This is a genomic window from Lacrimispora sp. YZC11, from assembly GCF_057543815.1.
The window spans coordinates 634,387-749,729 of sequence record NZ_BAAJYQ010000020.1 but is presented as its reverse complement, the minus strand read 5'-3'; the positions used below and the strand labels follow the sequence as shown (position 1 = coordinate 749,729).

Sequence of the window (115,343 nt, the reverse complement as noted above, 5' to 3'; positions counted from 1 at the left end):
AAAAATTGATCACTTTTGATAACATTTTAACGACTAAATGTTACATTTCATTGTATTTTTCTGATATTCAGGGTGTCTATACGTACTTTTTAATCTGTAAGGTCATTTTGCTGATTGGCAGGTAGCCTTACCACTCACCTTTAAAAGTATCTACATTATCTTTATTTACTTCAACCTGTTTAATTTCTGTAACAGGAGCAACTGTTTCACCTTTTAAGAATTTAACTGCTGTTTCAATAGCTACATGCCCTTCTTCAACTGCTGACATATAGGTAGTACCATCAATTAAACCATCTTTAACTGCCTGAAGACCATCAATACTTCCGCCCAGACCGATAACTTTTACAGTATCTTTTAATCCAGCTTCTTTTAAAGCTTGTCCTGCCCCGGTTGCTGAGTTATCATCCTGACAGATTACAATATCAAACTCCGTTTTTTTCTGAATCATGTCTTCTACAATTTTAAGTGCCTGTTCTTTTTCCCAGTTGGATGTTTGATTAAATATAACTTCAATATTGCTGCCTTCAAGGGCCCGTTCTAATCCTTTTTTTCTATTAATCTGTGGTGTTGTTCCCGGAACGCCTTCAATCAGAATTGCCTTTCCGCCATCTTTACCTAACAGCTGTTTTGCAAGTTCCCCGGTTACTGCACCTGTATTTACTTCATTTTGACCTACATAAGATACAAGGCCATCATATTGTCCACTTTCCTCTCCACCGATTGCATTGGTAAATGCAAGAATTGGAATATTTGATTCATTTGCAGATTTTACAATCTTCTCGCCTGATCCTGAATCAACAGAGCATAATGCGATTAAATCCACACCTTTTACAATAAAATCTTCTGCCTGTGCAAGCTGTTTAGAAGCATCCCACTGTGCATCTGCATATTCAATTTTTACGTTATTCTCTTTTGCTGCTGCATCAATTCCTTCTTTTGTAGCTACAAAATAACCTGTCGGACCCGGAAGTAAAACTGCAATTTTATACTCGTCTTTTGCCTCACCTGCTGCCTCTGTTACTGCTGCTGTTTCTTCCTTGGCCGGAGCGGAACAAGCAGTTATACCTGCTGCCATCACCATTGCTAATCCAAGTGCTAATACTTTTTTCATTTGCTTCTTCATAATATTCTCTCCTTTTCTTTTTTGGGCTTAACTTGAAGCCAGCCGTTTTTTACTAAATGCATCTGCTCCCACTGCGATTAATATAATTAATCCTTTAAATATATATTGAAAATACATATCTACACCAAGTAAGTTAAAACTATTATTAATTACGCTCATAAGCAGCACTCCAATGACTGTTTTCAATACAGATCCAGACCCGCCTGCAACAGAAGTACCGCCAATTACTACCGATGCAATTGCATCCATATCATAGCCATCTCCCGCTACCGGACTGGCCGTACCCATTCTGCCTACCAGTACAATCCCGGCCAATGCCGCTAATACTGCGTTGATTACAAATACCTTTATTTTATAAGAGTCTACATTGATCCCATTTAATTTACTGGCCTCTTCATTGCCGCCAACAGAATAAACATATCTTCCAAATCGAGTTTTTGTAAGAAGTACAAAAGCTATGGCAACCGCTGCTGCAAATATGATGACAGGAATCGGAATTCCAGCCACATATCCATTTCCGATGGTATCCAGTACCGGAATTGTTCTTGTAATGGGATAACCTCCGGTAAACATCAGCATGGCACCTTTTACAACACTTACCATAGCCATGGTTGCAATCAGGGAAGGTACATTAATTTTGGCAACTGCAATACCATTAATTAGTCCCACCACTGCACTGATTCCAAGAGCTGCCAAAACAGCGATTGCTACCGGAACCCCATTCCCCATTGTTATCAGTTTCATTGTTACCGCACCTGACAAAGCAGCTACCGCCCCAACCGAGATATCGAAGCTTCCTGATATAATTACAAATGTCATTCCTGTTGCGATAATACCGATGATGGAAGACTGCCGTAACAGGTTTAAGATATTCTTATGAGTTGCAAAGGCCGGAGTTGCAAATGAGATGACCACACACAGCAGAATAAAACCTATTACAACACCATATTCCCGAAAATTCATTTTTTTCAGTACACCCATTTTATTCTTCATATCACACATCTCCTCTATACATCAAAAATCTTATCCATAATTTCCTGAACTGTAAGATTGTCATTATTCAACTCACTAACAATCGTTCCATCTCTGACTACCAGTACCCGGTCTGCAACACGGATCACTTCCTCTAAATCGGACGAAATAAATATGACCCCTATTCCCTGTCCTGAGAATTCCTCTATCGTATGAAAAATGTCTTCCTTAGCCGCAATATCAATTCCTTTGGTAGGTTCATCATAAATAATCAAATCCATATCCTGATTCAGCCATTTGGATACTACAACCTTCTGCTGATTGCCGCCGCTCAGCTCTTTTACCTTCTGTTTTACATTGCTGATCTTAATGCCCAGTTTCTTTACTGCAAATTCAGCGAATTCTATTTCTTTCCCTTTATTTAAGAATCCTGACGTCTTAAACTTTTCAACCTGGACGGCCGTAGAATTTTTATATATTTCCTGTCCTAGTATCAAGCCAAGATGTTTTCTGTCTTCCGGAATAAAACCAATCTTATGGTGAATCGCCTGTTTAGGCGATCTTATCTTTACAACTGTTCCATTTCTTAAAATTTCACCGCGGTCACAATGGTCCACTCCATAAATCAGATTAATGATCTCCGTCCGTTTAGAACCGACCAGACCGGCAATTCCTACCACTTCACCTTTATGGACTTTAAAGGACACATCCTTTATCACATCTCCCCGGCCTAGATTTCTAACTTCCAAAACTGGTTCGCTTGTATAATCTGCATGAAAGGTCTGCTTTTTTCCAGCAATATTGCTGCTATCAATACCAGTCATCAACTGAGTAATCTTTTCTTTTGTAAGGTTCTTTACATCATAGCTTCCGACCATAATGCCATTTCTCATAATGCTGGCGCTGTCACAATTCAGAAAGATCTCATCTAAAATATGTGATATATAGATTATGCTTTTCCCAGCTGCTTTTAACTTTGCTATAATTCCAAAAAGGCTTGCTTTCTCATTATTAGTAAGTGAGGTTGTAGGCTCATCCATGATAATGATCTCAGTATCACAGGATACTGCTTTCATAATCTCTACCATCTGCTGCTTGGCAATGCTCAGCTTAGACACAATCGCATTTGCAGGAATATCAAATGAAAACCGCCGGCAAATATCTTCATATTCTTTTTTCATCTCTTCTTTTTTTAAAAAGACGCCGGAAACCACTTCCCTGCCAAGAAATATATTGTCTATTACCGATAGTGTAGGTACCAGACTTAGTTCCTGATAGATCACACTAATGCCTGATTGCTTTGAATGATAACTGTCCTTAAAATTTATCTTATTTCCTCTTAAGTAAATTTCACCTTTGGTTGGCGCATGAACACCGCCCAGTATTTTAATCAATGTAGATTTTCCTGCACCATTGGCACCTAAAAGAGCTCTGACCTCACCTTTTCCCAATGAAAAGTCAATGTCATTCAACACTTTTACGGCCCCAAAATCTTTATATATGTGCTTCATCTCTAATATCTGATTCATTGCATTTCACCCCTGCCTCCAAAGCAATGGTAGACTGCCTCAATATTTTCTTCAGGTGCCGATAGAATATCCCAGGATAACACAAAGCCTTTAATATTGGTTTGAGACAGACTATTAATAGTATCTTTTATATAATCCGGATCTGCCGGTACAACATCCTTAATTCTGTTTACTTCAATCCCGCAATATACTGGTATATCCATTCGCTCCATGATATCAAGTTCTGATTTCACAAAATCGAGATCAAAGCGGTTATCCCCGCTTGGCTTAATTCCAAGCAGTTGATTAAACTCTCTCCTTACTATATCGGTATCAATGCTAGTAGTACCTGTCAGGAAGCTGTCATATTCAAATGGAAGTCCTGCCGGAGCACAGGTAATCCGATACATCATAGGTTTCATAAAATCTGTTAATCCTTTAAGCCTTGACAGATCCTGTCCGATAAAATGTGTTAAAAAAGGTGATAACACATCCATGCCGATCTTTAGGCCCTGCTCCCGGAAGTAACCGGTAATTTCTTTTAACGAATCATAGATAAAATCTGCTTTACAGTCAAAAAATTTTTTCCAGATCGGATTATCAAACCGATAGCTTCCATCTTCATAAGTCAAGCATTTTAACGGGTGTCTGTCATAACCTTCCAGCCCATCAATAACTTTGTCCATCTCCATCCGTAATTCATCGGCATCCAGTTGTTTTTCCTGATACTTCTTCATACACTCTGGGCAGAAGCAGCTAAACACTCCGGTAATTTTATTGGAAAATGAAGAGTACCTGATTTTATCTAAAAATATTCCATCAAAGCTTATTTTACTAAAATGTTTTTCATAAATATGTTTTACACTCTCTCTGTTTTGTTTTACATTAGGACAATAAAACTCAAAATTTTCTCCGGCATTCAGCCGGTAACTTTTTACTTCCTCACCCCGGAAATCCTGCAGAAAACTTACCGGTTCCAGCAATCCTGTCTCTGAAAAAACTGGCATCCATAAATATAATTCCGCCTGATACATATGTACCAGTAATTTTATCTTTTTATACAGTTCCTCATCAACTGTCCATCCGATAATTACCTTTGTCACCCTTACATTTTCCAGTATTGGTTTTAATTTGCTTTCCACTTCTTCATAAGTAGTCTCTTTATTCAAATATCCTCCGGTGAATACCTGCAGGACAATTTCTTTTTCCTTATCCAGCAGCCGCTGAGCTAACTTTATTCCTCCATAGGATGGCTTATTCTTCTGAACATAAAACTGAATTTCCTGACTAGGAATTAATTGTCTGATTTCTGACGCAAGCAAGTCTTGATAAATCTTGCTTTTTAATACTCCGCCTGAAAAAACAATCTCTGGGGCCTCTGATAAATCCATTTGTTTTACCATACCCACAACCTGATCAGCCAATTGTTTGGCTCCGTCTTTTAATATTTCAATGGATAATTCTTCCTGCTCATCGGCTGCTTTTACAACTTCATAAGCCAGACCTGCAATTTGATTAATATCTTTAATTTCTGTCACAATATATGGAAGCTCTGTATAACTCTCCGCCTGGAAATAGCCTCTGACCTGTTCAAATACAGGTGCATATGGGTAACAGTTATCACAATATAGAAGAGTTCTCTTAAGTATCTCACATCCGATCCAATAGCCGGATCCAATATCACTGAAATGGTAACCCCATCCTCCTGAACGTATGACCTCTCCCTGTTTATCTATCCCGATTACGATTGAACCGGTTCCAGCTATCACTACAATTCCCGGTTCCTGTGTCTGTGCATAAAATGCCAGTACCCCGTCGTTGCATAAATGAACATTGTCTTTTGTAAATCCCAGACTTAAAATCTGATCAAGAATCATCTGATAATCATTATCCGAATCACATCCTGACATTCCAAACACTCCCATCAAAATATTATCAGGCGTAATTTTATATGTCTCTTTTAGCCGTTCGATCCCTGCCTTTAGCTGGTCATAGGATTTATCCAAGCCTACTGACTTGATGCTGGTGGATCCAGTTGTAAAAGTATCTATCATATTACCTTGCAGATCGCTGATATAAAATTCTGTTTTGGTACCTCCCCCATCTACTGACAATAAATATTTCATCTTATCAACCTCGCTTTTTATTAGATAATGAATAGGAAGAAGTGCTTTCCCAAATGCACATACGAATTACACCTTGAATACTGCTTTTGCTTAAATCTGCCGCATTTATAATGGAGGGAACATTGCTTTCATCCACCCAGTTTGCCAGCTCCCGCTCTATCTTTCGACAATCATGTTCCGTCAGACAGCTATGCTTCATAACGATGATTTCAGGGTTCAAAACACAGATAACACTTAACAGGCCTTCGATAATTGTCCGAATCAGCATATCTTTATACAGCTCTTGCTCTGACAATCCGGAGGATTGTTCAATTGCTTCACTGATTAATGATATTTGTGTTTCAAAGTTACCTGTGTATCTGGTCACCTTTCCTTTTATAGGAAAATACTGCTTCACCGGTATGTAACTTAACTCTCCGGCAAAGTTACTGGAACCTTTAAACAGCGACTGGTTAATGATAAATCCTGATCCAATTCCCTGATCCAGATAAATCAAAGCCATATTTCTGACTTTATTATTCTGATACTCTGTATTATAAATTCCCAACGTAGTCAGATTAATATCGTTCTCAAGCAGAACCGGAAGCAGATATTTATCTGATAAAATGCCCGAAATATCTTTCCCTTCCCAGGAAGGGATATTGGGAATATTGGTAATGGTACCTTCCTTTACGACTCCAGGAACACCAATCCCTATGGCTTTTATCTTATGATCACCGCACTTTTCAATGAGACTGTCCAGCGCTGCATATGTATCTTCCATGACCTCTTCATAGATATCCACTCTGGTGGGAAATTCCTGCTCATAAATTAATTCACCGATGGAATCTGAAATGGCTCCAATATAATGATTCTTATAATAATAAAGACCGATATAAAAATTTGATTCATTATTAATTTCAAAGAACTGTGCTCTCCTGCCACCAGTGGATTCGCTGGCTCCACTGACTCTTACTTTTTCCTCCTGAATCAGTATAGCAACTGTTTTATTTACAGTAACCAGACTTAGCTGTGAACGTTTGGCTATCTCCGGTTTTGTGATTGGACCATTGCTGCGAATAATTCCTTCTACCACATCTTTATTTAATAATTTTATTACACTTGGTTTTCCAACCATCTCAGCCATAATTTCATCCGCCTTATACTTACTTTATAAACTTTATTAATTAACTTACTCTTATTATAGCTATTATTATTATTTTTGTCAACTTATATTGATATTTTTGTATAATATATCTTAATTTTGATCGTAATATTTATGCACTTCTTACAGTGCCATCATTTTCTTTATAATTGCTTATAACAGTTCTGTATCCTCATCCGAGGTACTTAAGATAGGCTTCTGGCAGCAAACTTTGATCTGAACTCCCCTTAAGATTATGTCTTTCTATTGGAGGGCCTCCAGAAAAAATGTGTTAAGGATTGCAATTGCTCCTATCCTGCATACAATGACAAGCAGAAATTTTATAGCCTTACGTAGTGATGCAGGTCTTTACGGCATTGGCATTGGCTCCTATATGGTAGATAATTCCTATATGGTGACCATAATGTTATGCGGTTTATCTAATCTGAAGCGGTATACGCATTCAAGATAACCTATGAGATATGCCAGTTCGCAATCCGATTTAAAAACAGCGTTCTGCATATCGCAAAGGTGGATTCCAAAGAAACTACAATAGGAAAGGTGGATTTTCTTATATAAGATGGTAACTTCCTTGAATATTTGCTGTTTCCATCTTTTGCAGCGGAAAAACCATCGTCGCTCTGTCCATCGACGTTCCAGCCTACTGGAATGAGCCGAAAAAGGCCCTGCTGATTAAGGAGGCGCTGAAAAAAGTGCTTATGCCATAGAATATATTTTTTTGAGGATAATTTAGATAGTAATGCGATAAGCTGCTATGATGAGCTTTATAAGTTGGCCAGAAACGGCCGGAAGAAAAAGAGATAAACGGTACCCCTAGTCAAGAACAATAAAAAAGAGAGAGTCTTTTTTTCTGTGTTCTATTATCTGGGGACCGTTTATCCCTATTTTCCAAATTAGAAATGGAAATTAATTATTATTTTTCAATTCGAACCCTTTTGGAGATGTCTTCCTTCTCTTTTAGATCAGGCTCCTTTACAATCCCTCCGAAAGGCATTTGGGCAATCAGCAGATAGCTTTCTGGTAAATCAAACAGTTCACGGACTTTCTTGTCTATAACCGGATTATAGTGCTGTAAGGAAGCGCCGATCCCTAATTCCCTAAGCCCGCTCCAAATGCTTATTTGAAGCATTGCACTGGACTGCATCGCCCATGCCGGAAAATTATCCGCATACAGTGGGAACTGTCCCTGCAATCCTTTTACGACCTCCTGATCGTAGAAATATAGAATCGTTCCTGCACCGGTTTTAAAGCTGTCAATTTTTTCTCTTGGAACCTGGCCCTCAAAAACGTCGTAAATAGAGTCCCATAATAACTCCTGCTTTTCACCTAAAGCTACAACAATGCGGGAGCTTTTCATATTAAACGCATCGGGTACCAGTTCTGTTAATTTTTCAATCCGTTCAATAACTTCGCCAGTTTCAACGGGAAGTTCCTTTTTAATGCTGTAATAGCTTCTTCGCTTTTCTAATGATTCAATAATGCCCATTTTAATACCTCCTAATTTTATTAAAACATTTTTATTTGTTATCATATGACATTTTCTTTTGTAAAAAAGTTCCCTGGTCCAGATCCGCAAAAGCTTTTTGCAATTCTGCTTTCGTATTCATTACGATAGGTCCTCCCCAGGCTATTGGCTCTCCCAGAGGCATTGAGCTTATAAATAATACCTGGGCTGGTTTCTCAGTGCTTATTATCTCAACCTTGTCTCCTAAAGTAAGCTTTGCTGCTGTCTTCTCTCTCACCAGTTCGCCTCCAACTGTGATCTCTCCTGACAAGGTAAAAATCATAACCGAGCGGTTTGGCTCTGTATCTATGATAATAGATGCGTTGGGATCAAGATGGATATCGTAGTAATCAAGGGGAAGATATCTGCCCATGTATCCCTTTCTGTCCTTGTAATGCCCGGCAAGCAGCCTCAGCTTTCCATTTTTAAAATCTATCTCTTCAATCTCAGCATTTTTGATGCTGTGGTAAGAAGGGGCGGTCATTTTATCCTTTGACGGTAAATTCAACCACAACTGCACTCCTAGCATTCGTTCTGATGCGGGCAATTTTTCTTCATGCAGGATACCGGAACCTGCCGTCATCCACTGGACTTCTCCATCGGAAATAGAATCTTCATTTCCTAAGCTGTCCCTGTGAACCATCTGCCCGCGGTATACATAACTGATGGTTTCTATGCCCCTATGAGGGTGCATGGGGAATCCGGCTGTGTACTCATCGGGATTCGTGCTGTCAAAGGAATCCAGCATCAGAATGGGGTCGTACTCCTCCATTGTTTCATGCCCTAATACCCTGACCAGGTTCACGCCGGCACCGTCCTGGGTTCTAAAGCCTGTAACCTGTCTTTTAATCTTTCTCTCCATTAATCTCATCTCCAAACTTTTTTAATAATATTGCCAGTTGTTGTTTTTCTTCATCAGTCCAATGAGCCATTAACTCAATAATCCTGGCTTCATTTCTTGGGTAAACCTGACCAATCAACTCCTGTCCCTGAGCTGTGATATGGAGAATGCACCGCCTTTTATCCTTGCTGTCTGCTTTCCTTATAAGATACCCTCTTTTTTCAAGGTTATTTATAATAAGAGGAATGGTCCCGCTGGAACTTAATATTTTTTCCTGAACCTGACCGATGGTCATGTCTCCTTTGTGGTATAATGCCTCCAATACGGCAAATTGGCCTATGGTAAGTTGGTACTCGGAAAAAATCTTGGTTGATTGACGGTCAATATAGTTTACGGCCCGATGGAGGCCAATTAGGATTTTTAACTCTGTTTTTGCCATTGCATTCTCCTATATTATCTCTATGTAGTTATATATTACTCTATGTAGAGATAAAATGCAAGGGGTTTTTTGATTTTCTATATTTTCTAACTTCTCATAGGCAGACTGTAAAAGATTAATGTAAAAGATATCAAATAATTAAGAATCTGTTGATAAAATATAATGATATAAGTAAAGAAATTATTTTATGATTGGAGGAACCTGGGATGCTGTGGAAAAAAGATAATCAGATGTCGCCCCCATCAACCTGTGTCATAGTTAAAAAGCTGATAGTGGGATTTTGGTATTGAATAAAAAAGACTTAAGGAAGAAATTTAATTGAATTAGTGCTATGGAACTGGTGCTGGTGGGACAGGAAATAGCCTGATTCATGCTTAATAGCAAAAAGTACTGCTGATTGATGATCTAAAATATGTAATAGGCCATGAAATACTAAAAGGGGAAGTTCCAAGGTAACTAATTTCTGGGCAGACATGCTTATGGAAACTATCTGAACATACCCAATTGTGGAGTCGGTATGGAAATGACAGTCCTAATGGAGGCTATTAAAATCCGGAGTAACTTTGTAGAGCAGATCTTCCCACAAAACCAGTTAAAATATTATTATTTCCTTGAAGATACCTTCATTTTTGATTATAATATATTTAGATATCTTAACTGCTTTGCATTATAAATATAATTGATCGGAGCCTTTATGACTAGTATTATTATGCCTGCGTACAATGCTGAACGCTACATTGAAGAATCCATTAAATCCATCTTATCTCAAACCTGTACTGATTGGGAATTAATTATCATAGATGATTGTTCTCACGATCAGACACCTCATATATGTAAAAGTTATACAGAACATAGCGATAATATTCACTACTTTAGAAACCCTTCTAACAAAGGGGTTGCAGAGTCCCGGAATCGTGGTGTCTCTCTGGCTCAGGGTGAGTGGATTGCTTATATTGACAGTGATGATTGCTGGCATCCACAAAAATTAGAACTTCAATTGCGCCTTGCGGCTGAAAAACAAGCCTGTTTTATATTTACTGGATCAGCTTTCATAAATGAAAACAGTGTGTCTTTGGAATATTGCCTACCGGTTCCATTGGAAATCTTCTATAAAGAACTACTAAAACAAAATATCATATCCTGCTCCTCCGTTCTTATCCATAAGGAATTGATGCTCCGTTACCCTATGGAAAATGGATCCGAGATGCATGAAGACTTTGCCGTTTGGCTTAAAATATTGCAGAATGAAAAGATCAGTGCCTATGGCATTGATCAGCCCCTACTGATATATCGTATCAGTTCTACCTCAAAGTCTGGGAATAAAATAAAAGCAGGAATTATGACCTATCGCGTCTATCGCCATATAGGTGTTTCCATAATTCCTGCATGCTATTATTGGATATGCTATTTTTTCCGCAGCTTAAATAAATATAAACATCTTATCAAACGAAACTGAGTTTGTATTGTTATGGGTGAATATCCTTCAATACAACCTCCAGTGCCTGATCTTTGGTGAAGTGATGATTAATAAAATCCCTGGAATGACTCATTAATCTCATCAATTCATCATCATCTCCATACAGCGCAATCACACGATCTGCAAAACTATCATCTGCTTTAGCTATTGCAAAGGCGTCCTCTTCCAGGCTCAATCCTTCTGCACCAACCGGTGTTGTAATCATTGGGCTTTGGTTGTAAACGCTTTCCACTACTTTTCCCTTAACACCCGCTCCATAGCGAAGCGGAACTACAACCAGCCGACATTCCCGATACAATTCTTTCAAACGTTCGTCAGACACAAAACCAAGTAAATGAATGTGATCATTTTCAACAGACTTAACCTCATCAGTCGGATTCGCTCCTACAATGTTCCAAATTATATCTGGATAGACCTCCTGAATTTTGGGAAAAACCTCCTTGGCAAACCACAAGACTGCATCAATATTAGGCGGATGTCCAAATCCTCCTACAAACAGCAGATTCTTTCGCCCCTCTAAAATAGGCTCACAGGTTTCATCCAACGGCTCATACGTGAAAATCGGGATATTGCGCAGCGGCTTTTCTGGAAATTCCTTTTTCAAAACCTCATACTCGTAATCTCCGACCACATAAACCACATCCGCTTTCTGCATAAGGTCAAGCTCCATGGTTTTCCACTTTTTTGAAGACACAAGATAAGACTCATCATGACTCACCTCATATTGGCGATATTCTCTCAAATAATGCAAATCATGACCAAAATAAATTATCTTGCCTTTCGCATATTCTTTCAGCAAATCCATGTACTTTATCGCAATATGAGGACGGTTCACATATATGTAATCATAATAGCGTACATTATCTTTCAGCCATTCTTTACAGTACTTAAAATAGTAATTCCCGTATAATACTTCTATTCCCAACTGTTCCATCTCCTGCGTATATGGCTCTTGAGGAAAGTAATTATCTGGCATAAATGTAACTTTCAATCCCAACTGAAAAAAAATCCGAGTATACATAAATACATTTCTGGCACCGGCATCTTTATCATACCATGGTACTCTGTGATCTATGATAAGGATTTTCTTTTTCATCTGGCTTCGATCACGTGCCAGGAATGGATCTTGTCCATTGGGCAAATGCTCCTTTTCGAGGACATCTTTCCACTTTTCATAAAGCTTCATCTGATTTTCTATCTGATAAGCTTTTAATCCTGATGAAACATCCGTACCATTAGAGATGCCCTCAAAGTGCACCACCACTGAAAGTGGCTGATACACCACCCGATACCCTGCTTTCCGGATGGAAAAAGCGAAATCACTGTCTTCACAATAAGCTGGTACAAAATGCTCGTCAAACCCCCCCAGTTGTTTCCACAATTCACTGCGCACCATCATAGATGCCCCAGAAATATAATCGACTTCTTTTACATAATGATATTCTGGCAGTGCTGGATTATTCCCATGTCCATAATTCCATGCACTTCCATCTTTCCACAGGATTCCACCAGCTTCCTGCAGTCTCCCATCCGGATACACCAACCTGGAGCCTGTCAAGCCAATATCCAGATTTTCCTCCAATAATTGTACCAGTGGCTCCAGCCATCCTGGCTGTACCTGCGTATCATTGTTTAAAAACAGATAATACTTTCCTCTGGCAAACTCTGCTGAATAATTACAATTTTTCAAAAAACGTAAATTTTTATCTGTTCGGACTACACGAATATTCTTTATTACTTTTTCAATTTGTGAGGTCAAATCTGTGGAGCAATCATCAGCCAGAATAACCTCATATGAAACATTGCCAGAATGTTCTGCAATTGCTCTCAGACAACTGTACGTGTACGCAAACTGATTATAAACCGGTATGATGATTGATACAAGTGGTTCAACTATTTTAGGTAATGCAATTGGAGGATATCCCGTAATATCATTCTCATATATATCCTTTTTAATAACTAAATCCAACTTCAAATCGGCTCCCATCAATAACCGTTCATCCAGAATCCTGGATACACCCTTTAATCCGCCATGCCGCAAATAATATAGTGCTCGCATGATTTTTGATGGTTTCATGTAATACAATGCCTGTTGTGGGTGCTGTATTAATTGACTTATCATATTCAAAAAAATATTGTTCATAATAATGGCCTTCCTGTTGTTTTCTAAATGCATTTTCTAAATAACCAAGCACTTTATTATACCAATAATGAGGTCTCAAGTGAGACCTCATTATTACATCATAATCTAACAGTATCACGAATTCCCAACCACTTCTGGTCTTTCTCTGATATGATTAACTGCATATCATTTTCAACTGGCCAATCAATCCCTATTTCCGAATCATTCCACAGGATTCCACCCTCGTCACCTGGATGATAAAAATCTGTACATTTATATGCAAACTCAGCCTCGTCAGATAAAACAAGAAAACCATGTGCAAAACCTTCTGGAATATAAAACTGTTGTTTATTCTCAGCCGTCAGTTCAACACCAAACCATTTTCCATATGTATTAGAATCAGTTCGTAAATCCACTGCTACATCAAATACAGCACCACGTATGCAGCGAACCAATTTGCCTTGGGGAAACTGTTTCTGAAAATGAAGACCACGAAGTACCCCTTTTACTGACATAGATTGGTTGTCCTGAACAAATATCATATCCAGACCAGCTTCTCTAAAATCATTCTGATTATAAGTTTCAACAAAGTATCCACGCTCATCCCTATACACCATTGACTCAATTACACAAAGTCCTTCAATCTCACATTTTGTAACCTTTATTTTTCCCATTTGTCCCTCCTCATTTTTCATTAATTCTACTTAAATCTAAACACCATAAATCGTCCGATAGATACACATATCAAATATATATTACAGTTTCCAATCTAATTTTCCCTACTATTTCTTACAATTTACAGTTCTCTACCGCTCATAATAGTAACCTTCCTGATATTTTCCAGCAATCTTATCCTTTTGCTTCCATTCCTGCACTCAGATGCATTCCTTTTTTGTTATCCATAAACTATTTTTGAAAAGGCCAACAGTTTTGACTAACAATACTGAAACTACTCCAGTTATTATGAGATAAGCAATAAACAGTAAATATAGTATGCGTTTTGGCATATTAGATAAATCAAATCCTCTTACCAAAATGTATGTTATTTGGTGATGTACCAAGAAAATTGCATATGTATATTTGGAAATATCAATAAAAATGGTTCTCAATCTTAAAGATTTAACACTAGGTGCTAAGTATGCTAGAATTGTAAAAACACAAGCACTCATTACAATTTGGTAAGTAAGATCTCCTAAATAACTTACAACAAAATCAGCATGTATATAAAAAATAATACCGACAATAAATGCTATTCCGATACAAAAAAGCCGTTCCTTCCTAGATTTAATTTTTAAATACTTCACAAAAAACATTCCAAATAACAGTTCTGGAATACGCAAGAAAACACTGACCGAACTACTTATAATCGGAATTGTAATGAGATTATTGAAAATTATATAGGTTATTAACACTAACAAGGTTACAACTATCGGCCTTTTTCGCACACCATAATCAATTGCTAGATAGATAACGTAAAGCAAAACTATACAACCTAGAAACCACTCTCCAACTAGATAAAATCCTCCTAGCCCTTCAATTCCTAAGGCAGTCATATAAGCGTCAGCTCCTGCGAGAGAAAGCACCATATTCCTAAGTGGGGCATCTGTCATACTCTTATATGTCAACAAATTATACAAGCAAAAGGCAATCCAGGCAATCCAGAACATAGGATAAATACTGATAAAACGTTTTTTATAAAAAACAAGCAAATCTCTAAAACTTCCTGCACAACCTTGGGGATAGGTAATACTAAGAGCTGCACCTGTCAGCATAAAAAACATACTTACACCAAGTCCGCCCAGATACAAGTGTTTAAAGATATAATTGGGAAACACTGCATTGGGATATACAAAAATCCCATTAAACCACCCACTTAATGTTGCGTTAAAGTGTATGATTAGCACACACAAACAAGAAAATACTCTTATAAAATCTAGGTCAAACCGTCTTTCTTTAATCACCTATTTCACCTTATAATCCCTTCCTTATATACATGCCTGCCAGCTCCATTTCTTTCAAGGAAGCCTCATAACCACTATTATCAGACTCCTGTCCTTTAACCCATGCAGTAAATTCCCGCAGTCCATCTTCCAAAGAAACAGACGGTTTGAATCCCAGTAATTTCTCTGCCTTTTTTATATCTGCAATATTATGTGCGATATCTCCAACACGAAAATCCCCAGTTATGCAAATTTCCGATTCGCTTCCGTATAATCGCTTTAATGTTTCTACAATTTCTATTACACTGGTTCCTACACCACTCCCCAGATTAATTATTTCACCATTCGTTTCCTTCTCACCCAAAGATTTTATAACAGCGGACGCTACATCTTCCACATTTATAAAATCTCTGCTTTCCGCTCCATCCTCAAATACATTTACTTTCTTATTATCAAGAAGCAGTGTCGAAAAGATTGACAAAATTCCTGTATAGGGGTTCTTCAAGGATTGTCCTATCCCATAAACATTCTGAAAGCGAAAAATCATATATTCAATCTGCTTTGCTTTACACATTGTTTCCACCATCTTTTCCTGCGCATATTTAGTAAATGCGTACAAAGAATTAGGGGCAATCTTACTAGCTTCATCTGTTGGAACCGTTTGCAATCTTCCATTACAAATCGGACAGTGCATTGTGAAGTCTCCTGTTTTCATATCTTCTACTTTTCTGACTTCTGGATATACAGTTTTATGAACTGGGCACTCATATTTTCCTTCTCCATACACAGAACGTGAAGACGCCAGAATAAATTTCTCAAGTTTCACTCCTGTGGCAGAAATTGCCTGAAAAAGATTAGAAGTCCCCATGATATTCACTTCATTATATTGGTTAATCTGATACATCGACTGCCCTGTACCTGTTTCTGCTGCCAGATGAATAATATAATTACAGTCTTTAACTACCTGTTCTACTAACTGATAATCCCTAATATCTCCCCTAATAAAATGGCATTTATCTGCAATACCTTTATACAGATAGGACTCCTCTGTCTTTTTCCCATGAATTTGCTCCGTAAGCGCATCTAATACCACAAGCTCATTGCACTTATCTTTTGATAATTCATTAATAATTGCGTTACCAATAAATCCCGACCCACCAGTAATCAAAATTTTCATTTGCAATTGTCCCTTCTTTCATAAAAACAATTCCCCCAATAGAACTTCCCAACAAATTCAGCCATTTTCAAATCTTCTTCTGTATTAATATCAACGGCTTCAAATTTATTAACACAATAAATATAAGGCTTTCTTCCAATTCTCGATTTATATTTTTTTAAAGATTCCGATGAAATACCATACATTCCAGTTGTTTCTTCCATGACTGGAACCAAATCTTGTGAGCGAGGCAAAACATCCGGTCTATAATTAACAGGTAAGTTATTAAGCCAATAAAAGCCGTGATTTGGTACTGCTGTAAAACACGAATCAAACTCTTCACTATTTAGCATAAAGTTAGCACAATTTCGAATGCTATCGGGTTGTAAATATGGTGCTGTAGCAAATAGCTGAAAATAATAGTCATATTCTGGATGAAGTTCTTGTTGATAAACCAACAAATCATTTCCATTCGCTGTGTTTTCAGCCAATCTAGGCTCTCTATCAATAACTTTAACACCTAATTCATTCGCATATTTCTTTATTTCTTCGCTATTAGTATCAACATAAACATCATCAAAGCATTGTGCCTCAATAGCATTCGTAATGATGTATTCATATAACTTTTTTCCATTTAAAACCCTAAAATTTTTACCTAAGACTCGTTCAGAATTAGATTTTATAGGTATAAAACATGCATTTTTCATAGAACTCTCCCTTCTGTAAATGACGCTGGGGTATACCTCTGGCATCTACTCAGACGAACCTGTCACTCAATCCATTTATACTTTTCTTTTCAATAAATCTGCAAACTTTCTAAAAGGTTTTGATTTGTAAGATGTAGATTCTAAAATCTCACGATACAATGCTTCTTTTTCACCACACAGTTGCTCTGCATCTTTCAACTTCACATTCATTATTGTATTTAAATTATTGAGTTCTTTTAGGCTGTCAATATTCTTTTTATTATTTACTTGCAACAGATTAGATTCATTTTCTAGTAGGCTGTATTTCTCTTTAAGCTGTGCTAATTCTTCATTTAGCTCTTTATTTTTTTCCTTAACACATTCCACTTCCTTAAATAATTCACTATTTATTTTAGTTTGTTCTTTCTCCTTATTTAAAGTGTGGTTCAATTCAATTTGAAGCTCTGCTACTGGTGTTAAGTTACCCTTTGGCATTACCTTCAAGTATTCTTTATTCAACCTTGACTGTAAAATCAGTTCCAATCGGTTATCCGATGCTGCTAATTCTTCATATGTCAGACCATAATCTCTCAAATAATAATCCAAGTTTAATTTATACATTTCCAATTCTGAATCTAACGTAATTGCTTTCCTTATATAATTAATATCCTTCAATAATTCCAATGGAGCCAAGCAACAAAATGCTATAAAATTCAATTTAATATTATCTGGTAATTCATCTGTCAATTCTTTTAATGATGAATTACTAATAAATGAATATTGAGACCAACCCAAATCATATGCCGGAACCCCATAGAGAGCAGCTTCAAAAGTTACATTAGAACCTGCAGTTACAACTCGTTTACACTTCTGAATAAACTGAGCTGATGTGATTCCAATTTTCTCAATATTAGGAAAGTGAGGAGTTCCGTCTAGGGGATCTCCCGGATGCTTCTTTATTATTATTTTATCATTTGAGTACCATTTTCTCACCAACATCAGCTCCTCTGCCAATGTTATCTGATTAAAAGCACTGCTAGCTTGAGGGATACTATAACCACCCAAAATACCAAATTCATACTCTTTCGGTATATGTGTATTTAAATAGGATAATTTATCTTCTCTTAAAAAGAGGGCTAGTATTTCTTTCGATTCCAAAACCAATACGGGTTTTTCTGTGAACTCTATATTAAATTTAGCAAATCTACTTTCAAATCCAGCTTTTCCCTGCAATCCACTTTTCGACCAATAAAAAGTATTTCTATAATCAGGAACTCTTAATCCCAATTCAAAATAAAAGGTTGGAACATTTAACTTGTGGGCTAAATCCTCAAAGCATCTATAATATCTAAATAGTATTAGACCTTCAACAGCTTTTCCCTCTTTCAATATTATAGAACTTAATCTTTCATATAAATACTCTACTAATTCAGTCCATTTATCTACAAATGAATTTACATATGCATCTGTTCGTGAAGGAAATTGTTGTCTGTAATTGTTTATTATGTGTTCTGGAATTTCAACAGGAATAATATTTTCCAGCACGCCTTCAGTATCCAAAGGGACATCATACAATTCACTAAATGAATCTGGAACTTCAAATATCTTATATATATCAAAATATTCTTTTTGTGCCACAACAGGCCACTTGTAGCCTTTTCCTATGGAAGCCAATTTATGGAACGCCCACATAAAAGATGCTTCTGCCGTAGGATCCAACGTCATGATAATAGGGATAAACATATTTTTTCCTATATGATATCTTCAGATACTGATAATCATACTTTTCCTCTCATTTATTTTAGTTCAATTTCTGCAAAAAACATGTTACCTCTTCAAATGTAATTTGACTAATAAATCACCAAATGCTCTGAGCGGTTTTGTAACTTTCCATGAGGTTGAATTCTTTATAGCATTTACCTCACCATTCGAACAAATACCATTAATGTCATTTACCTGCATTCTCTCCTTATACCACCCATAATAATATGTCTGCAGCTCAACCTGTGCCCACTCACTATTTAGCAGCCAACAGACATAATACCCCGCTTCCTGGACAAAGTACGGATATCCTCTTTCAATTGCATGCAAAAGAGTTCCGTTGTTTCCATTCGGCTCCTTGGGAAAATCCTCATATTTCCATCCAATACCTTTGTAGCCATCAAATAACTTTTCAAGAGCCTTAGGACGAAACACAAACATAGTACCCAGAGGAGCGACTGGCTCTCTGTCTTGAGAAATTGGAACACTTAGCTTGAAATCTTTTATTAATTTCTCTGTAGCGGAATAATTATCTGTCCATTGCCAAGTCATTAACCAAGCATATGCATTGCTTGCAGAAAAAGGGGATGGTGGAAATGCCATTCCCAGTCGTTTTTCTTTCTCGAAAAGACTAACAATATTTTCTATATAAGCAGGAGTTCCAAGTAAATTTTCAAAACATTTATCCTGCCACGAAGCACCTATGGACCATGGTTCGACAACCACTGTTTTTTTGTCGTGAAGAAAAAATACTAAGTCATAATTTTTGTAATCCTCATACGCACCAATAAGCAAGGCAGATACATCCCGCCCACGATTCTCAATCATTATAAATTTCGTGTTGTTTTTAAGATTGACCTTTTTTGATTCTTCTATAAAAGTCTGCTTATTTTCTTCATTGCTCACAGTTATAAGAATATCACAATATTCTGGTGCATTTTTAAGGTAACTCACAACATAATTAGTTAAATCATTGTAATATATATGAACGACGATTAACACCTTAGAGTTATTTTCTCTCACCGAATAGTCATATGGTAACACACGATTAAAGTTGCAATAATGCTTTAACTGTTCCATATGACAGGTACGAAGAAGATTATCCCATACCATATTCATGTCATATTCCGTTTCTTCTTCTAAGAATCGAATAAATTCAGAAACCTGGCCCCCAAATGTGCCACTATCGCGATCCTCATAAGGGTGATAACCAAAAAAAACCTTTCTTTTAAAAACTGGACAGCGGCGATTCTTGGCCATCTCTGTTGGCATGAACATCAACGGATAATAAGATACTTTCTTCAAATCTTCAGAATTACAGTACACTTCAGCTTTATATCCTTTATCCCTAAAATCTTTTGTAAAAACTGTTTCATAGTAGCCGACAGAATCACCATAGCTTTTAATTTGAGGAAGTTGTTTCCAAAATTCATGATATTCTCTGCTTGTTAAAAGGCTATTTCTTATAACCAAAAAACTCGACTGAATGTGTTCGGGAATATAATTATATTTATAAACAGTAAATATATTGACAGGCATTTCTCCATGAGTAGTCAATCCCCAAAAGTCCAGATCTTCTGCAGCAGCCCAATCAAATGCCTCCTTAAATGGATATATGGGACCGAAGCAGGTGTCGTTCATCATAATAAGTTCATCATATTCAGCCAATTTATCCCAGCCAGTGAGTTCTATTCCTTTCCTATATGCTTCTACCTCAAACCCCTCGTTTTCGCGAACAAAAATTTCGTCTACAAACGGTTGGATTTTTTTTCGTGACTCGTAAGTAAGTTTACCATTAGCTAAAAATAATATGTGATCAACATTTTTTTTCAAATCTGCCACTTGATATGATACAAAGTCATCAAGTATTCCATCTTTATCATAAAATACATAGAATGCAATTCGTTTCGGGTTCTTACCTAAAATCATTTGTTCTCTCCTCTTATTGTATCCATAATTTTTATAATATTTTCACATCTTTCTTAAAATCAAAGTTTGTAAGCATATTATTTTCCATACCTTGTAAACTCAGAACTTCTATAACCTCCAATGGCTCTTTCCTTTACCTTCCAAAGTCTCACATATAATGAATTCCCAATAATCTTACGCATTATATCTTTCATTTTTCTAAAGGGTGCATTTTTTCTATCTAACTGCTGCTTTGTCACGCTAATCTTGTGTAACATAAGTTCCCTATCATCTACACCATAATTTAAAAATAGCGTTTGGTTCACATCACGGAGCATCTTACATAAATTCGTAATTTCCATTTTAGCATATTTGTCACTAAGCCCCCATGCACAATAATATCCACTCTGCTGGGCAGCAAATGGATACAAACGTTCAATTGCATGCATAATATTGCCGTCATTGCTTCCTGTTGGCTCCGCCGGGAAATCACTGTATGTAAGCCCAACTTCATACAATTTTTTAAGAGCTTCTTTTCTGAACCAGAAGGTGGTTCCTAATGGTGCCACAGGTGGTTTGGACTCACTAATATCTACTTCTATTCCCCATCTTTTTGCCAAATCTACTACATTCTTATAATTACTTTGCCATTCCATACCAATTAGGCTATGATATGGTCCATGACAAGGAGTTGGTGGAACTAATAATCCTAATCGAGGATTTTTCTCAAATAAATCAATAACATTTTCTGCAAAAACTGCGTTAGGCAATGTATTTTGATAGCAATGGTATGCAAAGGATTCTCCAACCATTCTGGGCACATTATGATCCGACTTCTTATCATGCATAAAGCATATATAATCATATCTATCTATGTATTCTTTTAACCCAATTAATAATGCACCTACATCTCTGCCTCTATTAGTAACTTTTACAATATGAATCCTGCTCTCATCAAACGTAGAAAACACTTGTTTCAATTGAGCTATTTTTTCTTCTGTGTCTGTCGTTAAGCAGATATCTGCGTATGAGGGCATATATTCAGCATAGCACTTACACATCTCAGCAAGTTCCATGGAATATATATGCATAAACAGTGCTATTTTTTTATTCGTCTGTGTTTTGGCCGTCTTAACCTCTGTGGATAATATATAATTCAACTGCATTCTTTGCTTCACATCATACATATTCGCAGTTCTCAAAAGATTATCCCAAATAAGGTTCAAATCATAATTCGTATAATCCCGTAAATACTCATACAATTCTAACCCAGGCTGTCCACAGCTAATATCAAGAAACTCCTCATACTTATAAAAAAAAGTCTCACGCTTAAAAATTGGACACTTACGATTTTTTATTAACTCCACAGGATACAGCATCAATGGATAATTACTAAACTCCTTTAAATCTTTGGTTTCAATATATACCCTTGATTTATATCCCTTTCCAGTAAAATCCTCAGTAAAAATTGCCTCATGGTAGCAGACTGCTTCTTTATAATTGAAAATCATAGGCATATCTTTCCAATACTCTTGAAAGTCTCTGCTTATTAACATTGACTTACGGATGGCAATAAAGCTGGACTGAATATGTCTTGGTATAAAGCCATATTTACATTTATTATAGGGGTCAAAACTATGTCCATAATGTTCGGTAATCCCCCAAAAATCTACATCATATGTATCTGTTTCCATGAACATTTCTGAAAATGGATATATTGGACCCAAATTTGTAAAGTTCAGTAGAATTAGTTCATCATATCCACTTAAGACCTCCCAACCGGTCTTTTCCATCCCCTTTTTATATGCCCAAACATCAAATCCTTCGTTTTCTCTTTCATAAACTTCATCCGACACACAACGTAATCGTTCTTTTCCTGATTCCTTTAACACGCCATTAGAAACAACCATTAAATAATCTACATTCTTTTTTAAATCATTTAACAAATAGATATTATAATCATCAACGATTCCATCCTTATCGTAGAAAAAGTAAATTGCATATCTTTTCATGATTATACACTCCTATTTTAAGGTTGTCTTCTTCATTATATTATCAATAATTGTACTATCACCATAAACAATCGGTGAATCGTATGCTCGGTCTGGAAATGCACCATACTTTAATTCTATATTCATATTGTTATCTTTAATATAAGCTTCAACCTTATCCCCCAGAGAAATTGGATTGCCAGTACACGCATTAATAATACCAGTATACTCGTTCTGAATCCCAACCGCTGCTATCTGTTTTCCCAGTTCTTTCACATCAATAAAGTCATACCTATTCTTTCCTGATGTAAATGGGAATTTTGTTTTTCCTTCTGCTTCTGCCTGAACCAATTTTGTGAAGATTGAATTATTATGTAAATCATCTCCTAAAATATAATACGCGCGCAGCCACTTCAAATTCACATTTTTATCCTTGGCTATTGATAATATTGATTGTCTTAATGCATTCTTGGCAATTCCATATAAAGATAAAGGATTGCATGGCGTATCAGCTTCTATTTTCCCTTCCCAGTAGCCGATTTCGTGCATTGTACCCATTATTGTAATATCTTTACAGCCTCCATCCATTAAATGTCTCAGAAAAGAAAAATGACCCGATAAATTCTCCATATGTGATAAAGCATTGTGGACAAATCCATCCTGCCATGCCAAATGGATACAGTACTCTGGTTTTCCAATGATCTCAAATACATCATCTCCCGCATCCAGAACTGATGCTTTGCACTGAATTGCTCTGGAATCCACTCCATCAAACCTTAAATCTACCGCAACCACCTCATATCCATTATCCAATAATTCTCCTGTTACAAATCTGCCAATATAGCCATTGGCTCCCGTTACTGCTACTTTCATCTTAATTTATCCTCCTTTGATTTGTCCTACTTCCAATATTCTTTATATGCCTTACATACCTCCTTTGCCGTTCCAGTCATTCTTACTTTTTGCTGGTCCAGCCAGACTACACGGTCGCACATTTCTTCAACCTGCGTTAAACTATGAGAAACAAAAAGTACAGTGGTACCTCCACTCATCAATTCCAGCATACGTGCCCTGCTTTTATTTTGAAATCCTTCATCGCCTACCGATAGTATCTCATCTACAATCAATACTTCTGGACAAACTACCGTTGCTATTGAAAATGCCAGCCTCATCATCATACCTGATGAGTAATTTCTTATAGGCATATTGATAAATTCACCTAGTTCTGAAAATTCCAGAATCTCTGGATACTTTTCCTTCAGAAACGCTTCTCTATACCCTAAAATCGCCCCATTTAAATATACATTTTCTCTTCCGGTTAATTCCGGATCAAATCCAGAACCTAATTCAAGCATAGGCACAATATTTCCATTGACAGACACCTTTCCCTTGGTAGGTTTTAATACTCCAGAGATGATTTTCAGCAGCGTACTCTTGCCTGCTCCATTTTTTCCAATAATTCCGACAACCTCTCCTTTTTTTACCTCAAAGCTTATATCTTCTAAAACAGTAAATTTTTCATACTGTAATTTCCCTGACAAAAGTGCAACTACCGTTTCCTTAAGGCTTATAATCTTGTCATTTGTCATCTTAAATTTCATAGTTACATGTTCGACATTTATCATATTCCACCTCTATACAAATAATACAAATCTATCCTGAAACCTTTTAAAAACCAACATCCCTGCGGCACACATTAACATTGCAGTGCATCCACAAGTCAAATATGCTGCTGGTTCTGGAGAAATCCCCTCCATCAGAACCGTTCTGGCAAAGTGGATATAGTGATACATTGGATTCAAGGTTAGTATAAGCCGAAACTTATCAGGAATAATACTTTCCGGATAAAACAACGGAGTTGCATACATCCATGCCAAACTTATAATTCCCCACAGGTATTGTGTGTCCCGAAAGAAAACCATAGTCGTAGAGAGCAGCAATGACATACCAGCACTAAACAGCAGAAGACATACCAATACAAAAGGCAGCACCAATATTGCTTTTGTTATTTGCCCTCCAGTCAGCAAGGTAACTATTAATAGAGGAATAATTGAAATTATTAAATTGATAGAACAAGACACTACTTTTGTTATGGGATAAATATACTTAGGCACATATACTTTCGTAATCAAAGAAGCATTGCCTACAATAGACGTAAGCCCCTGTCCCACTGCTTCTGTAAAAAAACCAAATAATATGGTTGCCGATAATAAGTAAACAGGAAAATTATTAATACTGGAACGAAACACCTGCGAGAACACAATGTACTGAACCATCATGGTCAATAACGGGTTTAAAAAACTCCACAAATATCCCAAGATTGACCTCTTATATTTTGTCTTGAAATCTCTGGACACCATTTGCTTAATCAAAAACTCATAGCGTCTCCATACTATAATCAGGTATAAAACTATTGTGATTTTTCCCTTCTTTTCACAAAATACACTCCAAAAACCATATAAGACAAGTAATAATAAGCCAATGAAAACAAAATACCAATAGTAAACTCCAAACAAAAAATAATTCTTCCCTACATAATCAAAACATATCATCACTCCGGTACGCACTTCATCATTTACCAAAATTTTTCCCGTGTCAAGCCATGAGAAAAAAACGGTAGGGGCGGTTCCCACTCCTGATGTTGTCGTCAGTCTTAGCTGATAAGTCTTCCCTTTTGTATTCTCAATTGCTGGCACTAGTGCCCACCTAAAAGGTGCTGTATCCAATAAATTCTTCACATCCTCACTATGGCTGGCAATTACATTTCCATTACTATCTGCAAGCTCCAATTGAAGAAGTCCCTCATTTTCTCTTCCGTATGTTGAAACTGGCAAATCAATAGTCTCTAAAGTTTCTGACTCAACAGTAAAATCCTGTCTTACAACCATACCTGCCGTCAGTTCCTCCAGCATCCCTGCCATTTGAGGCATACCGTTATCCACATATTTATAATTTAAGCTTTCTCCTCCAGCAAACTTAAAAATAAAAGCCAGTATCAAAAAAATACCACATATCTTCACTAGTAATTCCAGACTTTTCTTATTCATTTTTATTCCTCTCTAATTACCAAGTTCCTCATTAATTCAAATAATATATGACATTATAAGTGTAGTCATCGTGGCAAGTCTACAGTTTACCGATCAATACTATTATCCGGAATACCAAATCGTCATTAGTTTTTTGTCGAAAAATTTCTTTGTTTTTAACAATCTTTAACCGTGATAAAATACTCTTTTCCGCTTTCAATAACTCAATAGCCAAATCCTTATTTTTTGCTGGCATTTCCCTTTCAAATACCATAACAAATTCTTTAACCTGCCGGTAAATTTCCCCACGCGGCTTTTTAAGCTGTTTCATACGATAAAAAAGCAATTGCCTTTTCGTTATCATTGCCCCTATTTTATTGCTCTGATGCTGCCGATAACGAATATATGCATGTTCATCATAATAAATTGCTCCCAGGCAACTCGCCGTCAAATACAACCACCAGTCATGCATCACAACATTTTCAATGCGTCTTGGCATATGACCTGTAAGAACCTCCATAAGTTTACGATTCCAGACAGCCGTACATCCTGTACAGATTCCTTGCACCAGTGCGTTTCCAAAAGAAGGTTTCCTAATTTCCCTTGTCACCTGGACATCCAACGGTCTTAATTTCTCATCCACAATAATCTTATCACTGCAATACAGCATTGGTTCTGCAGAACCATTCGACTGCAACGCCTTGATAGCTTTCTCTAACTTTTCTGGCAGCCATTCATCATCTTGATCGGCAAAAGCAAAATAATCGCATGTTAAATCTGCACGTTTTATTAAGTCAAAGAAACTCTCTACCACTCCCAAATTTTCTAGGCCATACCAGGTAATACGAGATTCCCGTTGAGCATATTCTTCCAAAATTTCCCGGGTCTTATCCAATGAACCATCATCACGGATTAAAACCTTAAAATCCTGATAGGTTTGTGCTAAAAGACTATCTAACTGAATGCGTATATACTTTTCACCATTATAAGATGATAATAAAATCTGTAAGCTCATTTTGCTCCTTCATTCATGTAATATCGCTGAAGTGCGATACTTGAACTCTCTATTCCAAATCCTGCATTTTCAACCATACGCCATGCATCATCACGTTTTATAGTATTATGCTGCTTGCATGCCTCTGCCGCCCAATATTCCGGACCTTTATTTAAAGATAAGCGCTTCGTGGTATCCAACAATTCTACTTCTTGAGTAATCGTATCAGCAAGAAAACACGGTAAACCGCTGGCCTGCGCTTCTACAGCAACCATAGGAAGTCCCTCATAGACCGAAGGCAGCCAAAACAAATCCATTGCCTGATACCAATCCTGACTGTTATTTTGCTGTCCCAGAAAAAACACGGCGTCTTCTAAACCAGCAGCCTTCACTTTCTGCTCCATTGTCACTTTCAAACTTCCACTTCCTATGAGTATTAAAACACTCTCTGCACATTGTTTTTTTAAAATGCTAAAGCTTTCAATCAAAAAATCATGATTTTTTTGCTTTTCGAACCTACCCACATGACCTATTACGATTTTATCCTGCAAACCAAGGCGGTATCTCAATTCCTCTCTCTTTTCTCGGTTATAACGATATTTTTTGCAATCAATTGCATTATAAAGGATATACACTTTGTTCTGCTGCACCATCTTTTCACCAAATAGAAAACCTCCTGCAGCCTTTGAACATGCAATCCTGTTACATTTCATAAATTGTATAGGATAGCATAATATCTGATTCCGTCTTGCATTCAGCCTTTTATCTGAATAACGTGTTGCATGACTATGAATTGCGAAATGCCCGTAATCATACCGTCTAACCAACCGCCAAAGGTAAAAACTAAGATATACCTCGTGATTATGAAACCACTGATACCTTCCCTCATGTTCTTTAAAAAATTCTACCAATTCCCTCATAGATGCCATAGAACTTCCGGGTTTCTTCACATAGTAAACATGTCCACCATATGATGTTATCTCATCTTCATAACTATTTTCGCAATGGAGAAAGCACAGAAAATCAAATTGAACCAAAGTCCGATCCATATGGCGATAATAATTCATAATAACGCTCATCACCCCGCTCCAAATTGCCGGAGTAGAAACAAAGTGTAATACACGTATCATACTTCTCCGCCTTCCTGTCAAAAACTGCTTATTATTCTTTAAGCGACGGATCTTCCCATTTACCTTCCTCAAATCCATCTGTTGACTCTTTCAACAGAAGTACTTTAGGTGTCATGAGCATAATTTTAAAATCCATAATAATAGAATAATTCCTAATATAAGTTAAATCCAATTTTAATTTATCATAGCTGGTCGTGCAGTATCTTCCATAGACCTGTGCATAACCGGTCAATCCGGCTTTTACTTTCAAACGATATTCAAATTCAGGTATATTTTTTGTGATAATCCTGGCTAACTCTGGTCTTTCCGGTCTTGGACCAACCATACTCATATCACCTTTTAAAATGTTAATAAGCTGTGGGAGTTCGTCCATACGTGTTGCTCTGAGAAAACGTCCTACAGGCAAAACCCGAGTATCCTTCTCCCCTGCTTTGATAGGTCCTGTTTCCTTTTCCGCATCCACTACCATGGTACGAAATTTTAAAATTTCAAAACATTTCCCATCTTTTGTCAGCCTATCCTGCGTATAAAACACCGGACCGTGGTCACTAAGTTTTATCATAGCTGCAATCAGCAAAAAAAACGGACTTGATATAATCAAAAACAGTGAAGATACTATAATATCCTCCATCCGTTTTACAAACATCTGGTCCAGTGTAAGTCCGTCATAATTACGAGAAAGATATAGCGGAGAATCAAAAATATTCAACTCATCAGATGTCCTCAACAGGATATCGCTGATTTTAGGTACTGCATATGTACGGATATTCTGTCCATAACACTGCTTGAGTAACCGATTCCGCTCCTGCACAGCAATATCCCCCACTATAACTCCGTCATATTTAACGGCTTGTTCCATCACAAGTTCAATACCCTCTTTTATTGATATTTTTTCCACTATTTCATATTTATCTTCCCGGGTATAAATACGGTCCATCAAATGAAACATCGGCTTCTCGCCATGCACCAATAAAAGGCATCTTCTGGGAAACATGAACGTGTATAGCTTTACAAACGCCAATGCCCATAACATAACCAACAACCAATCCACGCCAGTCATAACAAGCAATGCAGTAGGATTGTGCATCTTCTTATCAAATAGCACAACCTGCACAAATGAGAAGGCGTTGACTATGATTAACGAAAGCATATGAGAATACACTAAATTCCAATATTTAAAAATACCAACCCGCAATCCCCCATAAATCCGATGCAGAAAAAGCAATAATATCATATATTCGCCAAGAATCAACCAATTACCTCGTCTCCAGAAAGCAATTGTCATATTTTTATTATAATAATTGATCCACACATAATAATAAATTGTAAGTTCTAACAATACAATAATTGCTGAACTTAAGAACTTCACCATGCGTTTGTACTGCTCAAAATTTCTACTTGTCATTCGTCTCTTCCTTACATCCGGTTCCAGTTGTCTCCATCTCAGCACTCAGTAATTGATGTTGCTATCGATAGATTCAGATTCATCAGCACCTGTATCGGCCCTATCCACAAATAGTTTATGCTTTGGTGAAAAAAACCGATACACCTCAAAAGCTTTCTTACATCAACCGAGCTTCATTTTCATTCACATTAGAATTATACGAACTACTCCTATTACAGCATATATAGTCATATCAATTGCAAGTTATAAATATATCAGCTTGTTTTCTAATAATTGATTCTTCTCCCCCAAACGCCTGCCAACCAATATAGTGCTATAACCAGATTCCACTGTGTAATCACGAAAACAAATAACCCATTGAAACTTACTATCACCTTAAATAAACTGTATAATCTAATTACTGTTTCAGAAAATCTCTAGATAATGAAGCCAATTCATTGTATTACATTGGCAAGTCATAGATATCAAAAAGCCATCCTGATTACTGATTACTTACTATTTCTCTTTTTGCGATTGCAGATTCCTATATTTCTTTTTCATTGCTGATTAATAATATTTTCCACAATAAAACCTCAATCTAGTATAACATTTAACTACCAATTACGCAACTTACGTGGTAACAAAAAGAGTTGCAAAACCTTTAATATTTTATTAAAATCATCATATACTAGCCTTATTTCCATCCTTTTCCCATTTCTTGATATTAACCTACCTGTAATATAATTATCCTATAATGCAATTTAGGTATTTCTAAGAGACTTCAAAAAGAGAGGTATATAGACAAAATTTATTACATTTGCATCTCAGCAACACCACTTGGGAACAACTAGTTCTGGTCGTATTCTGAAGAAAGCGGTGCGATAATATCCAATACCTGTGTGAAATTTGTTAACGAATATTAGGACAAAGGTGCAAGATATGGCTTCGAAAATTTATAGAGTTCACGCATAAGGTAGTCATAATTGATATACCTCAACGCTTCATTCAGGTATACATCAAGAGTACCTTCCGGATTATTTATGACATATCCCGTACCGCTTTAAGATGTATCTGATTCTTTTACCATAAAAATACCTCCAATCTGAGTAATTCTATCTTACATCAGCTTGGAGGTTTATACAATATTTGGGATACTCCCAAATAAGTGAAAAAATTCCAGTTTATCATTATATTTGAATTTTACAATTATTTTCATAAAATCAATCTTCTATTGATTTTGCAGCGCCCATTCCTAATAAAAGCCAAAATATCGGTGTAACAATAGGAAGATTAAGGTTTACAAAGGCCTGAACACTATAACAAATAACGCCAAACATAATTGCTAAAATATACGGCGTTTTATTTCTATAAAAAATACATCTCCTAACATATCCAAATATAAAAATCAAATAAGCTGACAATCCCGCAACTCCAACCGTAGTTAACAAATGAAGATATTCATTATGTGCACTATCAAACAATTGATTATATGGGTTATTCGCGGTCTCACGCATTACTAAAATACCAAAAGTTTCAGGTCCAAATCCCACAATTTTTTTCCACAAAGACAAACTCTGAAAACATTCCATAGCCTTTCTCCAGATATACCCCCTGGCCGTTCCCCAATCATCATTAAAGAGAAAATACGAGCTTAAGCCTCCATATCTACTAACATTGCCAGCTATGTTACAGTCATAAAGAGCATACAATACTATTAAAGTAATCAGAGAAAGAAACACCATCCAAAGATATCTAAACAAATTCCCAAATTCTTTGAATTCATGTTTTTTCCTATAGGTTATAAAATACCAAAGAATAACAATTCCCCATAAACCCATTACTAAAAATGGTAATCCTTGAAATCTTATTATTACATCAAAAGCACTTTCTATTCCCAGGACGCTTTCTCCAAAGTAACTATTAATCCAGTCAATACATTGGATAACAGAAAAAAATGTCGCCAATACAATGACATATCTTTGAATTCCGTTTTTATTTTTAAACAAATACAATGGCAAAAAACCAAATAATGCTCCTAAAGAAAGATATGCATTGTCACTAACCCCCATAATAATAGCAAAAAAACTGATCACCATGCAGAAATAGTGCCATAACATATTCTTAATTTTTCTATCTGTAGTAAACAAAACCGTTGCAATGGCAGTTATAATTCCCACATATGCAGTATAGGTGTTTATATTTCCAATTGTTGATGTAAATATCGTCCTTTGCTCTGGAACCATGGCAATTTTAAATTGAAAAATATCTAACTTAAAATAATCTGTAATCCCAAATAAGCATACAAATATACCTGCTACCAGAATCATATCAATATACCAACTTTTGAACTTCCAAAGTCTACTTACACAAAAATAGGAGACAACATACCAAATCATAAGAAACAAACCAGTAAATCGCCCTTCATTACCCCAAAATGCTTCATATAAATAGTCAGATGACACCGTTGATGCAATCGCAATCAAAAGATATATAATAGCCGCAAAATCCATAATAGTAAGCTTTTCAAAAAACTTTTTTATTTTAAATTCTTTGAAATATATCTTTGTATCCGCTCTTCCTGCTGTCAAAGTATACACTAATAATATCACTAGCATTATAATTGTGCAAACGCAATAATAATAATATTTAAATACAAGAATATCAAAATAACGGTCCCTGACCACTAAAGGAACTCCAATTCCCACCAGAAACACATAAATACCAAGAACAATTGATGGAAAACTTTTTTTCTCAGAATCACGGCATATATTTTCCTGCATAAACATTCCTTTCAACCCTACCATTTATTGGATAATTATTTACATTTTGCAATATAAAATTACCAACTAGCAAACAAATAATCCTCCTCGCAAGCCGCAAAAAACAATACAGCAGAACTTTCATTCAAGTTTTAAAAAAAACATTTTTTAACCCATTGATTATACCATGTATTGATAAGAAAGAAAAGACCGGAAATTCTTAAGAATTTCCGGTCTTTTCTTATTTATTGAAAAACATTAGTTCTCAACGAAAATCTTTACAATGTTACCACTACCATTTACTTCATAGCAACGGTCATTGCCATCTTTTGCTTTGTTCTTGCTCTTCTGAACAGTACCAGCGGTATTAACTAATCTGTACTCAACACCTGCAACGCCTGCTGCTGTAGTATCTGCTGCTGCTGTTCTTAAATCGTATTCCTCAGAATATTTATCATTAGTTACAATACTATCAACTGGCATTAAGCCTAAGAATTCATCTGTAGTCAAAAGTTTTGCAGAAGTAAGTTTTCCATCAGCACCAATATTAGCCTTTACCACAGCATACTTATCATCTTTATCTGCTGCTAACATCATACCAGACTGATAGTACTTCTTGTTATCAAGAGCTGTCTTACCAGCACCCTTGAAGGTTCCAGACTTATTCAGTAAGAAACTATGAGTATCACCATCAATAGTGACGTTCTGTTTGTTAGTCTTTACGGCACCATCATCACCGAAGTAGTAGAATTTGTACTCATCATTTTCCCAATAAGAAGCATTAGCCTTAAATCCATCTGTTGTGTCATATGGATGAGTTGAATCATCTTTCTTTGCAAGAGCAGTAATAGTTTTATTATCAGAAGCTAATTGAACAAATCTATAACCATCAACCATAGCTCCCTGATCATCAAAAGCATACTTCTTGCTGTTGATAGTCTTCATTTGTCCAGTAATCAGCTTGCCATCTTTATCAGCATAGTACCAGTTTTGAGAATCGTCATCATAGTCTCCTTCATTTAAGTAGGAGCCTGGAACAACCTGGAACCAACCTTTAGTTACTCTGGCGCCATCTTCTGGACTTCCATAATATCTGAATCCACTACTGTATACACGATTACCCTGTGTCTGTGTAGCTGTTTTGTCTGCACTTGCCTGTGTGGCAGTTGTCTGCGTAGCATCCCAGTTAACCCACTCAGCGTTCATACGGCCATCTACATCAAAGCTGTACTTTTTACCGTTGATGGTCTCGCCTTTTTTGTCGGCCATCTTCTTACCATTGCTCTTGAAGTAGAACCAACGATCCTGTTCTTCGTCGTCAAATGTGTTGTCACTGGAAAGGCCTTTATCTAAATCACCAATATTTTCCCACTGGTCATCTTTAATGTGCAGAGATGCCCAGCCAGTAGCCTGTGCGCCATCATTTTCATCACCGTGGTAGTATACACCATTATCTGCACGCCAAGCATTGTCATCAGTTAATCTCTGTCCATCTGCATCAATCCAACCATATAACATCTTAGCTTCATCATCAAAGATGTATTTTTTTCCATTGATAGTCTTGAAAGAAGCACTGTTGCTGGTGCTGGAGGTCTTATATGCCTTACCATTAGAGCCAAAATAGTACCAATGATTTACAGGCTCATTATCATCATCACCATCATAGTCATCGTTCTCAATGGAAACCCACTTATTAGCTACCATAGAACCGTTCTCATCTACATAATAGTAGTTGTCATTGTACTCAACAAGAGCATCAGTACCCATCTCGCCGTCTTCATTGAGGTAGAACCAGTTATCTCCTGATTTTTCCCACTTCTCTGTCTCTAAGTCGCCGTTCTTGTCATAGTACACCCATGTACCATTTTCTTCCTGCCAGCCAGTAGCTGCGAAAGAGGACATGGAAGCGCCTAATGCCAGCAGTGCTGCTGTAGATAATACAGCAACTAATTTGGTCTGCTTTCTCATAATTAATGCACTCTCCTTTTTTCTTTTTGAAATACTCTTCGAAATTCCTAATTGCATTACGAGGTAATTATACTTCCTATAATGGAAATTATCAATACCTTTTTTACTTTTTTTGCATTTTTTGCAAAATATAAAAAATATTTACATTTCCGGCAGAAGCTATCAATTCCTCCATCACATGGTATAGTATAATACATATTTTTGGAAAATGCTATAACATTTCTCTGTGCATTTTCTTACATAATCATTACGAAAATGATTTTTCTCAGAAAAATTGTATTTTTATAAGTACAATCCTGTTTTTCAAGGTTTATTCTCCAGTTTTTTCTTCATAAGCACTATAATATGCGGAGTTCAAGTAATAGAAAACAGTGTTTCTTTTCGATAAATTTCTCCATTTCCGTTTCTATATATAGCAATCCGTGTTCATAATAGGTCTGAATGGTACAAGATTAAGCAATGTACCATAATCAATCTTTAAGAGCCAATAACCAAGCCTTACCGGCAATTTAATTATAATCATTCACTTCAACCTTTTATCACAATCTTCTATATACAATCCCATCACATTCCCCTATTGCAATTTACCATTTCAATGGTATAATGTTCATATATTTGTAATAATCACAAATTCTGAACACCTTACGCAAATTTACCAATTATAAACTATACGGAGGTCACACGACTATGGATCGTAACGTCATCATCTGCCGTTCCATTCTGGAAAACCCGGCAGTCACACAGAGAGATTTATCGAAAGAGCTTAATGTTTCCCTGGGAACCGTTAATAACCTAATAAAGGAATGCATAGAAAAAAAATACATTGAGATTGGAAACGGCAATGATTTATACGAACTGCTCCCAGCAGGCCAAGCCCTTCTAAACGAAAACAAAGTTGACGGCGCCGTCATCATCGCTGCCGGCTTCGGCTCCCGTTTCGTCCCCTTAACTTTCGAAACCCCCAAAGGATTGCTGGAAGTATTCGGAGAGCGCATGATCGAACGGCAGATCCGCCAGCTTCACGAAGCCGGAATCAGGGACATCACTATTGTGGTCGGCTATCTAAAGGAAAAATTTGAATACCTTATAGACAAATATCAGGTGAAGCTTCTATACAATCCCGAATACTCCCAAAAAAACACCCTGGCCACCATTTATCACGCCCGTGAACTACTCCGTGGAAGAAATATGTATGTCCTCTCTTCTGACAACTGGATGCGCCATAACATGTACCATGCCTACGAAGGCGGCGCATGGTACTCTGCGTCACACATGGAAGGGGAGACCTCCGAATGGTGCCTTGATTATAATAAGAAGGGACGCATTTTAAATGTATCCGTAGGCGGCCAGGACAAATGGGTGATGTACGGACCGGTTTTCTTCTCGAAATCATTCTCAGAGCAATTTCTGACCGTATTAGAAAATTATTATCAACTGCCCGGAACAGAGCAGTTTTACTGGGAAAATGTCTACATGGAAATGCTGTCCGGAGAGGCCGCTAAGAGGCTTCCTCATATCCCGGAAGCAAAGCAAGACATTGATCTGTTCGTCAACAGAAGACCGGCTGACGAGGTATATGAATTCGAGAACCTGGAAGAACTGCGCCGCTTTGATTTGAAATACCAGCACCATTCCGATAATGAAGCCATGGAATTAGTATCTTCCGTATTTCATGTGCCCGAGTCGGAAATCACAGAAATACGGTGCTTAAAATCAGGCATGACCAACAAATCCTTCCTTTTTAAGATTAAGGACCGCCATTATATCTGTCGCATCCCAGGAGCCGGAACAGATCTCCTGATCAACCGGCAGCAGGAAAAAACGGTTTATGATGTCCTGAGCGGACTGGATATCACGGAAAAGGTTATTTACTTTAACGGGGAAACCGGATATAAGATTGCGGAATTTTATGAAGGCACTCACAATGCCAACCCTTCCAGCCGGGAAGAAATGGAACGCTGCATGGCGGTTGTCCGGAAGCTCCACAAATCCGGGCTTAAGGTAGACCATTCTTTTGACATTGGAGAACGAATCGATTTCTACGAAAAACTTTGTAGGGCCCATGGGGAAATCCCGTTTGATGATTACAACTTAGTCCGCAGGCAGATGACTGAGCTTTTAAACCGACTGGACAGCCTGGGACATAAGAAGGTCCTTTCCCATATTGATACGGTGGTCGACAACTTCTTAATGATGCCTGACGGTGGTGTACGCTTAATTGACTGGGAATATTCCGGAATGTGCGATCCCCTTATAGACATCGGCATGAGCGCGATTTACTCCTATTTAAATGAAGAAGAAACAGATGACCTCATAAGGATCTACTTAGAACGGGAGCCTTCTGAGGAGGAGCGGTTCACCATTTACGCTTATATGGCTCTCGGCGGCTTCCTTTGGAGTCTATGGGCAGTATACAAAACGTTCTTAGGTGATGAATTTGGCGAATATACCATAATCATGTATCGTTATGCAAAAAACTATTATAAAAAATGCTCTGAAATCTCCAAAATATGAGATTTTTGGAAATTGTCCGCAAATCGTAATAAAATGTTTAGGTATTCCTGTCAGTTCTATGCTATAATGTACACGAATGCAATGAGCAGTGCGAAATAAGTCAGGGAAAGATTTTCGTTGTGCTTGCACATAAGAAAATCTTTTCATGACTTATTTCATAGGGCGAAAGCCCGTGAGCTCACAAAACCACAGGTTTTGTGAGCGTGCACTGCGGGTTAGTTGCCTGCATTGTGAGCTAGTTGCCCGCATTGTGAGCTAGTTGCCCGCACTGTGAGCTACTTGCCCGCACTGTGAGCTACTTGCGCGCCCTGCGTGCTACTTACACGCACTGCGGATCTATGGTATGTGAATAAAATAGCTAGAACAGGAGGAAGGACGGTATGCAATACAGAAAGAAAATGACGGCGCTGCTCATAGCAGGGCTTGTAGGAACCACTACTCTGATACCGGCAGGTACGGCCTGGGGTGCCACTGGCTGGGTTGCAGAGGGTTCCCAGTGGAAGTATTTAGACCAGGATGGTTCCGCTCATAAAGGCTGGGTAAAAACATCTGACGGAACCTTTTATTTTCTTGATCTCTCTACAGGCTATATGGCTACTGGATGGAAGCAGATCAATGGAAACTGGTACTACTTTCATTCCAACGGCGCAATGGCTACCAAGTGGATACAAAACGGCGGAAAATATTTTTACCTTATGGATGACACAGGCGTCCTTGTTAAAGGCTGGTTAAAAATAGGCAATGACTACTATTACATGAAAGGCGACGGTTCCATGTCTACCGGATGGCGGGAAATGGACGGCGGCTGGTATTATTTTAAAGAAAACGGAAAATGCATCATTGGATGGGGACAGATCGGAAGTGACTGGTTTTATTTTGGCTCTGACGGCAAAATGGTCACCGGATGGAAGCAGATTGATAATTCCTACTATTATTTGAATGTGGATTCTAAATCCGTGTTAGGTCGGATGATGACCGGCTGGCTCAGTGACGGAACCAACAAGTATTATATGGACAGCAATGGAAAGATGGCACACGGATGGAAACAGATTGAAGGCTCCTGGTATTATTTTAATGATTCCGGGCATATGATGACCGGCTGGGTACAGCTTTCAGGCGTTTATTATTATCTTGATCCATCTACTGGTAAGATGGCTGCCAACACTACCCTTACCATTGACGGAAAAAGCTATACCTTTGGTTCCAATGGAGCTTACCAGGAAAATTCTTCCGGTACTCCTTCCGGTTCAACCAATGGAAACAGCCCCGGAAGCTCATCAACCGGCTCCTCCAATACACCGGGCGGGACCAATTCGACTTCATCAGACTCTAACGGACCAGGAGGCTCCTCTTCCGACGGTAATACTTTAAGCGGAGCCCCGGGAAGCTCTACAAGCTACACTCCGGGCGGTTCAACTAATCCTTCAGACAATAACGGATATCAGTTGTCACCAGGGCTTACCAATGGTCCCGGCTGATCTCATATGAATTAGTATCTGTGTGGGTATCTGCACCTCGGCGCGGATACCCTTTTATTTACGCGGATAACGGACCGGACAGATGAGATTAAGTTTGCTTGGTGCTGCCGCGATAACCGGGGAACTTGTAAAGCAAGTTTCTTCTGAATTTTGTGCGCCTGTGTTTTCATTCCGTAAGCATGAAAGCGCACAGCATTTCATAGTACTCGAATGATAAGGAGGTATCACATTGAGACACAAGAAAATAGGCATGCAAATTGCCGCAGCAGCGTTATGTGCCCTTATAGGAATGTCAGCGGGGTTTGGCCCGGCCATGAACTCCTGGGCAGCAGGCTACGAAAAGGTCAATGGTCATTATCAGCTTGCAAACGGTACGGTAATTGAACAGGTAATTGCCAGAGGAATCGACGTCTCCAGATGGCAGGGAAATGTAAATTGGGCGGCTGTGGCGTCAGATGATGTCAGCTTTGTCATGCTGGGCACCAGATCCAAGGGTATTGTGGATCCGTATTTCCATACCAATGTACAGGGTGCTTCAGCAGCAGGGTTAAAAGTCGGTGCTTACATATATTCTCTGGCTACAACTCCGGATATGGCCAGGGAAGAAGCGGATTTTGTCCTCAGTCTGGTAAAGGATTATCCTATTTCCTTTCCCATCGCTTTTGATGCAGAAGACAGCGCCACCCTTGGCACCCTCCCTCCTGCACAGGTGAGTGAAGTAATCAACGCATTCTGCCAGCGCATTGCAGACGCAGGATATTACCCCATCGTTTATGCCAATGATTACTGGCTATCGAATAAAATAGATTTATCCAATATGCATCATGACGTGTGGGTTGCCCGTTATGAGGCAAAACATGTTTATTCCAACCCAATAATGTGGCAGGTCACCAGCACCGGTTCAATCAACGGTATCAACGGAAACGTTGACATTGACTTCCTCTATAAGGACTTAACTCCAAAACTTCCGGGAAATATGTGGAGAACCATTGGAGGAAAGACCTATTACTACCAGAATTATTCTATCCAGAAAAATGCCTGGATCAACGATGGCTCCGGATGGTTCTATATGAACGATGAGGGACTGGCTGCCACCGGATGGTATAATAAGGATGGTCTTCGTTATTATCTTGACGAAACTTCCGGACGGATGAACACCGGATGGAAGCAGCTTTCCGACAAATGGTATTTCTTTAATCAAAGCGGCTCCATGAATACCGGCTGGCTTACTGACAATGGAGCACGCTATTACCTTGGTTCTGATGGTACCATGGCTACCGGCTGGCAGGAATTAAACAGTCAGTATTACTACCTGGATGCTTCTTCCGGCCAAATGGCTACCGGATGGAAGAATTTAAACGGCAAGTGGTATTTCTTACAGGAAAGCGGCGTGATGGCTACCGGATGGCTGGATAACAATGGCACCCGGTATTACTTAAATAATGATGGTACCATGGCAACGGGCTGGTATACCGAAGGCTCCTCCAAGTATTATCTGTCAGGAAGCGGTGCAGTTTCTACAGGATGGCAGCTCATCGATAACAGCTGGTATTTCTTTAACCAGAGCGGAGCCATGACTACGGGCTGGATCAATCCTGACGGAAGCTGGTACTATATTGCAAATGACGGAAAAATGCAATCCGGATGGTTTGAGGATCGGGGAGCCAAGTATTATTTAAGCACTTCTTCCGGTAAGATGACCGTTGGCTGGAGACAGATCGATGGATATTGGTATTACTTTGGCGGAAACGGCGCCATGGCAACCGGTATGACACAGGTCAATGGCGTACAGTATTACTTAAATCCGGCTGACGGAAAGATGACTGCCTCTACTACCTTTGTGCTTGATGGAATCTCCTATACGGCCAATGCTAGCGGCGCATGCACTGTGACTCCGCAGACGGCCTCCGGTCAGACGGAAGGAGAAACAACGGCAGAAAGTCAGGCCGGGCAGACGGAAACTGCTCCTACTGATTCCACCGCCAATCAGACAAATGAAATCGGACCTGGAATACATAAATAAACATCAGAAGGGTCTGCTGCAAAACAGATTTGTAATGACAACTCATCTAAAGAAATAACTCTATAAACAGGTAAATGCGCTTTGAAATCGGTTTTTTAAGCCCGATTCAAAGCGCATTTCTCGATTCAAAGTCGTTATACAACACCTCTTATACAAAACCCCTTATGCAAAATCTCTTATAAAAGACACTAATAAAAATCTCTTATAAATGTATCTAATAAATATATCTAACAAATATCCCTAATAAATATCCCTAATAAATGTATCTAATAAATATCTCTAACAAGTCCCTAATAAATATCTCTAATAAATACCTCTAATAAATGTCTCTAATAATATCTCTAATAAATATCTCTAATAAATATCTCTAATAAATATCTCTAAGCAAGTAACTCTCTCTAACAATAGTCTTTTACAGCCATAGCCATCATCTACTCCGAGAAGTTCTTCGTCTCCCCAACAATATAAATAGGCCTGTCCTTTAACTCCGCAAACAGAATGGCAATGTAATTGCCAATAATCCCAACGATCAGGAACAACACCGCAAACATAAAGCAGATCAGCACGATGGTAGTAGCATACCCGTTTGGCGTCCCTACCCTTGCCCAGCTCCATATTGTATAAATCATCATGATGATCCCCAAAACCCCTGCGCCGCAGCCAGCATAGATTCCAAGCTTCAGAGGCAGATTGGAAAAGCACATGATGGTATTTAAGGAAAAGGCCATCAGCTTTTTAATGCTGTATTTGCTTTCCCCAGCTACCCTGACTCCCGCTTCATATTCAATGGTGGCCCGGTTAAAACCGATGTTTTGCACATATCCCCGCAGGAAGCGTACCTTTTCCCTGTAATTGTCCTTTAGCACCGTACCAGCCCGTCCGGATATTGCAAAAAAATCAGAAGCATTTGGCTCAAATTTCACATCAGAAAGTACGTTGATCAAATGGTAAAAGGCAGAAGAAGCAAAATTTTTAAACCAACCTGCGGACTCATTTTTTGTGCGCACCATATTGATGACATCATAGCCATCCTCAAACTTCCTGACGATTTCCGGCAAATACTGGGGAGGATGCTGTAAATCCGCATCCATGCAGACGATCCCATCCCCGCTGCTGTAATCCAAGCCGGCAATCATGGCCGCCTCATGGCCAAAGTTCCTGGAAAAGCTGATGACCTTTACCTTTTTATCAAGCCTTGACAAATCATCAAGTATCTTCATGGTACCATCCTGGCTTCCGTCATTGACGAAAATCAATTCATAATCCCAGATAAGTTTATTTAAAATTTTGGCCGTTTCCTGATAGAACTGGCCCAGAGCCAGCTCCTCATTGTAGCATGACACCACGACCGATAATGTTTTTCCCATATTTGCCTCCTAATGAATCAATTGGATCTACTTGCCTCTCCTATCAATTCACAATCTCTAGGTTGAAAGATGCTTTCCTCTCATCCTTTTGCTCATCATGCTATTGTTCATTTGTTTTCTTTTTTATATAACATTGTTCAAATTCTGTCAATGCCTGGGCCGATTTTTCACTGTAATCTCCGTTCACATCCACAACGGCCAAAAGGTTTCCGTTGTCATAGCATACGGGTATCAGCTTTCCCCATTCGATCAAATCCCTGACCAGGGTGTAGGAACGGTTCTCTTCTCCCGTATAGCCCGCCTGGACATAGACATAATCTGACTTTGCATAATCCATGAACTCCACGAAATAATCCATTTTCTTCACCAGTGTCACATTTCCCCATACCCCTGTAATGTCATCGTAAGATTGGACGTTGCATGGGAATGCCAGCACATCCGGATGATCTCCTATGGCAACGAGACGTGTTTCCGGGTCGGCGGCAAGGATATCCCATATCTCCCCGTTTCCTTTTGATACCATATCCTGTCTGGCGGCCTCCTGATGGTCGTAATAGCCTTTATGATGAAATGACACAGGAGTAAAGCCAAGGCTCCAATTCCAGCTGGTCATGGCCGTAAAGAATACGGAAAACATAAGCACCCAGACTCCGGCTCCTATTCCTCCACGCCACACAGCCTTTTCCCTTGCTTCCGCCGCTGTCTTCAGGACATATACCGTTGTAAGTACATAGAAAAGCATGAAATAATTCCCGTCAACCTGGGTCAGCAGGCCTAAGCTGATAAGATTGACCACCAAAAACGGTATATAGATTACTTTTAGAAAAACAGACAGCTGACAATTCTTTCTTCTATCCACATTCTTGCCGTAAAAACAGCTTACAATCCACAATAAGAGAAGAAAAAACAGCAGAAATCCACCCCAGGCAAGGATCACATGATCCATATCCTCTCCCACAGGACAAAAGAAAAATCCATGAAGCCGGTTTGCTAAGTGCACTGCTTTTTCCTTTAGGGACATTCCGGCGCCGTAATTAGGTATGCTATTAACCATGAACGGGTATTTCAAGTGAAATCCTATCTTTGTAAGCAAGGAGGAAAACACCGAGGTAAGGGGAAGTCCTGTTAATACCAACGTTCTTGTCCAGATTCCTCCTAAGGCAAGTAGCGCGCCTGCCATAACTGCCAACCCACCGCCATTTCCTTCTTCCGCTCCGAATTTAGGAAGCAAAAGTTTTCCTAACAGATACAAAAATCCCATTCCAAAAACAGCGGTGGAAAAGATCAGGGCCGTTGGTTTTAAGGTCAGGCTGAGAAAAAAGGCCGCCGTCCCATATCCCAGATAGCGCCAGGATTTTCGCCCTGCTTTTATATAACACAGCAGGTAATACACCATGATCTCCTGGACAAGCAGTGTGATGATATCGCTTTTGGCCGTAACCGCCATGTTCATGATGCCCGGAACTCCTGACAGCAGGGCCGCCAAAAAGACTGCCTGCTCCTGTTTCATATAAAAGCGGCCGATTTTGTAACCCATAAAAAGGACTCCCAATGACAGCCATAAATTGACCGAAGTTACAAAGCTATAGGAAGGAAGCTGGGATAAGGGCAGCGTCAGGACCTCAAAGCCTTTTGAATAGGTATAGACGATCCCGATGGTACCCAGATTCTCATAAATCCCGTGTCCATTGTCCAGGATATACCGGGACCTGACTCCATACCAAAGGCTGTCATAATCCACGGCAATATTTAGCCGCCCTGCCTGAAGGCAAACCATGGTCAGGAGAAATGCCAGTAAAAAGATCTCTTTGCCGCTGAAGGTCAGCCCATTCCCTTTCTCTCCATTGCCCAGGCAGGACCTTCCGAAAAGAAGCAGGATCCCGGCGCTTATAAAGACAAAAACGGTCAGATGACCGATGGAACCAATACCAACGACCGACATAAGGCAAAACGTGACCAGGAGAAAGGCCGCGCCGGTGAGAAAGTCGGAAGCCAGCCCGTCAGCCTTTGGGAGCTTCCATAAGGATACCCGGAGGAAACGTCCGAAGAACAGGATATAGGCCAGATACAGCCCGGATACCAGCACCGGAACAAAGGCTACGTGCGCCCACAAAAAGACGGCCGTAATAAGGACCGCCGCTATAAGCTTCTGCCTGTTCTTTGGGAATAAAATTCCTGACAAACAGAAGGCAGCAAACAGCTCCGCCGTCTCTGCCATCATGGTCTTATATTCCCTCTGGTTCATGATCCACTGAAAAACTTCCTGGTTTAATATCTGGTTTAAAGAATACAGTATTCCTGCTGCTGAAAGAACCATAAACAGCAGGACTCCAATCCCACGTTTCTGTGATCGATCCATAAAAACCCCCGACTGTCATTTTGTATACGAATGAATCAAGCGAATATGCCTGCATATCCAATTAATTCACAAACAAGAGTTGAAAGAAGGGTTTCTTTCAACCTTACCGTTTAAAGTCATTTCGGAATACGCTATATCCGTTTTCCTTTAAGATCGTCAGCGCACTCCGCACCTTGGCACCGCTGTCAGCCAGGGTGGGCCTGTACTCAAATCCGGCTCTCAGCTGGTCATCGGTGGCTGTTTCAAAGTTTAGGGCCAGCTCTGCCCTTATTTCATAGTTATCCCTGCGGTAAGGGGCCTTTTTTATCTCTGTGTATGTGGTATAGCAGTTTCCTGCCAGAAACAGCGCACAGGCCCCCCAGGCGGCAATCTGAAGGATAGGCTTTCCCTTCCTCTTCCACTGCTTGGATAATAAGGCAAAGGTCAGCAAGATCCCAAGGATACCGGACTGGAACTGAAGGGCATATCTGGAGCTCAAGCCGTAATTTTCCTTAAGAAATATCCACCTGGACAAAAGGATGAGCACATGGTTCAGCCCTCCCGATACGATGAGTACGACAGGAAGGACTGTCTTCTCATACAGGCGGTACCGTAAATTTACCCACAGTGCAAGCAGATACAAAAGAATGACCAGAAAACCAAGGATCAGATACGGCGCATTGGTCCGAAACATTTCCTCAGCCTGCTCTCCTCCTACGACCATGGAAGAAAAAGATTTCACGAAAAAGCGGAGGAAAAAACCGGGAGTATCTCTTAACTGGACAAGCAGAGGCACGGTCGCCGGGGCCGCATGGTCTTCCACTGCATATGCATTGCTCCACAAATACAGCAAAAGGGGGATCAGGGCGCAAAGGCCGTTTAAACCCCATCTGTTTCTTGAATCATCCTTCTTTAACAGGAACATCAGGCCACAGGCTAAAATTACCGTCACCGAATAGATTGCACAATAAGGACCTGCCACCAGCAGTGTTATAAAAAACGGTAGGAGCAGGAGCCTTATCCTGTCATATTTCTTTTCCTGTCCGCTCCATACCCGGTCCATCACCTCATAATGGTAATAGAAGCATGCAAAGGACAGGAAATGAGCCCAGCCACTTCCATTGACCAGCATTTCCCATTTGTTAAGGCTGAAAAGCACTATCATTAAAGCACCAAACCAGCCGGGAGAAATTTTCCTGCGGCTGCAGTAGCTTCCCAGAGCCAGCCCGGAAAGCCCCAGGGCCAGAACGCCTAACACACGGTCAAACATGATGTTGTATCCAAAAAATGAGACATTAAGGATCCTACCCAGATAATTGACCGGGATCCTGGTCAGGACATCCGGCACAAAGAAGGCAGCCGGATTCCATACGTCAGGCAGATAACTGTTCACAAGGCGGACGTAATCGGTATAGATACCGTCACAGGTTGCCGTAAAAATATACCAGAGGCCAAAAATAGTCCCCAAAAGAGGAAGCAGGCCATATAGATACTTTCGCTTCATGTTTTCACCTCTGCCCTTAATTTGCCGTTATGGAAGCAACCACAGAGAGGTGCTTTTCCCCTCTTTGCTCCGATGCATCCTCATAGAAAAAGTTACTTTCAAAGGCCAGTTCCGTGACCTGAAAGGCCGGTGCGTCAATTTCAGCCGTTACCGTATTGGAGGTGATGGGAATGACCTGGTTATCCGTTCCATTTACAGTTACAGTGATCTGTTCAAGACCGGTGATGACGCCGGGGTAATAGAATTTAAAACCGATCTTTCCTTCTTTTCCTGCCATGATCCGGACTTTGGCACTTTCATCCAGCCAGCCATCCTCATAACAGCCATAGACCGGCTCAAATTTTAATCTCCGTACAAAATCCGTTACATCCTGAAATGCGTTATGGGCCGGGTCTTCCCTCAGTATCAGCATGTTTGGAGTCACCAGACCGATATCGTGGATGGATTGAATAAAAGAAACCTCGGTTCCCTCTGCCAGCCGCTCTTTATCAAAGGTTTTGAAAAAGGTCCTGGCAGTAAAATCACTCATTTCATAGGAGTTGCCGATGATGTAAATTTTCTTACCGAATATCTCATCCTTATATTTCCCGAAAGTCTCTTCTGCGAGGGAGTTGTACCGCAACTGAGAGGGCCAGTAATAAAGGTTCTCGTATTTTCCACGGTAAAAGCTTTCAACCGGAAGCATAAGAACGCCATATAGCAGGAACAGACCACAGTATAAAAGAGGTTTGGCAAGCTTTGCTTTTTCCTCCCCTTTCGGTACCGCTACACCGCACATGTAAGCGGCAAACAGCCATGCCGCCGTCATGGAAACATAGATCCACCGGGTCTCAACCCGTATGGTGACGCTGGATGAGCCAATGCACAGTGCGATGAATAAAAGAAACAGGCAGATCACAGGGAGGCGTTTTTTCAGCTTCTCCCGCTCCCGAATAACGGTTATAAGAAAAATCACGGTCATAATAAGGAGAAGGAAGTCTGCAAACACGACAAGAACATGAACCCAGTAAGGCGATCTTCCCCAGCTAAGTCCATTTAAATGATCAGGGCCTGCATTGATCCCAAATAAGTAAAGCACCTGGTTAATAGCATAACGGAAGGTATCCGATAGATGGAAAGTATCCGCCACATCCGTTCCCCCTGTCCCTGCCGGAGATATGCTTCCGATGGTAAGAAACCGGATCGCCTGCACCGCAAGGAACGCTCCTGTTATACTCAGCCACGGCTTTAGACCTTTTTCCTTTTTCATGAGGAACGCGACGTAAAATAAGGGCAAAAGCACCATGTAACGTTCATGGATAAAGCAGACGGAGAAATACATTGCCGTTGCAGCCGGTACAAACCATTTTCTCTCCACCTCATCGGTCAGATAACGGTAGAGACAGTAGAAAATGCCAATGGCCGCCCACAGCGCCATGCTTTCCATCAGGCCGTATACCTGGCTGATCTGGTAATAGGACATCCGGGAGAGCAGGTATAAAATCCCGCATAAAAAGCCAACCAATCCCCTGCCTGACAATCGCTTTCCAAACCGGTAAACCGTATAGGCAATGCAGCTATTTAAAAGGATATTAAAGGGAACAAACCAGCCGATGCGGTTTCCGAAAACCATCAGCTCCAGCCAGGAAGCCAGATAATAAACAAAACGGAACCGGGTACTTCCAAAAGGGAATACAAATTCGCGGAAAGACTGCTCTCCGTAACAGGACCAAAGGTATAAATCATCCATATAAAGCCCTTTTATCTCAATCCCCCTGTTTATGAAAAAAGCAAATCCCAGCAAAAGTGCGGCAGCGATGACCTCATCCTTCCACCCAGATATCCATTGTTTGTCTTTCATCTCTAGCCCCTTTCTTATTTTAATCCGCGCACCCCTGCATCGGAGCTGCGACCATAGTTATAACTCTCCCCGCCTTTATAGAAGCAGGGGAGCCCCTGACTACTTCAGTTAAAAGAACCGTTCCTCCAGCATCAGGCAGAGAACATGGTAAACCGGAAGGTGGAGTTCCTGTATTTTAAAGGTCTCTGTTTCCGGAACCACCACCGTCACATCCGCTGTCATCTTTAAATGTCCACCGTCTTTTCCTGAAAGACCGATGGTTTTCATGCCAATGGCCTTTGCTGCTGTCATAGCATACATGATATTCTTTGCATTACCGGAGGTGGATATTCCCAAAAATACATCCCCCTTCTTTCCGTATCCATAAGTCTGCTGGGCGTAGATCAATTCTCCGTCCACATCGTTTAAATACGCCGTAGAAAGACTGGGATGGCCGGTTAGGGCAATGGCCGGAAGACCTCCCTGAAGCTTTTCTCCCAATTCTTTTCCAAACTTAGGGTCCACCTCTAATAGCTTCCTGGCAAAATCTTCTGAAACGGCACGGCGTTTTACAAAGCCTTTCATCAATTCTCCTACGATATGCTCTGCATCCGCGCAACTGCCGCCGTTTCCGGCGATCAGCAGCTTCCCGCCGTTTTCATAGCAGGTAACCAGGATCTCGTAAGCTTCCCTGATTTGAGATTTTACACAGGCCAACACTGGGTAACGTTCAATCAGTTCTTCTAAATAGTTCATGGATTCCATGTTTCTCACACTCCTTCTTTTTTCAGTATCCAGTCCGCAGCTTCTTTCATGGTTGGGGCATAAAAATCAAAAGAATTCTTTTTCTCTGACTGGGTCAGATTGCCGTATAATTCTTTTCCATATCCGGTCCCTACCAAAACCGTGCCCACTCCGTATCTTCTTCCGGCTTCCGTATCCAGAAGCTTATCCCCGATCATATAAGAATGGGACTTGTCCACCGGAAAGCTTGTCTCCGCCATTTCAAACATTCCTGTTTCCGGCTTCCGGCAATGGCATTCCATCCGGTATTTTCCGATCCCGTGAACCGGATGGTGGGGGCAGTAATAAAAGCGGTCTATTTGGGCTCCTTCTTTTGAAAGGAGGCAGTTTAAATATTCATGGAGAGCTTTCACTTCCTCTTCTCCATAATATCCCCTTGCCACTCCGGCCTGATTGGTAATCACAACAAGCTTAAATCCCTGCTCTTTCAACCGTCTTAAGGCTTCCGCCACCCCTGGAAGAATCACCAGATCCTCAGGCCGGTGTAAGTATTCCACTTCCTCATTGATGGTTCCGTCCCGGTCTAAAAATACAATCCTGTCCATGGTTTTTCCCTCCTTATGCTGCCCTTTTAAATCACAGGAATTGCATCCTGGGTATTAAAACGCTTCGCTATGGATACGCGTGAGGCAACCGAACTCCGGAGCAAGAGTCTGTTTACAAACTGTTTGGGCCTACACTTGAAAATGATATTCGCCTCCTGGCATTGCCACCCGTACCTCCTGGTAATCCCAGCGTTTTTCGTCAGTGATCCACGCCTGGGCGCCACGCAGTTCAAAGTTCCAGTCCGTAAGCTGTCCTCCGGCTGCTTCCATGCGTGCGGCCACCTTATGGCGGACGTTATAGGGGCAATACACCAGAAGGAATCCGCCCCCACCGGCTCCTAAAAGTTTTCCTCCCAGGGCCCCTGCCTTTAATGCTTCCTCATAAAGCTCGTCAATATGAGGAGTGGAGATCTTACTGCTCATGCGCTTCTTGCTCTTCCAGCCGTAATCCAGAAGCTTTCCAAAGCTGTAAAGATTTCCTTTTAACAATTCATCCTTCATGGCATAGGCAAGAGCCTTTACCTCGCACATAGCATCAAAGGGATCTTTTTTTTCATAGTTCTTTACCTGATCCTTTATGATGTTGGCGGATATATGGATGTTTCCCGTATAGCAAAGAAGCAGATTATACTGCAGTTCATGTATGATTTCTTTTTTTATGCGGAGAGGGTTGACCACCACATTGTTGCGGCCATGGAACTCAATGAAGTTAAAGCCTCCAAAAGTAGCGGCATACTGGTCCTGATATCCGCCGTCGATCTTCAAATCCTCTCTCTCCACCTGATAGGCTAAATCTGCCATGGCATAGCTGTCCAGCTCCACGCCTTTCCATTTGGCCATGGCCGTTAATAAGGCCACCATAACGGTGGAGGAAGTGCCAAGGCCTGATCCCGGAGGAGCATCGCACTGTAAGTACACCTCACAGCCCTGTTTGATATCCATTGCCTTTAATGCCGCCGTTACCAGATCCAGGCGTCCGTCATATACATAATTTTCTTTTGTATTGTACTTGACTGTCATATCAAAGTCCAGGGAATGAACGATGATCTGGTCATCCTCCCTTGGTACGATGGAGCAATATGCGTACTTATTGATGGTACTGCCAATGATGGCCCCTCCCTGCTCCACACAAAATGGAACCACGTCGGTTCCTCCTCCGCCAAAGCTCACCCGCAGGGGAGCACGTCCTCTGATTACCATAAGTTCACTTCTCCTCTCTTCACATCTTCTGCAAAACGGTAATAATCTTCTGGAATTCCGATATCGATGAAATACCCGCCGCTTACAAGGCCGCCCAGCTTTTTCCCCTCTGAAAGCCACCTTGGAATCATTTCCTGCTCCAGGGACACCTTTCCTTCTGGAATCTCGTCAAGCAGATCCCGTCTGAGTAAATAAATGCCGCCGTTAATGGTTCCACTGCGCTTTTCCTCCGTCTTCTCATTAAAGGATTTAAGCCAGCCGTCTTCTAGAACAGCCTGTCCGTAGCGGGATACATCAGGCACCTCCCGGAGCACCAGAGCCATGTCTAAATCCCGCTCTTTGCCAAGTTCCATTAGCCTGCTGTAATCAATCCGGTAAAAGGTATCGGCATTTAATACAAGGAATCTGTCTGACTGTATTTGGGTCCCTGCATTTTTAATGGCTCCTGCGGTCCCTAACAGCTCTTCTTCATAAGCATAAGAAACCCGGATCCCCCATTTTGACCCGTCTTTAAAATATTCTTCTACCATTGATCCTTTATAGCCTACGGCAAAAATTATTGATTTTACTCCGTGGCGGATTAGCTCTAATACCACATATTCCATAAAAGGCTTGTCTCCGATCAGCGCCATTGGCTTTGGCCTGTCGCTTACCACGGAACGGAGACGTGTGCCAAGGCCGCCTGCCAGTAGTACTGCCTGCATAATTGTATCCTCCTGACATCTTTTCTAATGTTATTATATCATAAGTCCGCAGTGCAAGCTCATAAAACCTGCGGTTTCCCTGACCGGGACCGAAGCATACCGCCCAGGCCATGAATTGCCTTCCTTGCTCCTATTGCAAAAAGGACCGGAAGGACAATTCCCAAAACAAGGTACAGGATATGTAATTCCGGATAGGAGTGGGGGAATCCTCCCTGATTTTCTGCCGGTTCCAATATCATCCGGGCATAAATCCGGTCACAGATCTTAAACACCAGGAAATGAAGAGCCATGATATCAAAGGAATATCTTCCAATCAGGGCCGCAGCCTTACCTGCCTTCGGAACCTTCTGCAAACATTTGGCCACATAACAGCAGAGATAAATACCTGCTGCGGAAATGATATAAAAATTGATTCCTCCGGGTATCTGATTGGCGGACAGCTCCACACTTTCCCCTGTAAACATCAGGAAATAATAGAAAAGTCCCGAACAAAGGGCTGCACCATACCATGTCACATATCTTTCAAGGGATATCTTAAAAGTCCGCACAGCATATCCGCTATAATAAACCGGAATCATCAATAAGGCTGTCTGAAGATGGTAGTTTAAGAATATCTCCCTCCGGATGAGAGCTGTGCCAAAAAGCCCTGCTCCAATACAGAGAGCCGCTGCTGCCCATGGCCGGAAAGAATCCGGAAGATAGTTCCGGCAGAACCAGAGGATGACCGAAAAGCCTGTTCCTGCCGCCAGCATGAGAGGCACGAACCACATAGCTCCTGACGGGCCTTCCGGACAGCGGAGGAACAGGGTATTTGTCATGGCAAGGATCATCTCCTTTTTGCCGTAATCAGAATCAGACAGAAAAAGCAGATACTTAGAAAGCAGGTTATGTAATAAAACGAACAGGCCCCCATAGCAGAAATAGGGCACCCACATATTCTTTAACCTACGTGCGAAAAAGTCAAAGGGGGCATCCCCGTAGCGCTCTTCTTTGTATAAGTATCCTGAAATGAAAAAGAATATGGCCAGATGGTAATAATACACCGTCCGAATGGCAACTCCCAGATTCTGGGAATGACCAAACACAATGGAGACGATTCCGATCCCCTTTAAAATATCCCAAAACAGAAGCCGGTCCCTTTTTTTCTCTTCCATGTGATCCTCTTCCTTTCTTCTAACCTTCTCCTCAGTTCCTTTCTCTCAATTCAAGTGCGGTACAGCACCTCGCCCGGTCAGGCCGGGGCGAGGATGCATTAAACTTTACCGTTAAAAATCTTCTCCGATTACATTCCAGGCTGCCTCTATGCTGTGGTATTTGCGGATATAATCCTGAGTTTCCAGACACATCTGTTTGCATCGGCCAGCATCCTGATACAGGGAAACCACCTCTCCTGCAAAGGCTGCCGGCTCATCTCTCACCACCATGACCTTGTCTGCCTCAGGGATTCCCTCTGCACCGATGGACGTGGTGACCACCGGAGCGCCGTTATATAAGGCTTCGATGACTTTCCCCTTAACACCTGCGCCATAACGCAGAGGCACCACCACAATCCGGCAGTTTAAATAAAGACTTGCCAGTTCTTCTTCTGATACAAACCCTTTTACAATGATTCCGCTGCCCGGCTGCTCCAGAGCCTTAATCTCATCGGTTACTTTGGAGCCCACGATGTAGAAATTGATAGGAAGCTGTTCCCGGATTAAAGGGAATATTTCCTGTGCAAACCACAAAACTGCATCTGCATTAGGGGGATGAGCAAATCCTCCCACAAACAAGAGCCCTTCCCTCTTTTCAAAGTCATCAGGGATGTGGTTTAAGAACTTTTCATAAACATACGCTACAATAGCTTTTACATGGATAGAAGGCTCTATCTCATGAATGGCCTCCCTTTCCACATAGGAGGGATAATAGGATACCGCAGCCTTTCTCATAAGGCGAAGCTCCACAGACTTCCAGTACTCGGATGACTCCCTCTTCTTAGGATTTCCGGTCAGCTCATACTCTCTGCCTTCCCTTAAGAAATGCAGGTCATGCCCATAATAAATCATCTTGATGTTTGTTTTATCCTTGAGAAAATCCACATACTTGGCGGCAATATGAGGACGGTTCAAATAAGCTACCTTAATATCATTTCCATGTTCCTTTAACCAGTTCCATATCTGTGCCTGGTATTCCTTACCGTAAAGAATCTCAATTCCCATCTGCTGCAAAGCGGTGGAATATGGTTCCTCATGAAGGAAATTATCTCCCAGGAATTTCACTATATAGCCTTTTTCTATGAACATCTTCAAATACTGGAAAGTAGTCTTGGAGCCGGCATCCCGGTCATAGGTGGGAACATAATGGTCCACGACCAGGATAATGTCCTTGCCCTGGCTTCTCTCCCTGGCATGGAATACGTCGGGATTTCCGTCGTTTTCACTCTGCAGGTTAAATTCAGCCGCCCACTTTTCCCTTAACTTACGGCCATTTTCCACCTGGTAACGCTTAAGGCCTGAGCCGTTGACATCCGTTCCATTGGAAATGCCCTCAAAATGTATGACCTTGGACAGAGGCTGGTAAACCACCCGGAGGCCGGCCCTCCGCACCTCAAAGGCGAGATCCGAATCTTCGCAGTAGGCAGGGGCAAAACGGTCGTCAAATCCGCCGATCCGTTTCCATAGGTCATTGGAAAGAAGGATGGCAGCCCCGGATATATAGTCCACATCTTTTACATAGTTGTATTCCGGCTTATCCGGATCGTCAAGGCGTCCGTAATTCCAGCCGGAGCCGTCACGGAAGATGATCCCTCCTGCTTCCTGCAGGCGTCCATCGGGATAAACCAGCTTGGAGCCCACCATACCGATGGTTGGGTCTGATTCAATTAAGTTCACCAGGCTGCTTAACCAGCCTTCCGTCACCTGGGTGTCATTGTTAAGAAACATGACATATTTTCCCCTGGCAGCTTTGGCTGCCTGGTTGCAGTTGCGCAAAAATCCCTGGTTGGTTTCATTGCGGCATATAATTACGTTTTCCGTGAATTTTGAAAGCTCGGCTGTTGCATCCGTGGAAACATCATCCGCTATGATAACCTCATACACCACGTCCCCGGTATGTTCCAGAATAGACGCAAGACAGGCATAGGTATAATGGATCTGATTGTAGACCGGGATGATGATGGATACCATGGGGTGACCCTCTTTTATAAAACGGAGCTTTCCATGGGCCCGGTAGGCATCTCCAATCTTCATATCTCCTTCGATCAGGTTCCTCCCTTCCTCTGTTGTATAGAGGTGGAAAGACTTCAGCGGATGGAATACCGTATCCTTAGCATATAACAGCAGTTTCCGCTTTCTGGTCCCCTTTGGGAACCTTTCGTTAAAGATTCTGCCCAGCTTTCTTCTGACGCGGAAGATCAGTGCCTCATGCCCCTGAAGCCAGGAGATCGTTTCCCTCATATTGTCACAATCCGTCCGGAGAGTCTGAATGATCATCTCCTGGTTGGTCACATGATTATCGGTCAGGCGCTTCTCCTCCTGCTGTCTGGTGATGAGCACATCCTTTTCCCGAATCTCCATATCCATTTGGGAAAGACGTTCCTTTGTCTCATCGATCACCCGGGATAAGTCATACATATCCTCAGGCAAGGCATGGGTTTCCTGCATGTAATTGACCAGATAAATCTGCTGGTTCTCTCCGTGAACATATTCCTGGAAGCAGCGTTCCATCTCCGCATACGCTGGGATGCGGTCTGACTCCACACCGAACTCTTCCATAAAGGCTTCCATGGAATCATAGGATAAAAGGCTTTTATACTGCTCGTAAAAATAATAAAGAACCCGGAACTTTATAAAAGTGACCGGGACCGGGAAGGAAAATACCCATTCATAATCCAGGAGGTAAGGACCATCCTCAGTCATCATGATGTTCTCAAAAAGGCAGTCAATGTTGGAGGTTTTAAACGCCCAGTCTTTTTTTATGCTTTCATCCGAATCAGTGAGCGTTCCGAACGCCTCTTCAAATTCAGCCGTAATGGTAAAGGGAATGATGCAGTTTTCTTTCACGCCAAGGATCAGGGAAAGTGCGTCTTCCATTTTGGATACGGGAATCCTCCCATTACTGATCTCCTTTCCCAATAGCTCGGAAAGGGTATGGCCTCTAAGGAAATCGAAACGGGCGGTCCTTTCATCCGGACTTATGGAAACCCCGGCGACCTTAAGCCCCTGGCTTTGGGTAGCAAGGCTTTTATATTTTTCCCCAAGGGATTTTATATGTGCAACACCCTCAGGCCTTAAGGCCGTCTTTTCTACAAAAGGACAGCCTTCCGCTTCCACCAGGCTGGTACGGATCTGGAACGCTTCCCTGCGGGTCTTGTTGTATTTTACAAAGTTAATTTTCTTCATAGCGGCTCCAAATGGTTAAAAATGAATTGGCAAATGTCTCAAACTGCTTTCCCTCACATACCTCGTCAAACATCTTTCCTAAATCAAACCTCAGATATTTGGGATAATCATAAGCCAGAATTGCATGTGTTAAATCTCCCTTGCCCGGTAAGTACTCATCGGAATACATGGTAACAGGCAGGCGGTAATCCGGCATGGGATAATAGAATTCTGCCTTTCCCTGCTGTCCGTCTTCTCCGCACAAAAGTTCTAGAACCTCTGCCCTCGAAAGGCGGTCCTTGTCAGGAACTGCACCGGCCTGATATTTAAGACCTAAGCGGTTGCATATGGAAAGAATCAGCTTTCCTTCCGGCTTTAAAAGGGATTTTGCCTTTTTTATATGCTTGTCATAGGGCGGCATTAAGGATCCCACCATCACCACATAATCAAAGCCTTCCTCTTCAAAGGAGTCTAATTCTCCGGTTATATACCGGATGTTATCCTGTTTTTCATTGCGAAGCCGGTTCACAGACAGATTATTATGTTCTGGTTCAAGGACGGTTACCTGTCTGACCCGCCGGCTGTACAAGCCGGTCAGGGCACCATAGTCGGACCCTATCTGAAGCAGGGAGCCCGCCTCATCAAATTCATACCACTCCAGTAAGTTCTCGCGTATATCGGATAACGCATATAAGTAATCCAGATTAGGATGTTCCTGCAGCAGCTTTTTTGTATCCCCATCATATTTTAAAAACAGCTTCTTAAGTTCAGGGCTGATATCATTCATGGACGTTTCCTCCTCACTCTCCTGCCCGGTAAAGCGTTAAGCTTACTTCCGGTTCCATATCATAAATACCTACCGTATTTTTATTGGAAATGACCGTAATGTTTGCGATGTCATACAGGCGGTGGTAAACCACATGCTCTCCGTTTTCAAATCCCGTGCAGCTCATGGAAAGAAGATACTCCCCTCCCTGAAGGGTCATTTTCTGGTTAAATTCCACCTCATATTCATCGCCTTTTCCCACGGCCTGCACATCAGAGGCCTCGTACATGGTGTTGGTGCCGGTTAAATCGGCTCCCCGTTTATCTTTGATGGTATAGGTAAAGATCGGCGTATCGATTTTGGTATGAAAACGGATCCGCTCCTTAATGGTAAAGCGTTCCCCCTTAAGGAGGAGATTAGTCACATTTCCTCTTTCGTCCAGAAGTCCAAAATCCACGATCTCCGCTTTCTTGTCGCCGTATTCGGTGCGGTTTGGGTTGATCGTCAGTTTTTCCTTCATAAGCCCTTCCTTGCGGGAGTTTTTAGACTGTGCCTGAATAGAAGCCTGTTCCCCGGAAAAATCGCTTAATATGCCGCTTCTTATCTCTTCCAGTTCTTCCCCTAGGTCGTCCATTTGATTCGCCAGGATCTTTTTATAGAGATCCACCATCTTTCCAGGCTCTCCCTCGGCGATAAAATTACCTTTATTTAATACTACCACACGGTCGCAATATTTGATGATTGCTCCCATGTCATGAGTGACCATTAAAATGGTGGTCCCATTCCGGCGGATATCTTCCATGCGGCGGTAGCATTTGGCCTGGAAAAATACGTCTCCGACGGATAGGGCTTCGTCAACAATAAGGATTTCAGGCTCCACGTTGATTGCCAGTGCAAATGCCAGACGGACGAACATACCGCTTGAGTAGGTCTTTACCGGCTGATAAACAAAATCCCCGATGTCCGCAAAGTCCAGGATGTCCTGAAGCTTTCCATCCATATCCTTTTTGGAGAAGCCCATCATGGTGCCATTCATGTAAATGTTTTCGATTCCAGTATAATCCATATTAAATCCGGCTCCCAGCTCCAAAAGAGCGGAAATAACCCCGTTTACCTCCAGACTGCCTGAGGTGGGGGTAAGGACACCGGTAATGATTTTCAGTATGGTGGACTTGCCCGATCCATTGGTTCCGATGATCCCCACGGTCTGTCCTTTTTCTACATCAAAAGAAATGCCGTTTAAGGCATAGAAATCCCTGTGGTAGTTTTTGTGGGTCACGCTTAAAGCCTCTTTTAAACGGTCAACAGGCTTTTCATAGAGTTTATAGATTTTTGTTACGTTGTTAACGGTTATTGCTTTTTTGTTCCATTCTATGGACATTGGATCCTCCATGTTACATTATATTATTCCACAGGTCCGTAGTGCAGCTGGCAAAACTTTCAGTTTCGCCAGCTCACGGGCATTCGCCCTATGAAATATGTCAGAGAAAGATTTTCTTATGTGCAGGCACAACGAAAATCTTTTTCTGCCATATTTCGCACTACTCATTGCTTTCGTGGAAATTACAGCACATCGGAAAAGTGCGGGCGCAGCTTTTTAAATACTTTTAGCCCTATAAGCATCAGGACAATGGTCACTGACCAGAAATATAGTCCCAGGGTCGGCCGTTCTGTCAGCCAGTTTCCGGTCAGCATGCTGTCCCGGTATCCGGCTACGATATAATAGAAAGGGTTTAGCTTAAGCAAAACCGGCAGCCAGGAGGGAATTGCCGGAAACATCTCCGGCGCCCACATAATCGGCACCATCCACATACCAAACTGCAGGAAGATCCCTATGATCTGTGCCATATCCTTGAAAAACACATGAATGGCACTGGTAAAATACGCAATGGCCAGAGACAGCATGGAGCTTGCAAAGGAATAATAAAGAATCTGAATCCAGCTTGCCTTTGGAAAATAGCCGTAGCAGAAAAATACCAGTATCATGATGATTGCAAAAATGCCATGTACCATCAGGCAGGAAATCATCTTGATGACCGGAAGGATCTCCACCCGGAACACCACCTTTTTTACCAGATAATTATATTCCTGAAGACAGCCCGTCCCCATGTTCAGCACCTCACTGAAATAAAACCAGGGCACAATGCCCGGAATCAGCCAAAGTACATAGGGATAATCCGGGACAGGAGGCACGCTTTTAAAACCCATCTGGAATACGAAAAAGTATACCAGCACCGTTGCCATTGGCTGCAGAAACATCCATGCAATCCCGAAATAGGAACCTACAAACCGTTTTTTAAAATCCGCCTTTGACAGATCCACAATGAGCTTTCTCTTGGTAATAATTTCTTTTATTAAGGAAACCAGATAATTCATGGTTTTCTCCTCTCACTAAAATTTGAAGGTATCCCGGATTCCGCTCCACTTCTGATCTTTATCAGAAATGATCAGCTCCATACCTTCCTCGATCGGCCAATCAATGCCGATTGACGGATCGTTCCACAAAATACCGCCTTCATCACCAGGATGATAGAAATCGGTACATTTATATGCAAATTCCGCCTCATCGGACATAACTAAAAATCCATGGGCAAAGCCTTCCGGAATGTAGAACTGCTTTTTATTTTCGGCAGACAGTTCCACGCCGAACCATTTTCCATAGGTTTCAGAAGCGGAGCGTAAGTCCACTGCCACGTCAAACACCTTTCCTCTTACAACACGCACCAGCTTTCCCTGAGGAAACTGCTTCTGGAAATGGAGACCCCGTAGTACGCCTTTTACGGACATGGACTGGTTGTCCTGTACAAAAACCATGTCAAGTCCGGCTTCCTTAAAATCATTCTGATTATAAGTTTCCATGAAATATCCTCTGGAATCGTGAAATACCGCAGGCTCAATGACATAAAGTCCTTCTATTCCGCATGTTGTTACCTTTATTTTTCCCATTATTTATGCTCCTTTACCTATAAAAACATTCTTTTACTTGTAGCATTCTACCACAAGTCTGACCAGATTTCTATATATAGGGGGATTTTTATTAAAATAAGCCGCTTATTGTCAGTATTATCCAAAGAGAATAAAATACGAAAAATGTCTTTTAGGAAGGCGAAAAAATGCTGTCTCTTATACGTATGTACAAGATAACAGCATTTTAAAATACTTTTTATGGATTTTTATCCTCATATCTGACAAATAATTCTTTCCGTTCATTATCTTGGATAAGCAGTGTCATTTACTGCTTGATAATAAACGACTTTCTCTTACTCACCACATCAAAAATAACCGCTGCCATAAGAACTGCACCCTTTACCACCTTCTGAAGGTTCTGGTCCACACCCATGATGCTCATGCCTAAGTTCAGCACGCCCATTAAAGTTGCGCCCACGATTACTCCCGGTACGGTTCCGGTACCGCCATATGCGGAAGCGCCTCCGATGAAGCAGGCGCCGATGGCATCCATTTCATAGCTGTTTCCTGCTGTAGGATTGGCGGAATTTAACCGGGCCACAGTTACCATACCTGCAACTGCTGCCAGTAGTCCCATATTCAAATAAGCGAGGAAATACACCTTATTGGTATCAATACCTGACAGTCTTGTGGCCTTCTCATTTCCTCCCACAGCGTAAAAATACCGCCCTGTGGTGGTCTTGGAAGAAATATAACTGTAAATCCCGATGATCACGGTCACCCAGATAAGGGCATTGGGAATACCTTTATATTTTGCCAGCTTATACATAAAGAACAGGACCACAAAACTGATGAGAGCCATTTTGATTGCCATGCCCCCAATTGGATCCACCCGGTATCCTTTTTGCAGCTTTTTTCTGCGGTTTATAAGTTCCAGGGACACAAAAACCAGACAGGCAATGATTCCAACTAAAAAGCAGGTCAGGTTAAAGCCCTGCATCCCGAATATATCTGGCACATAGGTATTAAACAGGTTCAAAAACGGATCCGGAATGGGGGACAGGGTCATGCCCTGCAAAACCACATTGGATAACCCCCGGAACATGAGCATGCCTGCCAGGGTCACGATAAAGGGAGGGATCCGTACGTAGGCGATCCAGAAGCCCTGCCATGCGCCTACCAGAATACCCATGATCAGCATCGCAAGCATGGTCAGATAAGGATTGATCCCCATGGTGATCATCATACTTCCGCCTATTGCTCCTACAAAACAGACCACAGAACCTACGGATAAATCAATGTTGCCTCCTGTAAGGATGCAAAAAAGCATGCCGGTCGCCAGAATAAATACATAGGCGTTTTGGGCAATCAAGTTATTCACGTTCTGGGGCAGAAGCATTTTTCCTCCGGTGTTGGCCGTGAAAAGAATGATAACAAAGGCCAGTACGATCACCATCGTATATTTTTTTAATCCCTCAGATAATTTCATCTTATTCTCCATCTTCTACTCTCCTTTATCTGATTTTAAAATACAGGCCATGATCTTCTCCTGGGTTGCCTCGGCCGCACTGACCTCTCCCACCATGCGGCCTTCATTCATGATATAAATGCGGTCGGACATTCCAAGTACCTCAGGAAGCTCAGACGATATCATGATGACAGATTTACCTTCCGCGGCCAGGCGGTTGATGATACAGTATATTTCGTATTTTGCGCCCACATCGATTCCTCTGGTGGGTTCGTCTAAAATCAGAATGTCCGGTTCCGCGAACATCCATTTTGAAAGAAGGACTTTCTGCTGGTTTCCGCCGCTTAAGTTTCCTACATTCTGATCCACAGTGGGACACTTGGTTTTTAATTTATCCCGGTAATCCTCTGCCACAGCAAATTCCTTATCCTTATCAATAATGGAATGGCGGCTGACAGCCTGCATATTTGCAAGTGTCGTGTTGATCCTGATGGGATTTCCAAGGATCAGGCCATTGCCCTTGCGGTCCTCGGTAACATAGGCAAGCCTATGGCGTATGGCTTCCCGTACCGAGTTTAACGCTACCTCTTCCCCTTTGATGCGGACTGTTCCTGAGATATTGACGCCGTAGCTCTTTCCGAAAATACTCATGGCAAGCTCTGTTCTTCCGGCGCCCATCAGGCCGCAGATTCCCAAAACCTCTCCTTTCCTCACATAAAGGGAAACATCATTTACCACTTTCCGGTCCGAATACAGAGGATGGCAGGCATTCCAGTGCTCCACCTCCATGGCCTTTTCACCGATTTCCACGCCATCACGCTTTGGAAAGCGGTCCACCAGTTCCCTTCCTACCATGCCTTTGATGATCCGGTCCTCGGTAATGGCATCCTTTTTCCTGTCCAGTGTTTCTATGGTTGAGCCGTCGCGGATGACTGTGATCTTATCCGCAACATAGGCAATTTCATTCAGTTTATGAGAAATAATGATAGAGGTTAATCCCTCTGATTTAAATTTTAACAAAAGCTCCAAAAGCGCTTTGGAATCATCTTCATTCAAGGATGCGGTAGGCTCATCCAGGATCAAAAGCCTGGCATTCTTTGCAAGTGCCTTTGCAATTTCCACCAGCTGCTGCTTTCCCACGCTGATATCCTTGATTAAAGTATGGGAGGATTCCATAAGTCCCACCGTACTTAAATACCGGTCCGCCTCCCCATAGGTCTCATTCCAGTTGATGGCGTACCTTTTCCCCTTTTCATTCCCCAGATACATGTTTTCAGCAATCGTCATATAGGGGACAAGAGCCAGCTCCTGGTGAATAATGACGATTCCCTTCTGTTCACTGTCACTGATACGGTTAAATTTGCAGATTTCTCCGTTATAAATAATGTCTCCCTCATAGGTGCCATAGGGATAAATGCCGCTGAGCACGTTCATCAAGGTAGATTTGCCAGCTCCATTTTCACCCACCAGGGCATGGATCTCACCTTCCTCTACCTGAAGGTTTACATTATCCAGAGCCTTAACGCCTGGAAATGTCTTGGTTATGCTCTTCATTTCCAAAAGTATTTTTGCCAAGAATATCCCTCCCTTGCCGTCATTTCTTAAGGACGGCCTCCATATCGGTAAGAAGCCGTCCCCATAAGAAAATATTTTTTATTACTTTAACTGGTCTTCCGTGTAGTATCCGGAAGTAATTAACATATCCTTATAGTTGTCAACCGTTACAACCACCGGGTCGCACAGAAAGGTGGGGATAATTCCGGTTCCATTGTCATAGGATTTGGTATCATTGATTTCTGCTTCTCCGCCCTGCATTACGGAATCTACCATCTTTACCACCTGGGTAGCAAGGGTACGGGTGTCCTTAAAGATACTCATGGACTGTTTTCCTAAAAGCATGTTCTTTACATTGGCGATATCACAATCCTGACCTGTGATGACCGGATATTTTCCGGTATAGGAAGAAGCCAGGGCATTCTCCACACCGAGAGCGGTGGAGTCGTTGGAGCAGAGGACTGCATCCAATACGGTTCCGTCGGAATAGTTACCTGCGATTATGGTATCCATACGGTTCTGAGATTTTTCAGAATCCCAGTTAGCGGTGGCTACCTGCTCAAATGCAGTCTGGCCGGATTTTACCACAAGTTTGCCGCTGTCAATATACTTTTTAAGGACATCCATGGCTCCGCCAAAGAAGAAATTACAGTTATTATCAGCCGGATCGCCGGTAAACAGCTCAATATTCTTAGGTTCCGTCCCTTTCTCAAGGTCAAGAGCCTCTACTAAGTACTCACCCTGCTTTTGACCGACTTTGTAGTTATCAAACGTTGCATAATAGGAAACCGCATCAGAGTTCATGATCAGACGGTCATAAGCAATTACCGGAATTCCCATGGCCTTTGCCTGGCTTAAAGGCTCTCCTAAAGAGCTTCCGTCAATAGAGGCAACGACAAGAATCTGGCATCCATTGGAAATCATGTTCTCCACCTGGGACACCTGGGTCTGGACATCATTGCTTGCATACTGTAAATCTACCTTATACCCGGCGGCTTCCAGTTCCTTCTTCATATTGGTTCCATCCTGGTTCCACCGCTGCAGATCCTTGGTGGGCATTGCAACTCCGACTAAGGTCCCCTTCCCCTTTGCTTCTTTGGTTTCCTCTGCCTTGGTCTCAGCCGCCTTGGTGGCTTCTGTGGTGGCTGCCGCAGTTGTCTGGGTCTCTTTCACCGGTGCTGAACCTGCAGAACTCCCGCATCCGGAAAGCATTCCTGCCGTTAAGGCAAGGGCCATTGCAGCCGCAAAAAATTTTCGTTTCATGTTTTCTCTTCCTCCTCCAATATTTGTTTTGCTGACAGCTTTATCTTATCACGGACAGAACAGGACTTGTTTGTGAACCATTAGCACGGATTTATCCTAATAAAAAAAGCCCTGAATGCATAGGACTTTTTCACGGCAAGAAAATGCTACTGCTGTTTCACATGCAGATATGCCTCCTCCCTTCCATTGAAATCGCCAAAGTATATGGTGTAAGCAGAAGGGAATCAAGACTTTAGGTTGCAATTTATCTGGCATATTGTTAAAATAGTATTGGTAAAAGTTTCTCTTATCATATATCTCGATCAGGCATTTTAGATCTCATAAAAAAGATATGGTGGTTAAATGGAAATCAGAAAATTGTCATATTTTGTTTCGGTTGTAAAACATAAGAATTTTACAAAAGCTGCACAGGAACACCACATGGTGCAAACAGCGATGAGCCGCCAGATTGCGGCAATAGAAGAAGAACTGGGTGTCGTTTTGTTAAAGCGCAACAACAGGACCGTTTTACTTACACCTGCCGGGAAAGTTTTTTATAACAAAGCCTTAAAGGTTATAGAACTGTACAACGAGATGATTTCTGAAACCCAAAAGACAGCTAAGCTGCATCCTAAAGTATTAGAAATTGGTTTTGGCCATTATGAACATATCTTAATTGCGCAAGTAGTTTCTGAGTTTAAGACCCTATATCCGAATATCGATGTTTTGGTTGCTAAGTATAGCTATAACGACCTTATTACTAATTTACAAGCCGGAAAATTAGATATAGTCTTTACTCTTCCCTTTAGTCCCGCCTTTGTATCGCCTGATGAAACCGTGGTGAAGCAGGTTTTTCCTTCTACGATGTATATCATTGTAAATAAAAAGCATCAGCTTGCCCGGTTTGATACCATATCAGCTGATTCACTGAATGAATGTACATTAATTACTTTAAGTGAAGATTCAGGTCCTTGTTCCCTGGATATTTTAAGACAATTTACGATGACGGCCGGCCTTAACATCAAAGATATTATCAACGCCAATAGCTTGGAATCACAGATATTAATGGTAGAATCCGGGCTGGGTGTGGCATTCTTACCGAGTATTTGCATCAAGCATTTAACACCAAATGTTAAAGCTATTAATTTAAAGGATTTTGATCCAGGGAATTTTGTTGCCATGTACCAGAAATCTAATGAGAATCCTTTTATTAAAACTTTTCTGCAATTGGCTTCTATTAATGACAGCTGACAAATGTGTAAAGTAAAAGGGATATTGCAAGACTAACCTGGGTTAGTTTTCAATATCCCCTTTGATATTTCTGCCTTGTTTATTCTTCCGGTTTTTTAGTCAGGGCAATGCCCACGCATAGAAACAGTCCACCCCATACAACGGAACAGCCAACAATCATCATAATCAATGCAAATGGATTCATAGTAATTTCCCCCTTGTATATCGAATTATTAAATCTATAAATTATTCAATGTCAGCTTGCCATGGGCGTTTACAGAATACAACAGCAACACCGATCATAAGTACAACTGTTCCCCAACCAAATACAATATTAGATATCAATGTTATAGATTCCATACCAAACATCTTCATAATACCGGACACAAAATTTGTAACAACGGTAATTCCCAACAGTATGGGGGTAAAGTATTTTAGTAAGTAATCCCACCATTTACCGATCTTGAAGTCAGAATATTGGTTTGCATCTTCCCTGAGTTTCTCCGTACCATAAATGTAACTGATTGCAATAACTTCCACAAGTCCAAGAGTAGCGATCACATAGTTTGCCACGTAAGAGTCCACAAGGTCCAGAATGAAATTAAATCCGCAGTATGTAGCAAAGGTCGCACTTCCAATAAAACCGGCAATGGATATGATGTTGGTTAATTTTTTACGTGAAATCTTAAACTTATCTAAGGCTGAGGTATTGAATGCCTCAAGCATAGAAATACTGGAGGAAATACCGGCAATAAATAAACAAAAGAAAAATAAAAATCCTAAAATACCTTGAACCGCAATGTTGGATGACATCGTTGAAATCGCTATAGGAAATGCGATAAAAGCAACTCCGGCTCCGGTTCCAAACGAGTCAAAAGAGACTCCTTGTTTATTGACCAAAAATCCCAGGGTTGAAAATACGGTAATCCCTGCAACAATATCAAAGGAGCTGTTTGATAGTACGGTGATAAATGAGTTGTTTACAATATCCTGTTTTTCTCCCAGATAAGAGCCGTAAGCTATCATAACACCAACTGCAAGTGTGGTGGAGAAAAATACCTGTGCATATGCTGCAACCCATATACTTGGGTTTAAAATTTTAGAAAAATCCGGTGTAAATAATGCATTTAGCCCGATGCCGGCGCCCTCTAACCTCATGGAGTTAATCATAAAAACTATCATTAAAATCATTAGCAGAGGAGTGAATATCTTTGAGGCTTTTTCAATCCCTCCTGAAATTCCACGCCGGACAATGGCCCAGTTACAAAACCACACGACAGCCACTGCACCCAGCATATAAAGACTGATACCGCTTGCAAAGTCGAACGCATTTTGGGCCTGCCCGGTGATAACACCTAACAGTGGTCCCGGATTGCTCATCCAGTTTACCATACCGAAGGCATGCCCGATGCAGTAGATCATAAAGACAACGGATATGGATATGATGGTGCTGTAGAACATCATGACCACGAGAGGTACCATAACCTGTACCCAGCCAATTAACTCTAAATTCTTTTTAAGTTTGGCAAATGCCTTTGTAGAACCGCCGCGTATTCTCCGACCATAGGTGTATTCCATGATCATTAAAGGAACAGCACATGTAATAATAGCTACAAAGTATGGAAGAAAGAATGCTCCTCCACCATTTTTATAAGCTTGAAACGGAAATCTCCATAAATTACCTAATCCTACCGCAGCCCCAATTGCTGCGAATAAAAAGCCTGTTCTGCTGTTCCACTGATCACGCATAGTAAATACCCCCTAATGTCGGATATATTCTTAATATTCGATGGGTTCCAAAGATGCCTGGAAGTGACGTAAAATCGGCGGCTCCCAGGTGATGCGGTATCCGCGTTTGATTTCGGTTGCTCTTTGCCTGATTGCGATTAATGCATCAGCCATGATGTCAATATGTGCCTGTGTATAAACCCGGCGCGGAATCGCAAAGCGTGTGAATTCAAACTCAGAATGAAGCTGAACGCCGGTATCAGGATCGTTGCCCAGCATAAAGGAACCTATGTCACAGGTACGGATTCCAGCCTCTTTGTAAAGCTCTATTGCAAGCACCTGGGCAGGGAATTCATTATACGGGATATGCGGGAAAAATGCTGCCGCATCCACAAAGACCCCATGACCGCCAACCGGCGATTGGTAAGCGATTCCTGCCTCGTCTAATTTACCTGCCAGGTATTCCATCTGACCGATGCGGTATCTTAAGTAGTTTTCATCGATTCCTTCATAAAGTCCAATTGCCAGAGCTTCAAGATCACGTCCGGAAAGTCCCCCATAAGTAAAAAATCCTTCAAATGAAATGCAGTTAGCTTTTATTTTTAATATAATTGGTGAATTGCCATCTTTTACTCCAATCAGACCACCGATATTTACAATTGTATCCTTTTTGGCAGACATTGTAAACATGTCGCCATAACTGAAAATCTTGTTGACAATTTCTTTAATAGACATATCTTTGCATTCTTCTTCCCGCTGCTTTAAGAAAAAGGCATTTTCGGCATATCTGGCAGCATCAATATTAAGAGGGATATGATACTTTTTACAAATTTCTGATACCTCTCTCATGTTTGCCATAGAAACAGGCTGACCACCTGCTGAGTTGTTAGTAATGGTCATTACAACAAGACCAACATTTTCAGCACCCAGATCATTGATTAGCTTTTCTAATTTAACAACATCCATGTTGCCTTTAAAAGGAGCTCTTACAGAAGGATTTTTTGCTTCTTCTACCACACAGTCGATGGCTCTGGCTCCTGCCAGTTCTACATGAGCTCTTGTTGTATCGAAAAACATATTGGAAATAGCATATTTACCTTTGGAAAGGAAGATAGGGAAAAGGACCTTTTCGCCGGCACGCCCCTGATGAACCGGTTGTATAAAATCATAACCGAATATATCCTTACCAGCATCTAATAATTTATAGTAACTGGATGAACCGGCGTATGCCTCATCGCCCCTCATGATGCCTGACCATTGGTCATCGCTCATAGCATTGGTCCCGCTATCAGTTAAAAGGTCAATATAAACATCTTCACCCCTTAGACCGAACATATTATACTTAGCCTCTTTGATTTTTTCAATCCGTTCCTCTTGAGTTAACATTTTAATTCGTTCTACCATTTTAATTCTGAACGGTTCCGGAATATACTTTACAGCCATGTTTGATTTCTCTCCTTTTGCCTTTTATGTATATATTTAATATACTTTCATTTTAATACGATACAAAACGTTTGTAAAATGACTAAAAAAAGTGGCATCACAACATTTTTATTATGATATATATATAACCGTGACGGATCACAAAGTATTCCCCTTTGCAGCATACAATACCATGATCCCCTGAAGTAAAACTCACCCATGCGCAATAAGCTAAAGCCCATAATAAAAAAAGCCCTGAATGCTCAGGACTTTTTCACGGCAAGAAACTATTACTGCTGTTTCACATTCAGGTATACGTCTTCCCTTCCATGGAATCCTCCCTGAATGATGACGGAATCCATATTTTCCCTGGTTACTGCCACCGGCTTTAGCTCCAGGCTGGGAACATCATAGGTTCCATCGTCAATGGTTGTTACAATACCCTCCAAAGGCTCCCCCTTGCCAAGCTTCACTGCGTATTCCGCTGCAATTCTGGCCTCTTCCTCTATGGATTTGAAGGCAGTCATATTCTGGGTTCCTTCCACGATCCTCTGACAGGCCATCAGATCCCCATCCTGACCCACCAGACAGACCGTTCCTGCCATCCTGTCCTCAGACAGGGCGCGGAAAACCTGGGTCGCCAGATCATCATTGCCGCACATGATCCCTTTCACATCCGGGTGTTTTTCCAGCGCTTCCTTGGCATAGTCAAAGGCATGCTCCGAAAGCCAGCCCTCACAGTTGCTTTTATAAACCACCTCAAGATTTTTCCCCTTTATCACGGATTCAAAGCCCTCACGGACCATTGCCACATTATGATCCGATTCAGGGCCCTGGATCATGAATATCTTGCCCCCGTCAGGAATGTCTCTTACCAGGCTTTCCGCCATGAGTTTTCCGACCTCCCTGTTGTCAAAGGATATGTACATATCACTGTCCGCATTCTGGATCAGCCGGTCATAGCTCATGGTCTTAATTCCGGCATCCTTTGCCTTTTTCACGACATCGGACAGGGCTTCACAGTCCCCTGCCACCACCACAATCACATCCATCTGCTTTTTTATGAAGTACTTAATCTGTTCGATCTGCTCGTTCACATCCCCGTTGGCGTTTTGTACATTCACTTCAGCCCCCAGCTCCTTTGCGGTTGACACAAAAACATCCCGGTCCCTGATCCACCGCTCGATCACAAAGGAATCAATGCTTAACCCAATCTGTAAGGGCCTATCCCCGGCCTTTACTGAAACCTCGGTTTCTGTCTCTGCCCTGGCATTTCCACACCCTGCCATCAGGGTGCAGCAGAGTATCATCACCAGTAACAATCTCCCTCGACCCATTTTCATACACTTACCTCTCCCTATACTCGCTTGGCGTCATCCCTTCATACTTTTTGAATATCCGGCTGAAATAATTGGGGTCACTATAGCCGGACATGATACACACCTCCTTGATGCTGTATCTGGAATCTTCCAGAAGACGCCGGGCATTCTTAATCCTTGTTCTGGTTACATATTCTATGAAATTCTCCCCCACCTCCTGCTTGAATAATTTACTGAAATAATAAGGACTTATGTCAACCATTCTGGAAACATCATCAAGGGAAAGGTCCTTGGCGTAATTCTCATCAATATAACTCTTGACCCTGGAAACCACATTTTCATATTCTCTTTCCCTGGAAGTGCTGATGTTTTCGCATACCTCCCTTGTCTTATTTAAAAACCAGCGCCTAAGCGCTTCTGTATCGGCAGCTTCCTTTAGTTCTTCTAAATAGCTCTCCCTGTAACGGAAGCCATAACGGACACTCCCTGCTTCAAAAGCCCGTCTCTCAAGCCACATGACCAGCTCCAGTATCTTTACCTCAATATTGGACCTCACATTACCGTCGTGAACCAGCATCCAGTCAAAAAATTCGCCGGCACAGGCCAAAGCTCCTTCCCTGTCCGCCTTTGTCCCCCTTTGAAGGTACTGGTTTTCTAAGTCCAGGGGATATTCCCCGTCATAATCAGCCACCACCGGGATGTCCGTGATATGCACCACATGGCTGTCACTTTCCCGCAGAGATTTTAAGGCCTCTTTATAGGAGTCCCGGATCCCTTCCAGAGGCTTTACAGAGCCGATCCCTCCCCTGCATTTGATGTCCGTGGTGCTTTCCAGCTTATGGATCATATTCCGGGTCCTTGTAATGATTTCCACCCGCTCCTCATACCGTACCTTTTCATGTTCAAAGGAAAGGAACAGTACCAGCCGGTTTCCCATGGCAGGTCCAATGACACAGTCAAAATAATCCTTAACAATCTCTCTGACCATGGAATAATACTTATTCACCCGGACGCTGACTCCTATGGCATTGGTCATGGTCCCTCCCTCAATGCTGTCCCCAAATTCCAGGACAACCATGAAGCCATAAGGACTTTTTATGTCCAGCATCTCAATATATCCGTTCTTAGAGAGCTCCAGGTCATCCTGCAGCACATTGTAGATGAACCCGCTCTCGATCATAGGAATTACGATTTCAAGCTTTTCCCTGATCCTCAAATCGTCGCTCAGCCTCTGTCTTGCCTCTTCCACCTGGTGCATGGCCTTTACACATACATCCAGTATTTTCTTTTTATTGACCGGCTTCATAATAAACTCCATAACCCCTAAGTTCACCGCTTCCTGGGCATAAGAAAATTTATCATAGGCAGTTATGATAATGAATACTACGGAAGGGTTGAATTTACGCACCTCCTTAATCGCCTGAATGCCGTTTAATCCAGGCATCTGGATGTCCACAAATGCAATATCCGGCCGGAAGGAACCGGCCTGCTCAATGACCGCCCTGCCTGTCTTGACACAGGCGATCTCGCAATCGCTGCCGAAATTGGACTTTATAATATGACTGATGGATTCCAGCATGATCCCCTCATCATCAGCTACCAGTATTCGAAACATGTACATCTCCCCCTCTTTTTGGAATCCTTAATACCACAGTGGTTCCTTTATCCTTCCCCTCGCTGCATATATGGAAAATACCGTCAGCATTATAATAAAGCTCCAGCCGGGAAATAACATTGTGAATTCCGATCCCGGTAGAATCCGTTCCCTCCGCGGCCTGACCTCCGGCGCAGATCCTGCCAAGGGTTTCCTTTTCCATTCCGGTCCCGTTATCCCTGATACGGATCTCTATGTTCTCCTCATGGTTCTCTACGGTTAAATAAATTTCTCCCGGCCGTTCGATATTCCGGATTCCGTGGGTCACCGCATTCTCCACCAGGGGCTGCAAAATCATGCTTGGGATGGAAAAATCCATTGCATCTTCATCAATTCTGGAATGGTAGCGGATATCCCCAGCAAAACGGACATTCAATATATAAACATAGTTCTCTACTGCCTCCACCTCTTCACGGATGGTGGCATCCCTTGAACCCTTTTTCACATTATAGCGGAAAAAATCAGCCATCTTTTCCATAAAAACTGAGGTTTTCTCTGCATCCTCCATCATGGCAAGCTGAACCCCGGCGTTTAAAGAATTAAAAAGAAAATGGGGATTGATCTGAGACTGAAGATACTTTAACTGGGCTTCTTTTAAATGGTTCTCCATTAAAAGCTCCCGTTCCTTCATCTCCTGTTCTTTTTCCGCGCTCTCTTTAATTTTATTCACATACTCGTCCAAACTGTCCACCATCTGGTTAAATGTACCGGTCACAATCCCCAGCTCATCTCCTGACCCTATGGACGGCACCTTTACGTGAAAATTTCCCTGTCCTACCAGCTTTGCCGTATGGGCCAGGTTAGTGAGAGGGGTGACGATATCTTTTGTCATCATCATCATGACCGTCAGGCTTATGATCATAACGATCATTAAGATCACAGTACTTATGACCTCTAAATACTGAAGGGCCGCCTGCAGGGTCTGGTAGCTGGCGGAATTATTTTTAAACTGCCGGCTGTTTAAGACCGAAATGTCACGGTTGATGAACTGGTAGAGCTTTAGGGCGGATTCGTAGGAACTTTTGTATTTTTCTACATTCTGCCCGCGCTTGGCCTGTACGGTCTCATCAGTAAGGGCCAGATAGCTGTCCGACATGTTGCGGATGTTTTTCTCCAGGATCTGAATCTGATTATCAGTCACAGTAACATTAAGCCCCTCTAACAGCTTCCTGTAATCCTGCTCCGCCCGGTAATAATCGGTCAAGGACTCAGAATCCTTTACCTGTAAGTATTTGTACATGAAATTCTGCACATCGGAAAAAACATCCGACAGCTCATTGAGATTCACATTGCTTATGTATACAGAATTCATCCGCTCTACCATCTGGTTGATCTGTGCGTAGATAAACAGATTGCTGGCAAAAAGCGTGGCTGCCGTCACCGCAATTTCCAAAAACAGCTTACGGGCGATCGGCAGGTTTTCCCAAAGGTGTTCCCATTTATTTTTCATAGCCGCTCCACTAATTACTCATGAAATCTGACGCATTTTCCTTAGTTACAAACTGAAGGTCCACACTGTAAAAGGAATTGGTCCTCCCGTCGTGTATGGACTCGGTAAGGGCCTGCACGCTGAATTTCCCCATCTGGCCGGTGTCAATGTACAGGGTCATTGCCATCGTCCCCTTTCTCACCGCCTCTAAGGCTGCCTTTGATTTATAATAGCCGATGACCTGAGTCTTGCCTACGCTGTTATAGTCGATGACCGCCTGGTACACGGCCTCCGTATCTACTTCATCCATGCAGACAATGATGTCCGGGGGGCCCTGGGGATTCTGAAATAAGTTGCGTACAATTTCCTCGGCTTCAAACGCACGGCCGGAGGGGATCTTGATCTCTTCCACCTTAATACGGTCCGCGGTTTCCCTTGAAGTGACCATCCGGTTGTTGATCTGATTAAAAATCTGGGACTGGTTGCTGTCAATGGAATTGTCATGAAGGAGCATCATCACTCTGGCCTTCCTGGAATCCTGGGGTAATATCTTTAAAATCTGATTCCCGTATTCCTGCCCCAGCTCATAGGAATTGATTCCAACATAGCTTTTCCGGTCCGTGGCAGGTGCATCGTTTAATATGGTTACCACAGGGATTCCTTTTGCAGCCGCTTCATTGATCCGTTCCTCAAGTTTTTCTTCTCCCGTAAATTCCAGCAGGATCCCATCCACCTTTGCCGCTATGCTCATATCCATAAAATCCACGGCAGTATATTCCGACGACTGGTTCCTTCCCTTAAGCTCTACATAAGCATCGTGTAAGGCGGCTTCTTTCCGCACGCTTTCATACACGTCATTCCAGAACTGGGAATCCAGGTTATTGATGATCATGACATAATGATACCGGTAGGTCCTGGTATTTTCCGCATGTTCAACTCCGATCTTTTTTAATACATATCCGTAAAAGGAGGTGGTCAAAAGCGTAAGAAACACGATACTGAACAATCCCCCCAAAACCAGCAGCAGCAGGCTCTTCTTTCTGTTTTCCATGGTTATCCCCTTTTTCATATGACACTATAATCATTATACTAAATCATGAAGAAAAAATAAACGGAAAACAGTCCGGTTTTTTACCGGACTGCCAGAAAGGTTATCGCAGATGATTGTTATTATTTTAATTTTTTAAAAATAGGTCTTGCAAATCATTTTTAATTCACTTATCTTTATTTTAAGGATATCCTTTATAACTTAAAGGAGGAAATTATATGAATCAAGAAAAAATTAAAGAGCTTGAAAAGACGATAAACAGTGACTATAGCAATATCGCGGGCATTCTTATACAAAAAAACGGCATAAAACTATATGAAAACTACTTTAATGGATATACCGCCGATAACGCCATTCATGTATATTCAGTGACAAAGAGTGTTTTTTCTGCATTGATTGGCATCGCCATTGAAAAAGGCCATATCAAAAGTATAGACCAGAAGGTACTGGACTTTTTCCCGTATTACACTGTTAAAACAGGTGAAAAAACAATACAGGGCATTACGCTTAAAAATTTGCTTACCATGACGGCCTCATATAAATACCAGTCCGAGCCATACGAGGAGTTTTTTGCAAGCGATAACTGGGTAAATGCCGCCCTTGATTTATTGGGAGGCGAGAAACATACAGGAGAATTTATGTATTCTCCCATCATAGGAACACACATCCTGTCGGGCATTCTTGTAAAAGCGACGGGTCAGCCAGTACTTGATTTCGCTGCAGAAAATTTATTCTCGCCACTGGGAATCAACGTTCCGCACAATGTGGTGCTGCGTAATAAAGAAGAGCATATCGCCGTTATGAAAGATAAAAATATCAGTGGCTGGGTTGTTGACCCGCAGGGAATAAACACGGCAAGCTGGGGCCTCTTCCTGACGCCTGCGGATATGGCAAAAATAGGCCAATTGTACTTAAATGGCGGAATATGGGAAAGTAAACAAATTGTACCGGCAAAATGGATAGAAATGAGCACAATGGAGCACATCAGGTGGGGTAGTCTGTCTTATGGCTACCTGTGGTGGATTATTGATGAGAAAGAGCATATCTATGCCGCTCTGGGAGACGGGGGAAACGTGATTTACGTCAATACAAAGAAAAAAATGGTTGTTTCTATCGCTTCTCTTTTTATGCCGGACGCTAAGGACAGAATAGGGCTTATTATGGAGCGGATTGAACCAATATTTGAGGATTGAGTATGACAAATCCCCATTTCCCTCATGATAGCCCAAAGGAGAAATTCAAGGCATAATTGAACCATTTGAAAGTATCCTTAAAATAAAGAATAGGCTCAAAGTATATCTTGAGCCTATTTTTTAGCAGCATGGCAGTCCGGCTTTCTTGCGGACTGCTTTTCTCTGTGTTTTATCTTTCTTTTTTCCAATATTCCCTGTTCATGGTAAAGCTTAAAACCAGCCTCTTTGGCAGACTGCGGTACCGCTTTCCCATAAGATATCCCATGTATTTAAAACCGCTTTTTACAATCACTCCGGGAACAAGCCACGGCTTCCTTTCCTTTACAAGCCAGGCACAGGTCTTTTTCACAAGACGGATCCCCTCGCCTTCCGAACGGATTCCTTCAAACACCTCAGGGTGGTCCGCCTGGGAAACCGCAAGGTCAAAATTCCGCTTAAACTGGGCTATGCAGCCGTAATTGTGGGAATGGTACACTTTTGCTCCGGCTTCGTAGGCCACCGCCTGCCCCCGGTGTCTTACCGCATTTCCCGCATAAATCATGTCTTCATTAAAAATAGTCCGGCTGATAAATCCGCCTGCCTCCAAAAATGCGGCCCGGTCATAGGCACAGCAGACATTTGAGGCAAAAAAGGTCTTGATTCCCAGCTCTTTTAAATCCCCGCCTGTCTTTACCCTGCTTTGTTCCGGGTAATTAAAGGAACGGGTATACTGCTCTGCCAGGGCGCAGTCAGAATTCGGCAGTTGCCTTCCGTAGGCCATAACCACCTTTTCTTTGCCCTTTCCGGTCTGGTCAAAACTCCTTACCAGCGCTCCTATTAAATTCCCATCTGCCGGAACTGCGTCATCGGTCATAAATACCATAATATCCGCCTCAGAATAACCGGCTCCCTGATTCCTGGTGCCGCCATGGTCAAACTCCTCTTTTGTCACATGATGTACTTCCAGATTGGGAACCCAGCTATATTCCTCTTCCTTCCAATAAGACCGTTCCGTGTTCATGATGATGATCCGTCGGATAGGGTATGACTGTTTTCCCAGGCGTCTCAGCAAAAGCTTTAACTTCTCATCCGGCTTATATACGGGAATGATCACATCAACGGTTTTTTCCTGCATTTTTTCTTCCATAGCAAATTCCTACCTTCCAGTTGAATACTCCGCGAGCAGCCGCCAAGGTCAGGCGAGCTTGACTTTGGCTCGTTGCCTTCACGTGAATCAATAGCGCAGACACGACGTGGAACAGATGCGTATCAGGGCATAGATGCTCACAAAGCATTCTAAATACCATGCGCTTTTCCTTAAATCCAGGTTTATGACCAGGCGCTTGTCAAATACGACCAGCAGCACAAGGGGCAGCAGAGGAATAAAATACCTTCCCTGTACGCCCGTTATATAGGTAAGCTCCCTTGGCGTCCAGCCTAAAAGCATGGAGGCCATAACCAGGCAGGCGCTTAAAAACACCAGGAAAACCATCCAAAGCTTCTGTCCGCCTGACATGGGGGCCTCTTCCCCTTCCCTCCTTATCACACTGACCAGGAGCACATACCACAGAATCGAGAGGCAGAAGGGAGGCACCGTCAGATTAGGATCCAAATTGCCCAGAAACCCTCCAAGCATGGTGGTCAGGTAATAATCAAACTGAGTCACAAGAGTCTCATAGTATACTAAAAAGATACGATAGGGGTGTTCCCACACATCCTGCAGCGTATACCCTGCTGCTTCACTCCACCCCACATAGCTTTCCGTAGTGGTCGCCCACGCAGAAAGGACCAGACGGTTTACCAGATACACTGCCAGAACGACAGAAATTATGACGCCTATGACGGAGATCCAGTAATTCTTCCTGGACTTGAATTTGGAAGAGGGAATAAACAGGCAGATCCCGGCTACAGGTAAATAAACGATTTTTCCAGGCTCCAGAAGGATCAGCAAAAGGGCAAGAAGAACCGTATCCTTTACAGTCACTTTCTCTTTCTCAAAGGCCAGGTAAAAGCACCAGGCCAGAAAAAGCATGGACAGGCCGATAAAGGCCGTATCATAGGAAAAGGAAGCTGCCAGATGAAGGGTCATGGGAAGGCATGATACCGCCATGAAAAGCTCTTTTTTAAAGGGCATGATCCTCACTGCTAAGGCTGCCATACCTGCAAAAGCCAGTAGATTGAACAGCCTGCCAAGGTATACCAATGGGATGTATCCCAAGTGGAGCAGCCTGGCAAGGCAGATCCCAATGGCCTGAGGAAGGTAAACCACAGGTGTGGTGTTCACCGGTATTTCATAGCGGACCGTCATCCCCTGGCTGTTATCAAGGGAAAACATCTCCTTAAGGACTAAGTTGTATGTGGCCCGTCCCACACTGGTATAAAGCCCTGGAACGTCATCGCCGCTCCGCACCAGAACATTGGCCCCGCGGCTGATCCTCTCTTTCTCCTCTTCATTTGCATGGGAAAGAAAGGCGTCATCAGCCACAGCCGGTTTTCCCATAAGCTGGCTGGAGAGCCGGTAAGCGCTGGTAAAATGAACCGCCTCATCGGGCGTTGAAAAGGGAGTCAGAACCATCATATAAAACAGACCAAGAATCACCACTGTCCCTGGAAATAAAAAGTACGGGGGAGTCTCAAGTATCCACAAGACCGCTCCCAGGCAAGCCAGAAATCCACATCCAAACACAATTATCCACCAGTAAAAGCGGCGGACTGCCTCAAATTCCGGGGATGGAATCCCCACAATGGTTTCCTGATAGGTTTTTATAAAAAGAAAGGCGAGAAAGAAAATGCTTCCCGCCGTAAGCAACAATCCCTTTTTATTCAGAATGAGCTTCACGATGACCTTCCTCCTTCTCCCTGTCCTCTTCCCGGTCCAGAGCAAGCATCTGGATCATCTCCGTCATTCTCCGCTCCAGCTGGGATATTTTGACAGACTGGAAGAAAACCTTTACCAGCAGGATGAAAATCATGAAGGTAAAGATAAAGTTGGCGGTGGAATAGGTCCCCACCAACCGGGATATGAAATCAGCCAATGGCGGGAATAAGCTGAAAACCACCAAAAGTAAGGCAAACATCACCCAGAAGATAGAATCCTCTATCTTCATCTTGGAATGGCGTATTCTTCTAAGCACATAAAATGTAAGCAATATGGAAACGCATATCAGTACGCAGCGTAGCAAAACTGTCATGTTACGTTCTCCCTTCCTTTATCTCCTGTCCCTAATACGGAAGCTTTGTACCAGCAGTATGGAAAACAGCATCTTTCCCATATACCTGGCCGCATTGACCGGATTCAAATAGCTCTCTCCCAAAATCCGTTCATCCATGATTACAGGGATTTCCGCGACTTTTGCCCCCTTGCTGATCAAATAGGATATCGTATCCGGTTCCGGGCCGTAATTTAAGCCATCAGCAAATTCCTTGATCATCTTCCTGCTGAACATGCGCATCCCGGAGGTAGGATCACTGACCTTTATTCCCGTGGTGAACCAGATGGAGCCGCTTAAGAGCCTGCTTCCAAGCATCCGCATGGAATGGGGCTTCTTCCCCGTCACAAACCTGGAGCCGATAACAATATCGTAGCCCTCATCCATCTTCTCTTTCATGGGCAGAATATATTCCGGCCGGTGCTGCCCGTCCCCGTCAAACTGTATGGCATACCGGTACCCCCTCCTGTGGGCATATTTAAGCCCTGTCTGGAATGCTCCGGCAAGTCCCAGATTCATAGGTAAGTCAATGATCTTCCAGCCACGCCTTCTGCAGATATCCGCCGTGTGATCGGTGGAACCGTCATTGATGATCACATAATCAAACATGGGATAGTTCTCAATAACTTCTCCTACTACACGTTCAATATTTAAAGCCTCATTGTATGCAGGTATCACTACCAGTACCTTATCCATCATTTTTTCCGCTCCAGCCTCCCTTTTTCCTCTGTAATAAAGACACGGATTGCCTGTCCCATGAAGCAAAGCATAAGAATCAGCATTTCAAGCATATAGGAGAAGGCTCCTCCGTTGATCCCTCCCACTCCCACCAGCCAGAAGGAGAGAAAGAAGGAAAGGATGCAGACCGGCACATAGCCGAAAAAGATCCCCTTCTGCTTTTTCATGATAACAAGCACATAATAAAACAGATTCATAACCGCAAAGAAACCGCCGCCAAGCACGATGTATAGAAGCCCGGATTTATACGGTTTAAGTTCCACATTGGAAATAGCTCCCAGCACAGGAACCCCAAGCACCCAGGCACCAGCCAGGGCAATCACCGTAAGAAGGAATATGATACCGGAAAGCTGCTTTAGGCCGGACTTGAATTCCCCAAAGTTCCTCTCTTCCCATTGGTAAGACATCCTGGTCAAAAAAGGACGGATCACAAAGTTGGCCGCCAGGTTAATGACCGAGGTCGGCATAAAAATAGCCACAAAAACGGCGTTGTCTGTGGAAGTCATCCGGGCATCCACCGCATATTTTGCCATGGCAAAAATGAGCCCGTCCAAAAAAACGGACAAAAACAGCAAAAACCCATCCTTTAAAAGCTTCCATTGCCTGCCAGGAGTCCTGGTAAACACAATTCCGGGGACATGCTCTGCCGCTCTTTTATCAAACAGCAGGATTCCTGCTCCCTGGGATAAGACCGCGACCACGCAGGAAAATATAAGCTCCTTCGTTACAGCCAGAGTTCCTAAAAAGCAGCACACGGAAAGCAGGGTCCGGAGAGCCATGGCCTGTCCTGTAAGATACAGCCGTCCATTTCTCTGGAATTCCGATTCATATACATCGGCAAACCCGTCAAGTACCTTATACAGCACCATCAAAAATACCACCACAGCTTTTTGGGTTGTATAGCCTGCCGACGGAGACAGGGTATTAAAAATGATATAACACGTTCCAAAAAGGACTGCCATGGAACAGGTAACGAACCGGGCCAGACGATATTCAGAAAACGTATAGCTTTTGCTTGTATCCGTGCTCTGTAACGGCCTCATGCCAAAATAGGCTACCAGAAACATCTGCTGCCCGAAGGTGCTGAAGGCAAAGCCAAAGATTCCTCCCTGCTCCGTTCCTATGAGATGGTTGACAAGAGCCGTAAGGAGCATGCTGGAACCGGCATAAACCAGGCTTCCGATCATATTCCAGGCCACATTTTTTCGTTCCATTTATTTTCCTCTTAATTACCAACAGTATTTGGGCATAAAGGGATACCCACCGGGTATTTCACACAAATTCCCTCACAATGTTCCTTTATTCTACAATATCCGGCTTAAAAAGTAAACTTAAAACCACCCTGCCTACTGTTTCATTATCCCGGAGAGACGGCACAGGTACAAAAAGGCCTCCAACCGGAACAACCAGGAAAGCCCTGCATAGACAACCACTCCCACAAGGATCTGGACAACCAGGGTTAAAAAGGTTCCTTCTATTACATACTGTATTCCGTAAGTCATGAGGCACATCACCGCTGACAGAAAAAGAGAAGGAAGCACGTCCTTCCATTGCTCGAAAAAGCTGTAGTTTAAAAGCTTTTTATTGGGATATGCATTGATAAAGGTACAGATGAAATCGGTCACTGCCCTTAAAGCCACCATGGTGTATATCCCAAAAGGGATGCTGATGAGAAGGGCAGCCATGCTGACCGCTTTCTTTATTATTTCCAGCTTGAGGAATACCTCACTTTTCCCCATGGCATTAATTGCCTGCAAATTTGCCACATGAAGGGGCCAGGTTGCATAGGCTACGCACAGCAGCCGGAGCATGGGGACACAGGGTAAATACTGATCCGTTAAAAGCAGCTTTACCATAGGCTCCGCCACAGCAATCAAGCCGGCCATCATGGGAAATACCAGGTAAGAGCTGGTGACAATGGATCTTCTCACCATGCGCTTTAACCTCTCCTTGTCTTCCTGGCTGGCCGAAAAAGCCGGAAGCATAACCGACTGGATGGCCGCCCCAAGATTGTTTGCAATCAGGGCAGGAAACTGGTTTCCTCTTGAGTATTGCCCCATCATGGCAGAATTATATAATTTCCCGATGACTAGCCCGTAAACATTATTAAATACTGTATCAATAAGGCCGGAACAAAGTATTTTCCAGCCATAGGAAAACAATTCTCCCGCCTTTTTAACGGAAAACAGCAGCCTTGGCCTCCACTTCACCAGAAATGCCAGCATGATCATTAAGAAAAAGCTGTAAAAAAACTGCTGCATGGCAAGGGCCCATAGACCCTGCCCCTTATATGCCAGAAAAACGCCGATGATACCGGAACAAAGGGCGGCAAAAAGACTTGCCAGACAAAGCTTCCGAAACTCCATATTCCTGGCGACCACAGCAGACTGCACGGAGGTAACGGCGCCAAAAAACAGGGTCGCGGAAAGGACCCGCAGCACCGGAATAAAAACAGGCTGTCCGTAAAAAGAAGCAATGGCCGGGGCAGTGAAAAAAAGGATCACATATAAAACAAAGGCAATGGCCGCGCTGATATAAAATGCAGACGAATAATCAGCCTCATCTACCGTCCGCTTCTGGATTAAGGAGGTATTAAAACCGCTTTGAACAAACACATTTCCAATGGTAATGAATATCATGATGAGCATGACTTCTCCGGACTCTGCCGGCGTCAGCATCCTGGCCAGCAGAACCGATACAAGGAACTGAATCCCCTGGGTACCACCGTTTTCCATCACTTTCCAGAACAGTCCGGAAAGGACCTTTTTTTTCAAATTTTCCTGGTACATGCTGGCTTTTCTCCTTGCTTTACCAATTTACATTTCCGCCTTATTGTACTATATTCCCCAATAATTGTAAATCGTATATAGCATTTTAGGCCTAATTGTGTTAGAGTATAAAAGAATATACTTTTTATTTATAAGAATTCAGGAGGTTATATATTATGCGTAAACTGACACGCAGCCTGATGGTACTCTGCCTGACGGCCGCTCTTGTTTCTGGACAAGCTTCCCTTGCATGGGCAGATGAAGCATATGGACCGGGATTTAAGAATGGTGTCGCCATCAGTCAGAGCGAAGGGCAGTCTGAGGCTCAGACCCAGACAAACACCCAGACACAGGGCGTAACTACGGAAGAAGCAGAAACCGCTTTGGCAAATGCCGGCATAGACATTGGAAAAGAAGGGGAAGGCAGCGGCGAAGACGGCGTGGTGGATGAAGCCACCAGAGCGGCCCAGGAAGCTTTAAAAGCCAATTTCCCACGTCTCCAGACTACCGTTATGACCGGTGACAGCAACTGGTCACAGCCTTTTGTAAATGATGCATGGATCACCAATAACGGACAGGGCTTTCACGGATTATCTACATTTCTTACAAACATTGTAGGAAACGTGCTTTACCGGACCTATACCTCCAGCACCGGCTGGTCTCCATGGGTTTTAAACGGGCAGCAGACTACCAATTATGCCAATGACATAAACATCGAAGCAGTACAGATGCGGTTTTCCGGTTATGTGAATAACCAGTTCGACCTATACTATACCGCTCAGCTGGAAGATGGAACCACGATGGACTGGGCGAAGAACGGGACCACCACAGGAACCATGGGAACCGGCCACTACATAACAGGGCTGAGAATGGCCTTTTACACCAAGAATACCCAATTTCCCTATGCCACGGATAAGCCTTTGATATCCGCAGTTCCAGACGGAATGCGGCAGATCGACGGCGGCCTCCGTTACTTTAACGGCGACGGAACATCCTTTACCGGCTGGGCGTGGGCAGGCAATGAGCGCTACTATTTCCAGGATTCCTATGCGGTGACCGGCTGGCAGTATCTTGACGGCTTCAAATATTATTTTGATGAATCCGGAAGAATGCTCTCTGACTTAGAGCCGATTATCGGTGGAAAGGGACCTTTCCTCATCAGCATCAACAAGTCCATGAACTGCATGACCATCTTCGCGAAAGACGGGAATAACGGCTTTATTATTCCGGTAAAATCCTTTTTGACCTCCACAGGACCGGATACCCCTCTTGGGACATTCCAGACTCCGGAAAAATACCGTTGGAGAGATATGAATCACGGAATCTTTACCCAATACGCGACCCGTATCTGGAAGGGCTTCTTAATTCATTCCATTCTGTACAGCAAACCTAATAATATGACGCTGGATCCGACAACTTATAATTATATGAGCATCGCTCAATCAGCCGGATGCGTCCGTCTCCTCTCCGGAGATGCCAAGTGGGTATATGACCATTGCTCTATTGGAACTACCGTTACGATTTATGAATCACTGGTTCCGGGACCATATGAGAGGCCGGCCATTGAACAGATCATACCTGATACCCAGACCTGGGATCCTACTGATCCCAATATTGCACGATAATCTGGGTCAGGCAGCTTTATAATGATATAACGCATGGGCAGGAACCGGATTTACCGGATCCTGCCCATGCGTTTGCTTTCTTATTCTTTCTTTCCCAGGAATATCTTCCTTAACAGCCCATAAGCTCCCGGAGCCCGGTATTCGGCCTGAATAAAGAACCTGGTTCTTGGCGTCAATTCCATATAATATTTACGGTATTCCGGATTCATAATCTCCATAAACTGTCTGGTATTGACCATGGTATGATAATAAGTCCGTTTTGCCGCGCTCTCTGCTGCTTCCTTTAAACGGCCTTCTGTGGCAGCGTTAAATTCCTCGTACACCTTTTCCATCCGTTCCCAGTAAATCTTCTGCTTTCTGGCGTAATTCCCGCTTTTTCCATCCATGGTCCAGGAGCCTGCTACTCCCACCCGGTAGGCGCTCATGGTCTCATCCATGTAATAGCCATACCCTTTTGCAGCCGCCATCATCTGAAGGGGAGTATCTCCCACCGGACAATCCACATAGTAATCAGGAAGCTCCTTGACCAGGCGGGAGGGAAATGCCATGGAGGACATCGCATAACCGGAAGGCTTATCCACGATCTCCTCCGGCGTGATCACCCGGTTCCCCCGGTAAGGACGCATCTGTTTTTCCGTCAGGGCCCTTCCCACCAGTTCGATTTTAGCACTGTGTATGCAAAGGGTGCAGTCCGGATGGGCCTCCATATAGTCCACCTGCTTTTGCATCTTATCCGGTGAAGTCCAGTAATCATCTCCATCGCACATAAAAATGTACTTACCTCTGGCCCGGGGGAAATTAAACGCTCCGCTGATATTGTCGATCCCCTGGGAGTACTGGTTCTCTGTCTGTATGAGGGGCTTCACCTTATCCGGATATTCTGACTCATATTCTCTTAAAATATCCCCTGTCCCATCGGTGGATGCGTCATCATGAACCAGAATTTCATATTCAAAATCAGTCTTCTGCATCAGGAAACTGTCCAGAGCCTGCCTAATATAAGCTTTATGGTTAAAGGTCACGCAGTTAATGCTGACCATAATTTTCGATTCGGAATTGCCGCTCATTCCTCTCCGCCCTTTCCTGCATCTGCTTTTGTAATATAACTTATATGAACTTGCAACGCAAGTGAAGATAAAAGGGCTATTTTTAGCCCGTCCATCCGATTATGGGAATTGCTTTTTACTTCCCATAATATATTCCTCATACTTCCTTGCAATATACATGCCCGTAATTCCCTTTGAAGGTTCAATGGCCTCTCCGGTAAAGCATCTTAAATGGTTGGTGACACAGTCGTATCCTGCCATACAGGAAAACTCTACGCCGCCGGAAAAGCGGGGATTGCATTCCAGCATATGATACGATCCGTCCTCTGCCTGAATGAACTCAAAATTCACGCAGCCGTTGATGTTAAGGGCATTGGCTATTTCCCTGCACACGGCTTCCAGAATGGAATCCAAAAACACAAGCACCGAGGTTCCCGCTCCATTCGGGGTCCGCAAAAGCTCCTTCCGGCATACGGCTACGCTCTCTCCTGTATCCGCCTGCCTTACCACGTCCACGGTAATGACGCTTCCCTGGTAAAAGGGCTGTACGATCAGCCCCTTAAGGCCCCCGCATTCTAAAAATCCTTTCATCTCATCAAGAGATTGAATATAGCGAAGTCCCTGACTGCTTCTTCCGTTAAAGGGCTTGATAACCGCCGGATAGGAAAGGCGCTCCGGATCCGTCTCCGAAAGCTCCAGTGTAGGAATGGGATTGCCTATGCCCTTTTCCACAAGAAAACGGTACAGCTCCATTTTATCCCTGCATAGAAGAAGGGTTTCCTCCGATGACAGACATAATGTCACCGAAGCCAGGGCCAGTTCGTCCCTGTGGCGGTTCCAGACGTCTACCTCCACATCCGTAAGAACGATCATCACCTTTGCCTGTTCCTCCCTGCATATCTTCAGGATTGAGTCCACATACCGTCTCTCGTCAGTTGCAAGGGGAACTTTGTAAAAAGACGCCACGTTCCCGGAATCTGCGATCCATTCTCCAGGATAAATATCACAGCCAACTACCCGGAAACCGCCTTTTTTTAAGTTTTTTATAACAATATCTGCCGAAAATGACCCGATCGCAGTCACCAGTGCTGTATTCATAATTTCCTCTTTTCCGCTCTGTTTATCAGGGCATATAGGTCTTATTGACGCTTCCTTTCATCCTATCTGGCACCTAAAATAATGGCGCAGATGCGGTCGACCTGATCCAGGGAAAGTTCTGCATATAAGGGCAGGGTCAGTACGCTGTCCGCCGCCTTTTTTGCCACGGGAAGGTGTACATTTAAAAACTGCTCCCGATAACATTCAAAGTCAGTGATCAGAGGATAAAAATACTTTCTTGCAAAGATATGATGAGTGGCCAGCAGCTCATATACCTCATTTCGTGTTAAAGAGAAGCCGTCAAAAGCAACCGGAAAATAAGCATAATTCTGGCGGATCCCTTCTTTGGCGCTCATCAGGCGGATCCCAGGAACTCCCGTCAAATGTTCCCGGTACCGTTCTGTCACAAGTCTGCGCTTTACAATGTTATCATTCACATGGCGAAGGTTACAGATACCCATAGCCGCCTGAAACTCATTCATCTTTGCATTGCCGCCGATGTATTCCACGGTTTCCTTGCCGGTGATTCCGAAATTTTTCAAATAATTGAGCAAAATCTCCAGGGACGGATCCTGGAAAGTCACAGCCCCACCTTCAATGGTATTAAACACCTTTGTGGCATGGAAACTGAACATGGAAGCGTCTCCGTAGGTTCCGATCCCTCTCCCATTTACCTCTGTACCAAAGGCATGGGCAGCATCATAAATTACCTTTAAATTATGTTTTTTCGCGATTCTTTCGATTTTATCTACTTCACAGATATTTCCATAAACATGAACCGGTAAAATGGCGGTGGTCTTTTCCGTAATCAGCGCTTCAATCTTATCCGGATCAATGGTATAATCCTCCTCACGGATATCGCAGAATACCGGAGTCAGATTATTTCTCACAATGGCATGGGTGGTAGAAGCGAAAGAAAACGGGGTGGTGATCACCTCGCCGGACAGATTCATGGCCTGCAGCGCCATTTCAAGAGCCATATGTCCGTTGACAAACAGAAGAAGCTTTTGTACCTTTAAGTACTCCTTTAACTGCTCCATCAGTTTCTCATGAAATTCTCCCATATTCGTCATCCAGGCCGTTTCCCAGATCGGCTTGATCTCTTCTATAAATTCTTCATAGGAAGGCATGGAAGCCCTCGTCACTAATATATCCTCTTTGTTGTCCATGCTTTATCCTCCATTTCCCGGTCAGATGGAAAACATCTGGCCCAGCGTCCGCATATGGGTGCTTTTCATTAATTTGTATTTCCAAATAGTGTAAATCTTTTCCGCCCTGTTTTTTCCGGACAGTCCGACAAAATGTTCCAGAACCGCTCTCTGCTCCTGGGACATCTCATTTCCATAGAGCTTTAGAAACGTCTGTGCCTGCACAAACATTTTCCTGTAATTTTCCCGGACTGCGTCTTGATTTTGGACCCGCTCTGCATACTGCTCCTTGCCGCTTTTAGATCCCATCTGGTTTTTCCCGTGCTGCCGGTATAAAACCAGAGGACGGTCAATGTAGGATATCCTTCCAAAACAGCTTGCCAAAAGTCCCAGCCACCAGTCATGCATGACGCATTCCTCAGGAACATCAGCCAGGAACCGCATAAATGCCCTATTGACCATGACCGTATTCCCGGTGATGTTGTTCTCAACCAGATAATGACTGAACCGGTTGTCATGAACCCCGATCTTCTGGAAATCCGCCATGGATTTGTGAAGAATGCGGCCCGCCTTATCGGTAACGGATAAGTCTCCGTGGACCAGCAGGGGGATCTCTTTCCCCCATTCAGTCTCCAGCCGTTTCATTTCCCTCAAAGTGACCTCCACCTTATCTGAAAGCCATACATCATCCTGGTCACAAAGCATGACATAATCATCAGACACCGACGTCAGCAGGCGGAAGAAGTTATTCTGGGCGCTGCCGGATCTTTTACTATTCCTAAGGCACTTCACCCGGCCAGGATATTGTTCTTCATATTCCCGGATAATGGCAGGGGTCTTGTCTGTGGAAAGGTCATCGGAAATCACGATGGATAAATCGGAAAACGTCTGGCTCAGAATGGAATCCAGCTGTTCCCGTATATATTTTTCTCCGTTATAGGATGCCAGAAGCACCGACACCATACGCTTTCCCCCTTTCCTCTTCTAACCCAAACTTTTGGGCAAAACCTACCAGGACAATCCCACGATCTTAGTCAGAAACCAGATTTCAGCCATAAGAAAAGCCAGGAAAGCCCTTACCAGGCATTCCTGAATCCGGTTGATCCCCAGATATTTTTTATAATAGTGAAGCTTGCTCTTATGAAGAAGTGCCTGCTTCTTTAAAATAGATTTCACATTCTTATTAATGGACACAGAATGAAGGTGTACATAAGACTGATTTAAGAGAAGCACCGTCCCGTACCCCTTCTTTTTCAGCTGAAATCCCAGAATTTTTTCTTCATAATATAGAAAAATTTCTTCATCATAAAGACCGCATTCCATCAAGGCATGAATATCTGCCATAAAAAGAGATCCAAGCACGGCATCTACATAAACGTACCGCTCCTTTCCAAAATCCGTCTTTAATTCCGGCCTGTCATTCAGCCAGTGGGCAAAAATCCGCCTGGTAATAAGGCCGGTATCTAAAATATCTCCCAAAAGGCTATTAAGACGCCAGCTCGACAGCGCTACCTTTCCTGTCCCATCCCTGGTAACTGCCGCCGCAACTCCCAGCCGGCTTATCTTTAAAAAGGAGTCCTTCATGGCCTGTATGCATTCCTCTGTTACCTTTACATCAGGATTTGCTATGAGCACATGGGAAGCGTGAAGCGACCCATATGCATACCGGATTCCCTGATTATTGCCATAGCCGTATCCCCCGTTCTTTTCCGTGGAGATAAAATGGACCTTTCCTCTGGCAATTGCCTGAAGCCTTGAGGCGGACTCATCGGTAGAACAGTTGTCCACGATCACAATGGAATCCAGGATTTCATAATTTACCATGGAATTAACCAGGCTTATGGTTGTTTCCGCGTCATTATAATTAAGAATGATACAGCTAATGTTCATATCTGCTCCTCTTTAAGAACCCTTTCTGGAATTGATCACCTGCATACCAAATCTGGCGCTAACGAAGTCCCTCACAGGCGGACATAAAAAGGTAGCATAATCCATCATATGATAGGCGGCCATATAAAGGCGGCTTCCCTTTTCCTTAGGCGTTCCTGCCCATGGAGTGAGGGAAAGATAATGGTCGTAAGCCCTTCGGTAATGGTTTAAATTCCCCTCTTTCCAGGGCCTTTCATCCCCCATAAAATGCAGGAGGGCAGGATGCTTCTTTGCTTCTTTAAATCTTTTTAAACCAAGCTTTCCATAAACAGGAGACAGCCTGACCAGATGGCTGTACCGGTAATAGCGGTAATTGGTAAAAAAGTTATACTTAGGAGATAAGGGCTTTATCCTCCCCTTTAAAGCTCCGTTAATGGTATCCTGATCCCCTGCAAACAGCTTGCCGCCCTTGGAACAGTAAAAATCCAGGAGCAGCTTCTGGGCGTTTTCTTCTTTCCAGCGATTCATATCAATGAGAAGGACGCCGGAATTATAATAAGGCTCCGACGGCAAAAGACCGATATCTTCTTTAATAGAAGGGTATATGGTAGGCTCCATCACCGCACCTAAAAGATAAGTCTTCAAATCCGTTTCCCAAAGCCTTTTTAAAGAGGAAAGCACCACTGTATCACAGTCCAAATACAGCACTCGGTCTGTTTCCTCCGGGAGAACTTCTCCTATGAAAAGCCGGGCCATAATGCTTAAATCAAAGCCGCCCGTATCCACATCATAGGAAAAGCGCTCCTTTAAATTTCCCAGCTCTACGACCGTCAGCTCACGTCCAAACCCGTCTGCCACGGACTTAAGCCGCTCTTTCGTCTCTCCGGAGAGGCTCATGGACAAAACATATATGTGAATGTCTCCCATATCCCTGTTATGATCCAAAAGGGAATAAAGAGATACGGCCAGATGCCTGGCATAATTATCGTTGGAAGCGTATACAACGTTCATAGATTCCTCCAGTTGACCCACGTTCCAGGGCATAAAATTCCAGCCCTGGTTCCGTAGTATTGTACTATATCCGACATAAAAAGTAAACAGCTTCGCCTGTAAGCAGGCTTACCCCAGTTCCTTTTCCGCCCGGCTCATGGCTGATTCGATGACCTTGTCCATATCATAGTATTTATATTCCCCTAACCGTCCTCCAAAGATCACTTGATCTTCTGTTTCAGCCAGTGCAGCATATTTAAGGAATAAATTCTGGTTTTTTTCATCATTAACCGGATAATAGGGCTCCATACCCTCACTCCAGTCCACCGAATATTCCCGGGTAATAACGGATTTTGGCTGGGTCCCGAATTCAAAATGCTTGTGCTCGATGATCCTGGTATAAGGTGTCTCCCTGTCCGTATAATTTACCACAGCTACCCCCTGGTAATTATCCATATCCACGACCTCTGTTTCAAACCGCAGGCTCCTGTATTCCAGCTTGCCGTACCGGTATCCATAGTAACCATCTATGGTCCCTGTATATATAACCTTCTCTCCCAGCCCGTCATAATACTCCTTGTTTTCCAGATAATCAACGCCTGTTTCCACGTCACAGCCTTCAAGGAGCTTTTCCATGATCACATTGTATCCTCCGATGGGGATGCCCTGGTATAAGTCATTAAAATAGTTGTTATCATAGGTAAAACGCACGGGAAGGCGCTTGATGATAAAGGCCGGAAGCTCCTTACAGTCCCTGCCCCACTGCTTTTCCGTATACCCCTTTACCAGCTTTTCATAAATATCCGTTCCCACAAGGCTGATCGCCTGCTCCTCCAGGTTCTCAGGCTCCCTGGTAACGGAAGACTTCTGCTCTTCGATCATAGCCTTTGCCTCTGCCGGGGTGGATATCCCCCACATCTTGCTGAAGGTATTCATATTAAAGGGCATGTTATACATCTCACCTTTGAAATTTGCCACAGGGCTGTTGGTATAACGGTTGAACTCCGCCAGCTCATTTACAAACTGCCAGACTTTCCGATTGCTGGTATGGAAAATATGGGCTCCGTAACTGTGTACGTGGATCCCTTCTATTTCCCCGCAGTAAATGTTGCCTCCGATGTGGTTCCGTTTCTCTACCACAAGACACTTTTTCCCTTTTTGCCCGGCCAAATACGCAAATACACCGGAATAAAGACCGCTGCCCACCAGCACATAATCATATTTTTTCATGGTTTCATTCTCCTGTCTAGGTTATAAACTGTCTCCATTATACTAAAGTCACCGGGAAAAGTAAATTCTATTACAAAATCCCAGGTTTCATGGAAAATGCCCGGGAGCATACGGCTGTACGGAAAAAGGGAATTTGGTGATGATACCAGTTTCCCCTTCTGGTACGATCACCAAATTCCCTTCCTTCTCTTTTGTCATAGCCAATAAGGCTCATAAGACAGATTATTTATGCCTTGTGACCTTTTCCTTGATCCTTGGCCCTATGATCTGCACCACTATCACCAGAATCAGGATGATCCCCTTGATGGCATCATTGATCAGAGAATCCATCTTAAGTGCAACGATGATCTTGTCAATGATGGTATAGGACATGGCTCCAAATAGGATTCCCAGACATTTGCCCTTTCCCCCGGACATGCTGATGCCGCCTAATACGACTGCCGCAATGGCATACATTTCATAACTGTTTCCGGTTGTAGCCGGGTCAGAGGAGGCATTCATGGCCACCCATAAAAATGAGGCAAGCCCTGTCAGGATTCCCCCAAGAACAAATACGGACACCTTCATAAGACTTACATTGATCCCTGCCATCTGGGCCCCTTTTGCATTGCTTCCTACTGCATAAACCTTTTTTCCGTACTTGGTGCTGGTAGTTATGTAAACAAATAATGCGGTCATTAAAATCAGGATCAGCCCCACGATGGGAACAGTAAAGATTTTTCCATTCCCAAGGCCGTAAAACGGCTGGTAAGAGGACAACTCCTTGATCATACGGTATACACTGCTCCCGCCTCCTGCCAGAGCCTTATCGATATGCTGGCAAATATATTGGGCAAAGGAACGGAAAATCAGCATGGTCGCCAATGTGACGATAAAAGCCGGCATTTTTACATATCCCACCAACAGGCCGTTGATCAGGCCGCAGGCAGCGCCGAATAAAAGGGCAAACAATAAAGTTACCAGAATATGATCCGTGATATTAAACACAATCACTGACAACCCGCTGTTTAAGGCAAGCATGGAACCCACCGATAAATCGATTTCCCCGGTCATGCATACCAGGCCCATTCCCAGCCCGATGATTCCCACCACTGCCGAATGGCGGAAAATATTCATGGTACCGCTCCAGGTCAGCCCGTTGCTGGTCAGGGCATATACCATAAAGATCAGTACAAATACGATGATAAAACTGAATTCCCCGCACCATCTGGAGAAAACACCAAGGGACACTCCGTTTCTCTTTTCTCCTGCCTTCATTTCTTTATCCTCCTATTTCCTGGTTCACGGCATTTGTAGAATATAGCATAACCGTAGTATCATTGATTTCATCGTGCTCCAGAATTTTGATCATTCTTCCGTTGTAAAAAACAGCGCAGAAATCAGCCACCTTCTGGATCTCCGGTATTTCCAGGGTATTGATGAGAATCGTCTTTCCCTTTTTCGCCATTTCCAGTATCAGCTTGTAGATCTCAGCCTTTGCCCCTACGTCGATACCCTGGGTGGGATTATCAAACAACAGAATATCCGCATCCGTATTCAGCCATCGGGCAATAAACACCTTCTGCTGGTTTCCGCCGCTTAAAGACAGAATGGAATCCGAGCTGCTTCTGGCTTTGATATTGAGCAGGGCCTTAAACCTTTCAAACCGTTCTTCTTCCTTCCGTTTTTGGATGTGGGGCCTGTTTGCCGACAGGGTATGTTCCGCAAGGTACATGTTTTCCAGTAAATTCATATCCGGGATGACGGAATTTTCCTTCCGGTTAGAAGCCAGCATGGCAATCTTGGACTCCATGGCTTTGTGGATGGAATGGGAGGGCACCCTTTTGCCCCTGACCGTCATTTCTCCTGATGTGGCCGGCCTAACCCCAAACATGCACTGCATCAGCTCGCTGCTTCCGGATCCTTGAAGCCCGGTCAGCCCGATGATCTGGCTTTTTTTGACCTGCAGGGACACAAGCTCAAATCCCGGCCCTGAAAAATCCTTAAGCTCCAGCACCACTTCTCCGGGCTTTCTCTTCTCATAGACCTCTGCGGCAGAATAATTCTCTCCTACCATAAGCCCTGTTACTTCTTCCGGAGTCGTATCCCCTATGGCTCCGTCACTGATGAATTCTCCATTCCGGAATACCGTATACCGGTCAGCCAGTTCAAAAATCTCCGGCATTTTGTGTGAGATAAAGATAAAGGAGGTTCCTGTCTTTTTTAAATGATTGACAATGCCGAATAAATGCTTTACTTCTTCATTATTAAGGGAAGTGGTAGGTTCATCCAGGATCAGCAGCTTTGCCTTAAAGAACAGTGCCTTAGCGATCTCCAGCATCTGCTTCTGGCTGGTCTTTAAATTCGCCACCAGTTCACAGGGATTTATGTCAACCCCCAACTCATGGAACAACCTCTCCGTTTCTTCCATCATCTTTCGTTTGTTCAGCTTTCCCAGCCTGTTTTGGTATTCTTTCCCCAAAAAAATATTTTCATAGACCTTTAAATCGTTAAACAGATTTAATTCCTGATGGACAAAGGCAATTCCCAATTCTTCCGATTGTCTGATGGTGATGGTATCGATTTCTTTTCCGTCAAATGCAATGGTTCCGCTGTCTTTGGGAAATACTCCTGTCAGCACGTTCATCAGGGTCGACTTCCCCGCCCCGTTTTCCCCAAGCAGGGCATGGACCTCCCCCCGTTCGACCTTTAAGCGGACACCCTTTAATACCTGAACTCCGTTAAACGCCTTGCTGATCCCATTCATTTCCAATAAGCTCATATCTCAACCTCCAGTTTTATAAAAGGGGCCGTTCCTTAAGCGATGAACGGCCCCCTTTGTCCCTCAGACCACTATTTCTCTAGAAGGATGGGTACTCAGTTACATTATCTGATGTTACATTCTCGCAGGCAATCACATGATCCTGGGTCACCTGTTTTCCATCCAGATAATCAACCATGTCTTCAATGGCTGTCTGAATCATGGACGGGCTGTAAGTTACTGACATGATGCCGCCGCATTTTGATGCGATATCCTGATAAGTTTTCCCCCGAAGTACTTCATACAGCTCATCAAGGCCGCCGCAGCCGGTGATAACGGGTTTGCCGGAAAGGAAGGTTTCCTTGGTTGCCTCGTCAATTCCGCCGCCGGAAAGGGCCTCTAAGATTCCCATGGCCAGCTCGTCATCTTCTGCATAAAACCATTTGGTCTTGGCATTTTTGCTGTCTCCCATCAGGGATTCAAAAGATGTTTTTGTGTCTGAACGGCTCCAGTTCATTGCGCCGGAGTATGTAATGGACTTCAAATCATCCTTGGTCCACATCTTATCTGCTTCAATCGTTTCTCCGCCGAATTCCAGTTCCCCTGTTAAGTATTTGGTAAAGCCTTCATCACGCAGTGTGGTTACGGAAGAAGTATCGCCTTCATAAACATAGATAGCCTCTCCCGGTGTAAGTCCCAGGGAAACAAAATAAGCGGCTGCGCCTGCACCGATGCCGGAATTGTCGCCTTTTACATTGGACACGGCCTTGCCGGACACGCCGTCAATGATCCTGTCAAATGCCACATAGGGGATTCCTGCGTCGATCACGCCCTGAATGGCGGACTGCACCGTATCATCAATCGGCTGGATAACCATTGCAATGTTCTTTTCTCCCTTGGAAACGATGTCCTCGATGTTCCGGATCTGCTCCGCCGCATTGGCTGAGGTGATCAGCTCCGCTGTGTAAGTGCCATTTCCGTTTACCTCTTCGATCTTCTTTTTCGCAAAGGTAGCCACGGAACCGGTCCAGCCATGATCCTCAGGAACGGTAAGGACATAAATATGAGTGCCTTCCTTCACCGCCTCTGTTTCTTTCACAGCTTCTTCCGTTGTCGTTGTCTCCGCCTTTGCCGCCGCTGTTGTGGTGTCTGCCGGCTTTACCTGGGAACATGCAGTTCCTGCCACCGCCACCAATGCTGCCAAAATAATTGCTGCTGCTTTTTTCATATTACTGTTTCCTCCTTCTACATTTTCCTTCTCTATCAAAGCAGTTTTACTGCCTTAATTTAAATGATAAACTGGTCCATATATTTCTTGGACAGCTTCAGACTGTCAAGGATCTTCTCCCTGGTGCCTTCAAACGCCCTGTCTTCCACTTCAATGCAGGTAAACCCATCATAACCGATATCCGTTAATGCGCTGACATATTTTCCCCAGTTCACATCCCCAAGGCCGGGAAGCTTTGGCGACATATAAGCCAGGGGATATGCCATGATCCCCACCTTTTTTAACTCATCCTCATATAGTTTAATGTCCTTATAATGGACATGAAAGATCTTATCCCGGAACTGGTAAAGAGGCTTAATGTAATCCATCATCTGCCATACAAAATGGGAGGGGTCATAATTGATCCCAAGGTTTTCATTGGGCAGGATTTCAAAAATCTTTTCCCAGATCGCCGGCGTTGACATCAGATTCTGCCCGCCCGGCCACTGCTCCCTATCAAAGAGCATAGGGCAGTTCTCAATGGCGATCCGTACCTTTTTTTCTTCTGCATGTGCAAGGATCGGCGGCCATATTTCTTTCACCAGTTCTAAGTTCTCTTCCACGGTCTTTGTCTGGTCCCTGCCGATAAACGTGGTTACCAGATGAACGCCCAGAACGGCACTGGCTTCGATGACCTTCATAAGATGGGAAATATTTGCCTGCCTTTTTTCCTCATCCTCTTCCATTACGTTGGGATAAAAAGCAAGGGCTGAAATATCCACATTCCGTTCTTTGCAGTAGTTCCGTATGTATTCCGTCTTTTCTTCTGTTAAATCGGCCACGTCAATGTGACTGACTCCCGCATATCTGCGTTCTGCCTTTCCCTGGGGCCAACAAGCCACCTCCACACACTGGAAACCCATGGCTGCCGCCGTATCGATCATTTCTTCAAAGGTCCATTCAGTCAGAATCGCGCTGACAAATCCCAGTTTCATGTCCTTTCCCCCTTTTCCCTGATGACGATCCTTCGTTTCTCCCTGCTGGACTCCTGGCAGGCAAATACGGCTTCCATGGCGCTTAACACATCAGCCCCGCTGACCGGCACTTCCGTTCCCGCCGCCAGAGCATCCACAAATGCGTCAATGATCCCGGATTTTGTCTGATTGTCATTAGTCTGTATCTTATCGATGTCATATAAGATCTGCTCCCCATTTTTTAAAACCACGGAAATGGAATGATCCGGATCGTCATAAATCTTCATGATTCCCTTGGTTCCATACAGAACTGTGGAATTATCTTCCCTGCCGTAATAGGTCCAGCTTGCTGTCATAGTTCCTATGGCACCGTCTTCCATCTCATAGATGCAGATGGCGTTGTCATCTACGCTGATCAGCTCTCCTGACTCATTTCTTTTATCAAGGGTCAGCATCTGAGCGGTCACAGCCACCACTTTCTGGCCAAGAAGGAACTGGATCAAGTCCGTCTTATGAATTCCTAAGTCAGCCATGGCTCCCATGGCAGCTTTCCCTTTATCAAAAAACCAGCTGTTTGGTCCCTTATCGATGCTCCAGGTTTCCGGTCCCCCATGCCCGAATGTGGTTTTAAAGGTGAGGACTGTTCCGATCACGTCTTCCAAAAGAAGCTCCTTAGCCCTTACATGTGCCCTGGCAAATCTCTGGTTCTGTCCGATCATCAGCTGCCGGTTGTTTTCCGCCGCCGCATGCACCATTGCTTTACATTCCTCAAGGCTTACCGCCATGGGCTTTTCACACAGCACATGTTTTCCCGACCGCAGGGCCTTGATGGCAATTTCCGCGTGCGTATGATTGGCCGTACAAATGCTCACCGCATCAATTCCCCGGTCAGCCAGCATTGCATCTGCAGAATCATATACGTTTCCACCGTAAACTGCAGCCAGCTCCCTTGCCCGTTCCTCATTGAAATCATAATAGCCTGCAATCCGGGCTCCGGGATGCGCCCCGTATTCAGGGATGTGCCTTGTCTGTGCGATCCTTCCGCACCCAATGATTCCTACCTTCATAGATTCCTCTCTTTCTCTTCCGGTTGGTTTTCATAATGCTTTTCATTTCTTTCATTTTTTCAAGGTGATTTTAACATTTCCATGCTTTCTTTTCAAGTTTTTGGGCGTTATTAATAGTTTTTCCATGTTATATCTAGATTCTATTGTGATATTATAAACATTTTGCACAATCTCCCTCTTGTTTTTCTGAAAACTTTTCATAACTTTGAAAACTTCTTATTTACAATCATCCTATCTCATGATATAAACAAAGGAAATAACGAACAAAGGAAGAGCAAGGGAATGAAACAGGAAAAAATCACAATAGAAGATATTGCCAGACAGGCAGGCGTTTCACCGGCCACCGTGTCCCGTGTGTTAAACCACAGGGAGCAGGTCAAGGCAGATACTGCTAAACGTGTGGAAAACGCTATGGCCGCTCTTGGATATGCCTTTGAATCCACCAGTCCGCCATCCATAGAAGAACAGCCGCTGATCGTTCTGAATATTCCGGGAATTGAAAATGTTTTCTATCAGGAGGTCATAAAGGGAGCCAGAGTCTCAGCAAAGGCCCATGGCTGCCACCTTCTCATCAATGAATCTCCTTTGGACCGCGGGTCTATCCGCAACTTCTGCAATCTGCTTCACCGGGTCAACGCCGCCGGTTCCATCCTTTTAAACCGGGCATCGGAGGAGCAGCTGAAACAGATACGCGCCATCACTCCTCTGGTGCAGTGCTGCGAATACAACGAAGACGCCGCAGGATACCCCTATGTCAGCATTGACGACTTTTCTGCAGCGGAGACTGCCACCGGATACCTCAGTAATTGCGGCTGCAATAAAATCGCCCTGATCAACGGCCCTCTAAGCTTTAAATATGCGGTAAAGCGGCAGGAAGGATATTTGAGCGCCTTAAAAAAGGCGGAAATCTCTGTCCCTCAAAACTGGATCATACAGCTACCGGAGATCAACTATCAGATGGCTTACGCCGCCATCTGCCGTTTATTAAACAGCGAGCCAAGGCCCAACGCCTTCTTTGTAGCCTCCGATATATTTGCGGCTGCCGTCATCCGGGCCGCAAAGCGTTTTAAGCTCAATGTGCCAAAGGATATCATGGTGGTGGGCTTTGACAACATCGAATTTTCCACAATGACCTGCCCTTCCATCACAACGGTCAATCAGCCCCGCCTGCAGCTTGGATATACTGCCTGTGAGATGCTGTTAGAAATGATGGAAAACCCCTTAAGTTCCCCAAAATCACTAATCCTGGACGCAGAACTGGTGATCAGGGAGTCAACTGCGAAAATCTGATATGGTTTTCCGCCAGAACATAAAAAACAGGGTCAGCCTTTTATCAAAGGCTGACCCCTTTATTTTATGAATAGAATAACCGGTTTACCGCGCTGAAGATTCCGCGGATAGAAGCTCTTGTAATGTTGGAACTGATTCCCACACCGTAGGTAGCCTTTCCTGTCTTCACATCAAGGAGGTGAATATAGGAAGCCGCCTGTGCTCCGGAACCGGAAGTAAGAGCATGCTCGTAGTAGTCCAGAACCCTGATCTCAATACCAAGTTCTTTTTCCAGCCCTTTTTGTACCGCATCAATAGGTCCGTTTCCAATGCCTTCAAAGATTTTCTCTACGCCGTGATCGGTGTAGCGGACTTTTGCAGCTGTGGAGAACGCTGTATCATCTTCTGCTTCCGTAATCTGGGCTTTACGGAAATGGATAGGCTCTTTCTTCTCCGAGTAGTTGCTTTTAAACTCTTCCATGATCTGCTCAGGAGCAACCTCACCCTGCTTTTCGGAAATCGCCTGGATCACGTCAGCAAACTCTTTATGCATACCCTTTGGAAGCTTGAAGCCGTAGAAGGTATCCATGACAAAGGCTACGCCGCCTTTGCCGGACTGGCTGTTGATCCGTACGATAGGCTCATACTGCCTGCCGATGTCCGATGGATCGATTGGCAGGTAAGGAACCTCCCAGTAAGTATTCTTTCTATCCCGCATGGCCTGCATGCCTTTGTTGATGGCATCCTGGTGGGAGCCGGAAAAGGCGGTAAAAACAAGCTTTCCTGCATATGGATGCCTTGGCTCCACTTCCATCTTGGTGCAGCGCTCATATATGTCAACGATCTCACGAATATTCTCAATATGAAGCTCCGGATTGATTCCGTGAGAGAACATGTTGTATGCGACTGTTAAAATATCCACATTCCCGGTCCGTTCGCCGTTTCCTAAAAGCGTGCCTTCCACCCGGTCGGCTCCTGCCAGCAGGGCAAGTTCTGTCGCTGCGATTCCGGTTCCCCGGTCATTGTGGGGGTGAACGCTTAAAATAATGCTGTCACGGTTCTTGAAATGAGTGTTCATCCATTCGATCTGATCCGCATAAACGTTAGGAGTTGCCATTTCCACGGTGGAAGGAAGGTTGAAGATAATTTTTTTATCCGGTGATGCACCCCAGGTTTCCTGGACTGCCGTACAAATATCCAAGGCAAAATCCAGTTCTGTTCCAGTAAAGCTTTCCGGCGAATATTCAAGAACCACTTCTCCGTCAAAGCCCTGCATATATTGCTTCACCCATTCCGTACCCTTTACGGCGATATCCCTGATTTCTTCTCTTCCCTTGTTGAAAACCACATCCCGCTGAAGAGTTGAAGTGGAATTGTAGATATGTACAATCGCCTTCTTAACTCCCTGAAGGGCTTCAAAGGTCCTCTTGATCAAATGCTCCCTGCACTGGACCAGAACCTGGATGACCACGTCATCAGGAATCAGCTTACGTTCCACAAGCTGCCTTAAGAAATCAAACTCAATCTGGGACGCTGCCGGAAAACCGACCTCAATCTCCTTAAAGCCCAACCGGATCAGGAGATCAAACATCTCGATCTTCTCTTCCACAACCATGGGCTCCGTAAGGGCCTGGTTACCATCCCTTAAGTCAACACTGCACCAGATCGGCGCCTTCTTAATCTCATTGCACGGCCATTGTCTCTCCGGATAGCTGACTACCGGTACTCTTTTATATCTTTGATAATTCAACATGTTTTATCTCCTCCATAATCTTTTAATCGTCTGCTTTGCCCGGCAGATCACCGGGTATTTTCTGAAATAGGAAAAAACTCAACGCAGGCTTTGGAGTCGATAAATCACGCTGTATCTTTTGACAATGAACAACGTGGCTTTTACAGGTCTAACCCCATCTTTCATCATTCCTTTGCATTAAAATCACATACCGTGCTCTGATAGTGTGTCACGGTGAAGTGTTATGTTATTATAGCACGACTAAAAAAGACTTACAACAGAAAAATTAATTTTCTATTGTAAGTCTTTTTACCTTTGTTATTTGCTAAGCTGTAAAAGCTTGGATTTCAATTCGCCTTCCATCCGGCTTAACTCCACTTCCGCTTCCCGGCGTTTTGTCCTGCCCTCGGCCTGGATCCGGACCACTTCATCCAAAGTCGTTATAAGGGATTCATTGGTTTTCTTAAGGGTTTCCATGTCCACGATTCCCCGTTCTGATTCCTTTGCCGTCTGAATGGTGGCGGTCTTTAATACCTCTGCGTTCTTCTTTAAAAGCTCATTGGTCATATCCGACACCTCTCGCTGGGCCTTTGCCGCCTGCTCGGAATGGCTGATTCCGATGGCAAGCACCATCTGGCTCTTCCACAGAGGAATGGTGTTCACAAGGGTGGACTGTATCTTTTCCGTCATTAAGGTGTCATTGTTCTGAACCAGACGGATCTGAGGAGCCATCTGAATGGATATCATGCGTGTAAGCTCTAAGTCATGAAGCTTCTTCTCAAAACGGTTCAGCATGGAAGACAAGTCATTGGCTGCCTGGGCATCTTCCGGAAGCCCGCTTTTCGCCGCCCGGTCCAAAAGTGCCGGCAGCTCTTCCTGCTGCACCCTGGCAAGTTTCCTTTTCCCCGCCAGGATATACATGGTAAGTTCTTTGAAATACGTGGTGTTTAAGTCATACATCTTATCCAGAAGTGCGATGTCCTTTAACAGCTGGATCTGATGGTTCTGAAGGACCTTGCAGATCTGGCCTACATTGGCTTCTGCCTTTGCATACCTGGCCTTAATGCCTTCCACCCGGTTTACGCTTTTTTTGAAAAGACCGAAAAGGCCCTTTTCTTCTTCCTCCACTTCAATGCTTTTAAGCTCTACAACCACCTCTGACAGGATCTGGCCCACTTCCCCCAGATCTTTGGTCTTTACATTATCAAGGGCTGCTTCTGAAAAGTCGGCAATCTTTTTCTGCGCTCCGGCTCCATACTGAAGGATCAGATTGGAGTCCCTTAAATCGATTTTTTCCGCAAAGTCAGTAACTTGTCTTTCTTCTTCCGGTGTTAAGTCGGCTGCAGGTACTTCCTCCACCTCTTTAAGAACGCTTTCCGTCTGCACCAGCCGGGTTTCTTCCATTCCACCGGCCCCAAGGGGAGACAGTGTCAGTTCCGGCGCTTCCTTTAACATCTCTTCAATATCCTTACTCATTCTTCATACCTCCTGTAAAGTCACTTTCCGCCCAGCCATCCTTTTTTAACATAGTCTGGATTACCGAAGCATCTGTGGAAACATCCAAGGCGGCATCCTGGTAAAGATCATCAAGCAGCCGCTCAAAGGCCTGGTTTATAGTATCAAGAGTTCTCTCTATCTCCGCCTTTGCGGAAGAGATATTGGCTCCCTGGGATCCTACGCTGTCAAAATCCCGGTATGCGTTTACCAGCTTTACTGTTGTGGGAAGGTAATATTCCATAAAGCGCTCCATCTCCCCGATCCGTACCGGATGCTTGGAAACGGATTCAAAAATCCTGCGGATCACATGTTCCAGATTAGAAATCTTCTGGGAAATCACTTCCCCCGGAATGGCGTCATTGGCCTCCCTTAATATCCTTAAATAATTCTGGCCGTCGGCCATCATCTGTTTTATTTCCTCAGAAGGAGTATCTTCTTTTGTTTTTTCTCTGGCATCTTCAATCTCTCTTTCCTTAAGGGCCTTCTGGCATTCCAGATACTGCCTGTAAGTGGATTCACTTAAGATCAGGCATGTCTTTTGTTCATCCAGATACGCCTGTTTAAAGATTCTAAGCTTGATCATCTTTTGGACGTCCTTCAATACAAAATCACGGGATCTGCCAATGCTTACCGCCAGTTCCTCTATGCTGCAATACATCCGCTTTCCTGACTGCTTAGCATAAATCCTGGCCCTCTTTAACCGGTCCCGGATGGCAATTCCTGTTCGGAGCATGAAACCGGATGCGCCGCCTAACAGGAGCAAGAACACGGATGCTCCTGCCACCGCCCAGATGACCGGTTTCACCACCAGAGCCACAATCCAGACGACTAAAAGAAGAATCAGGATCACGCCGATGCCAATGCTTCCAAACACCGTATACAAAATACTCGATACACGGCCCGTCTGATTTAACTGTATCAACTCTCCCTGACCATCACCCGTTCTTTTTTGAACATCCCGGCTGGTCTGAAATGCCCGGTAACCCGGTCCGTCTTCACGGCTTTCTCTTTGGGCCGATGCTCCGCTCCACTCAGTCTTCCGGTATGTCTCCGTTCTTTTGCCGCTTTGGCTGCTAAAGCTGCCCGGCGGTGTTTTCTTTCCAAACTCCGCCCCCTTAATCAGCTGGCTCCTGGCTTCCTCCAGGGCAGAATTAACTGTATCGGATATGGTCCTGTTCAGCTGGTTAAAATCCATGGAGTCAATGGCATTCTGCACCGAATCCCTGATCTGGTCTCCTAAATTTGAAAATTCTCTATTATCCATATTCCCTGGTCTCCCAAAAACAATTTGTTGCATCAGACTATAATCATATCATGAATTGTCCTGATTTACAATTATGCATAACTGCAAAAAAATAGAAAGCCTCCAAAACCGGAAGCTTCTCCGGACTTTGGATCACTTTCTATTCTTTTAACTATCTTCTAGGAAAGCAGATGGCCTTTTTCTTTCATTACCTCTATGACCTGATCCACATAGTTCTCGCAGGTATTTAAGTCAGCGGCCTCCACCATGACCCGTACTACCGGCTCTGTGCCGGACTGGCGGAGTAAAATCCTTCCACTGTTTCCAAGACTTTCCGCCACTTTTTCCACTTCAGCCTTTACCGCCTCATCATCCTGGGCCGCCGTCTTATCGTGTACATGGACATTTTTAAGAACCTGGGGATAGATCTCAAGCTCGGAAACCAGCTTCCCAAGGCTTTCCTTCTTTTCCAGAATGACTTCCATCACCTTTAAGGAAGTTAAGATACCGTCTCCCGTAGTAGCGTGCTTGCTGAAAATAATATGGCCGGACTGCTCCCCGCCCAGACAGTTTCCGTTTGCCACCATATTTTCATATACATATTTATCGCCTACTGCAGTTTTCTCATATTCAATGCCTTCCCGTTCAAAGGCTTTGTATAGACCGAAATTGGACATGATGGTGGTAACCACCTTGTTATTCTTAAGGGTCCCCTGTTCCTTCATATACTTGCCGCAAATGTACAAGATGGAATCTCCATCCACCTCTTCTCCGTTCTCATCCACGGCTATGCACCGGTCCGCATCTCCGTCATAGGCAAAGCCCACGTCAGCTCCCACCTCTTTTACAAATTTCTTAAGCTGTTCCATGTGGGTGGAGCCGCAGCCTGTATTGATGTTTAAGCCGTTGGGCTCATTGCTGATCACATGGGTCTCAGCTCCCAAGGCGTCAAAAACGTTCTTAGCTATGGCGGAAGCACTGCCGTTTGCACAGTCCAGAGCTACCTTTTTGTTCTTAAAGGATCTGGTGGCTATGGAAATCAAATAACCGATATAGCGGTTTCTTCCGGCGGCAAAGTCTACGGTACGGCCGATCTTATCACGGTTTGCCAAAGGCAGCTCAACGATCTCACCATCCAGATACTTTTCAATTTCCAGGATCACGCTCTCTTCCAGCTTCTCGCCCTTTTCGTTAATTACCTTAATCCCATTGTCATAGTAGGGATTATGGCTTGCGGAAATCATGATTCCGCAGGAAAATCCTTCGGTGCGTACTACATAAGATACACTTGGAGTAGTGGTAACATGAAGCAGATATGCATCGGCTCCTGATGCGGTAAGGCCCGCCACCAGAGAATATTCAAACATGTAGCTGCTGCGTCTTGTATCTTTTCCAATGACAATCCTGCATACTTCTTCCGGATTCTTCTGCCCATAGTACCAGCCCAAAAAACGGCCTACCTTAAATGCATCCTCCACCGTCAGCGTTACATTGGCTTCCCCGCGGAAACCGTCTGTTCCAAAATATTTTCCCATATAATAATATCTTCCTTTCATCTGTCTGCAGATTATACAGAACAATATGTATGCTTATAACCCTCTAATCTTCACCCTGAGGCACTTCACAGGCGTATAGAATGGTTCTTGCATCATTAAACTCATAGCTGCAGGTTACAAAAGACCAGAGCTGCCTCACCGGTTCTACCGGTTTCTGCAAAAACAGGCCGCCCTTTGTCATCTCCTCCACATATGCCTGAAAACTTTCCTCTGTTTCAAACACGGTTTTCCGGCGTATGGAAGAGGGATCCGTATAGAGGGCTGTGACGGGCTTTAAGTGGTATTCCCTCTCCGGCGTATAAATAAATATATCCTGATGTTCTTTAAAAAAAGCCTCATCCTTGTACTTTATGATGTCCTTAAACATGGATCCGTTCTTCATGTGATGCCCGTATATTATATTATGCCTGCCGGAAAAATCAGGTTCGCTTTCATAATCAAGGTAAATGGCTCCGGCCACGCTTTTCTTGCCTTCAAAATCCGTATCCAGATAAGTTTCATTGTTATCCGTCTGTACAATGGGGTAGTCGATTACCGTACCCTCGATCCTGATCCAGCCCACGATATCAGGATTGATTTTTTCCAGTTCCTCAAAATCAATGGGGGAAGCATAGGCAGCGCTTGTTTCTGCTTCCGGGACGCTGGCCGACCTTTCTCCAGCTGTAGTCTCCCTTGCAAGTTCCGCAAGACTTTCATACTGCTGTTCGGCATGATCTCTCGTTTTAAAATCAGAATAGAGCATTCCTACACCCACAGCCAGAAAAATAACGGCCATGATAAGAATGCCAAAGGCCAATTTTTTACTTTTCATGCTCATTCCTGCTTTCATTAAGGTTTTAAATCCCCCTTAGTATACCTTATTTTTACAAATATCACAATCTTTTATAAGCAATGCTAGACTTTTCCACTTTTTTTCTATATACTAAAATAAGAAAATGTTAATATGGAGACATTTATGAAAAATCAAGAATCTATCATTCATGTAAATATGCTGGGAGGTTTCTCCATATCCATGGGGGACAGGACAATCGTAGACCAGAATAATCAGGCAAAAAAACCCTGGAGCCTTTTAGAATATCTTATTACGTTTCGAGGCCGCGATATTCCTGTAGAAGAACTTATTGACCTGTTTTGGAAGGATGAAGCCAGCAATAACCCGGCAGGAGCCTTAAAGACCTTAATGTTCCGTGTACGCAAACTTTTAGAGCCTCTGGAATATCCCACACAAGAGCTGGTGTTCCAGAACCGCAAGGCCTACGGCTGGACAAAGGACCTTACAACGGTCTGTGATACCGACCTCTTTGAAGACTTGTGTGTTCGATTGGAGGCACCCGGCCTATCCGAAGATGACCGCTTATCCATTTGCATGGAAGCCTTTGCCCTGTATAAGGGAAATTTTCTACCAAAATCCGAGTGGGAATCCTGGGTTGTACCGATTCACACCTATTATCACACGCTCTATCAGAAACTGATCCAAAAAACTTTGTTCCTTCTGGAAAAAAGAAAGGATTATCCCACTATCATTGATGTATGCCAGAAAGCCATTGCCATTGATTCCTACAGTGAGGAAGCTCATTATTACTTAGTCTACGCACTGTACCAAAGTGGAAACCAGCTTATGGCCATGGAGCATTACCATCATGTGACCGACATGTTCTATAACGAATTTGCCATCACCCCCTCCATTCGCTTTAAAGATCTATACAAGCTAATCAGTGATAAGAAACATGGAATTACCATGGATTTAAGTACCATACAGGAGATCCTTTCAGAGGGCGGTACGAACAGCGGGGCCTTTTGCTGTGAACCCTCCGTGTTCCGAGACATCTATCAGCTGGAGACAAGAGCGATCCAGCGTACCGGTGACTCTATTTTCCTATGCCTTCTGACCATCAGCAATTTAAAGGGAGAGCTTCTAAAACCTGCGGTTCAGACACGGGCAATGGATGAGCTTGGAGAATCCATCCGCAAATCCCTGCGCAGGGGAGATATTTTCTGCCGCTACAGCGTAAGCCAATACCTTTTACTTCTGCCCACGGCAACCTATGAAAACGGTGAGTTAGTCTTAAAGCGCATTATTCAGAACTTTAAAAGAGAATATTCAAGAAAAGATCTTTCCATTACTTATTCATTGCAGAGTATCATACCAAACTAAGCCTTATTGCTAAGGATACATACAGGAAGCAGCTGCTTACAGGAGGAACCGGATGTTATCAAATGACTTTATTACATTCACACTGGAAAAGAAAAAAAGCATCGCACTGATCGCTCATGACAACGAAAAGCGCGCACTGATCGAATGGTGTACGGAGCATAAGACGGCTCTGGAAAAGCATACTCTCTGCGGTACAGGAACGACGGCACGGATGATCACTGATCAGACAGGCCTTCCCGTAAAGGGCTATAACAGCGGTCCCCTGGGAGGTGACCAGCAGATCGGCGCAAAGATTGTGGAAGGAAGGGTCGACCTGGTCATCTTCTTTTCCGATCCTCTCACCGCGCAGCCTCACGACCCGGATGTGAAAGCGCTTTTACGCATTGCCCAGGTATACGACATCCCCATTGCCAACACCAGGGCGACTGCTGATTTCATCATCACCTCTCCACTCATGGAAGAGACCTACGAGCATCAGGTCATCAACTTTCACAAAAACATTGCGGACCGGGCAAAAACCCTGTAAGGGTCCTGGCATACGGATTAACAGAAGGCAGAGCTTTTTCAAATTTAAGCCCTGCCTTTTTTTCTGTATCTGTCCATATTTTATTCAAAAACCTTTTCGCACAATTTTATATATTCCTGATAAGCAGGAAACTCCTCAAGGCCTGTAAGTCGCTTTGCGACACCCTTGTAATACCAGGCGTGTTCTGATTTATCTTTTTCGTTAAAGCGCTGCCAAAGATCATCTCCCACTAAAAAATAGTCTCTCGCGGTCGATCTTAAATTGCTCAGCTTGTCCGCCAGAACAAGGATCTTGCTCTCTCTGGAAGCCGTTTCTAAATGATCAAGTGTCGCGCATTTGCGCTCCTTCCAGCACTTCGTTTTATCTTCTGTTTCTTCCATAACCAGTTCAGCCACCCGAAGTCCGAATTTTTCTTTAAGCTCTTCCTCTGTAACACCCGTATCCTCCACCACATCATGAAGAAGCGCGGCGCAGATCAGCTCTTCATCCGTTACCATAAGCGCAACGATGACTGCTGTTTCTAAAGGATGGACGATATAGGGAATCTTCGTCCCTTTCCGAAAGGTTCCTTCATGGGACTTGGTTGCAAATGCAACAGCTTTCTCGACCATACTGAATCTCCTTTTGTTCATTCTTAGGCATAGCCGTTCAGTTAGCCAAAGGCGGACCGAACTTCCTTAATATCTTAACACAAATTATTTAGATTTAATAGATGATCTTGTAAGATTCATGATAAAACCGTGATTTTTAGACTTTTTGCTTCCCTAGCTTCACGATCCAAAGGCAGCCAGAAAGTGTACCTTCCTGATCAGGAGTGAGTGTCTTCGATTTCATGGCCAACTGATTATTGCCGGATGCTGCAGGCCTTTACCCATGGTACTATGGGCAGAAGATTTTCTGTTTGGCTGTTAATTCCTTAAGGCTCACTCTCGAATTTGTGTATAAAAGCACTTCTAACCTGTATTAATTTGAGGTTTTGTGTCGTATTTTCAGATATTAACAATTAATCCACAATTGTTTCCACATTATTGTGGATAAGTGTCGTTTGGGGTGTCAGAAAAGAGACGTCTAAGCGTCTCTATATTTATTATCTTTTAATACTGCCAGCAGCCTCTGCAAAGTTTATCCTCTGTGCTTGTACTAGCTGCTTCCGGCGCTCTTTATGCTCATTATGCGATAACATGTTCAACAAATCAGAATGTATATCAGAGCCAGACAGCCCAATCGCCGTAATCAAAGGTACCGCTACCATGATGAAGGTTGCCATCGTCTTTCAGCTGGCGGAAAGCGTCTCGCATACGGCCGAGAATCTCCGATTGAATGTCCAGACTGTGATGAGCCGGAAATACCTTTTTCACGGGCAATGCCGCTATCTTTTCAAGCGACATGAGATATGCCTGCGGATCGGTGGAGGGGTAGTACGCAAACAGCGTGTCCTTGTAGACAAGGTCGCCGGTAAATAAGTATCCACGTTGCGCTTCCCAAAAACACAGATGCCCTGGAGAGTGTCCCGGTGTATGTAGTGCAGTAATCTTGCGCCCACCTAAATCGATGGTATCACCGTCATGTAGTACCCGTGTAGGCATTCCCTGAAAGAACTTGTAAGTATTGACGTTATAACCCTCCGGCAAATCGCAGCGATCTACGACCATATTCCGGATAGTATCCATTGTCAGCGGGAATTCGCCGTTCAGCCAGTTTAGTTCCGCCTCATGCGCGTAGAAATCCGGGTAGTATTCGTGCCCACCGATATGATCCCAATGGATATGTGTTGCCACAGCAGTTACCCGTTTATCTGTCAGCTTTTTCACTTCTTCGGAAATGTTACAGACGCCAAGCCCGGTGTCAATGAGCAAACATCGTTCATCACCTTCTAGCAGGTAGCAGTGCGTTTCCTCCCAATGGCGGTATTCGCTGATAATGTGAGTATCCGTATCAATTTGATTGAGTGTAAACCAATTTTCCATTTTTATTATTCCTTTTTGCTTTGTAGTAAATCAAGAGATCCTTATAAATAAAATATCACTAAACTTATTAACTATCAAAATTACCGTAATGGTTTATATGCAATGCCATCCATCTGGCATAAACAAGTCTGTCCAACAAACTCAGTCGTTGTTGTCATTCTTGCAGGCGCTCCGTTTTTAAAATATTCTTTGAAAACATCAGCGGCTAATCGAAAATCATTAATATCTCTAAGGTAAAGGTTTATTTGCACCACGTCATCAAGAGTAGCATCAACAGAAGCAAGCGTTTTTTTCATGCTTTCAAATGTTTTTCGCATTTGATATTCAATGTCTTCCTTGTCTTGCCCACCTGCATGATGAGCCAGGTAAATATGATCTCCTGCAACAACACATGACGAACAAGTCTCATCTCCACAATGAGTCGGCATTCTTTTAATCATTTTTAAATCTCCTTTCCAAATATAGAACTAATGTTCTTTTACTATACCACACCAATTATCAATATTCAATTATCAAGGAACAATAATTCTTTAAATATTAATAGGAATTTTCGAAGCCAGTAAGGTAATTTCGTGTAAAAGCAATTTTGATATAAAAACTGCTGACCATAGTAGTTAGAAGATTATTTCATAATGTCTTTAATTACAGTTATTTAACCAATCATGAAAATGTAAATCAAATAGTGGTTTATTTTCTATTTGAAGATTATGTCCTGCTTTATCAAGACACACAAAAGTTAAACGTGGCAAATGCTTTATAATCTCCATGCGTCTTCATAACCAACACAATCGTCTTGTTTACCTGTTATTACAGCAATCGGTTTATCGAAGTTTATATCTTTTAATGATTCTTCAAAAGAAAAACCGTATCCTTCTTTTTGGTATGTATGAATGAAGTTTATATCTGCATCTTTCTGACCAGGCATGATTTCGTTTTTATATCTTTCCCATGTTTTAGCTGTAGCAATAACCGCATAATCAATAAAATTATCGTACCGAAAAATTGCTAAACGCTCAATAGTAAATTTTCAAGTCAGTTACATCAATCAAATTCTAATTTCCCCGCCTCATCTGATCCACCAACCAAAAGTTCTATCATAACACTTCTATCCACGGAAGACCGTTCTGCTTTCTGGCCGGAATCTGCAATTTCCCCCACATACAGCTCACAAACATACCCGGAAAGCACTACCTCTGCCCGGCTGCGGATTACTGTTTCCAACAGCTCCTCTTAATTCTATCATACATTGCCGGACTAATTCCTGGTACGTGCAGGTAATAAAAGGTGGATCTATGTTACGCAGCACATTCTTCTTTTTCAGAAATTCCTGATTTTTTGATAGCAGTGATATTTATGTCACATATATTAGTATAAAATATATAATAGGTGACTTACTGCATGTCTAATTCAGAAAACTCTAATCAAGATGCTAATATACCAACCTTCCCCTATGATTACGGACCGAACTCTTTTGTTATTGATCTAAACAAGGCAGCACAGCAAAACGATAATTTCCGTTCGACTTTATGGACAGGAACCCATTTACAGGTTACTCTTATGAACATTCCTGTTCATGAGAGTATTGGTATGGAATCCCACCCTGATCACGACCAGATTTTACGAATAGAAGAAGGCTTAGGCTTAATTCAGCTAGGTGAAGATAAATTCTCAATGTACGGACAATATCTCGCATTTGCTAATTATGCCATATTTGTACCCGCCGGCATTTGGCATAACATCGTTAATATTGGCAACAGTCCACTTAAAATATCATCTTTCTATGCTCCTCCCAATTATGCATGGAATACGGTTCAGAGGACAAGAACCTCTGATTCCGCCTTGCAGAACAGCTTTTAAGTAAATTTCTTTCATACAGCCGGCAGGATTTCCCTAATCTTGCCGGCCCTCCTTTTTTATGGCTTTTTTAGGAATTATCTTCACTTGTACAAAACTACACTTGCCCCGCTAACGTCTTCAATTACCCATAGTGTCCAGTCATTTAAGCCTACGGAATGTTTCGTATTCATTCGGTCCAGTTTCCACAACGGCAATAATACGGCTACTGTCAAGCGTAATTAAGAATGCACTGACCAGTTCAAACAACTGCTTGCCAGTCCTGGCATTTAATACAGTCAGCCTCCGGATCAAGTTGAAATTATCCGCTTTTTGGGATACATTGGAGGATTCTCTATCTGCCTCCGTACTTGCCATCAAGGCAACTAATGCAATGATTGATATTACTTTTTCATTCTATTCATGGTTTGATTCCCTTCTTTCTCGGTCTAACATCAGTTTACCTGATTTATAGCAATAAAAAAACTACTAAACCAATATTGATAGTTAGTAGTAGGTGATTAATATTATTAAATTGGAATTAAGCAAATTTTCTCTATTGTTTATTTGGTGCAAATAAGAAAGTATTGAATCATAGGCCCCATCTTCTCTTTTTTTATTACTTTAAAATATGGCATCAACATTGTCTCAAATTCATTATTCGATATATTATATCGATCAGTTCGGCCCAGATGCTCTTCAATAAGTGCTGTAATTTGAAATTCAGGACTTCCTGCATCTGGAATATCAAGTATATATTTACCATCTAGTTTCATTATCCTATGAGCTTCTGCAATTGCCTGCGCCACAAAGTCCTTTTCAAAATATTCCAGCGAACCAATACATGCACCAATATCAAAAAAACTTTCAGCATATGGTGTTTCATGCATACTGCCGCAATATAAAGAGCCAATCGTAACATTATTCTTGTGGACAAATTCTTGCAGCAGTTCTATGGTCTTTTCACTTATATCAACTCCATAATACGTTGATGGCCATTCATTATATCCTCGAAACATTAAGTTCAAACAACACCCAAGGTCAATAAAGTTCATGCCTTTTTTGGGAGATAGATATTCCACTATTTCTTTTTGACTGCTGTCTGAGAGTGTTTCATTCATCCGCATTTTCAGATACAAAGGATAATTAGGATCATTTGTAATATGTGGAGGAAGACTCTGATAAGAATCAATCCCTTTTCGTCCTAAATCAATTCCTTTATCATACGATTTGGCAACTAACTCTAAATGCTTTTTCATTGTGTTAACCCTCCTAATTCCGATATACTTTGTTTAATAATACAACAACCCCTTCTAACTATCAATATTAAGTTTTCAAAGTACAGTAAACCGTAAAATCCTAATTAAAATAGCTAGAACATTTAAAAATTACAAAATCTTTTCTAAATGCGTATGATAAAATCGGAACTTTTTTACAGTCAAAAAGGAGCAATGTTATGAGTAAACCGAATAAACTTAAAACTACTGATATCAATGATTCACCGTTCCTCGCAATGCATCCTGAACAATTATCTGTAGTTAAAACAGCACTAGTTAAAACCGCAGATGAGCCAAAAGTTTCAAAAGCTCCATCAAATACCACTCTACTTGGAGGTGCTCCATATGTACCGGAAGGTTTTCTTTTATGGGTCGATATAAACATGTCCATAAAATTAAAAACCAATGATCATCCTGAGGGGGAATGGATTACTCTTTGGTGTGATGACGAACCATCGCCTTCCCGTTCAGAGGGTAAAAACTTTTTCTGGACATGTTGGAAATCCAATAATAAAAATCTTTTAATTAAGAAAGGTATTCCGATCATTGAATCCCACCATTATTCAGTTGCTCCTTGTGACATTTCAATTCCATTTGAATATGTGATAGAAGACGTATATAATAAGTGACTATTATTGAGCCATAGCATCATTTTCATGGCTCTTTTAATTATCTAAAGGTTCAAGCAAATTTCAGTTTTGTGCATTAACTTTCTTCATTTTGAATACAAAAAAACAACCAGCTTAATGCTGTACTGACCCTAATAAGTTAGACCAAAAAATCTAACTTATTGGAGGTCAGTACATAATACTGATAGTAGGTAGTTTTTATATATTCAGTTTTGTTGCTTCATGCTATAATGTAAACAGTGTTTTTATTTTTTGAGCAACCTTACCAGGTGAAACATATGAATTATCAATCTTAATGTAATTATCAAACGGTATTTCCCCATCATTACTTACCAGCCGGAATCTTTCATCATCACCTATTAATCTTTGATTAGAAATACTAATATCACGTTTTGATGCCTTGTTGCATAATCTATTCTCAGTTACATTTCTTTCCAAACGTATTTCTCTTGAAGCGACAAGTTCAACATGATAAAATTCAGCTTCGTATGGCCTGAATATTTCTTTGACATGCTCAATATAATCCCAATCAGACTGCTGGTCAAACGCCCACATATAAGTAAAAATAATCCCGTAATTATTTGATGCAGCAAATTCTTCAAAAATCACTTCTCTTAAACGAGAAACTACTTTCCCGTTGTAGGAACCAAAGATTTCAATTACTGGCTCAATTGTCATATGGTTATGGAACAAACGTAAATCTGTAATTTTCATCAATTCCTGTCCAACTGTCATCTTTCCAACAGACGCATTTCCAATCAAAAATACAACTTTCATAAAATATTTCCCCCCGTATAATATAAGCAGCTTTGTGGATAGAATACCATCTTACTTACCAACTATCAATATTAAGTTTCCAATGTACATTAATACGTTAAATTCTAATTCTGGATTTAATACAATAAAAAAACTACTAGCTTCATACTGATAGCTAGTAGTCTTCTATATATGTTTTAAAATAACCCTTTTTATTTCATTTTCTTTTCCATTATAAACTGACGTTCTAATTTGTTAAAAGGTTCCTCAATGCTAATAATATTAAAGCCACATTTATTAACATAAAAATGATGGTTACTCATGGAATACCCGATTGTTTCTGTATGCCAAATTTTTGTTTCCGGATACATATTTTCTATACAATTCCACAAATATGTTCCCATTCCCCTACCTTGCAACTTTGGTTTTAAGAATAAGCAGCCTAATTTATTTATCTGTTTTTCAGTTATCCAAAGGATCACACCTCCGATACACTCATCTGATCTGAGTATCTTAAATGATGTACTATCGTTATGCAAAGCCCACTTATTCAAAAATTCACCATTATCATATCCCGGAGGACCATTCTTCACACCATTCCCTAAATTAACCGCTGAATCTTGATTAAATGATTCTCTCATAATACTTGTCAACTCAACAATATCTTTGTCCGTTATGGCCTCGAAACTAATATCTTCCATTCCCTCTCCCCCTATACCTTTTCGTTCTTTTTGAATATAACATAATTTATACTAGCTATCAATATTAATGCGTTAAATCCAAATTTTACGTATCAGGTTGCAGCGCCGACGCCACCGCTTCATGGCCTGTCTCTGACTCCAGGTCTCATCTGCCCTACCGGCTCAAAGTTCATCCACAACGTTTCCACTCGTCTATGATTATTCTGCACCCTGGCCTGGACCTGCAACTTTCGCCAGCCGTTCAGATATAGCTCGTAAAGCTCATTCTGTAAGAATAAATTAAATTATTACGATTTAACAGATAATCTTGTAAGATTCAACATTTTCTGATATGCTTATAGTCGTAAAAACCATCAGGAGGAAAGGGAATCAGTATGAACCAGTATAACAACCAAATCAGATCAAACCGCAGGAAAACGCGCTCCGGCAGCAGGAATGATGCAGGGCAAAACGGTTTTCTATCGGTCCTTCTGTTTTATGTGCTTCCTTTCATCGTTATAAATGGCCTGATCTTTTTTCTGGTGACGTCCAAACCAAAGGGCGAGATTACGATCGGTGAAAGCAGTGATTATATATCCACAACCATGGACCTTAAGATCAAATCCCTGCTTCCTGTGAAGAGCATGGAAGTGGCCTTAGATGGTGCTCCTGTTGAAATGACGAAAACAGGCCTTAAGACCTATTCCGCCATCCTTAAAAACAACGGAGTGCTTGAAGTAAAGCTTATATCCTTTAACAAAATGAAGACCGTTTTATATGAACAGGTGGATGTTTTAGATGATACGCCACCAAGTATTAAGGACAAAGTATTTAAAGACGGAGTTCTATCCTTCCGCTTGGAAGACAGCCAGTCCGGCGTGGATTATTCCTCCATTTCCGGCTGCGATGAGGACAACACAGATATTTCTCCCCTGTCAATAGACCGTAGCACAGGACTTGTGACCTTTGAACTGAAAAAGGATAATCTGACCATTACTGCCAGGGACAACATCGGCAACGAGATGCATATAACCTTTACCCCCCAGGGTGAAAGCATTGAGGATGAGGAAACACAAAACGTTCAGGAAGAAAATCCGACTGAATCTTAAGACATAAAGATAATGGATAAATAAAAAAATACGAAAAAAGTGCGGTTCCCGAATATGGGACCGCACTTTTTCGTATCAACCAGGAATCGTTTCCTTTATCAGATCCCGGTACCAGTAAAAACTGTCCTTGGGAATCCTTTTCTGACTGTCATAGTCTACAAAAACAATTCCGAATCTGTCGTCATACCCCTTTTCCCATTCAAAGTTATCTAAAAAACTCCAAAGGAAATACCCCCTAACATCTGCACCATCTGCAATTGCCCGCTCAAGCTCTTTTAAATAGCGGTGAAGGTAATCAATCCGGCCAGGGTCATGAACACCCCCGTCCAGGGAAACTACGTCAAGAGCGGACATGCCATTTTCCGTAATCAGAAGAGGAAGCCCATAAGTCTCATAAAAATTGCGGACCGCCCAGTACATGGCCTTTGGTGTGATCGGCCACCCCATCCCGGTCTTTCCATGTCCGGCCGGTAGCCTTCCAAGTAAAAGATTTCCCTGGCTGTCATGGCTTACTGAAGTTCCCTGATATAAATTCATCCCGCAAAAATCCAGAGGCTGGCTGATGAGTCTTTGTTCTTCTTCCGTTATGTCCGGAAGAATCGGACCAAACAGTTCTTTGCATTGATCATGGAATTTCCCTTTAATAATCAGTTCATTCCAGAATGCTGATGAGTAAATCCAATCTTGTTCCCCAAAGGAATTCTGAAGAATCCGGGCTGCATCGATCAGTTCAGCCGTTTCCTCAACAGGCCAATAAGCGTTGCCGCAGGTAGGCGCATAACCAACCTCGCTGTCCGGTACCCATTTCCTTATCTCCTGCACTGCCCTCCCGTGGGCCAGCGCAATATGGCGGCACATGATAAGGATTCTTTCCGCCGGATATTTGATGCCGGGAGCATGAATGCATTTATCATATCCAAGCCAGGTAAATATCTGGGGTTCATTGAATGTAAAGAAATGCTTCACACGGTCTCCCAGTGCTTTAGCTACGGTCTCCGTATAAGAGGCGAACCATTCCGGACTGGCCGGATTCAGCCAGCCGCCCTGCATTTCCAGATCATTGGGATAATCCCAGTGATAAAGGGTCACATAAGGGGTTATCCCGTATTTCAACAATTCATCCACCAAATCCAAGTAAAACTTTAATCCCTTCTCATTTAGCGTGCCACAGCCCTTTGGATAAATTCTGGACCAGGATATAGAAAACCGGTAGGCTTTCACTCCCAGCTCTCCCAAAAGGGCCACATCCTCTTTCATCCGGTGATAATGATCACAGGCCAACTCTCCGGTATGTCCTTCAAAAATCTTTCCCTCCTCCCGGGTAAATACATCCCAGATGGAAAGGCCTTTGCCGTCTTCCTGTGCGCCTCCCTCGATCTGGTACGAGGAAGTCGCGGTCCCCCATATAAAATCCTTTTTGAAATTCATCTTTTATCCTTTCACACTGCCGGCAGTCACACCGCCGATAATAAATTTTGATAAGCATAAATAAATGATTGCTACCGGAACGATTGCAATGGTTATCAGCATATAAACCTGCCCCATGTCAAACTTCAGGAAATCTGCGCTCCGAAGCTGTGCAATCAGTATCGGCAATGTCTTTTTAACATTGGATTTCAGTACCAAAGAAGGTACAAAATAATTATTCCAGGAAGCTACGAATGCAAAGATGCCCTGCACCGCAAGTGCCGGCTTCACAATAGGAATTACAATGAAATTAAAAGTATAGAATTCGTTGGATCCGTCAATTCTGGCCGATTCCACGATTTCCAGCGGAAGATTGCTCTCAAAATAGGAAACCATGAAATAAAATACCACCGGTGCCGCCATGGAAGGAAGGATGAGGGGAACAA

95 protein-coding genes (1 of these 95 running past the window's edge) are annotated in these 115,343 nt (G+C 42.6%); 13 read left to right on the top strand and 82 right to left on the bottom strand.

Going from position 1 to position 115,343, the window contains the following annotated elements:
* Nucleotides 1-127 precede the first annotated feature (127 nt).
* The 8 genes from AC27IJ_RS24845 to AC27IJ_RS24810 form a co-directional block, all read right to left on the bottom strand.
* On the bottom strand, nucleotides 128-1,123 hold the full coding sequence (locus AC27IJ_RS24845; RefSeq protein ID WP_312447143.1) for a sugar ABC transporter substrate-binding protein: 996 nt from the start codon (nucleotides 1,121-1,123) through the stop codon (nucleotides 128-130).
* A 27-nt stretch (nucleotides 1,124-1,150) separates the two neighbouring features.
* Complete coding sequence (locus AC27IJ_RS24840) at nucleotides 1,151-2,116, bottom strand: ABC transporter permease (RefSeq protein ID WP_313257376.1); 966 nt, start codon at nucleotides 2,114-2,116, stop codon at nucleotides 1,151-1,153.
* A 14-nt stretch (nucleotides 2,117-2,130) separates the two neighbouring features.
* Complete coding sequence (locus AC27IJ_RS24835) at nucleotides 2,131-3,624, bottom strand: sugar ABC transporter ATP-binding protein (RefSeq protein ID WP_313257377.1); 1,494 nt, start codon at nucleotides 3,622-3,624, stop codon at nucleotides 2,131-2,133.
* Complete coding sequence (locus AC27IJ_RS24830; RefSeq protein WP_487151244.1) at nucleotides 3,621-5,729, bottom strand: BadF/BadG/BcrA/BcrD ATPase family protein; 2,109 nt, start codon at nucleotides 5,727-5,729, stop codon at nucleotides 3,621-3,623. Before AC27IJ_RS24830 ends, AC27IJ_RS24835 begins: the two co-directional genes overlap by 4 nt.
* A gap of 4 nt (nucleotides 5,730-5,733) precedes the next feature.
* Nucleotides 5,734-6,855 (bottom strand): ROK family protein, encoded by a 1,122-nt coding sequence (locus AC27IJ_RS24825; protein WP_487151242.1) that lies wholly within the window; start codon nucleotides 6,853-6,855, stop codon nucleotides 5,734-5,736.
* Between the two features lie 931 nt (nucleotides 6,856-7,786).
* Entirely contained in the window at nucleotides 7,787-8,359 is a 573-nt protein-coding gene (locus AC27IJ_RS24820; protein WP_312447133.1) for a nitroreductase family protein, read from the bottom strand.
* A 31-nt stretch (nucleotides 8,360-8,390) separates the two neighbouring features.
* Nucleotides 8,391-9,239, bottom strand: coding sequence for a pirin family protein (locus AC27IJ_RS24815; protein ID WP_487151240.1), 849 nt, complete (start codon nucleotides 9,237-9,239; stop codon nucleotides 8,391-8,393).
* The gene (locus tag AC27IJ_RS24810) at nucleotides 9,223-9,657 is read right to left on the bottom strand and encodes a MarR family winged helix-turn-helix transcriptional regulator (protein ID WP_487151238.1); all 435 of its coding nucleotides are present in this window, start codon (nucleotides 9,655-9,657) and stop codon (nucleotides 9,223-9,225) included. The genes AC27IJ_RS24815 and AC27IJ_RS24810 overlap by 17 nt, the downstream gene beginning before the upstream one ends.
* Nucleotides 9,658-10,351: 694 nt before the next feature.
* Between AC27IJ_RS24810 and AC27IJ_RS24805 the strand changes: the two genes are divergently transcribed.
* On the top strand, nucleotides 10,352-11,113 hold the full coding sequence (locus AC27IJ_RS24805; RefSeq protein WP_312447122.1) for a glycosyltransferase family 2 protein: 762 nt from the start codon (nucleotides 10,352-10,354) through the stop codon (nucleotides 11,111-11,113).
* A gap of 10 nt (nucleotides 11,114-11,123) precedes the next feature.
* On the opposite strand, the gene AC27IJ_RS24800 is transcribed toward AC27IJ_RS24805, so the two are convergent.
* The 16 genes from AC27IJ_RS24800 to AC27IJ_RS24725 all read right to left on the bottom strand — a co-directional run bounded on the left by AC27IJ_RS24800 (nucleotide 11,124) and on the right by AC27IJ_RS24725 (nucleotide 33,959).
* A complete protein-coding gene (locus AC27IJ_RS24800) occupies nucleotides 11,124-13,277 on the bottom strand; it encodes a glycosyltransferase (protein WP_312447120.1) in 2,154 nt (717 codons plus the stop codon).
* A 98-nt stretch (nucleotides 13,278-13,375) separates the two neighbouring features.
* On the bottom strand, nucleotides 13,376-13,930 hold the full coding sequence (gene rfbC / locus AC27IJ_RS24795) for a dTDP-4-dehydrorhamnose 3,5-epimerase (RefSeq protein WP_312447119.1): 555 nt from the start codon (nucleotides 13,928-13,930) through the stop codon (nucleotides 13,376-13,378).
* 201 nt (nucleotides 13,931-14,131) lie between these two features.
* Nucleotides 14,132-15,217, bottom strand: coding sequence for an acyltransferase family protein (locus tag AC27IJ_RS24790; protein ID WP_487151235.1), 1,086 nt, complete (start codon nucleotides 15,215-15,217; stop codon nucleotides 14,132-14,134).
* 10 nt (nucleotides 15,218-15,227) lie between these two features.
* The gene (locus AC27IJ_RS24785; RefSeq protein ID WP_312447116.1) at nucleotides 15,228-16,373 is read right to left on the bottom strand and encodes an NAD-dependent epimerase/dehydratase family protein; all 1,146 of its coding nucleotides are present in this window, start codon (nucleotides 16,371-16,373) and stop codon (nucleotides 15,228-15,230) included.
* A complete protein-coding gene (locus tag AC27IJ_RS24780; RefSeq protein ID WP_353097081.1) occupies nucleotides 16,370-17,059 on the bottom strand; it encodes an acylneuraminate cytidylyltransferase family protein in 690 nt (229 codons plus the stop codon). Before AC27IJ_RS24780 ends, AC27IJ_RS24785 begins: the two co-directional genes overlap by 4 nt.
* Before the next feature lie 75 nt (nucleotides 17,060-17,134).
* Nucleotides 17,135-18,781, bottom strand: a complete 1,647-nt coding sequence (locus tag AC27IJ_RS24775) for a GT99 family glycosyltransferase N-terminal domain-containing protein (RefSeq protein WP_487151232.1) — start codon at nucleotides 18,779-18,781, stop codon at nucleotides 17,135-17,137.
* A gap of 84 nt (nucleotides 18,782-18,865) precedes the next feature.
* Nucleotides 18,866-20,728 carry a rhamnan synthesis F family protein gene (locus tag AC27IJ_RS24770; RefSeq protein WP_312447109.1) on the bottom strand — a complete coding sequence of 621 codons (1,863 nt, stop codon included), beginning with the start codon at nucleotides 20,726-20,728 and terminating at the stop codon, nucleotides 18,866-18,868.
* 77 nt (nucleotides 20,729-20,805) lie between these two features.
* Nucleotides 20,806-22,719, bottom strand: a complete 1,914-nt coding sequence (locus AC27IJ_RS24765; RefSeq protein ID WP_312447106.1) for a rhamnan synthesis F family protein — start codon at nucleotides 22,717-22,719, stop codon at nucleotides 20,806-20,808.
* A 12-nt stretch (nucleotides 22,720-22,731) separates the two neighbouring features.
* Complete coding sequence (locus AC27IJ_RS24760) at nucleotides 22,732-23,571, bottom strand: NAD-dependent epimerase/dehydratase family protein (protein ID WP_312447104.1); 840 nt, start codon at nucleotides 23,569-23,571, stop codon at nucleotides 22,732-22,734.
* A gap of 26 nt (nucleotides 23,572-23,597) precedes the next feature.
* Complete coding sequence (locus AC27IJ_RS24755) at nucleotides 23,598-24,323, bottom strand: ABC transporter ATP-binding protein (RefSeq protein WP_312447102.1); 726 nt, start codon at nucleotides 24,321-24,323, stop codon at nucleotides 23,598-23,600.
* A 9-nt stretch (nucleotides 24,324-24,332) separates the two neighbouring features.
* Nucleotides 24,333-25,745 carry an ABC transporter permease gene (locus AC27IJ_RS24750; protein ID WP_312447100.1) on the bottom strand — a complete coding sequence of 471 codons (1,413 nt, stop codon included), beginning with the start codon at nucleotides 25,743-25,745 and terminating at the stop codon, nucleotides 24,333-24,335.
* 79 nt (nucleotides 25,746-25,824) lie between these two features.
* Nucleotides 25,825-26,739, bottom strand: a complete 915-nt coding sequence (locus AC27IJ_RS24745) for a glycosyltransferase family 2 protein (protein ID WP_312447098.1) — start codon at nucleotides 26,737-26,739, stop codon at nucleotides 25,825-25,827.
* Nucleotides 26,736-27,848, bottom strand: coding sequence for a glycosyltransferase (locus AC27IJ_RS24740; RefSeq protein WP_312447096.1), 1,113 nt, complete (start codon nucleotides 27,846-27,848; stop codon nucleotides 26,736-26,738). Before AC27IJ_RS24740 ends, AC27IJ_RS24745 begins: the two co-directional genes overlap by 4 nt.
* 31 nt (nucleotides 27,849-27,879) lie before the next feature.
* On the bottom strand, nucleotides 27,880-29,253 hold the full coding sequence (locus AC27IJ_RS24735; RefSeq protein WP_312447094.1) for a sugar transferase: 1,374 nt from the start codon (nucleotides 29,251-29,253) through the stop codon (nucleotides 27,880-27,882).
* Nucleotides 29,254-30,452: 1,199 nt separating this feature from the next.
* Nucleotides 30,453-32,012, bottom strand: coding sequence for an O-antigen ligase family protein (locus tag AC27IJ_RS24730; RefSeq protein WP_312447092.1), 1,560 nt, complete (start codon nucleotides 32,010-32,012; stop codon nucleotides 30,453-30,455).
* A 237-nt stretch (nucleotides 32,013-32,249) separates the two neighbouring features.
* Nucleotides 32,250-33,959: a cell wall-binding protein gene (locus AC27IJ_RS24725; protein WP_312447277.1), complete on the bottom strand. Its 1,710-nt coding sequence runs from the start codon at nucleotides 33,957-33,959 to the stop codon at nucleotides 32,250-32,252.
* Between the two features lie 687 nt (nucleotides 33,960-34,646).
* Between AC27IJ_RS24725 and AC27IJ_RS24720 the strand changes: the two genes are divergently transcribed.
* From AC27IJ_RS24720 to AC27IJ_RS24710, 3 genes are all read left to right on the top strand, one after another.
* A complete protein-coding gene (locus AC27IJ_RS24720; protein ID WP_312441406.1) occupies nucleotides 34,647-36,473 on the top strand; it encodes a sugar phosphate nucleotidyltransferase in 1,827 nt (608 codons plus the stop codon).
* A 380-nt stretch (nucleotides 36,474-36,853) separates the two neighbouring features.
* Nucleotides 36,854-37,951 carry a cell wall-binding protein gene (locus AC27IJ_RS24715; protein WP_312441405.1) on the top strand — a complete coding sequence of 366 codons (1,098 nt, stop codon included), beginning with the start codon at nucleotides 36,854-36,856 and terminating at the stop codon, nucleotides 37,949-37,951.
* A gap of 229 nt (nucleotides 37,952-38,180) precedes the next feature.
* Nucleotides 38,181-39,974 (top strand): GH25 family lysozyme, encoded by a 1,794-nt coding sequence (locus tag AC27IJ_RS24710; RefSeq protein WP_312441404.1) that lies wholly within the window; start codon nucleotides 38,181-38,183, stop codon nucleotides 39,972-39,974.
* A gap of 431 nt (nucleotides 39,975-40,405) precedes the next feature.
* Here AC27IJ_RS24710 and AC27IJ_RS24705 read toward each other — a convergent pair whose 3' ends face one another.
* The 17 genes from AC27IJ_RS24705 to chvE all read right to left on the bottom strand — a co-directional run bounded on the left by AC27IJ_RS24705 (nucleotide 40,406) and on the right by chvE (nucleotide 62,571).
* Nucleotides 40,406-41,341 (bottom strand): glycosyltransferase family 2 protein, encoded by a 936-nt coding sequence (locus tag AC27IJ_RS24705; RefSeq protein ID WP_487151226.1) that lies wholly within the window; start codon nucleotides 41,339-41,341, stop codon nucleotides 40,406-40,408.
* A 100-nt stretch (nucleotides 41,342-41,441) separates the two neighbouring features.
* Nucleotides 41,442-43,700, bottom strand: coding sequence for a sodium:solute symporter (locus AC27IJ_RS24700; protein ID WP_487151224.1), 2,259 nt, complete (start codon nucleotides 43,698-43,700; stop codon nucleotides 41,442-41,444).
* A 103-nt stretch (nucleotides 43,701-43,803) separates the two neighbouring features.
* Complete coding sequence (locus tag AC27IJ_RS24695; protein ID WP_487151222.1) at nucleotides 43,804-45,183, bottom strand: hypothetical protein; 1,380 nt, start codon at nucleotides 45,181-45,183, stop codon at nucleotides 43,804-43,806.
* Between the two features lie 16 nt (nucleotides 45,184-45,199).
* On the bottom strand, nucleotides 45,200-47,023 hold the full coding sequence (locus AC27IJ_RS24690; protein ID WP_487151221.1) for a hypothetical protein: 1,824 nt from the start codon (nucleotides 47,021-47,023) through the stop codon (nucleotides 45,200-45,202).
* 108 nt (nucleotides 47,024-47,131) lie between these two features.
* On the bottom strand, nucleotides 47,132-47,767 hold the full coding sequence (locus AC27IJ_RS24685) for a D-sedoheptulose-7-phosphate isomerase (protein ID WP_313154901.1): 636 nt from the start codon (nucleotides 47,765-47,767) through the stop codon (nucleotides 47,132-47,134).
* Between the two features lie 5 nt (nucleotides 47,768-47,772).
* Nucleotides 47,773-48,351, bottom strand: coding sequence for a D-glycero-alpha-D-manno-heptose-1,7-bisphosphate 7-phosphatase (locus AC27IJ_RS24680; protein ID WP_313154900.1), 579 nt, complete (start codon nucleotides 48,349-48,351; stop codon nucleotides 47,773-47,775).
* A 129-nt stretch (nucleotides 48,352-48,480) separates the two neighbouring features.
* Nucleotides 48,481-49,551, bottom strand: a complete 1,071-nt coding sequence (locus tag AC27IJ_RS24675) for a GHMP family kinase ATP-binding protein (protein ID WP_312441393.1) — start codon at nucleotides 49,549-49,551, stop codon at nucleotides 48,481-48,483.
* On the bottom strand, nucleotides 49,545-50,255 hold the full coding sequence (locus tag AC27IJ_RS24670) for a nucleotidyltransferase family protein (protein ID WP_312441392.1): 711 nt from the start codon (nucleotides 50,253-50,255) through the stop codon (nucleotides 49,545-49,547). Before AC27IJ_RS24670 ends, AC27IJ_RS24675 begins: the two co-directional genes overlap by 7 nt.
* Before the next feature lie 59 nt (nucleotides 50,256-50,314).
* Entirely contained in the window at nucleotides 50,315-51,409 is a 1,095-nt protein-coding gene (locus tag AC27IJ_RS24665) for an acyltransferase family protein (RefSeq protein ID WP_312441391.1), read from the bottom strand.
* A 111-nt stretch (nucleotides 51,410-51,520) separates the two neighbouring features.
* On the bottom strand, nucleotides 51,521-54,634 hold the full coding sequence (locus AC27IJ_RS24660) for a glycosyltransferase (RefSeq protein WP_487151217.1): 3,114 nt from the start codon (nucleotides 54,632-54,634) through the stop codon (nucleotides 51,521-51,523).
* Entirely contained in the window at nucleotides 54,621-55,400 is a 780-nt protein-coding gene (locus AC27IJ_RS24655; RefSeq protein ID WP_312441389.1) for a class I SAM-dependent methyltransferase, read from the bottom strand. The genes AC27IJ_RS24660 and AC27IJ_RS24655 overlap by 14 nt, the downstream gene beginning before the upstream one ends.
* 13 nt (nucleotides 55,401-55,413) lie before the next feature.
* Nucleotides 55,414-56,760: an ABC transporter ATP-binding protein gene (locus tag AC27IJ_RS24650; RefSeq protein ID WP_312441388.1), complete on the bottom strand. Its 1,347-nt coding sequence runs from the start codon at nucleotides 56,758-56,760 to the stop codon at nucleotides 55,414-55,416.
* Nucleotides 56,761-56,942: 182 nt separating this feature from the next.
* Nucleotides 56,943-57,755 carry an ABC transporter permease gene (locus AC27IJ_RS24645; RefSeq protein ID WP_312441387.1) on the bottom strand — a complete coding sequence of 271 codons (813 nt, stop codon included), beginning with the start codon at nucleotides 57,753-57,755 and terminating at the stop codon, nucleotides 56,943-56,945.
* Between the two features lie 15 nt (nucleotides 57,756-57,770).
* Entirely contained in the window at nucleotides 57,771-58,325 is a 555-nt protein-coding gene (gene rfbC / locus AC27IJ_RS24640; RefSeq protein ID WP_312441385.1) for a dTDP-4-dehydrorhamnose 3,5-epimerase, read from the bottom strand.
* Nucleotides 58,326-58,611: 286 nt separating this feature from the next.
* Complete coding sequence (gene mmsB / locus AC27IJ_RS24635) at nucleotides 58,612-59,787, bottom strand: multiple monosaccharide ABC transporter permease (protein ID WP_312441384.1); 1,176 nt, start codon at nucleotides 59,785-59,787, stop codon at nucleotides 58,612-58,614.
* Nucleotides 59,788-59,790: 3 nt separating this feature from the next.
* Nucleotides 59,791-61,329 carry a multiple monosaccharide ABC transporter ATP-binding protein gene (gene mmsA, locus AC27IJ_RS24630; protein WP_312441382.1) on the bottom strand — a complete coding sequence of 513 codons (1,539 nt, stop codon included), beginning with the start codon at nucleotides 61,327-61,329 and terminating at the stop codon, nucleotides 59,791-59,793.
* Nucleotides 61,330-61,410: 81 nt separating this feature from the next.
* On the bottom strand, nucleotides 61,411-62,571 hold the full coding sequence (chvE, locus tag AC27IJ_RS24625) for a multiple monosaccharide ABC transporter substrate-binding protein (RefSeq protein WP_312441381.1): 1,161 nt from the start codon (nucleotides 62,569-62,571) through the stop codon (nucleotides 61,411-61,413).
* 342 nt (nucleotides 62,572-62,913) lie between these two features.
* On the opposite strand from chvE, the gene AC27IJ_RS24620 reads away from it, so the two are divergent.
* The gene (locus AC27IJ_RS24620; protein ID WP_487151215.1) at nucleotides 62,914-63,801 is read left to right on the top strand and encodes a LysR family transcriptional regulator; all 888 of its coding nucleotides are present in this window, start codon (nucleotides 62,914-62,916) and stop codon (nucleotides 63,799-63,801) included.
* A gap of 79 nt (nucleotides 63,802-63,880) precedes the next feature.
* Here the strand turns inward: AC27IJ_RS24620 and AC27IJ_RS24615 are convergent, their stop codons facing one another.
* The 7 genes from AC27IJ_RS24615 to AC27IJ_RS24585 all read right to left on the bottom strand — a co-directional run bounded on the left by AC27IJ_RS24615 (nucleotide 63,881) and on the right by AC27IJ_RS24585 (nucleotide 72,383).
* On the bottom strand, nucleotides 63,881-63,985 hold the full coding sequence (locus AC27IJ_RS24615) for a methionine/alanine import family NSS transporter small subunit (protein ID WP_312441379.1): 105 nt from the start codon (nucleotides 63,983-63,985) through the stop codon (nucleotides 63,881-63,883).
* Between the two features lie 41 nt (nucleotides 63,986-64,026).
* On the bottom strand, nucleotides 64,027-65,529 hold the full coding sequence (locus AC27IJ_RS24610; protein WP_312441378.1) for a sodium-dependent transporter: 1,503 nt from the start codon (nucleotides 65,527-65,529) through the stop codon (nucleotides 64,027-64,029).
* A 30-nt stretch (nucleotides 65,530-65,559) separates the two neighbouring features.
* Nucleotides 65,560-66,951, bottom strand: a complete 1,392-nt coding sequence (locus AC27IJ_RS24605) for a tryptophanase (protein WP_312441377.1) — start codon at nucleotides 66,949-66,951, stop codon at nucleotides 65,560-65,562.
* Nucleotides 66,952-67,220: 269 nt separating this feature from the next.
* On the bottom strand, nucleotides 67,221-68,273 hold the full coding sequence (locus AC27IJ_RS24600; protein ID WP_331663156.1) for a sugar ABC transporter substrate-binding protein: 1,053 nt from the start codon (nucleotides 68,271-68,273) through the stop codon (nucleotides 67,221-67,223).
* 4 nt (nucleotides 68,274-68,277) lie between these two features.
* Nucleotides 68,278-69,864, bottom strand: coding sequence for a helix-turn-helix domain-containing protein (locus AC27IJ_RS24595; RefSeq protein ID WP_312441376.1), 1,587 nt, complete (start codon nucleotides 69,862-69,864; stop codon nucleotides 68,278-68,280).
* Nucleotides 69,842-71,353, bottom strand: coding sequence for a sensor histidine kinase (locus tag AC27IJ_RS24590; RefSeq protein WP_487151212.1), 1,512 nt, complete (start codon nucleotides 71,351-71,353; stop codon nucleotides 69,842-69,844). Before AC27IJ_RS24590 ends, AC27IJ_RS24595 begins: the two co-directional genes overlap by 23 nt.
* A 10-nt stretch (nucleotides 71,354-71,363) precedes the next feature.
* Nucleotides 71,364-72,383: a substrate-binding domain-containing protein gene (locus tag AC27IJ_RS24585; protein WP_312504013.1), complete on the bottom strand. Its 1,020-nt coding sequence runs from the start codon at nucleotides 72,381-72,383 to the stop codon at nucleotides 71,364-71,366.
* Nucleotides 72,384-72,598: 215 nt separating this feature from the next.
* Between AC27IJ_RS24585 and AC27IJ_RS24580 the strand changes: the two genes are divergently transcribed.
* Nucleotides 72,599-73,573: a serine hydrolase domain-containing protein gene (locus tag AC27IJ_RS24580; RefSeq protein WP_487151210.1), complete on the top strand. Its 975-nt coding sequence runs from the start codon at nucleotides 72,599-72,601 to the stop codon at nucleotides 73,571-73,573.
* Nucleotides 73,574-73,742: 169 nt separating this feature from the next.
* On the opposite strand, the gene AC27IJ_RS24575 is transcribed toward AC27IJ_RS24580, so the two are convergent.
* The 6 genes from AC27IJ_RS24575 to AC27IJ_RS24550 form a co-directional block, all read right to left on the bottom strand.
* The gene (locus AC27IJ_RS24575; RefSeq protein WP_312504011.1) at nucleotides 73,743-74,699 is read right to left on the bottom strand and encodes a glycosyltransferase family 2 protein; all 957 of its coding nucleotides are present in this window, start codon (nucleotides 74,697-74,699) and stop codon (nucleotides 73,743-73,745) included.
* 87 nt (nucleotides 74,700-74,786) lie between these two features.
* A complete protein-coding gene (locus AC27IJ_RS24570; protein ID WP_487151208.1) occupies nucleotides 74,787-76,391 on the bottom strand; it encodes a DUF2142 domain-containing protein in 1,605 nt (534 codons plus the stop codon).
* Nucleotides 76,372-76,743: a DUF2304 domain-containing protein gene (locus tag AC27IJ_RS24565; protein WP_312504009.1), complete on the bottom strand. Its 372-nt coding sequence runs from the start codon at nucleotides 76,741-76,743 to the stop codon at nucleotides 76,372-76,374. The genes AC27IJ_RS24570 and AC27IJ_RS24565 overlap by 20 nt, the downstream gene beginning before the upstream one ends.
* Before the next feature lie 18 nt (nucleotides 76,744-76,761).
* On the bottom strand, nucleotides 76,762-77,457 hold the full coding sequence (locus AC27IJ_RS24560) for a glycosyltransferase family 2 protein (protein WP_312441431.1): 696 nt from the start codon (nucleotides 77,455-77,457) through the stop codon (nucleotides 76,762-76,764).
* A complete protein-coding gene (locus AC27IJ_RS24555; RefSeq protein ID WP_313152937.1) occupies nucleotides 77,457-78,713 on the bottom strand; it encodes a lipopolysaccharide biosynthesis protein in 1,257 nt (418 codons plus the stop codon). Before AC27IJ_RS24555 ends, AC27IJ_RS24560 begins: the two co-directional genes overlap by 1 nt.
* A 132-nt stretch (nucleotides 78,714-78,845) precedes the next feature.
* Nucleotides 78,846-80,288: a lipopolysaccharide biosynthesis protein gene (locus AC27IJ_RS24550; RefSeq protein WP_487151205.1), complete on the bottom strand. Its 1,443-nt coding sequence runs from the start codon at nucleotides 80,286-80,288 to the stop codon at nucleotides 78,846-78,848.
* A 155-nt stretch (nucleotides 80,289-80,443) separates the two neighbouring features.
* On the opposite strand from AC27IJ_RS24550, the gene AC27IJ_RS24545 reads away from it, so the two are divergent.
* A complete protein-coding gene (locus AC27IJ_RS24545; protein WP_312441360.1) occupies nucleotides 80,444-81,892 on the top strand; it encodes a L,D-transpeptidase in 1,449 nt (482 codons plus the stop codon).
* A gap of 80 nt (nucleotides 81,893-81,972) precedes the next feature.
* Here the strand turns inward: AC27IJ_RS24545 and AC27IJ_RS24540 are convergent, their stop codons facing one another.
* From AC27IJ_RS24540 to AC27IJ_RS24485, 12 genes are all read right to left on the bottom strand, one after another.
* Nucleotides 81,973-82,959 (bottom strand): glycosyltransferase family 2 protein, encoded by a 987-nt coding sequence (locus tag AC27IJ_RS24540; protein WP_312441358.1) that lies wholly within the window; start codon nucleotides 82,957-82,959, stop codon nucleotides 81,973-81,975.
* 99 nt (nucleotides 82,960-83,058) lie between these two features.
* The gene (locus tag AC27IJ_RS24535) at nucleotides 83,059-84,036 is read right to left on the bottom strand and encodes an ATP-grasp domain-containing protein (RefSeq protein ID WP_487151202.1); all 978 of its coding nucleotides are present in this window, start codon (nucleotides 84,034-84,036) and stop codon (nucleotides 83,059-83,061) included.
* Between the two features lie 62 nt (nucleotides 84,037-84,098).
* The gene (locus tag AC27IJ_RS24530; RefSeq protein WP_312504002.1) at nucleotides 84,099-85,205 is read right to left on the bottom strand and encodes a DegT/DnrJ/EryC1/StrS family aminotransferase; all 1,107 of its coding nucleotides are present in this window, start codon (nucleotides 85,203-85,205) and stop codon (nucleotides 84,099-84,101) included.
* A 21-nt stretch (nucleotides 85,206-85,226) separates the two neighbouring features.
* Nucleotides 85,227-86,147, bottom strand: a complete 921-nt coding sequence (locus AC27IJ_RS24525; RefSeq protein WP_487151200.1) for a glycosyltransferase family 2 protein — start codon at nucleotides 86,145-86,147, stop codon at nucleotides 85,227-85,229.
* Between the two features lie 45 nt (nucleotides 86,148-86,192).
* Nucleotides 86,193-87,074, bottom strand: coding sequence for a glycosyltransferase family 2 protein (locus AC27IJ_RS24520; RefSeq protein WP_487151198.1), 882 nt, complete (start codon nucleotides 87,072-87,074; stop codon nucleotides 86,193-86,195).
* 12 nt (nucleotides 87,075-87,086) lie between these two features.
* A complete protein-coding gene (locus AC27IJ_RS24515) occupies nucleotides 87,087-88,064 on the bottom strand; it encodes a glycosyltransferase family 8 protein (protein ID WP_312441351.1) in 978 nt (325 codons plus the stop codon).
* A 108-nt stretch (nucleotides 88,065-88,172) separates the two neighbouring features.
* The gene (gene glf / locus AC27IJ_RS24510; RefSeq protein WP_487151196.1) at nucleotides 88,173-89,273 is read right to left on the bottom strand and encodes a UDP-galactopyranose mutase; all 1,101 of its coding nucleotides are present in this window, start codon (nucleotides 89,271-89,273) and stop codon (nucleotides 88,173-88,175) included.
* A gap of 222 nt (nucleotides 89,274-89,495) precedes the next feature.
* Nucleotides 89,496-90,530 carry an ABC transporter permease gene (locus tag AC27IJ_RS24505; protein WP_312503998.1) on the bottom strand — a complete coding sequence of 345 codons (1,035 nt, stop codon included), beginning with the start codon at nucleotides 90,528-90,530 and terminating at the stop codon, nucleotides 89,496-89,498.
* A 4-nt stretch (nucleotides 90,531-90,534) separates the two neighbouring features.
* Nucleotides 90,535-92,034 carry a sugar ABC transporter ATP-binding protein gene (locus tag AC27IJ_RS24500; RefSeq protein WP_487151193.1) on the bottom strand — a complete coding sequence of 500 codons (1,500 nt, stop codon included), beginning with the start codon at nucleotides 92,032-92,034 and terminating at the stop codon, nucleotides 90,535-90,537.
* 79 nt (nucleotides 92,035-92,113) lie between these two features.
* Complete coding sequence (locus AC27IJ_RS24495) at nucleotides 92,114-93,241, bottom strand: substrate-binding domain-containing protein (RefSeq protein ID WP_312441345.1); 1,128 nt, start codon at nucleotides 93,239-93,241, stop codon at nucleotides 92,114-92,116.
* Nucleotides 93,242-93,300: 59 nt separating this feature from the next.
* Entirely contained in the window at nucleotides 93,301-94,215 is a 915-nt protein-coding gene (locus AC27IJ_RS24490; RefSeq protein WP_487151191.1) for a sugar phosphate isomerase/epimerase family protein, read from the bottom strand.
* Complete coding sequence (locus tag AC27IJ_RS24485; RefSeq protein WP_487151189.1) at nucleotides 94,212-95,261, bottom strand: Gfo/Idh/MocA family protein; 1,050 nt, start codon at nucleotides 95,259-95,261, stop codon at nucleotides 94,212-94,214. Before AC27IJ_RS24485 ends, AC27IJ_RS24490 begins: the two co-directional genes overlap by 4 nt.
* A 282-nt stretch (nucleotides 95,262-95,543) precedes the next feature.
* Between AC27IJ_RS24485 and AC27IJ_RS24480 the strand changes: the two genes are divergently transcribed.
* Nucleotides 95,544-96,551: a LacI family DNA-binding transcriptional regulator gene (locus tag AC27IJ_RS24480; protein ID WP_312503990.1), complete on the top strand. Its 1,008-nt coding sequence runs from the start codon at nucleotides 95,544-95,546 to the stop codon at nucleotides 96,549-96,551.
* Between the two features lie 64 nt (nucleotides 96,552-96,615).
* Here the strand turns inward: AC27IJ_RS24480 and leuA are convergent, their stop codons facing one another.
* From leuA to srtB, 5 genes are all read right to left on the bottom strand, one after another.
* A complete protein-coding gene (leuA, locus tag AC27IJ_RS24475) occupies nucleotides 96,616-98,283 on the bottom strand; it encodes a 2-isopropylmalate synthase (protein ID WP_312441339.1) in 1,668 nt (555 codons plus the stop codon).
* A 297-nt stretch (nucleotides 98,284-98,580) separates the two neighbouring features.
* Entirely contained in the window at nucleotides 98,581-99,738 is a 1,158-nt protein-coding gene (locus AC27IJ_RS24470; protein ID WP_313152925.1) for a toxic anion resistance protein, read from the bottom strand.
* On the bottom strand, nucleotides 99,731-101,023 hold the full coding sequence (locus AC27IJ_RS24465) for a 5-bromo-4-chloroindolyl phosphate hydrolysis family protein (protein WP_312441337.1): 1,293 nt from the start codon (nucleotides 101,021-101,023) through the stop codon (nucleotides 99,731-99,733). Before AC27IJ_RS24465 ends, AC27IJ_RS24470 begins: the two co-directional genes overlap by 8 nt.
* Nucleotides 101,024-101,181: 158 nt before the next feature.
* Entirely contained in the window at nucleotides 101,182-102,537 is a 1,356-nt protein-coding gene (gene glmM, locus AC27IJ_RS24460; protein ID WP_312441336.1) for a phosphoglucosamine mutase, read from the bottom strand.
* Between the two features lie 64 nt (nucleotides 102,538-102,601).
* Nucleotides 102,602-103,369: a class B sortase gene (gene srtB / locus AC27IJ_RS24455; RefSeq protein ID WP_312503985.1), complete on the bottom strand. Its 768-nt coding sequence runs from the start codon at nucleotides 103,367-103,369 to the stop codon at nucleotides 102,602-102,604.
* 144 nt (nucleotides 103,370-103,513) lie between these two features.
* Between srtB and AC27IJ_RS24450 the strand changes: the two genes are divergently transcribed.
* Together AC27IJ_RS24450 and AC27IJ_RS24445 are read left to right on the top strand one after the other, a co-directional pair.
* Nucleotides 103,514-104,713, top strand: a complete 1,200-nt coding sequence (locus tag AC27IJ_RS24450; protein ID WP_312441333.1) for an AfsR/SARP family transcriptional regulator — start codon at nucleotides 103,514-103,516, stop codon at nucleotides 104,711-104,713.
* 52 nt (nucleotides 104,714-104,765) lie between these two features.
* Entirely contained in the window at nucleotides 104,766-105,239 is a 474-nt protein-coding gene (locus AC27IJ_RS24445) for a methylglyoxal synthase (protein ID WP_312441331.1), read from the top strand.
* An 80-nt stretch (nucleotides 105,240-105,319) separates the two neighbouring features.
* Here AC27IJ_RS24445 and AC27IJ_RS24440 read toward each other — a convergent pair whose 3' ends face one another.
* The 5 genes from AC27IJ_RS24440 to AC27IJ_RS24420 form a co-directional block, all read right to left on the bottom strand.
* Nucleotides 105,320-105,850 carry an HD domain-containing protein gene (locus tag AC27IJ_RS24440; protein ID WP_312441329.1) on the bottom strand — a complete coding sequence of 177 codons (531 nt, stop codon included), beginning with the start codon at nucleotides 105,848-105,850 and terminating at the stop codon, nucleotides 105,320-105,322.
* A gap of 594 nt (nucleotides 105,851-106,444) precedes the next feature.
* On the bottom strand, nucleotides 106,445-107,206 hold the full coding sequence (locus AC27IJ_RS24435) for an MBL fold metallo-hydrolase (RefSeq protein ID WP_487151184.1): 762 nt from the start codon (nucleotides 107,204-107,206) through the stop codon (nucleotides 106,445-106,447).
* Between the two features lie 80 nt (nucleotides 107,207-107,286).
* Nucleotides 107,287-107,646: a RidA family protein gene (locus tag AC27IJ_RS24430; RefSeq protein WP_312441327.1), complete on the bottom strand. Its 360-nt coding sequence runs from the start codon at nucleotides 107,644-107,646 to the stop codon at nucleotides 107,287-107,289.
* Nucleotides 107,647-107,960: 314 nt separating this feature from the next.
* On the bottom strand, nucleotides 107,961-108,131 hold the full coding sequence (locus tag AC27IJ_RS24425; RefSeq protein WP_487151182.1) for a hypothetical protein: 171 nt from the start codon (nucleotides 108,129-108,131) through the stop codon (nucleotides 107,961-107,963).
* Nucleotides 108,132-108,247: 116 nt separating this feature from the next.
* Entirely contained in the window at nucleotides 108,248-108,427 is a 180-nt protein-coding gene (locus AC27IJ_RS24420; protein WP_313257260.1) for a hypothetical protein, read from the bottom strand.
* Nucleotides 108,428-108,604: 177 nt separating this feature from the next.
* On the opposite strand from AC27IJ_RS24420, the gene AC27IJ_RS24415 reads away from it, so the two are divergent.
* Nucleotides 108,605-109,063 carry a cupin domain-containing protein gene (locus AC27IJ_RS24415; protein ID WP_313257258.1) on the top strand — a complete coding sequence of 153 codons (459 nt, stop codon included), beginning with the start codon at nucleotides 108,605-108,607 and terminating at the stop codon, nucleotides 109,061-109,063.
* A 138-nt stretch (nucleotides 109,064-109,201) separates the two neighbouring features.
* Here AC27IJ_RS24415 and AC27IJ_RS24410 read toward each other — a convergent pair whose 3' ends face one another.
* Both AC27IJ_RS24410 and AC27IJ_RS24405 read right to left on the bottom strand, forming a co-directional pair.
* Nucleotides 109,202-109,417, bottom strand: coding sequence for a beta-sandwich lipoprotein (locus tag AC27IJ_RS24410; protein WP_487151179.1), 216 nt, complete (start codon nucleotides 109,415-109,417; stop codon nucleotides 109,202-109,204).
* A 185-nt stretch (nucleotides 109,418-109,602) separates the two neighbouring features.
* On the bottom strand, nucleotides 109,603-110,298 hold the full coding sequence (locus AC27IJ_RS24405) for a class I SAM-dependent methyltransferase (RefSeq protein WP_487151177.1): 696 nt from the start codon (nucleotides 110,296-110,298) through the stop codon (nucleotides 109,603-109,605).
* A 197-nt stretch (nucleotides 110,299-110,495) separates the two neighbouring features.
* On the opposite strand from AC27IJ_RS24405, the gene AC27IJ_RS24400 reads away from it, so the two are divergent.
* Nucleotides 110,496-110,945, top strand: a complete 450-nt coding sequence (locus AC27IJ_RS24400; RefSeq protein WP_487151175.1) for a hypothetical protein — start codon at nucleotides 110,496-110,498, stop codon at nucleotides 110,943-110,945.
* Nucleotides 110,946-111,170: 225 nt separating this feature from the next.
* Here the strand turns inward: AC27IJ_RS24400 and AC27IJ_RS24395 are convergent, their stop codons facing one another.
* Both AC27IJ_RS24395 and AC27IJ_RS24390 read right to left on the bottom strand, forming a co-directional pair.
* Nucleotides 111,171-111,722, bottom strand: a complete 552-nt coding sequence (locus tag AC27IJ_RS24395; RefSeq protein WP_312441318.1) for a DEAD/DEAH box helicase family protein — start codon at nucleotides 111,720-111,722, stop codon at nucleotides 111,171-111,173.
* A gap of 191 nt (nucleotides 111,723-111,913) precedes the next feature.
* Nucleotides 111,914-112,402, bottom strand: coding sequence for a GNAT family N-acetyltransferase (locus AC27IJ_RS24390; protein WP_487151173.1), 489 nt, complete (start codon nucleotides 112,400-112,402; stop codon nucleotides 111,914-111,916).
* Between the two features lie 374 nt (nucleotides 112,403-112,776).
* Here AC27IJ_RS24390 and AC27IJ_RS24385 point away from each other — a divergent pair, with 374 nt between their 5' ends.
* Complete coding sequence (locus tag AC27IJ_RS24385) at nucleotides 112,777-113,490, top strand: hypothetical protein (protein WP_312441315.1); 714 nt, start codon at nucleotides 112,777-112,779, stop codon at nucleotides 113,488-113,490.
* Between the two features lie 75 nt (nucleotides 113,491-113,565).
* Here AC27IJ_RS24385 and AC27IJ_RS24380 read toward each other — a convergent pair whose 3' ends face one another.
* Nucleotides 113,566-114,918: a GH1 family beta-glucosidase gene (locus AC27IJ_RS24380; RefSeq protein WP_312441314.1), complete on the bottom strand. Its 1,353-nt coding sequence runs from the start codon at nucleotides 114,916-114,918 to the stop codon at nucleotides 113,566-113,568.
* A 3-nt stretch (nucleotides 114,919-114,921) separates the two neighbouring features.
* A protein-coding gene (locus AC27IJ_RS24375; RefSeq protein WP_312441313.1) for a carbohydrate ABC transporter permease crosses the window boundary here: on the bottom strand, nucleotides 114,922-115,343 show its 3' portion. It continues 418 nt past the right edge of the window; the window shows 422 of its 840 coding nt (coding positions 419-840); its start codon lies off the right edge, out of view — the gene reads right to left on this strand; it ends in the stop codon at nucleotides 114,922-114,924.

What these genes read in the sequence shown, in the direction of transcription:
- AC27IJ_RS24845 (WP_312447143.1), bottom strand. Translation starts at nt 1,123, where the DNA reads ATGAAGAAGCAAATGAAAAAAGTATTAGCACTTGGATTAGCAATGGTG.
- AC27IJ_RS24840 (WP_313257376.1), bottom strand. Translation starts at nt 2,116, where the DNA reads ATGAAGAATAAAATGGGTGTACTGAAAAAAATGAATTTTCGGGAATAT.
- AC27IJ_RS24835 (WP_313257377.1), bottom strand. Translation starts at nt 3,624, where the DNA reads ATGAATCAGATATTAGAGATGAAGCACATATATAAAGATTTTGGGGCC.
- AC27IJ_RS24830 (WP_487151244.1), bottom strand. Translation starts at nt 5,729, where the DNA reads ATGAAATATTTATTGTCAGTAGATGGGGGAGGTACCAAAACAGAATTT.
- AC27IJ_RS24825 (WP_487151242.1), bottom strand. Translation starts at nt 6,855, where the DNA reads ATGGCTGAGATGGTTGGAAAACCAAGTGTAATAAAATTATTAAATAAA.
- AC27IJ_RS24820 (WP_312447133.1), bottom strand. Translation starts at nt 8,359, where the DNA reads ATGGGCATTATTGAATCATTAGAAAAGCGAAGAAGCTATTACAGCATT.
- AC27IJ_RS24815 (WP_487151240.1), bottom strand. Translation starts at nt 9,239, where the DNA reads ATGGAGAGAAAGATTAAAAGACAGGTTACAGGCTTTAGAACCCAGGAC.
- AC27IJ_RS24810 (WP_487151238.1), bottom strand. Translation starts at nt 9,657, where the DNA reads ATGGCAAAAACAGAGTTAAAAATCCTAATTGGCCTCCATCGGGCCGTA.
- AC27IJ_RS24805 (WP_312447122.1), top strand. Translation starts at nt 10,352, where the DNA reads ATGACTAGTATTATTATGCCTGCGTACAATGCTGAACGCTACATTGAA.
- AC27IJ_RS24800 (WP_312447120.1), bottom strand. Translation starts at nt 13,277, where the DNA reads ATGAACAATATTTTTTTGAATATGATAAGTCAATTAATACAGCACCCA.
- rfbC (WP_312447119.1), bottom strand. Translation starts at nt 13,930, where the DNA reads ATGGGAAAAATAAAGGTTACAAAATGTGAGATTGAAGGACTTTGTGTA.
- AC27IJ_RS24785 (WP_312447116.1), bottom strand. Translation starts at nt 16,373, where the DNA reads ATGAAAATTTTGATTACTGGTGGGTCGGGATTTATTGGTAACGCAATT.
- AC27IJ_RS24780 (WP_353097081.1), bottom strand. Translation starts at nt 17,059, where the DNA reads ATGAAAAATGCATGTTTTATACCTATAAAATCTAATTCTGAACGAGTC.
- AC27IJ_RS24775 (WP_487151232.1), bottom strand. Translation starts at nt 18,781, where the DNA reads ATGTTTATCCCTATTATCATGACGTTGGATCCTACGGCAGAAGCATCT.
- AC27IJ_RS24770 (WP_312447109.1), bottom strand. Translation starts at nt 20,728, where the DNA reads ATGATTTTAGGTAAGAACCCGAAACGAATTGCATTCTATGTATTTTAT.
- AC27IJ_RS24765 (WP_312447106.1), bottom strand. Translation starts at nt 22,719, where the DNA reads ATGAAAAGATATGCAATTTACTTTTTCTACGATAAGGATGGAATCGTT.
- AC27IJ_RS24760 (WP_312447104.1), bottom strand. Translation starts at nt 23,571, where the DNA reads ATGAAAGTAGCAGTAACGGGAGCCAATGGCTATATTGGCAGATTTGTA.
- AC27IJ_RS24755 (WP_312447102.1), bottom strand. Translation starts at nt 24,323, where the DNA reads ATGATAAATGTCGAACATGTAACTATGAAATTTAAGATGACAAATGAC.
- AC27IJ_RS24750 (WP_312447100.1), bottom strand. Translation starts at nt 25,745, where the DNA reads ATGAATAAGAAAAGTCTGGAATTACTAGTGAAGATATGTGGTATTTTT.
- AC27IJ_RS24745 (WP_312447098.1), bottom strand. Translation starts at nt 26,739, where the DNA reads ATGAGCTTACAGATTTTATTATCATCTTATAATGGTGAAAAGTATATA.
- AC27IJ_RS24740 (WP_312447096.1), bottom strand. Translation starts at nt 27,848, where the DNA reads ATGATACGTGTATTACACTTTGTTTCTACTCCGGCAATTTGGAGCGGG.
- AC27IJ_RS24735 (WP_312447094.1), bottom strand. Translation starts at nt 29,253, where the DNA reads ATGACAAGTAGAAATTTTGAGCAGTACAAACGCATGGTGAAGTTCTTA.
- AC27IJ_RS24730 (WP_312447092.1), bottom strand. Translation starts at nt 32,012, where the DNA reads ATGCAGGAAAATATATGCCGTGATTCTGAGAAAAAAAGTTTTCCATCA.
- AC27IJ_RS24725 (WP_312447277.1), bottom strand. Translation starts at nt 33,959, where the DNA reads ATGAGAAAGCAGACCAAATTAGTTGCTGTATTATCTACAGCAGCACTG.
- AC27IJ_RS24720 (WP_312441406.1), top strand. Translation starts at nt 34,647, where the DNA reads ATGGATCGTAACGTCATCATCTGCCGTTCCATTCTGGAAAACCCGGCA.
- AC27IJ_RS24715 (WP_312441405.1), top strand. Translation starts at nt 36,854, where the DNA reads ATGCAATACAGAAAGAAAATGACGGCGCTGCTCATAGCAGGGCTTGTA.
- AC27IJ_RS24705 (WP_487151226.1), bottom strand. Translation starts at nt 41,341, where the DNA reads ATGGGAAAAACATTATCGGTCGTGGTGTCATGCTACAATGAGGAGCTG.
- AC27IJ_RS24700 (WP_487151224.1), bottom strand. Translation starts at nt 43,700, where the DNA reads ATGGATCGATCACAGAAACGTGGGATTGGAGTCCTGCTGTTTATGGTT.
- AC27IJ_RS24695 (WP_487151222.1), bottom strand. Translation starts at nt 45,183, where the DNA reads ATGAAGCGAAAGTATCTATATGGCCTGCTTCCTCTTTTGGGGACTATT.
- AC27IJ_RS24690 (WP_487151221.1), bottom strand. Translation starts at nt 47,023, where the DNA reads ATGAAAGACAAACAATGGATATCTGGGTGGAAGGATGAGGTCATCGCT.
- AC27IJ_RS24685 (WP_313154901.1), bottom strand. Translation starts at nt 47,767, where the DNA reads ATGGAATCCATGAACTATTTAGAAGAACTGATTGAACGTTACCCAGTG.
- AC27IJ_RS24680 (WP_313154900.1), bottom strand. Translation starts at nt 48,351, where the DNA reads ATGGACAGGATTGTATTTTTAGACCGGGACGGAACCATCAATGAGGAA.
- AC27IJ_RS24675 (WP_312441393.1), bottom strand. Translation starts at nt 49,551, where the DNA reads ATGGTAATCAGAGGACGTGCTCCCCTGCGGGTGAGCTTTGGCGGAGGA.
- AC27IJ_RS24670 (WP_312441392.1), bottom strand. Translation starts at nt 50,255, where the DNA reads ATGCAGGCAGTACTACTGGCAGGCGGCCTTGGCACACGTCTCCGTTCC.
- AC27IJ_RS24665 (WP_312441391.1), bottom strand. Translation starts at nt 51,409, where the DNA reads ATGGAAGAGAAAAAAAGGGACCGGCTTCTGTTTTGGGATATTTTAAAG.
- AC27IJ_RS24660 (WP_487151217.1), bottom strand. Translation starts at nt 54,634, where the DNA reads ATGAAGAAAATTAACTTTGTAAAATACAACAAGACCCGCAGGGAAGCG.
- AC27IJ_RS24655 (WP_312441389.1), bottom strand. Translation starts at nt 55,400, where the DNA reads ATGAATGATATCAGCCCTGAACTTAAGAAGCTGTTTTTAAAATATGAT.
- AC27IJ_RS24650 (WP_312441388.1), bottom strand. Translation starts at nt 56,760, where the DNA reads ATGTCCATAGAATGGAACAAAAAAGCAATAACCGTTAACAACGTAACA.
- AC27IJ_RS24645 (WP_312441387.1), bottom strand. Translation starts at nt 57,755, where the DNA reads ATGAATTATCTGGTTTCCTTAATAAAAGAAATTATTACCAAGAGAAAG.
- rfbC (WP_312441385.1), bottom strand. Translation starts at nt 58,325, where the DNA reads ATGGGAAAAATAAAGGTAACAACATGCGGAATAGAAGGACTTTATGTC.
- mmsB (WP_312441384.1), bottom strand. Translation starts at nt 59,787, where the DNA reads ATGGAGAATAAGATGAAATTATCTGAGGGATTAAAAAAATATACGATG.
- chvE (WP_312441381.1), bottom strand. Translation starts at nt 62,571, where the DNA reads ATGAAACGAAAATTTTTTGCGGCTGCAATGGCCCTTGCCTTAACGGCA.
- AC27IJ_RS24620 (WP_487151215.1), top strand. Translation starts at nt 62,914, where the DNA reads ATGGAAATCAGAAAATTGTCATATTTTGTTTCGGTTGTAAAACATAAG.
- AC27IJ_RS24615 (WP_312441379.1), bottom strand. Translation starts at nt 63,985, where the DNA reads ATGAATCCATTTGCATTGATTATGATGATTGTTGGCTGTTCCGTTGTA.
- AC27IJ_RS24610 (WP_312441378.1), bottom strand. Translation starts at nt 65,529, where the DNA reads ATGCGTGATCAGTGGAACAGCAGAACAGGCTTTTTATTCGCAGCAATT.
- AC27IJ_RS24605 (WP_312441377.1), bottom strand. Translation starts at nt 66,951, where the DNA reads ATGGCTGTAAAGTATATTCCGGAACCGTTCAGAATTAAAATGGTAGAA.
- AC27IJ_RS24600 (WP_331663156.1), bottom strand. Translation starts at nt 68,273, where the DNA reads ATGAAAATGGGTCGAGGGAGATTGTTACTGGTGATGATACTCTGCTGC.
- AC27IJ_RS24595 (WP_312441376.1), bottom strand. Translation starts at nt 69,864, where the DNA reads ATGTTTCGAATACTGGTAGCTGATGATGAGGGGATCATGCTGGAATCC.
- AC27IJ_RS24590 (WP_487151212.1), bottom strand. Translation starts at nt 71,353, where the DNA reads ATGAAAAATAAATGGGAACACCTTTGGGAAAACCTGCCGATCGCCCGT.
- AC27IJ_RS24585 (WP_312504013.1), bottom strand. Translation starts at nt 72,383, where the DNA reads ATGGAAAACAGAAAGAAGAGCCTGCTGCTGCTGGTTTTGGGGGGATTG.
- AC27IJ_RS24580 (WP_487151210.1), top strand. Translation starts at nt 72,599, where the DNA reads ATGAATCAAGAAAAAATTAAAGAGCTTGAAAAGACGATAAACAGTGAC.
- AC27IJ_RS24575 (WP_312504011.1), bottom strand. Translation starts at nt 74,699, where the DNA reads ATGGAAGAAAAAATGCAGGAAAAAACCGTTGATGTGATCATTCCCGTA.
- AC27IJ_RS24565 (WP_312504009.1), bottom strand. Translation starts at nt 76,743, where the DNA reads ATGACAGTTTTGCTACGCTGCGTACTGATATGCGTTTCCATATTGCTT.
- AC27IJ_RS24560 (WP_312441431.1), bottom strand. Translation starts at nt 77,457, where the DNA reads ATGGATAAGGTACTGGTAGTGATACCTGCATACAATGAGGCTTTAAAT.
- AC27IJ_RS24555 (WP_313152937.1), bottom strand. Translation starts at nt 78,713, where the DNA reads ATGGAACGAAAAAATGTGGCCTGGAATATGATCGGAAGCCTGGTTTAT.
- AC27IJ_RS24550 (WP_487151205.1), bottom strand. Translation starts at nt 80,288, where the DNA reads ATGTACCAGGAAAATTTGAAAAAAAAGGTCCTTTCCGGACTGTTCTGG.
- AC27IJ_RS24545 (WP_312441360.1), top strand. Translation starts at nt 80,444, where the DNA reads ATGCGTAAACTGACACGCAGCCTGATGGTACTCTGCCTGACGGCCGCT.
- AC27IJ_RS24540 (WP_312441358.1), bottom strand. Translation starts at nt 82,959, where the DNA reads ATGAGCGGCAATTCCGAATCGAAAATTATGGTCAGCATTAACTGCGTG.
- AC27IJ_RS24535 (WP_487151202.1), bottom strand. Translation starts at nt 84,036, where the DNA reads ATGAATACAGCACTGGTGACTGCGATCGGGTCATTTTCGGCAGATATT.
- AC27IJ_RS24530 (WP_312504002.1), bottom strand. Translation starts at nt 85,205, where the DNA reads ATGGACAACAAAGAGGATATATTAGTGACGAGGGCTTCCATGCCTTCC.
- AC27IJ_RS24525 (WP_487151200.1), bottom strand. Translation starts at nt 86,147, where the DNA reads ATGGTGTCGGTGCTTCTGGCATCCTATAACGGAGAAAAATATATACGG.
- AC27IJ_RS24520 (WP_487151198.1), bottom strand. Translation starts at nt 87,074, where the DNA reads ATGAACATTAGCTGTATCATTCTTAATTATAATGACGCGGAAACAACC.
- AC27IJ_RS24515 (WP_312441351.1), bottom strand. Translation starts at nt 88,064, where the DNA reads ATGAACGTTGTATACGCTTCCAACGATAATTATGCCAGGCATCTGGCC.
- glf (WP_487151196.1), bottom strand. Translation starts at nt 89,273, where the DNA reads ATGAAAAAATATGATTATGTGCTGGTGGGCAGCGGTCTTTATTCCGGT.
- AC27IJ_RS24505 (WP_312503998.1), bottom strand. Translation starts at nt 90,530, where the DNA reads ATGAAGGCAGGAGAAAAGAGAAACGGAGTGTCCCTTGGTGTTTTCTCC.
- AC27IJ_RS24500 (WP_487151193.1), bottom strand. Translation starts at nt 92,034, where the DNA reads ATGAGCTTATTGGAAATGAATGGGATCAGCAAGGCGTTTAACGGAGTT.
- AC27IJ_RS24495 (WP_312441345.1), bottom strand. Translation starts at nt 93,241, where the DNA reads ATGAAAAAAGCAGCAGCAATTATTTTGGCAGCATTGGTGGCGGTGGCA.
- AC27IJ_RS24490 (WP_487151191.1), bottom strand. Translation starts at nt 94,215, where the DNA reads ATGAAACTGGGATTTGTCAGCGCGATTCTGACTGAATGGACCTTTGAA.
- AC27IJ_RS24485 (WP_487151189.1), bottom strand. Translation starts at nt 95,261, where the DNA reads ATGAAGGTAGGAATCATTGGGTGCGGAAGGATCGCACAGACAAGGCAC.
- AC27IJ_RS24480 (WP_312503990.1), top strand. Translation starts at nt 95,544, where the DNA reads ATGAAACAGGAAAAAATCACAATAGAAGATATTGCCAGACAGGCAGGC.
- leuA (WP_312441339.1), bottom strand. Translation starts at nt 98,283, where the DNA reads ATGTTGAATTATCAAAGATATAAAAGAGTACCGGTAGTCAGCTATCCG.
- AC27IJ_RS24470 (WP_313152925.1), bottom strand. Translation starts at nt 99,738, where the DNA reads ATGAGTAAGGATATTGAAGAGATGTTAAAGGAAGCGCCGGAACTGACA.
- AC27IJ_RS24465 (WP_312441337.1), bottom strand. Translation starts at nt 101,023, where the DNA reads ATGGATAATAGAGAATTTTCAAATTTAGGAGACCAGATCAGGGATTCG.
- glmM (WP_312441336.1), bottom strand. Translation starts at nt 102,537, where the DNA reads ATGGGAAAATATTTTGGAACAGACGGTTTCCGCGGGGAAGCCAATGTA.
- srtB (WP_312503985.1), bottom strand. Translation starts at nt 103,369, where the DNA reads ATGAAAAGTAAAAAATTGGCCTTTGGCATTCTTATCATGGCCGTTATT.
- AC27IJ_RS24450 (WP_312441333.1), top strand. Translation starts at nt 103,514, where the DNA reads ATGAAAAATCAAGAATCTATCATTCATGTAAATATGCTGGGAGGTTTC.
- AC27IJ_RS24445 (WP_312441331.1), top strand. Translation starts at nt 104,766, where the DNA reads ATGTTATCAAATGACTTTATTACATTCACACTGGAAAAGAAAAAAAGC.
- AC27IJ_RS24440 (WP_312441329.1), bottom strand. Translation starts at nt 105,850, where the DNA reads ATGGTCGAGAAAGCTGTTGCATTTGCAACCAAGTCCCATGAAGGAACC.
- AC27IJ_RS24435 (WP_487151184.1), bottom strand. Translation starts at nt 107,206, where the DNA reads ATGGAAAATTGGTTTACACTCAATCAAATTGATACGGATACTCACATT.
- AC27IJ_RS24430 (WP_312441327.1), bottom strand. Translation starts at nt 107,646, where the DNA reads ATGATTAAAAGAATGCCGACTCATTGTGGAGATGAGACTTGTTCGTCA.
- AC27IJ_RS24425 (WP_487151182.1), bottom strand. Translation starts at nt 108,131, where the DNA reads ATGCCTGGTCAGAAAGATGCAGATATAAACTTCATTCATACATACCAA.
- AC27IJ_RS24415 (WP_313257258.1), top strand. Translation starts at nt 108,605, where the DNA reads ATGTCTAATTCAGAAAACTCTAATCAAGATGCTAATATACCAACCTTC.
- AC27IJ_RS24410 (WP_487151179.1), bottom strand. Translation starts at nt 109,417, where the DNA reads ATGGCAAGTACGGAGGCAGATAGAGAATCCTCCAATGTATCCCAAAAA.
- AC27IJ_RS24405 (WP_487151177.1), bottom strand. Translation starts at nt 110,298, where the DNA reads ATGAAAAAGCATTTAGAGTTAGTTGCCAAATCGTATGATAAAGGAATT.
- AC27IJ_RS24400 (WP_487151175.1), top strand. Translation starts at nt 110,496, where the DNA reads ATGAGTAAACCGAATAAACTTAAAACTACTGATATCAATGATTCACCG.
- AC27IJ_RS24395 (WP_312441318.1), bottom strand. Translation starts at nt 111,722, where the DNA reads ATGAAAGTTGTATTTTTGATTGGAAATGCGTCTGTTGGAAAGATGACA.
- AC27IJ_RS24390 (WP_487151173.1), bottom strand. Translation starts at nt 112,402, where the DNA reads ATGGAAGATATTAGTTTCGAGGCCATAACGGACAAAGATATTGTTGAG.
- AC27IJ_RS24385 (WP_312441315.1), top strand. Translation starts at nt 112,777, where the DNA reads ATGAACCAGTATAACAACCAAATCAGATCAAACCGCAGGAAAACGCGC.
- AC27IJ_RS24380 (WP_312441314.1), bottom strand. Translation starts at nt 114,918, where the DNA reads ATGAATTTCAAAAAGGATTTTATATGGGGGACCGCGACTTCCTCGTAC.